Raw genomic sequence first — 107,505 nt, 5'->3', positions numbered from 1 at the left:
GGACCTGCGCCGCAAGGTGCAGGAGGCAGCCCAGGGCGGGCCGGAGGAGGCCCGGCGCCGGCACCTCGCCCGAGGCAAGCTCCTCGTGCGGGAGCGCATCGACGCCCTGATCGATCCTGGCACGCCGCTCCTGGAGCTGTCCCAGCTCGCCGCCTACGGCATGTACGGCAACGAGGTGCCCGCGGCCGGCATCGTCACGGCTATCGGGCGCGTCTCGGGGCAGGAATGCGTGATCGTCGCCAACGACGCCACGGTGAAGGGCGGTACCTATTACCCCATCACGGTCAAGAAGCACCTGCGGGCCCAGGAGATCGCCCGGGAAAACCGCCTGCCCTGCATCTACCTGGTGGATTCCGGGGGCGCCTATCTCCCGGCCCAGGACGAGGTGTTCCCCGACCGGGACCACTTCGGGCGTATCTTCTTCAACCAGGCGAACCTCTCGGCCCTGGGCATCCCCCAGATCGCCGTGGTGATGGGCTCCTGCACCGCGGGGGGCGCCTACGTGCCGGCCATGTCCGACGAGACCATCATCGTGAAGGACCAGGGCACGATTTTCCTCGGCGGCCCGCCCCTGGTGAAGGCCGCCACGGGGGAGGTGGTGAGTGCCGAGGAGCTGGGGGGCGGGGATGTGCACACCCGCGTCTCCGGGGTGGCGGATCATTTGGCAGAAAACGACGCCCACGCCCTTGCCATCGCCCGCCGCATCGTGGCCGACCTCAACCGTAAAAAAGCCCTTCCCTTCGAGCCCGCGGAGCCGGAGGAACCCCTCTATCCCCCGGAGGAGCTCTACGGCGTGGTGCCGACCGATCTCCGGAAGACCTACGACGTGCGCGAAGTGATCGCGCGCCTCGTCGACGGCAGCCGCTTCGACGAATTCAAGAGCCGCTACGGCACCACCCTGGTGACGGGCTTCGCCCGCATCCACGGCTACCCGGTGGGAATCTTGGCCAATAACGGCGTCCTGTTCTCCGAATCCGCGCTGAAGGGCACCCACTTCATCCAGCTCGCCTGCCAGCGGGGCGTGCCGCTGCTCTTCTTGCAGAACATCACCGGCTTCATGGTGGGCAAGAAATACGAAACCGGCGGCATCGCCAAGGACGGGGCCAAGATGGTGACCGCGGTGGCCTGCGCCCGGGTGCCCAAGTTCACCGTGATCATCGGCGGCAGCTTCGGCGCTGGCAACTATGGGATGTGCGGCCGGGCCTACGGCCCCCGCTTCCTGTGGATGTGGCCCAACGCCCGCATCTCGGTGATGGGGGGCGAGCAAGCGGCCTCGGTGCTGGCCCAGATCAAGCGCGACGGCCTGGAAAAAGAAGGCAAGAGCTGGAGCCCCGAAGAGGAGGAGACCTTTAAGGCCCCGATCCGGAACCAGTACGAGACCCAGGGTCATCCCTATTACGCCACTGCCCGCCTGTGGGACGACGGGGTGATCGACCCGGCCCAGACCCGCCGGGTGCTGGGGCTGGCCCTGTCGGCCGCCTTCAACGCCCCCATTGAAAATACCGCCTTCGGGGTCTTCCGCATGTGACGCGTGGCCCCGCTTCTTCGACCTTGCGACGCCCATGAGCTCCCCATCGATCCTGCTCGACATTGACAAGCGCGGCGTGGCCACGCTGCGGCTCAACCGTCCCGAGGTGCACAACGCCTTCGACGACGCCCTGATCGCCCAATTGGGCGACGCCTTGCATCACCTGGAGCAGGACCCGGCAGTGCGGGTGGTGGTGCTGGCCGCCGAGGGCCCGAGCTTCTGCGCCGGGGCGGATCTCCAGTGGATGCGGCGGGTGGCCGGCTACACCGAGGCCCAGAACGTGGAGGACGCCCTGAAGCTCGCCCGGGTGCTCAGGCGGCTCGACGCCCTGCCCCGCCCCACCGTGGCCCGAGTCCAGGGCTCCGCCTTCGGCGGCGGGGTGGGGCTTATCGCCTGCTGCGACCTGGCGGTGGCGGCACGCGGCGCCCAGTTCGCCCTGTCCGAGGTGCGGCTGGGCCTGATCCCCGCCACCGTCGCGCCCTACGTGGTGGCCGCCCTGGGCCCCCGCCAAGCGCGCCGCTACTTCACCACCGGGGAGCGCTTCGACGCCGAGACTGCACGGCGCCTGGGGCTGGTGCACGAAGTGGCCGACACGCCCGCCCTGGATCAGGCGGTGGAGGGGCTGGTGGCGGCGCTGCTCCAGGGCGCGCCCGGCGCCCAGGGGGCGGCCAAGCGCCTGGTGGCCGACGTGGCCGGGCGGGGGCTGGACGAGGCGCTCCTCCTGGAAACCGCTCGCCGCATCGCCGCGGCCCGGGCCAGCGCCGAAGGGCGGGAGGGCATGGCCGCCTTCCTGGAGAAGCGGGCTCCGCGCTGGACCACAAGGGCATGAGCGATCCGGCCCCCGATATCCTGCGGGCAGACCGCCGGCTGCGACGGCGCATCGCCTTCGCCGCCCTCGCCCTAGTGGCGCTGGCGGTCCTGGCGCTGGAGCTGGTAGCGCCCTGGCTGGTCGCGAAGTTCCAGCATGATCCGCGCGAGGCGGTGCGAGCCTTGAAGCTTTTGATGCTGGCCGCTTTCGCTCCCCTCATCCCCATCGGCGTTTATCTTTTTTCCTTTGGCCGGTGCGCCGTGCAGGCCGGCCGCTTTCCCCCGCCCGGCGCCCGGGTGATCGTGGACACCCGGATCGCCCAAGGCCGTGCCGCCCGGCTGCGGGGCGGCGTGCTGATGCTGCTCGGCCTCGTTCTCACCGGCATCGCCCTCTTCGCCGCCCTGGTGGTGCCGGCCCTGGTGGAGCGCTCGTTGTTCGCTGCGGCCTGATCTGGATCGAGGGGAAACCGACGGCCGCCATGTTCAACAAGCTCCTCATCGCCAACCGGGGGGAAATCGCCTGCCGCATCATCCGTACCGCCCGCCGCTTGGGGCTGCGCGCCGTGGCCGTCTACTCCGAGGCGGACGCCCGGGCGCGCCACGTGGCGATGGCGGATGAAGCCCACTTGATCGGCCCGGCGCCGGCGCGCGAGAGTTACCTGCGCATCGACCGTATCCTGGAAGCGGCGAAGCGCTGCGGCGCAGAGGCGATCCATCCGGGCTACGGGTTCCTCTCGGAGAACGCCGAGTTCGCGGAAGCCTGCGCCGCCGCCGGCATCGTGTTCGTGGGGCCGCCCGCCGCAGTGATCCGGGCCATGGGCTCCAAGAGCACCGCCCGGGAGCTCATGGAGGCAGCGGTGGTGCCCGTGCTGCCCGGCTACCACGGCCATGACCAGCGGCTGGAGACCTTCCAGGCCGAGGCCGAGCGCCTGGGCTACCCGGTTCTGATCAAGGCCGCCTTCGGCGGAGGCGGCAAGGGGATGCGAGTCGTCGCCCGTCCACAGGAGCTCCCCGAGGCCCTTGCCGCGGCCCGTCGGGAAGCGGCCTCCGCCTTCGGCCATGACCAGTTGCTCCTGGAAAAGTACCTCCACCGGCCCCGCCACGTGGAGGTGCAGGTCTTCGCCGATCGGTTTGGCGCCGCGGTGCACCTCTACGAGCGGGACTGCTCGCTGCAGCGCCGGCACCAGAAGGTGATGGAGGAGGCGCCCGCGCCGGCGCTCGCCCCGGAGCGCCGCGCCCAGATGACCCGGGCTGCCCTGGCCGCCGCCCGGGCGGTGGGCTACGTGGGGGCCGGCACCGTGGAGTTTCTCCTGGCCGAGGACGGGGAGTTCTACTTCATCGAGATGAACACCCGGCTCCAGGTGGAGCACCCGGTCACCGAAATGGTGACCGGCCTGGATCTGGTGGAGTGGCAACTGCGGGTGGCGGCGGGGGAGCCCCTGCCCCTTTCCCAGGAGCAAATCGCCTGCAACGGCCACGCGGTGGAAGCGCGCATCTACGCCGAAGATCCCGCCCGGGACTTCCAGCCTTCCCCCGGGCGCATCCTCCATTTGCGCCTGCCCGAGGAGAGCCCCCACGTGCGCGTGGACAGCGGAGTGGCCGAAGGGGACGAGATCGGCGTCCACTACGATCCCCTGATCGCCAAGCTGATCGCCTGGGACCTGGACCGGGCCGGGGCCCTGCGCCGGCTGAGGCACGCCCTTGCCCAAGCGCGCATCGCCGGTGTGGCCACCAACGTGGTTTTCCTGAGCGCCCTGGCGGCCCATCCCACCTACCTGAAGCCGGACCTGGATACCGGCTTCATCGAGCGGCACCGGGACGATCTGATCCCGGGCGAGCGCTCCACGCCGGAGTGGATCGTGGCGGCGGCGGCCCTGGCGGAGCTCCTGCGCATCGACCGGGAAGCGGAGGCCGCCGCAGAACGCTCCTCCGATCCCCATTCCCCCTGGCACTGGCGCGACGGCTGGCGGCTCAACCAGGACAGCCGCCAGGTCTTCCGCTTCCGCGACGGACGGGCAAGCGTCCAGGTGACGGCCCGCCACCGGCGCGGTTACTATCTCCTGGAGCTTCCGTCCCGCAGCTTCTGCGCCCGGGGCGCCCTGGAGGGGGAAGAGCTGCTGGCGGACCTGGACGGAGTGCGGGCGCGGCTTGCGGTGGTGCGCTCCGGGACCGATCTCATCCTGATCGCCGAGGGCCGCTGCTACCGGCTGAGCCTCGATGATCCGGTGGCCCTGGCTCTGGCCGAGGAGCATCCCGCCGGAAGCCTCACGGCCTCCATGCCCGGCATCGTCACCAGCGTTCTGGTGAAGCCCGGGGAGCGGGTGGTGAAAGGCCAGCCCCTCGCCACGCTGGAGGCCATGAAGATGGAACACACCTTGGTCGCGCCGGCCGATGGCGTCGTACAGGCGGTGCGGTGCACTCCCGGCGAACAGGTGAGGGAGGGGATGGAGCTGATCGTGCTGGAAGCTGAGGCGTAGCCATGAGCCTGCCTGTCCGGGTAAAAGTGGTGGAAGTGGGCCCGCGGGACGGCCTGCAGAACGAGCCCAAGACGGTGCCCGCCCCGGTCAAGATCGAGCTGATCGAGCGCCTCGCCGACTCGGGGCTCACGGTGATCGAAGCGGGCAGCTTCGTCTCCCCCAAGTGGGTGCCCCAGATGGCGGACACGGCCCAGGTGCTGGCAGGCATCCGCCGCCGGCCCGGGGTTTCCTACCCGGTGCTGGTGCCCAACCTGAAGGGCCTAGAGGCAGCCCTGGCCGCGGGGGCGGAGGAGATCGCCGTGTTCGCCGCCGCCACCGAATCCTTCTCTCGCAAGAACACCAACTGCACCATCGAAGAGGGGCTCGAGCGCTTTCGGGAAGTGACGGCCGCGGCCCTAGAAGCGGGCGTGCGGGTGCGGGGCTACGTGTCCTGCGTGCTGGGCTGCCCTTACGAGGGGGAAGTGAAGCCTGAAGCTGCGGCCCGGGTGGCGGCGGCCCTCTACCGCATGGGCTGCTATGAAGTGTCCCTGGGGGACACCATCGGCGTGGGCACGCCCGGCAGGATGAAGGCCCTGATCGAAACCGTCGCCCGGGAAATCCCGGTGGAAAACCTGGCGGTGCACTGCCACGACACCTACGGCCAGGCGCTGGCCAACTGCTACGCGGCGCTGGAGCGGGGGGTGGCGGCGATCGACGCCGCGGTAGCGGGCCTGGGGGGCTGCCCCTACGCCAAGGGCGCCACCGGCAACGTAGCCACCGAGGACGTGGTGTACCTGCTGAACGGCCTCGGGATCGAGACCGGCGTCGACCTGGAGCGGCTCATCGACGCGGGCGAGTTCATCTGCGGCTTCCTCGGCCGCCCCAGCAACTCCAAGGCGGCGCGGGCCATCCTCGCCAGGCGCAACCCATGAACGGCGTCCCCTCCCCTTGCGTCCAGGTGTGCGCCATGGACCCGGCGACCCAATTCTGCCGCGGTTGCTTCCGCACCCTGGAGGAGATCGCCGGCTGGCCCTCCTATACCGAGGCCCAGAAGGCCGAAGTCTGGCGCCGCATCGCCGAGCGCCGGGCCGGCCCGGCGATCCCGGCCCAGGCCCACGCCCGCTCCTAAAGGGGGCGACTGAATCCCCCGGGTATTACCCGCAGGCTCGGGGAACCCGCCGGCTCCCCGCGGGAGGCGCTTCCGGGCGCGGGGCGTTTCGCCTGCGCTCAACCCATCCTACGGGGCGCCGGCGCCCACGGGGCATTCAACGCCGGTGCCGCCCAGACCGCAATAGCCGTGAGGATTCTTCGCCAGGTACTGCTGGTGGTAGTCCTCGGCGTAGTAGAACGGCGGCGCGTCCCGGATCTCGGTGGTGATCTCTGGGTAGCCCGCCTTCTTGAGCGCCGCCTGGTAGCGGTCGCGGGAGGCTTCCGCCGCCCGCCGCTGGCCTTCCGTAGAGGTATAGATGGCCGAGCGGTACTGGGTGCCCACGTCGTTGCCCTGGCGCATTCCCTGGGTGGGATCGTGGGATTCCCAGAAAGCCTGGAGCAGCCGCTCGAAGGAGATCACCCGGGGATCGTAGACCACCAGCACCACTTCAGCGTGGCCGGTGAGGCCGCTGCACACCTCCTCGTAGGTGGGATTGGGGGTGTAGCCCCCGGCATAGCCCACCGCTGTGGTATAGACCCCTTCCAGGGGCCAGAACTTGCGCTCGGCGCCCCAGAAGCAGCCCATGCCGAACTGAACCTGCTCCATCCCCTCGGGGAAAGGCGGCTTGATCGGGCGCCCGTGCACGAAATGCTTGTTGGTGACCGGCAGGGGCGTCCCCCGGCCTTTCAACGCCTCCTCCGGCGCGGGCATCACCAGCTTGGAGCCGAACATCCACATCATCTGGGCCTCCTCATCCAACGAATCCACGCTGGGCCTCCTGGATCATCTGCGCTCCGCCGACCGCCCCTCAGGAGTTGCGACCGCGAAGGCGTGCATCGCCCGCGGGGTGCGGCACGCCCTCGCTCGCTCCCGGGTCGCACTTACCCCCTTCCAGGGGCAGGCACTACGGCCCGTCCGCGGGCACACCGCTCAAGCCCGCCGTCAGGACGAAGCGCATGGCCTCTTCCCGCGACCACGGCACCGGGGTCACCGCCGAGCCGGGCACCAGGACCGTGTAGCCCCCCACCTGGTAGCTCATGGGCAGGTAGACCGCCACCCGCCCGCTCTCGTGCAGCTCGGCCGGTAGCCCGGTCAAGTCGTCGCGCATGAGAAAACCCACCAGGCGCAGGTCGGTGCCCGGCACTTCCACGGCCACCACCCGTCCCGCGGCGCTGCGGCTTTCGCTGGAGAACAGGCCGAAGAAGTCGCGCACCGCGCCGTAGACCGTTTTCACCAGGGGCATGTGCAGGAGCAGGCGCTCTCCCAGCTCGAACAGGCGCCGCACCGCCCAGGTCTGCATCAGCAACCCCACGGCGAAGATCACGCCGACGCCCGCCAGCATGCCCATGCCGTAAAAATAGAGATGCTCGGAGAGGACCGCCTTCAGCAATCCTCCGAGAAAAGTTTCCGCGGTGGCCGCCAGCCACACCACCAGGTAGAGAGTCGCCACCACCGGCACCACGGTCAGCACGCCGGTGAGAAACGTCCTGCCGATCGCCTTTCGCATGGAGCCCCCGCAGCGCCTCCTGTTCCTCGCCCGCAAGCTCGCGGGTCGAAGACAGACTGTAACAGAAGGCGCTGGTGCCGAACACAAAGGCGGCGCCCTCCGCGCCGCCTTGGGACCCCCCCTCAGGCACCCCCCGCCTGAACTAGCCAGCCCGCGCCGGCGGCCGGGCGGCTCCGCTTGCCGGCGGACCGCCGGGCGCGGAGCCGCTCCCAGAGCTTTTCGTGGAAGAAATAGGCCACCGTGTTGAGGGCGGGCTCGAGGAGGGCGATGGCGCCGCCCAAGGCTACGCTGCCGGTCAGGGCGTAGCCCACGCCGAAGGCGACGCTGAAGTGCACGATCCCGAAGGTGATGGTCTTGATCATGGCAGGCCTCGTTTTGTTCCTCATGCGGCCGTGTTGTCCGCGTTCGAAGCCAATAATAATCATTCTCCCATATAGAGAGAAACGAATTGTATTTGGTTTAATGATCGATAAAATCGATCAAAAGCAGAAGCCGGATCGCCCCGTGTAAGCGCCGACGCCGTCAGACGGTCTAAGGGTTGAGCAGGATTCCTAAGGGAGGGGGTTGCCGATGAAATCCGTCACCTGCGTTGCCATGGGCCTGCTGGCCGCGATCCTGGGCGCCAGCGCATCGGCCCAGCCCGCTCCGCCCCTGGCCAAGGCCACCTTCGCCGGCGGCTGCTTCTGGTGCGTGGAAGCCGACTTCGACAAGGTGCAGGGCGTGGTCTCCACCACCTCCGGCTACACCGGCGGGCACACAACCCATCCCACCTACAAGGAGGTCTCGGCGGGCGGGACCGGTCACGCCGAGGCGGTGGAGGTGGTCTACGACCCCAGGAAAGTGGGCTACGAGGCGTTGGTGGAAGTGTTCTGGCGCAGCATCGACCCCACCACCCCCAACCGGCAGTTCTGCGACGTGGGCGACCAGTACCGCACCGCCATCTTCTACCACGACGAGGAGCAGAAACGGCTGGCGGAGGCCTCGAAGCGGAAGCTGGAACAGACCAAGCCTTTCAAGGAGCCGATCGTGACCGAGATCGTACCCGCGGGGAAGTTCTACCCGGCCGAGGAATACCACCAGGACTTCTACAAGAAGAACCCGATCCGCTACGCGTTCTATCGCAACGGCTGCGGGCGGGACCAGCGGCTGGAAGCGCTGTGGGGCAAAGCCCGCAAGTGAAATGAGCCGGCATGACTAGCCCCGTGGCAGCGTGATCTCGACGCACAGCCCCCTTCCGGGCTGTTAGCGGCGCGGATCCAGCCGCCGTGGGCCTCGACGGCGCGTTTGGCGATCGCCAGCCCGAGGCCGTAGCCGCCGCGATTAGCCGTGCCGTCGGCGTCGAAGAACGGCTCGAACACCGCGTCCACGGCCAGCACCGGCGCCGCATGCCTGCCGAGTCACTGGCGCAGCGGCCGGCGGTGCTGGAGAAGATGAAGGAGCTGCGCAAGGACCGCGGCCGGCACGGGCCGCGCGGGGAGTAACGAGGGGCCGCCCCCGCGACTCGTCAGGGCAACGCCGCGGGCCGCTCTCCGACCCCGAGCGCCGGTGCATCGGCCCAGCCCGCTCCGCCCCTGGCCAAGGCCACCTTCGCCGGCGTCTTCTGGCACGGGAGGGCCCCAGGGGGATGCCTCGCTTCCGCCATGTCCGGCGATATACCGGCGGGCGGCCCCTCCGGGGGGTAGAAAAAGCCCTCGGGTGAGGCCCCCTTGTTGCATAGCAACTCGTTGTTCCTGAAGGAGTGTGACGGAACACGGGGTTTCCGGCGGCGGTCTAAAAGAAAGGAGATGGAGATAAACCCGGCAAGCTAGCGAAAGGAGGTGACTGAATGGGCACCACCAAGCGTTGGCAGGACTGGGTAACCCTGGCGCTGGGGGTGTGGCTGTTCATCTCCCCTTGGGTATTGGGGTTCGAGGATAAGATGAGCGCCGTCGCGTGGAACTCCTATCTCCTTGGCGCTGCGGTGGCGATCTTTTCCGTCGTCTGCCTCTATACGCCCAAGGTGTGGGAGGAGTGGCTGAACGTCGCCTTTGGCGTATGGCTGATCATCTCGCCGTGGGTGGTGGGTTTCAGCACCTTCGCGGCGGCGACCTATAACGCGGTCGCGGTTGGTATCCTGGTGATCGGCTTCACGTTCTGGGCGATGGCGCATGCCGGCCACCTGGCCTGGCGCAAGGGTCACCAGGCTTGAGATGGCGTTCGCTTCGAAAGACGAGACCTTCGCAGGTCTCGAGGGGCGGAGAGGAGCTGCGGTACCGCCCTGATGCTCCCAAGGGCCGTCGTGATGACGGCCCTTTTCGCGTAATCATGGGCTTCAGCGAGTCCACCGCCGCCACTGCCGACGCGGTCATCGTGGGCGTGCTGCTGGCCATCGTCTCGCCCCTGGACGTCACCGAGGAATACGGCCTCATCGAGGCGAGCGGCGGCCACCACCCGACCTGAAGGGGGGCCTGGCGGGTCGGCCCGCCAGGTGAAAGAAAGGAACCGCGCTCCCTTATGTGCCGATGATGCCGCCGTCCGCGCGGCGGATAGCGATGGTGGCCGAGCGCGGGCGGCCACCCTTTTCACCCTCCGGCCAGGCGCTGATGGCCTTGGGGTTCTTCGGGTCGTTGCGCCCCGGGTGCGGCAGGGGCGCTTCTCCCGGATGCTGGATGTTGACGAACAGGGTGCGGTGGTCCGGGGTGAATTGGATCCCGGTGATCTCGCAGCCCACCGGGCCAGTCAGGAAACGGCGCACCTCCCCGGTCCCCGGGTCGGCGGCCAGCATCTGGTTGTTGCCGATGTTCGCCCAATCCTTGGTGGCCATCAATTGGGCGGAGGAATCGGTCTGGATCCACAGCACGCCGCGCCGGTCGATGTAGAGGCCGTCGGGCTGGGCGAAGGCAACGCCTCCGGGAGCGTTGCCCCGCTTCAAGGAATCTGGGTGGGCGGGATCACCCGCCAGCAGAAACACGTCCCAGGTGAAACGGGTGGCGCTGGGATCTCCGTTCGCTTCCCGCCAGCGCACGATATGGCCCATGAGGTTGGGAGCACGTGGGTTGGCGGCGTCCGCGCCCACCGGATCTTTCTGTTGCAAAGGCTTGCCCTTGCCGCGGGCGGTGTTGTTGGACAGGCTCACGTAGACCTCTTTGGTGCGGGGGTGGACTGCGATCCATTCGGGCCGGTCCATGTAGGTGGCCCCCACCACGTCTGCGGCAGTGCGGGCATTGATGAGCACTTCCGCCTGGGAGGCGAATCCCCGTTCCGGGGTGAGCCCATTCTTGCCCTGAATAAGCTCCAGCCACTCCCCGGTACCGTCGGCGTGGAAGCGGGCGGCGTAGAGGGTCCCCTCGTCCAGGATGTCCTGATTTTCTGCGGCGCCGCCCCCCTTCACCCAGGGCCGCTTGCTCACGAACTTGTAGATATGTTCGAACTTGGAGCGGTAGTCGTCGTCTCCCATGTAGTAGACTACCCGCCCGTCTGGGGCGAGGGACAGCATCGCTCCCTCATGGGCCAAGCGGCCCATGGCGGTGCGCTTCACCGGGACGCTCTTCGGATCGAAGGGGTCGAACTCCACGACCCAGCCGAAGCGGTTGGGCTCGTTCGGGTGCTTGCCAGCGTCGAAGCGCTCGTCGAATTCGTGCCAGCGGAAGCCCCAGCTATCCTTGGACGGCCCGATGCCGTAGCGGTCCTCCAGCGGGCTGATCTTGCCGGTGTCGTTGATGAAATAGGCGTTGACGTTCTCTTCGCACGAGAGATACGTGCCCCAAGGGGTGACGCCGTTGGCGCAGTTCTGGAATGTGCCCAGAACTGTACGCCCAGCCGGGTCTGCTACTGTCCGCATCCAGGGATGACCGGCCGCCGGGCCACGGATGGTAAAGGGTGTGTCCGCGGTGATACGGCGACCGTAGCGTGAATCCCGTACCGTGCGCCAGCGGCCCCCTTCGAAGCGCACCTCGTACACCCCCAGTCCATGGGCGTTCTTGGATTTCTGCACTTTCTCAGCGGTCCAGGGGTCCATGCCCTCGGGCGTCAGCAGGTTGTCGTCGGTGTACTCGTAATTGATGGCGATCAGCCCATGGGTGGAGGAGTCGGAGCCCTTGGGCAGAGGGAAATAGTGCATGCCGTCGTGGAACATGCCCGACTGCATGGCCTGCTCGGCCGCGGTGTTGCTGGCATCGGGCTTGAAGTCCGGGGCGCCGGGCATGATGGGATCGCCCCAAGCATTCACCACTTGCCAGGTGTACCCGGCCGGCACCACCACCGTATCCGCCCTGGAGACGGGCACCGGCGTAAACCCGAGGAGCGGCCCCCTTTTCTGCGTCATTTCCAGGGCGCGGCAGCCGCCGAAAAGCGACAGGGCAGCCACGCTCAAGGATCCCTTGAGCAGGGTGCGCCGGGACAGCCGCAAGGCGAGGAGTTCATCGAAGTCGAGGCTTTCTTCCGGGAGCGGGGAGGGAAAAGGGACTGACATGAGCACCTCCTTAGAGGCCCCTGAATGGTTCAGAGGTCCCTTCCGGCGCAGCGGGCGCTGGGCTGGTTTTATCGATTTTATTTATAGCAGGACGGCGCCCGGAAGCAACCCGCGCCGCCGGCGCCGGATGACCTCAATCCTCGTGGGCGAAGCCCCGGATGATGTAGCCGCCTGACTTTTCGTCCCGCTCCAGAGTCAGCAACCCCCGGGCCTGGGCCTCTTCCAGAAGCTGCCCGAAGGTCTTGAACCCGTGGTAGCTCTCGTTAAAGCCGGGCTTGCGGCGCTTGATGGCCTGCTTGACCATCGACCCCCATACCTTTTCCTCCTCGCCCCGCTCCTCGAACAGGTCCTCCACCGTCGCGAGCACGAGATCCAGCGCCTCCTGCTTCTTCTCCTCCTCGCTCGACTCCGCCTTCTTCTCCTCGGGTTTCGCCGTAGCGGCTTTTGTCCTGCGCCGCTTGCGCTGAGAGCGCTCTGCTTCCCGTACCAGGTCATCGTAGTAGATGAACTCGTCGCAGTTGCTGATAAGGAGATCAGAGGAGGATTTTTTCACCCCTACGCCGATCACGATCTTGTTGTTCTCCCGCAGCTTCGACACCAGAGGCGAGAAATCCGAGTCGCCGCTGATGATGACAAAGGTGTCCACGTGGGACTTGGTGTAGCACAGGTCCAGGGCGTCCACCACCATGCGGATGTCCGCCGAGTTCTTGCCCGACTGGCGCACGTGGGGGATCTCGATCAGCTCGAACGCCGCCTCGTGCATGGCCGGCTTGAACGCCTTGTAGCGGTCCCAGTCGCAGTAGGCCTTCTTCACCACGATGTTGCCCTTGAGCAGGAGGCGCTCGAGCACCTTCTTGATGTCGAACTTGTCGTACTTGGCGTCGCGCACCCCGAGGGCGATGTTCTCGAAGTCGCAGAATAGCGCCATGTTCTGGGTGGTCTGTTTGGTGCTCATGAACTCCTTTCGTCGCTAACGGCCGCCGCAACGGGCGGCACCGCCGAAGTCTACGGCGAATCGGGATGGGTGGCTACCCGGACGGCGCCGTACAATAAGCATCATCACGGCGTCGCCGGCGAGCCGCCGGACCGCCGGTCTTTTCACGCCATGGAGGAGCTAGGCTTATGTCCCCCCGCCGCCCGCTACCCCTCGTCCTCACCGCCGCCCTGCTCGTCCCATGGGAAGCGGCCCGGCCCCAGGCGCCCAGCGAGGGCGTCCGGGTCTACGAGCCCGCCCACCTCGTGGCCAGTCGGTACACGGTGGTGAAACGGCTGTGGGTGGAATCGATCCCCGCCATGTTCCGCTACCCCCTGTTCGAGACCCGGGAGGCGGCGGCCACCGCGGCGCGGGCGGCGGCCGCCGAAGCGGGGGCGGATGGGGTGGCCCACCTCGCTTGCACCGATCTGGCGGCCATCGGCCGGGGGGAGGGGCTGCTGTGCTACGCCCTGGCCATCCGGGTCAAGCAGCCCTGAGCCCCATGAGCCCCAAGCTGCGCGCCGCGATCGCCCTCGTCGTCGGGATGGGGTCCGCCGTGATGGCGCCGGCCGCGGACCCGGAACCCATCACCACGCTGCAGTACCGGCTCGAGTTCGCGCGCCGGGAGCTCGAGGCCGCGCGCGCCGCCACGGCCCAGGCGACCGAAGCGCTCCAAGCCGCCCGGCAGCGGGTGGCGGAGGCGGAGCGGGCGCTGGACCGCGCCCGCCGCGAAGCGCAGGAAGCCGAGTCTCGGCTCGAGCGGGCCCGGGCGGCGGAGCGCCAGGCGAGCGGCCGCCTGGAGGAGGCCGAGCGCCGGCTTCGCGAGGCATGGCAGGCGCAGGAAGCGGCTACCACAAGGCATTGATCCCGCGCCCGTCCCGGGTCCCGCTACCCGATCGGGATATAGGCATAGCCCCGATTCTGCAGAGCGATGGCGTTGACGAATACGTTCTCCTCCACCTCCAGGCCCGGCAGCAGGTTGTCTTCTCCGATGCGGCAACGCTCCATGGCGATCCTGCACACCTCGATGCGCACGCCGGCCTGGAGGGCGCCGTGCATCAGGGCACGACCTTCGGCGAGGGCGGCCTCCTCCGCCGGGTCGAACTTGGTGCCCGCCAGGGTCCGGGCGGCGAACTTGGTGGCGGGGCCGTGCAGGAGCAGCACGAAATCCGGCTCGATGCCCTGGCCGCGGAATTGTGCCAGGGCGTGAAGCAGCAGGGAAAGCCGGTCCTGGAAGCGCCTGGGGTCGCCGGTGGTGAAGTCCCACACCGCCCGCGCGCTGGCGAGCCCGGCCCAATCCTCCCCCTTCATGCGCCAGCCCTTTCCACGCCGCCCGCGCCTGCGAGCGGCAGGCAATCGCTGAGCAGCGCCCGCATGCGCTCCCAGTGGCTGCCTTCCCAGAACACCCGGTGGCAGCCCTCGCAGGTGCTGAAGCGCTCGTGGACCTGGGCCACCGTGGGCGGCAGGCGCTCGAGCACCTGCTCCTTGGGGATGGGGGCGAGGGGCAGGTTGCAGTGCAGGCAGCGGGAGAAGGGCCGCACGCTGGAGGCGAGCTGCAGCCGCTCCACCACCTCCTTGAGCTGTTCCTGGGGCTTGCGCGCGTGCACGTAGCAGCCGTGGGTGATGCTGCGGCACTTGAGCAGCTCCCGGTCCCGGGTGAGGATGATGCGACCTTCCCGCTTCGCCTGCATGCAGATGTCGAAGTCGTCGCAGGTGTTGTCGTACAGGGTGTCGAACCCGAGCATGCGCAAAAGCCGCGCGAGTCCCCCCAGGTGGGCGTCGGCGATGAAGCGGGTCTCCCGCAGGGGCCGCGGCCGCACCCGCACCAGGGGCCCCACGTCCAGCGCCTCGAACTTGGGATAGACGCTCACCCGGTCCCCCTCCCGCACCCGGTAGGAGAAATCCACCGACTCCCCGTTCACCAGGATCAGCTCCACCTCCGTGTGGGGCACCCCCAGCGCCTCGATGGCGTTCTTCACCGTCGCCGCCCGGGCGCAGCGGTACTCGAACTCGGTCTTCCTGCGCTCGGGGGCGAGAAAGTCGTTCAGCTCTTCGTAAAAGCGAAACCAAGCGGTGACCATGGGGCGAGCTCCTTCGTCCCCCTATCAGCGCCCATTCTAACGCGGGACCAGTCAGCCAGAGGGCCAGGGGGAGGGGCGGCTCCTCCAGGCGTGCCGCCTGTTCCCGCAAGTGCTGCAAGTGCTCCTGCCAATAGCGTGGGGTGTTGAACCAGGGGAAGGCCGCCGGAAACGCCGGATCATCCCAGCGCCGGGCCAGCCACCCCGCGTAGTGGATCATTTGCAGGGTTCGCAGCGACTCGACGAGGCCAAGCTCCCGCGCCTCGAAGTCGAAGAACTCCCGGTAGCCCCGCACCAGCCAGCCAAGCTGGCGAGTCATGTCCTCGCGGCTCCCGTGAAGCAGCATCCACAGGTCCTGCACCGCCGGCCCCATGCGCGCGTCGTCCAGGTCGATAAACTGGGGACCGTCGTCGGTCCAGAGCACGTTGCCCGCGTAGCAGTCCCCGTGGAGCCGCAGCCGGCGCAGAGGAGCGGCCCGTTCGAATGCCCGCCGGACCCGGTCCAGGAGGTGCTCCACCAGTCGGCGGCACGTCTCCCTCGGCTCGGGGGGGCACGAAGCCCCTCTCCTGCAAGAACCAGGACGGCTCGACGCCGAAGCTCTCCACGCCCAGCGCGGGCCGGTGGCGGAAAGGGCGCGCGGCCCCTACGGCGTGGAGGCGGCCGATGAAGCGCCCCAAGCGCTCCACCGCATCGAGGGTGAGCTCCGGCGTCAAGCGGGCGTAGGGATGAGGGGCTTCCGGCATGCCCGGGATCGTAGTCCACGCCGCATCTTGCGTTCAGCGCTTGCGCCCCCGGCATAATGGGATTATGGATTCGACCCTCGACGCCCTGCGGCGGCATCAACGGCAGCTCGCCCGCTGCACCCGGTGTCCCAAGATGATCGGCCCGCCGGTGATGGGCTACCCGGTAGTCTCGCCGGTGATGCTGGTGGGTCAGGCGCCCGGGGCCAAAGAGATCGAGCGCCGGCGCCCCTTCGCCTGGACCGCGGGCAAGACCCTGTTCGGCTGGTTCCGCGGCATCGGCCTCGACGAAGAGGGTTTTCGCCGCCGGGTCTACATGGCCGCCGTGTGCCGCTGCTTTCCCGGCAAAAATCCCGGCGGCGGCGACCGGGTCCCCGACCGGCAGGAGGTGGAAAACTGCACGAGCTGGCTCGCCGCGGAATTCCAGCTCCTGCGCCCTCGGCTGGTGATTCCCGCGGGCAAGCTCGCCATCGGCCTGTTCCTGCCGGTGGGCAAGCTGGACGCGGTGGTGGGACGGCTCTTCAAGGTGCGGCTCTTCGGCTTCGAGACCGACGTGGTGCCCCTCCCCCACCCGTCAGGCGCCTCCCCCTGGCACCGCACCGAGCCGGGCCGCGCGCTGCTCCATCAAGCCCTTGCCCGGATCGCCGCCCACCCTGCCTGGGGGAAGATGTGCGGGCGAGAGGCGCGGAGGGCCGCCGATTGAACGCTGCGGGAAAACGGCACTTTTTTTACTTCTTCACACCGTACTTGGCCCGGTAGTGCTGGGAGAGCACCTTGCGGGTCTGGGCATAGAGTTGGGGGTTGGTGGAAGGCGGCCGCGGCCCCTTGGGGGCATCCCCGGGCGGGCGCCTACCGGCAGGAAGCTTTTTCATGTCCTTTGGGGTCGATTCCGGCACCAGCCATTCGACCTCCCAGCCGCCGGCGCCGTTCACCGCGAGCCGCTCCCAGAGCCAGGGCAGCAGGGCCGAGGCGAAGGCTTCGAAGTTCCAAGGGGGGTTCACGATCAGCATCCCGCACCCCCGGAGGCTTGCGCTCCAGCCCGCCGGGTGCACCGCCAGGGTAAGCTTCAGGATCTTGGTGACGCCGCTTTCCGCCACGCTGCGCTCGAAGGCCCGCACCTCCCCCGGCGCCATGAAGGGGTACCAGAAGGCCAAGATGCCGGTCCCCCAGCGCCCATGGGCGAAGCGCAGGGCCTTCCCGATGCGCCCGTACTCCCCGGCCCGGTCGAAGGAGGAGTCCACCAGCACCAGACCCCGGCGCTCCCGGGGCGGCAGGTAAGCCCGCAGGGCCTGGTAGCCGTCCATGCACTCCACCGTGGTGTTCGGCGCATCGCCAAAAAGGGCCCGCAGCTCGGCCCAATCGGCCTTGTTGAGCTCCGTGGCCACCAGCCGGTCCTGGGGTCGCATGAGCCGACTGGCGATCCAGGGCGAACCCGGGTAGAAGCGCAGCTTCCCGTCGGGGTTTTCGGCGCGCACGCACGCCAGGTACGGGGCGATGGCCTCGGGCACCGGGTGCGCGTCCCACAGCCGGCCGATCCCTTCCTTCCACTCGGCGAGCTTGCGGGCCCACTCGTGCTGCAGGTCGTAGCGCCCGATGCCGGCGTGGGTGTCGAGATAGAAGAAGGGCTTCTCTTTGCCCGCCAGCGCCAGGATCAATTGGGCGAGCAGGGCGTGCTTGAAGCAGTCGGCGAAGTTACCGGCGTGGAAAAGGTGACGATAGGCGAGCATGCCCCGCAGCCTGGGTCCCGGTCACAATATCCGCGAAAGATACGGACTAGAGCCGGTTGTACTTGGTGGCCTTGCCCCGGGCCTTGTCCGCCGGGTACTTCTCGGCGTTGAGGGCGAGCTTCTTTTCCGCCGCCCGCAGCAGGTCGACGCCCAGCTTGTCGGCGAGCCGCGTGAGGAACAGCAGCACGTCGGCCATCTCCAGCTCCACCTCGGCCCGCACCTCGGGCGGCAGGTTCGCGCTTTCCTCGAAGGTGAGCCATTGGAAGTGCTCCAGCAGCTCGCCCGTCTCCCCCGCCAGGGCCATGGCCAGGTTCTTGGGATTATGGAACTGATCCCAGTCCCGCTCGGCGGCGAACTCGGCGAGCGCTTGGCGCAGGGCTTCCAGGCTGTCGATGGATTTCATCCGGGGGCTCCTCGATTTTCCACCGGCAGTATAAAACCTCCGAGCCCAGGCCACGCGGCCGCGTTTAAAATGAAAGCCGCCTACGGGCGATGGCCCCCGGGTATCCCGATGCCCGCCAACCTCACTCCCGAGTACAAGGCCGCCGAGGCCGCCTTCCGCAAGGCGCGGGACCCCCGCGAGCGGCTGGAGTGGCTGCGAGAGATGCTCCGGGTCATCCCCAAGCATAAGGGCACGGACCACCTGCAGGCGGACATCAAGCGCCGCATCAAGGAGCTCTCCGAGGAGCTGGAGGGGCCGCGCAAGGGGGGCGCCCGCACCGGCCCGGCCCTGGTGGTGCGCCCCGAAGGGGCGGCCCAGATCGCCCTGCTCGGTCCCCCGAACGCCGGCAAGTCGTCCCTGCACGCCCGCCTGACCGGATCGGGGGCGGAGGTGGCGCCGTACCCGTTCACCACCCAGTACCCCCAGCCGGGCATGCTGCCCCACGAGGACGTCCATTTCCAGCTCGTGGACCTGCCGGCGGTGTCCCCCGAGCACCCGGTTCCCTGGCTCGCCGCCGCCCTCCAGACCGCGGACGCCTGCCTGCTGGTGGTGGACCTGGGCGACCCCGCCTGCGTGGAGCAGGTGGAGGCGCTCCACGCCTTGCTGCGGGATAAGCGGGTGACCCTCACGGAACGGTGGAGCCTGGACGAGTCCGCGGCCGACGAAGAGGACCCCTTCGCCCTGCGGCTTCCGGCATTGCTCCTGGCCAACAAGGCGGACCGCCTGGCCGATCCGGAGGAGGAGCTGCGGACGTTCCTGGAGCTCGCCAGGCTTCGCTACCCCAGCCTGATCGTCTCGGCCCAGAGCGGCCGGGGCCTGGGGGACATCGGCCCCTGGCTGTTCGAGCATCTGGACATCGTGCGCGTCTACACCAAGGCCCCTGGCAAGCCGGCGGAGCGCAGCCACCCCTTCACCCTGCGCCGGGGCCAGACGGTGGAGGACGTGGCGCGACTGGTGCACAAGGACCTGGCGCGCCAGCTTCGCTACGCCCGGGTGTGGGGAAAGTCCGGCATCCAAGGCCAGCAGGTGGGGCGGGAGCACCGGCTGGAGGACGGGGACGTGGTAGAGCTGCACGCCTGAGCCAAACTCTCCCCGGCGCCTGCGGTCAAACCCTCGCTCTGCGGAGCCGGCGGGAAGCGAGGAGCTTCGCTTCGGGTTTTTCGATGTAATCTTGCGTCACTTCGGACACACCGGAGACCGCCATGAAACTGTATTACGCCCCGGGCGCCTGCTCCATGGCGTCCCACATGGTCCTGCGGGAGGCGGGCTTTTCCTTCGACCTGGAAAAGGTGGAGCTAGCCACCGGGAAAACCGCTTCGGGGGAGGACTATCGCCGGATCAACCCGAAGGGCTACGTGCCCGCCCTGCGGCTGGACGACGGCGAGATCCTCACCGAGTCGGCGGTGATCCTCCAGTACCTGGCGGACCAGAAGCCGGCGGCGGGCCTCGCGCCCGCGCCGGGCACCCTGGAGCGCTACCGCCTCATGGAATGGCTCAACTTCATCGCCACGGAAATGCATAAGCAACTGGGCGCCCTCTACAACCCCAAGATCACCCCGGAATGGCGGGAAAACCAGCTCGCCTTGTTCGGCCGACGCTGCGACTTCTTGGAGGGGCAGATGGGCACCAAAACGTACCTGATGGGGGACCGCTATTCGGTGGCGGACGCCTATCTCTTCACCGTCCTCAATTGGACCCATTTCCTTCACGTGGACATGGACAAGTGGCCGACGCTCCGGGGATACATGGCCCGGGTGGCGGAGCGGCCGGCGGTGAGGGACACGATGCGGGCGGAGGGTCTGATCCCGTGAAGGGTGTGGGCGAAGCGTGGGCGTCCCGAAGGCCGGGCCGCCCGTGGGAACGCTGGGCGGAAGGGAGGATTCCATGCTGAAGGCCCTCAAGCGCTGGATGGAAGCCGGCCAGGACGCTCCCGCCCTTCCGGGCGCGGCAGTGGCCCAGCGGGAACTGTTGGCGGCCGCGGCAGGGCTCGTCGCCGAGTTGATGCGGGTGGACCTGCAGGAGCGTCCGGAGGAGCGGGCCGTGGCGGCGAAGGCCCTGACCACCCTCTTCGCTTCGGACCCGCAGACCATCGACGGCCTGCTGGCGGAGGCGGGGGACCGGTCGCGGCGCTTCGCTTCCTACTACGCACCAGTGTCCCTGCTCAAGCGCCGCTGGGGAGCTCCAGAGCGAGTAGCGTTCATCGAGGCGCTGTGGCGCATCGCCCACGCCGACGGCCAACTGGACGCCCACGAGGATCACTTCGTGCGCAAGATCGCCCACTTGCTGTACGTGTCCAACACCGATTGCATCCTGGCGCGCAACCGCGCCCGAGCCGAATGAATCCCCGCGGAGAAACCGCCATGACCGAAAGCTGGAATGACGCGAGCCAGAACACCCGGCGCCGCGTTCTCCACCGCCGTCGCCGGGGCCTGCGCCACGGGCCGTCCCCTCGTGCCTGAGGGGCCGCTTCCACGCCCCAGATGAGCGGCCCGAGGCTGCGGTACGGCCTCCTCCTGGCCGTGCTGGGCCTTGCCTGCGTCGCCGCCGGATACGACGCCTGGTTTCGGGGCCGGCCGGTGCCCCTGCCCGATGGGCCCGCCCAGCCCCTCGACTGCGTCTCCTACACGCCCTTTCGCCTGCCGGGGGAAAGCCCCCTCGATCCCAATACCCAGGTGTCCCGCGCTCGCATCGAAGCGGAGCTAAAATTCCTGTCCACCCGGTTCCGGTGCGTGCGCACCTATTCGGTCAGCCAGGGGCTCGCGGAGGTGCCCGCCGTGGCCGAGACGCTGGGCATGCAGGTGCTGCTGGGCCTCTGGCTCGGGCGCGATCGGGAGGAAAACGAACAGGAACTGGCCCTCGGTCTCCGCGTCGCCAACGCCCATCCCGCCACGGTGCGCGCCGTGATCGTGGGCAACGAGGTTCTGCTGCGGCGGGAGCTGCCGCAGGAAGAATTGCGCGCCTACATCGAGCGGGTGCGCGCGGCCACGCCCCTTCCCGTCACCTACGCCGACGTGTGGGAGTTCTGGCTCCAGCACCCGTCCCTGGCCCAGGCCGTGTCCTTCGTCACCATCCACATCCTGCCCTACTGGGAAGACGATCCCGTGGGGATCGAGGAAGCGGTTCCCCACGTGCAGCGGATCTACGGTCGGGTGCGGGCCGCCTTTCCGGGGCGGGAAACTTTCATCGGGGAAACGGGCTGGCCGAGCCGGGGACGCCAGCGCCGGGAGGCGGTCCCCAGCCAGGTCAACGAAGCCCGCTTCCTTCGGGAGTTCCTTTCCTTTGCCCACCGCTCGGGGGTAGCGTATAACCTGATCGAGGCCTTCGACCAGCCCTGGAAGCGCCGCCTGGAGGGGACGGTGGGAGGCCATTGGGGCCTGTACGACGCCGCGCTGCGGCCCAAGTTTCCCCTGCAAGGCCCGGTGGTGGAGGACCCCCACTGGCGCGCGAGTTTCTATTCTGGCGGCGCCCTAGCGTTTCTCTTCTCCCTGATGGCATGGATCGGCAACCCCCGGCCGGGCGGGCGGGGGCTGCCGGTTCTCGTGCTCGCGGGCTTCGCGACCGGCGTGGCCCTGGCGGCCCAGTGCCGGCATATGGCGGCGGCCAACCAGGACCTATTCGAGTGGGCCTTGACCGGCGCCTTCACGGCCTTGGCGCTCGCCACTGCCCTGGTCCTGGCCTACGGGCTGGCCCGGTGGGCGGGCGACTGGGAACGGCTCGCGCCTCCCGCTTCCCTCCTCCACATCCCGCGCCCGCCGAAAAGGGCGGCGGACTGGCTGGGGTTCCTGCGCTTCGCCTGGCTCTTCGCCGCCGCGGTGGTGGCGCTGCTCCTCGTCTTCGACCCCCGCTATCGAGACTTTCCCCTGGCCCTCTTCGGGCCGCCCGCCCTGGGCTTCCTGCTGCACGCCCTGGCTGGCGCCGGGGAATGGAGGGCCTGGCCCCCGGCGGAGGGGGAGGAACGGCTGCTGGCAGGCGGGCTCGCCGCCTCCGCCCCCCTCATCGTGGCGAGGGAGGGGCTCACCAACGGGAGCGCCGTCCTTTGGGCGGCGCTAAGCCTGGCACTGGCGGCCGCGGTGCTCGCTCCCCATGTCGCCGCCCGACGACAGGCTCGAACCCGTCCGGGCGAGCACCAGGGCGCCCAGTAGAAACCCCACCGCCGAGGCCTCGAAGCAGTACAGGATCAGCCCGGCGAGCCCCAGCGCCGCGGCGGTCCAGGCGATCCACGGCCGCGGGAGCGCCACCGCCAGCGCACCGGTCCCCAGCGCCCCGTACCCCAGACCGTAGCCGGAAAAGGCGGCGATGACGGCCCGGCGCAGGCCACACCACCAGGGTCCCGAGCCCCCGTCGCACAGATGGGCGACGGCGGCAGGCTCCACCAGCCCGTAGCGGGCGGCGGCGGCGAGGAGCCCGACTGCGGCGATGGCGCTCCAAGGGAAGAAGGCCTTACCCATGAATCGGATACCCGCGCCCGGCTTAGGTGCGGGAGTCTGAGCGGACGCTCCAGCATACGGCATGCGCCATGCCAGACGAAAGTCCAGACCCGCCACGTCGATCGGCACGCCGGACAAAAATCCGATAGAATTCGCGCCGCTTCGCTTGTGGATCCTCGCCCTGTCGTCGGTTGACGACAGCATTTTCCTGGTTCTACGCCAGAGCCAGACGCAAGTGCGCGCGGCATAAGCACTTGGCATGCAGGCATGGACCCTGCTTGACGCCAGGGCGCTTGCAGCGAAGCCAAAAGCCAGCCCGCCGTGGCGGCGGGTCACGGAAAAGAACCATACGGAGGGGCCCGGCAGAGATGCCGGGCCTCTTGTTTGCCAAAGGGTGATCGTGAAGACCGACTCCTTGACCTTACCCGCCGGAAAGCCGGTCCGCGCGCTTGTCCCGGCCGCCCTCATCGCCCTGCTGATCGCATCCCTCAACTACGGGTCGTGGGCCTATTTCAACCGGCCCCTCGCGCCGGCGGAATTCGAGGGCCGGGTCCGGGGCATGGCCTATAGCGCCTTCCAGCGCCACCAGAGCCCCCTGGAGAACCGTTATCCCTCGGAAGCCGAGGTGGCCGCCGACCTGCGGCTGCTCGCCCGCCACACCAAACGCATCCGGGTCTATACCGCGACGGAAAACCCGATACTCCCCCGGCTCGCCCGGGAAGCGGGCCTCCAGGTCACCGCCGGCGCCTGGCTGAGCCGGGACCGGGAGCGCAACCTGCGGGAGATCAACGCCCTCGTCTCCGCGGCCAAGATCCACCCCAATCTAGACCGGGCCATCATCGGCAACGAGACCTTGCTGCGGGGCGACCTCGGCGTGAAGGAGCTGGCGGGTTACCTCAAAGCGGCCAAGCGCCGGCTGAAGATCCCCGTCTCCACCGCCGAGCCCTGGCACGTCTGGCTCAAGTACCCGGAACTGGCCCGGCACGTGGACTTCATCACCGTACACCTGCTGCCCTACTGGGAAGGGGTGCCCGTGGAAGCGGCGGTGGAGTTCGTGTTCCTGCGGCTGGAAGAGCTGCGGCGGAAGTTCCCCAAGAAACCCATCGTCATCGGCGAAGTGGGCTGGCCCAGCCACGGGGACCGGGTCCGCCAGGCCCTCGCCTCCACCGCCCACCAGGCCCAGTTCGTGCGGGCCTTTCTCGCCCGCGCCCGGGACCTTCCTCTGGACTACTACCTGATGGAGGCCTTCGACCAGCCGTGGAAAGGGGCCGAGGAAGGACGGGCGGGGGCCTATTGGGGCGTGTTCCACGCCGACCGCACCCCCAAGTTTCCCTTAAGCGGCCCGGTGATCGAGGATCCCCACTGGCCGCAGAAGGCCCTCGCCGCCTCCCTCTTAGCCTTTCCCTTCATGCTCTGGTTCGCCGCCGCCTTCCGGCGCTTCCGCCTGCCAGGACGGCTGTTCTTCGCCGGATTGATCCAGGCCGCGGCCGCCCTCCTGGTGTGGCTCGCCGCCATGCCCTTCGAGTTCTACCTGAAGCCCCTCGACTGGGCCATGCTGGCGCTGCTCGCGCCCGCCTTCCTCGCCATGGCGGCCATCCTGCTAGCCAACGGCTTCGAGTTCACCGAAGCGTTGTGGCGCGACCGCTGGCAGCGGAGCTTCGGCCCGCGGGAGCTTCCGCCCGGCCAGGCGCAACCCTTCGTCTCCATCCACCTCGCCTGCTCGCGCGAGCCGCCGGAGATGGTGATCCTGACCCTCAATAGCCTGGCTCACCTGGATTACCAGAACTTCGAAGTGCTGGTGATCGACAACAACACCCCGGACGAAGCCCTGTGGAAGCCGGTGCAGGCGTGGTGCGAGAAGGCAGGACCGCGATTCCGTTTCTTCCATCTGCCCCAGTGGCCGGGATTCAAGGCCGGGGCGCTCAACTTCGCCCTGCAGCAGACGGACCCGCGCGCCGAGGTGGTGGGGGTAGTGGACGCCGACTACGCGGTGAGCCGCACCTGGCTCTCGGCGCTAATGGGCCACTTCCTGGAGCCCCAGGTGGCCGTGGTGCAGGCGCCCCAGGCCCACCGAGACTTCGAGGCCAACTTCTTCCAGCGCATGTGCAACTGGGAGTTCGAAGGCTTCTTCCGCGTGGGCATGCACCACCGCAACGAGCGCAATGCCATCATCCAGCACGGCACCATGACGCTGATCCGCCGCCGCGCCCTGGAGCGGGTGGGCGGCTGGGCCGAGTGGTGCATCTGCGAGGATGCGGAGCTGGGGCTGCGCCTCATGGGCGCGGGCTACGAGACCCGCTACGTGGACCGGGTGCTGGGCCGGGGCCTCACGCCGGCCGACTTTAAAGCATTCAAGTCCCAGCGGCTGCGCTGGGCCTTCGGCGCCATGCAGATCCTCAAGGGGCATTGGTCCGCCTTGACCGGCAAAAGCCCCTTGAGCGCCGGCCAGCGCTACCACTTCCTGACCGGGTGGTTTTCCTGGTTCGCCGACGCCCTGCACTTCGCCTTCGCCCTGAGCGCTCTCCTCTGGACCATCGGCATGCTGGCGGCGCCCAAGCACTTCACCCTGCCCCTGGACCTCTTCCTCGTCCCGGTGCTCGCCTTCTTCGCCGCCAAGGCCCTGTTCGGCCCGGTGCTGTACGCGGCGCGGGTGGACTGCGGCTGGCGCGACATCTTGGGCGCGTCGCTGGCCAGCATGGCCCTGTCCCACGCCATCGCCCGAGGCGTGTTCCAGGGCCTGGCCCGGAAGCGGGGGGTGTTCGTGCGCACGGCGAAGAGCTTCCACCGCCACGGGCGCTTCGCCGCCATGCTGGGCGTGGTGCGGGAGGAGCTGCTCATGCTCGTCGCCTTGAGCCTGGGGGCGGGATTGACCCTGTGGGGCCTGGGCACCGAGCGGGAGGCTTCCCTCTGGGCGGCGATCCTGGCCGCCCAGGCCGTGCCCTATGGGGCGGCGCTGCTCACGGCAGCCATCTCCGCCCGGGCCGGCCGCACCGCCCGCCAGGGCGCCCAGCCGGCGCCGGAAGGCGCCCCGGTGGCGCGCATCGAGCCCGCGGTCCCGGTGCGGGAGCGGGCCCGGGCCTAACCGGGCGGGGCGAGGCGGGCCGTCTCGCCGGCCGCGCTGCCTGCGCCCGAGGGCCGGCGCCGCCCGGGGAGCGACGCCAGGTAGCGGGCGATGATCTGCTGCTCGGTGGCCATGCGCCGGTCCGCGGGATAGGGGTAGCGCAGGATGAGGTGCACCTTGTCCACGTCGGGCAGGGCCACCGCCACCCGGGGCTCGGCCGAGGGCATCATGATGAAGCGCTCCCCCTCTATTTCCCGGATGGCGGCTTCCGCTGGCTCGACGAAGGCGCTGCACACTTCCCGCGCCGCCTGCTCCAGGACGCCCTTCAACGCCTCCACGTCCTCGCCGGCGGCCACCGGAACGGTGAGCAGCCCGATCTGGTAGCGCCCGATCCGGGACAGGTTCTTGAGGGGATGGGTGAGGTAATAGGCGTTGGGGAACTGCACCAGCCGCCCGGTCAACTGGTGCTGCTGGCCCACTTCCAGCACCGTGGTGGAGAGCAGGGTCTGGTCCACCACCTCTCCCTTCACGTCGTGGATCTCGATGATGTCGCCGAAGCGGAACGCCCCCGAGGTGGTGCGATAGACGTAGCCGAGCACCGAGATGAGGAGTTCCTTGGTGGCGAGCACCACGGCCACCCCCAAGGCCACCAGGGACAGGGCGGCGGCCCGAAGTTCCGAGCCCCATACGAAAACGAGGGCCACCACGGCGATCAGGAACGAGGCGTTGCGCCAGAAGACCGAGGTGCGCAGCTTGGCCTCCCGGGACATGTGCACCCGGCCGCGCAGGATCCAGGAAATGGCGAAGTTGGCCAACAGGACCCCGGCCAGGATGACCAGGGTGGCGAGGATTTCGTGGCGCAGCAGCGTGTCCATGGGGCGCTCGGGAGACGTCATTTTACAGGGTCAGCCGGCGCGGAAACGCTCTCGCAGGAAGCGCCGCGGCACCTCGAAATCCAGGAACAGGAACTGGTCCTGCGGATCGCGGGCGAATCCCCCCGTGCGGGCGCAGGGCCACTCGGCGGCGGTCAGACCTTCCGGCACCAGGGCGTGCTTCTTGCGCGGATCGAGTAGCAGAACCTCGCCGGTCGCGTGCCGCGCCGCCCGGCTTTTCCGGTCCACGATCCCCAGCCGCCCGGAGTGGGCCACCACGATCACGAAGTAGACGTCGGGATAGTTGCGCGCGTCGTCGTGGAGGCTGACGGGCCCCGCTCCCTGCACGGTGAAGCGCTCCAGGCTCAGCGCCCCCGCCGGCAGCCCCAGCGCCTCCTGCAGCTCGGCCCGCAGTCCTTCCACGAAGCCCAGAGTCAGGCGGGCCCGCACCGGGTCGAGGCTGCGGGTCTCGTCGAAGGGAAAGCCCTCCCGGCAGAGGGCGCGGGCCTGCTCGAACAGGGCTTGCAGCTCGGCGTGGCGGCCCTGGATGCGAGCGCCGGTGCGAAGCAACGTCGCGTAGCGGGCGGTCACGGGGACATGCCAGGGTTATAAAGAGGTACCGTCCAGGAAGCGGCGCGCGACCCGCCGGGCCCGCGCTGCCGGCAGGAGCGCATGATGGCTTGTCTGCCCCACACTGGCAAGGCGGCGCCCGCCGGAAGCCCCGGCCGTCCCGGCCTCCCGGGCGCGGCGTGGGATAATCCCCACGGACCGGGCTTCAAGCGGAGGGAAACCTTGCGGCGGACCGGCAGTCCGCCGGGCCATCATGCTCGACCTGTTCATCGTTCTGGCATTCGTGGGGTACTCCATCGCGGCGGGGTTCGCGGCCCGGCGCAAAGCTTCCCGCGACCTGCACGAGTATTTCCTCGCCGGGCGAGGCCTGAAGGGCTGGCAAGCGGGAACCAGCATGGCGGCGACCCAGTTCGCCGCCGACACGCCCCTGCTGGTGGCGGGCCTGGTGGCCACGGGGGGCGTCTTTCTGCTCTGGCGGCTGTGGATCTACGCCCTGGCCTTCCTGCTCATGGCCTTCGTCTTCGCCGCCCTCTGGCAGCGGGCGGGGGTACTCACCGACGCCGAGCTGGCCGAGATCCGCTACAGCGGCCGGGGGACGCTGCTGCTGCGGACGTTCAAGGCGATCTACTACGGCACGATCTTCAACTGCGTGGTGCTCGCCTGGGTGCTCGCCGCCGCCGTCGGCATCACCGAGCTCTTCCTGCCCTGGCACCGGTGGCTGCCCGCGGCGCTCTACGATCCCCTCGCCGATTTCGTCCTGCGCTCCGGCCTGGGACCGAAACTGTCCTCCAGTGCTCCCGCCTATCCGCAGCACCTGGCAGCGGCCAACAACATCATCAGCATCGCGCTGATCCTTCTCTTCACCGCCCTCTACGCCACGACCGGGGGCCTGCGCGGCGTGGTGGCGACCGATATTGTGCAATTCGCCGTCGCCCTGGCCGGCACCCTCCTCTTCGCCTGGTTCATCGCGCAAGCGGCCGGGGGGCTTCGCGCCCTGGTGCCGAGTCTGGTCCACCTCTACGGGGAAGAGCGGGCGGCCCGGATCCTCTCCTTCGCCCCGGGCTTCGCCGGTGAGGCGACGGGCGGCCCGGACTGGCCCGCCCTTCTCCTGCCTTTCCTCGCCGTCATCGGCCTGCAGTGGCTGTTCCAGGTGAACAGCGACGGCACGGGCTACCTGGCCCAGCGGACCATGGCCTGCCGCGACGAGCGGGAGGCGCGCTTCGCCGGCATCGTCTTCGCCTGGCTGCAGATCCTGCTGCGCTCCCTGCCGTGGCTGGTGATCGCCGTGGGGCTCCTGGTGCTGTACCCCTTCGACGAGAGTGCGAAGACGGAAGCGGGCTTCGCGGCGCGGCGGGAACTCATGTTCGTGCGGGGCGTCCACGAGCTGATGCCCAGCGGCGCCCTGGGCCTCATGTTGACCGGCATGCTCGCCGCCCTCGCCTCCACCCTGGACACCCATCTCAACTGGGGCGCCAGCTACTGGAGCAACGACCTCTACCAGCGGCTCGTCTGCCGCGCCTGGCTCAAGCGGGAGCCGGGGAACCGAGAGCTGGTTCTGGTCGCCCGGCTCTCCAACGTGCTGGTCATCGCCCTGGCCCTCGTCGTCATGGTGAACTTAAGCTCGATCCAGCAGGCCTGGCAAATCGCGCTCCTGTTCGGCGCGGGGGTCGGGTCGGTCTTGGTGCTGCGCTGGCTGTGGGAGCGGATCAATCTCTGGTCGGAGCTCGCCGCCATGGCGGTCTCCCTCCTGGTGGCGCCTCTGCTGCTCCACCTGGGGGGGCAGGCCCGCGCCGAGGGCTGGTTCGCGGGCAACGAGCTGGCGATCGAGGCCCTCAACCTGGGCATCATGGCGGCCGCGTCCACGGCGGCGGCAGTGGCGGCGGCGTTCCTCGGACCGCCTACCGATCCCGAAACGCTCGAATCCTTCTACCGCCGCGTCCGGCCCCACGGATGGTGGCGCGCCACCGCCGCCAAGGTGGGGGACGACCCGTCGCGCCCCCTGCGGGCTTTGGCGCGGGACGGGCTGACCGCGCTCCTCGCCGCAAGCTCCCTGTTCCTCTGCCTCTACGGCGCCGGACGGCTGCTCCTGCCCCATCCCGCCGTGCCATGGCCGGTGGCGGCGGCGGCGCTGGTCCTGGGCGTGACGCTGGTGCCCCTGTGGTGGCGCCGCGCCTCGCGCGCCGAGCCCACCGGCGCGCAATCCCGTCCCGTCCCCGCCCGGGCCCCGTGAGCCGAGCGGGCCCTCAAGGCGTCGCGGCTTCCCCGTCGATCGCCGACGCGCGCGCGAATGCCGGCCGGGCAGTGCAGCGGGCGTCGTACGCATCGAACGCCGGGCAGCGCTCAAGCAGCCCATACGCCAAGCACATGAGGGAATTGAGCGTCATCCCATCGAGGGTCCTGACGTCGAGCTTGCCCTCGTAGAGGACATGGTTGACGCGGTTCCAGGCCGAACCGGGCTCGATGGAAATTCCGCCGCCCACCACCTGGCGCTCGATCGGCACCAGCGTATAGGGAGCAGCGGCGCAGCCGGCCACGGCCAGTGCCGCGACCAGCAGGATGCTGTGGGTCTTCATAGCCGCCTCACTGGGCAAGGAGCGTGTGGATCGCTTCCCGGTCCGGGGCATCGCGCTTCACGCGCAAGTAGGTCTCGAACGCCTGTTTCGCCTGCGCCCGGTCGCCGGTCTTGAGGGCGACGAGACCCAGGGAGCGGTGCACCTCGGGCGGCGCTCCGCCCGCGTTCACCGCGCGCTCGTAGGCGGCGAGGGCTCGCTGGGCGTCCCCCTCGTCCCACCGCAACCGGTAGACCTCGCCCTTGGCGAACCAGAGCTCGCCGTCGTCGGGCGCTTCCGCCAGCAGTTGCTCGATCACGATCTCGCTGCGGCCGTACTGCCGCAGGCTCAGCTCGTCCAAGTGGTGGGCGCGAAGGGGATTCCGGCTCAGAGCCCCGCCGCCGGGCTGGTGTAGCGACGGTGGATGAAGTCGATCTGCGCCAGCAGATTCTCATCCAATCTCGCTTCGGCGGCGGCCAGCTCTTCCTTGAGCTGGTCGATCCTCGTGGCCCCGAGGATGTTGGACGCGGTTGCGCACGAAGGCGATGGCCAGGTGGACCGGACGAATGCCCGCCCGCACCAGGGCATCCATGGCCTCGATCTGCTCCAGCCTCGGGGTCGCCTGTCTTTCCTTCGTCGGATCGAACCGGGCGTTGCCGAAGAGCGGCACCTTCCGCTCCGCTCGGAAACGTTCAGATCGCTGTCGGAGAGAGGATGGTAACGCATGGAGGATTACAAAATTCTAAACCGCACCGGCAGGAGAATGGCCTTGCCCGCCGATGCGGGGCTCAAGGCGCCAAGCCGGGCGACGGCCTTGAGCGCCGCCTGATCCAGCAGGGCGTGCCCCGAGCTGCTGGCGACCGACGCCTCCACGATGCGCCCGCCTTCCCCCAGCTCCAGGAGGAGCACCACCTCCCCTTCTAGCCCCAGCCGCAGGGCTTCCGGCGGGTAGAGCAGCACCTCCGACAGCCGCTCCAGGGTCTCGGCCAGTTGCGCCGCCGGAAGGGGTTCGACCTGCATCTGCCCTTCTCGCCTGGAAGGCTGGGGGTGCTGCGGTTGGGGAGCGGTCTTCCGGGGCGGCTTCGCTCCCGGCGGCCTCAGCGGGTCCGGGCGCTCCTGGGACCGGGAGCCGGTTTCGGGAAGGGGCTCGAGCCAGGCCGTCAGGACCGGAGCGTGCGCCATGGACCGTCCCCCGGCGCCCACCTGGGCCGGGTCGAGGCTCGCCAGCACCAGAACATGGAGCGCGGCCGATGCCCCCAGCGCCCAGCCGAACGTCGCCCAGGGACGATCCATCAGCCCCTCCCCAGCCGATCCGGCACACCGGGGCGCCGTGGAATTCGCGGGGCGAGCCCTACCACCGCATTTTGACAATCGGGCATCATTTCCCGACTATGGAGACCTTTCCCACCGGATGGCAAGCCCCGGATGATTTTGCCTGAGCGCGCAGTCAACTGGCTCGCCGCCGCAGCGGTGGCCGCCCTGTTGGCCGGCGGCCCCTCTAGGGCGGTGGAGCTGCCCGATCCGGCGCGCTTCGGCGTGACCATCGAAATGGGCGATCTGCGCGCGGCCTCCGCCTGGCTGGACGCGGGGCTCCCACCGGACTTCATGGCCGACCGCATCGGCACCGGGCTCATGATCGCCGCCTGGGAGGGCAACATCCCCATGATGGCCCTGTTCCTGTCCCGGGGCGCCGACCTTCATAAGACCAACCGGTTCGGCGAGCAGGCCCTGATGCACGCCGCCTGGAAAGGCCGGCTGGAGGCGGTGCGGTGGTTGCTGGACCGGGGCGCCCGGGTCAACCGGGAGGGGCACGAATGGTCGGCCCTCCACTACGCGGTGTTCGCCGGCCACGAGGCAGTGGCCAGGCTACTCATCGAGCGGGGCGCGGACGTGAACGCCCGGGCGCCCAACGGCTCCACCGTGCTGATGATGGCCGCCCGGGAAGGGCGCGAGGGGCTCGCCCGCTTGCTGGTCGAGCGCGGCGCCGACACTCAAGCGGTCAACGAGCGGGGCGAGGATGCCCTCGCGTGGGCCATGCGCCACGGGCACCTGGGCATCGCCCGGCTGGTGGCGGGGCCGGAGCGCTTCGCCCAGGCGGCGCGGCGGCCTGCCGGCAGCTTCGGCGCGCCGGTGCGCTCCGCGCCGGTGTCGCCCCGGATCGAATCCCTGCTCTCGGAAATGCGGCTCAACGAAGCCCTGGGCCACCTCACGCCGGAGGCGAAACGGGACTATCTCGCCGCCATCGAGCGCCTGCGCCGGGAAGAGGAGGCCCAGGCGAGGGCGCAAGCCCCGCCGCCCCGGGAGCCCAAGGGGATCGAAATCCGCGCCAGGCGCGGGCAGCCGGAGCGCCAGGAGGCGGTGTTGATCGACGAGCGTGGGCAAGAGTGGCCGCTTCCCTGAACGCCAAACAGACCGCGCCGAACCCCCGCGCAGGCGGCGACCAGGCTTTCTAGCTGACGCCGAAACAAGCGGCCTTCGCGCGAAGCGGCGTGTCGGTGGTCGCCGCCTGAGAATGTCCTAACGGCGCGCGTCCTTCCCGGGTGCGCCGCTCCCGGCGGCGGGCTGGGCCAGCTCCGCGGCCAGCGCCTCCAGCGCCCGGACCCGGGCCGCCGTCCGCACGTATTCGCAGTTGAGGTGCATGGCCCGCTGCACTTCCGTTCCAGCGAAGGGCGCCGCCTGCAACTCGCAGTCGGCGCGCACGTAATCGGACCAGGTCTTCTGGGAACGTTCCAGCGCCTGTCCCGCGTCCGGAGCGAGACGGCTCAAGTGGGCGTAGGCGTTCTGGAGGGCGGCCTGCTCTTGCCCCAGGGCGGCCTGGAGGCAGCCCATCAGTTGCCCCACGTCGCCGGCGCGCTCCTCGCACGCATGGCCGGCCGGATGGGACGCCACCCTCGGCGCCGGCGGCGAGGAAGAGGCCGGGGGCTTCACGGGAGGGGAAACGGGCCTTGCCATCCCGATGCCGAAGCTCGCGATGGCCAGCCCGAAGATGACGGTGAGCGCCGCCATCTCGATCAGGATCTGGTCGGCGTGGCCCACGTGGGAAAGCTTGCTCATGGACGCTCCCTGCCCCGCCGACGCCGGCGGGCGCAGCGCCGATAAGTGTACCGAGATGGGGGCAGGTAAGGATACGCCGCCGGACCTCCGGCGGCGAGAAAACGACGAGCGGCTTGGAGCCTGTTAAACCGGCGTCCGGGCGGGGGCGCCTCCCTCCCGGTGACGGAAGTTGATGCGGGCCTTGGTCAGGTCGTAGGGCGACATCTCCACCGTGACCCGATCGCCCCGGGTGATGCGGATGCGGAACTTGCGCATCTTGCCCGAGGCGTAGGCCACCACGTCGACCCCGTTGTCCAGGGTGACCCGGAACTGGGTGTTGGGCAGCACTTCGCTCACCACGCCCTCCACTTCCAACAATTCTTCTTTTGCCATGGGGAAATCTCCTTCGCTCAAAAGGTGCCAGACGCGCGCCAAGGCCGGCGCCAAAGCCGGGGACAAGGGTGGCTCAACGCCCGGAGCGGGAAGACTGGGAACCGGGGACCCGCCGCGCCTGCTTCCCCGCCTCCTTGCGCTGCTGGGAATGCTTGCGCTCCTCAACTTGCTGCAAACGGCGCCGGATGATCATCGTCGCGGCTTCTTCGGGGGTTAAGGTTCGGGCCATGAGGGTGCCTCCTTCTGCTGCGGGTTCAAAAACGCAAAGCCCCCGACCAACGTCAACCCCGAGGGTCAACCGGTAGGGGGCTCTTATGAGAGTGCTTATCGCACACCTAACGAGTGGATAATTATACAGGAATATCCGGGCTAGTACCAGATGGCCATGGGCAGCCCCGCGCCGTCCCGCTCCCGCACCCGGGCAACGATGGCCCAGGCCTGAGCCCCGATGCCGCGCCCGTCCAGGGCGCGCTGGAGTCGGGAAGCCACCTCCCGCGTCGGGGCGGACAGCACGGGCCGGATCGGCGCGGGGAACACGCTGGATGCCCGGGGCCGCCCGAGGAGCGCCCGCGCCTGCCCATCGCAGGCACGGGCGCCGGATTCGGTGAGGCCCAGGGGAATATCGACGGCAATGGCGGCGGCGTCCGGATAGGCGGCGAGCACTTCGGCCGCGGAGCGGTGCACACCCACGTCCAGAACGGGCCTGTCTTCGCCCAGGCTCACCGCCACCCATCCCTTGGGACAGCCGTCCACGCCCACGAGCCGCGCCATTTTTCCTTCATCCCCGCCTGCGGGAGAAGCGTATCCTAAGAAAGGACCGTATCCCTCGTCTTGCAACGCTGGAGGCCGAAATGGAAAACCCGTCCGATCTACGGGAGCGTATCGTCGATACCGCTCTCGCTCTGGCGGAGGGAAGCGCCTGGGAGCGCGTGCGCCTGTTCGACGTGGCCGCTGAGCTGGGCATCACCCTGGACGAGGTGCGCCAGCACTTTCGCGAAAAGGAAGACGTGGCCGAGGCCTGGTTCGACCGGGCGGACGCGGCCATGCTGCGGGCCGCGGCTCGGGCCGAGATCCAGGCGCTTCCCCCGCGGGAGCGCCTGCACCGGCTGATCATGGCCTGGCTCGGGGCCTTGGCGCCCCACCGCCGGGTGACCCGACAGATCATCTATGGAAAGCTGGAACCCGGCCACGTGCACATCCAGGTGCGGGGACTGCTGCGGGTGAGCCGTACCGTCCAGTGGATCCGGGAGGGGGCCCGGCGGGAGGCCGCTTACCTCAGCCGGGCGCTGGAGGAGACCGTGACCACGAGCATCTACCTCGCCACCTTCCTCTACTGGATGCACGACGACTCGGCGAACTCGGCCTCCACCAGCCGTTTCCTGGACCGCTTGCTGACCGCGGCCGAGGGACTGCCCTCCTGGGTGTTCGCCCGCCCGACGCCGCCCAGGGAGACACCGGGCGAAGCCGTCCGCACCGAACCCTCTCCGTAGTCGAGCTTCCTCGGGCGCCGGTGGACACCCTGACCCACGCCTTGAGCGGGGCGCTGCTGGCCCGCGCCACCGCGCCTGCCCATCCTTCCCCCGGCGCGCCGAGCCTGCGCCAGCGCATGGCGGTGGGGTTCACCGCCGGCGCGTTTCCCGACGGCGACTTCGCCCTGCGGGCGGTGGACACCTTGTGGTACCTGGGCCGCGTCCATCAGGGCGTCACCCACTCCCTCCTGTTGCTGCCTCTATGGGCGCTTCTCATCGCCCTCGTTGCAGGCCGGGTATGCGACCGGCCCTGGCGGCTTTTCTACGGGCCGGCGGCCCTGGGCATCGGCATCCACATCGCGGGAGACGTGATCACCGCCTACGGCACCCAGCTCTTCGCCCCGGTCTCCGGCTGGCGCGCGGCGCTTTCCCTCGCCTTCGTGATCGACCCGTACTTCACCGGGATCATCGCGGCGGGGCTCGCCGCCGCGTGGTTGCTGCCGGCCCGGGGCCGGGCCGCGGCGGCCTTCGGTCTGCTCGCCCTGGCCGGCTATGTGGCCTTCCTGGCGGCGCTCCATCAGCGGGCGGCGGACATCGGCGCGGCGTACGCCCAGACCCTGGGGCTCGTCAGCGCCACACCCCACGCCCTGCCCCAGCCCTTTTCGCCCTTCCACTGGAAGGTGATCGTGAGCCACGGCGAGACTTACCACGAGGCCCTGGTGGACCTGCTGCCCGGGCCCAGCCTGGTGGAACGGATACCCGGGATGGATCGCTACGCCCCCATGGCGTCGGCATACCGACTGGCGCCCCAGTGGCGCGTGCACCCGCGTTTCGGTTCCGACGCCCGGGAAAGCGCCCTCGCCCGGGAGGCGTGGGCGCAAGAGGCGTTCCGGAATTTCCGCGCTTTCGCTCGCTTTCCCGCCCTCCATCGCATCGACCAGGACGGCGAAGCCCAGTGCGTCTGGTTCGTGGACCTGCGCTTCACCTTGCCATGGCGGGTGCCCTCCTTCGTTTTCGGCCTGTGCCGCGAGCGTCCCGGCGCTCCCTGGCGGCTGGCCCGGGAGCGGGGACCCTTGTGGATCGATTGAGAAGAGACGTTCACCAGTCGCCCGCAAGCTGGGTTTCGGCGCTCTCGAGCCGGATCGGGTCCCGGGCGCACAGGGCTACCCAGGCGCTGGCCTCGAGGAACGCCTGCGCCGCCGCGAAGCCGATCCTCGGGAGCCGGTCCCGCGTCGGAAAGCGGAAACCTCTATCTCAAAAAATCCGGTAGGGTGCGTTGAGCGTAGCGAAACGCACCGCCAATGAGACGAGAACCTTTGGAGCGGTGCGCTGAAGCGCACTACGGTTTGGGAGTAGGGTGCGTCGAGCACCAGCGAAACGCACCGAAAGCACCGGTGAGCGTGCTACGCCCATGCCCCCGGAGGCACAGGACGCGGTGACGTACAAGTACAATATGGGCGACGAAGCCCTCGCCGTTCAGGCTAACGTATCGATCCGGAATGGACATCCCCGACGCCCTTCGCAGCCGATTCCACGCCCTGCGCTCGTCCGCCCTTTTCTGGTCCCTGCGCTACTTCGAGCAGTCCTCCGAATGGCTTGCCGTGCGCCAGGACACCCTGGAGCCGCCCCATCGATCTCTGGACCGCGGGGTGATGCTCACGGCGATCACCGACGGCGGCTGGGGCTACTGCGCCACGGGGGACCTGTCCCCGGCCGGGCTGCAGGGGGCCTTGGACCAGGCCACCGCGTGGGCCGAGGCCACTCGGGAGATCGGCGTGCTTCGCTTCGATCCCCGGGACCTGCCCGCCCCGAGGGGAGCGCTCAAGGACGAAGCGGGCAAGAGGCCTTCCCCGCGGGAGCTCTACGACCTCCTCGCCGAGGAGTGCCGGCGGGCGAAGGCCGACCCGCGCATTGCCGAGCGCTACATGGCCCTGGAGCGGCGGGAAGTGGACGCGCTCTATCTCACCAGCACGGGCGGCGAGGTCCGCCAGCAGTTCCGCTACATGATCGCCCACGGGCGGGTCACGGCGCACCAGGGCACAGAGACCCAGGCGCGCAGCTTTCTTCATGCGAGCCAAGGCGGTCTCGTGTCCTTCGAGCGCTGCGGCTTCATCGGCTGCGGCCCGCGCTTGGCGGACGAGGCCTTGCGGCTCCTGGGGGCACCCAATTGCCCGTCGGGCCGGATGGACCTGCTCCTCATGCCGGACCAGATGGCGCTCCAGGTCCACGAGTCTATCGGGCACCCCCTGGAGCTGGACCGCATCCTAGGGGACGAGCGTAACTACGCCGGAACGAGCTTCGTGACCCTGGACATGTTCGGCCGCTACGCCTACGGCTCGCCCCTTCTCAACGTCACCCACGATCCGACGGTGCCCGGGGAGATCGCGGGCTTTGCCTTCGACGACGAAGGCACGCCGGCGGAGAAGGTCTGGCTCATCCGCAACGGCATCCTGGAGCGCCCCCTCGGCGGGCGGCTCTCCCAACGGCGCTCGGGCCTGCCCGGCACGGCGAGCGCCCGGGCCTCGAGCTGGAACCGCCCGCCCATCGACCGCATGGCCAATCTCAACGTGGAGCCCGGCGAGAGCTCCCTGGCGGAGATGATCCGCTCCATCGAGCGGGGCGTGCTGATGCGCACCAACGCGTCCTGGTCCATCGACGATTCCCGCAACAAGTTCCAGTTCGGCTGCGAGTGGGGCGAGCTGATCGAGGACGGAGAAATCAAGGGCGTGGTCAAGAACCCGTGCTACCGGGGCGTCTCCAGCGCCTTCTGGCGCAGCCTGCGCATGGTGGGCGACGCGGACACGTTCCAGGTGCATGGGACGCTCACCTGCGGCAAGGGCGAGCCCAACCAAGCGATCCACGTGGGTCACGCGGCGCCAGCGTGCCTGTTCTCCGGCGTGGACGTGTTCGGCGGCGAAGGCGCATGAAAGCGCATTTCTTCGATCTGGCCGACCGGCTGGGCCGGGCGCTGCCCCCGGACGAGATCCTGCTTCTTTACCTTTCCGGCGAACGCTCGGATTTCGTGCGCCTCAACCAGGGCAAGGTACGCCAGGCGGGAAGCGTGGAGCAGCGCTACCTCACGGTGCGGCTGGTGCGCAAACCCCGCCAGGCGGCGGCTACCCTGGCCCTAGCCGGCGACGGCGGCGATTTGGAAGCGGCGCGGGCGGCCCTCGCGGGGCTGCGGGATCTCCTCCCCCAGCTTCCCGAAGACCCGTGGCTGATGATCGCCGAGACGCCCCGCTCCACCAGCACGGAACGCCGCGGCCGTCTCGCGCCGGCCGCGGAGGTCACCCAGCAGGTCGTCGCCGCCGCGAGGGGGCGCGATCTGGTGGGCTTCTACGCCGCCGGGACCCTCTACCGCGGCTTCGCCAACTCCTTCGGGCAGCGCAACTGGCACCAGGTGGAGAGCTTCCACCTGGATTGGAGCCTCTACCTGCACGGCGACAAGGCGGTGAAGTCGGGCTACGCCGGATTCGATTGGGAGCCCGCCGCCTTCGAAGCGAAACTCGAGGAGGCGGCAGAGAAGCTTGCCCTCCTCTCGATCCCACCGCGGACGATCGAGCCGGGAGAATACCGGGCCTATCTCGCGCCCCGGGCCCTGGAGGAGCTGATGGGGCTGCTCTGCTGGGGCAGCTTCTCGGCCCGAGCCCAAGCCACCGGGCAGAGCCCGCTCCTGCGCATGGAGCACGGGGCCACCTTCTCGCCGCAAGTCACCCTGATCGAGAAGGTCGAAGCGGGCGTCGCGCCGCCGTTCCAGCAGGAGGGCTTCATCAAACCGGCCACCGTGACCTTGATCGACCGGGGCCGGCTCGGCGAGCCCCTGGTGTCGCCGCGCTCGGCCAGGGAGTACGGCCTTCCCACCAACGGGGCCAACGCCGCCGAGACGCCCCAGTCCCTGGACATGGCGCCCGGCACGCTGGACGAGAAGGACGCCCTGGCGGCCCTGGACACGGGGCTCGCCGTCGGCAACCTCTGGTACTTGAACTACTCGGACCGGCCCGCCGGCCGCATCACCGGCATGACCCGTTTCGCCACCTTCTGGGTGGAGAGCGGGCGCATCGTCTCCCCGGTCGAGCCCATGCGCTTCGACGATTCCATCTACCGCATGCTGGGGGAGAACCTGGCAGACCTCACTCGCGCTCCCGAGCTGCTGCTGGACCCCTCCACCTATGGAGAGCGTTCCAAGGCCAGCGCCCGGCTGCCGGGGGCGTTGCTGCGCTCGCTCCGGTTCACCCTGTAACCGGGTTTTCAGCGGGGCAGTTCCTGGCCGGTCAACTGCCGCCAGATCTCCCGCAGCTTCGCCTTGACGACGAGGGCGTTGTCGCGGCCCATGCGCAGGAGGATTTTCTGGCCTGCCGACAGCTCCTCCAGCTTGGGGTCGGCGAACTGGTAGAGCACGTGGGGCTGTACCAGGACGATCGGTTCCTTCGGCTCCGGCGTCGCGAGCAGGTGGTCGATCACCTCGATCAGGCGGTCGTTGAAGTATTTGCCGGGATATCCCAGGTCCTCGTAGGCCTGCTGGAACAAGGGGTAGAAGTGGACGTACACCGCCGCGAGCTTCTTGGTGTCTACCGCCTCCGCGAGCCGCACGTAAGGCGCGTAGCGCCGGTGATTTTGAGCGCCGATCGTCAACCGGTCGCCCTGCTGCGCCGCCAGGAACTGCCCTGCGGGGGGCTTCACCGGCAGTAGGCGCGAAGCCACTCGCTTTCGCGGCAGGTTGTCCACCGTGGCGACGATGCGCCGCACGATGTCCGTGAGATAAAAGAGATCCGCGAGCGGTTTCGTTCCCAACAGACCAGCCAGAGATTCCCGCAACGCGCCATCGCTCTCTTTGAGGGGCGGCAGGGACGGCTGCGGCGGCGCTTCCTCCCCGGAAGGTAGTGCGCGTTCGATGGGATGTCGGATGGGCGGTTCCGCCTCGGCTCGAGGCGTCGGCGCTGGTGCCGGAGGTGCCGCTGGACTGGGCTGCTGAACCTGCGGCACCTTCTTTTCCCCCCAGGGATAGAAGAGCGCAATGACGACGGCCAACGCAGCGAGCAGAGTCAACCACCAGATCGTGTTTCTCATGGGCGTAAACGATCCCTGGTGTAAAGAACCTCTGAAGTCGTGCGCGGGCACGACCGAGGCCATAGAGGTTGCGTCCCGGACTCGACACGCCGGCCGACAGACGAGTCTCGGATCTCGGCCCCGGTGCTCTTCTTCTATTCCTCTTGCCACCGGAAACCCGGCGCGGGGGCTTGGGGCTTATTGTGCCACCTTGCCAGGGCTAAACCCAAGCATCCCCCGCAGCGCAAACGCGGCAGGACAGGGGAGTCGACGAACACCGCTGGCTTTCAGGTGGACACCTTTCCCTCATGAGCTCCGGTTGTCGCACCCGTGCAGCGATGCCAAGCGCCCGCGGGGCGGATTGATCGGGAGGAAAAACCGATGAGTGCAAATGACACGGTAAGACCCGGGCACCTCTCTTTTCGCCGCAACGACCGTCTTGTCTCAGCCCCGTTCGGATTCGATCGCGGGCCGTGGTGCCACTGCGTCCAGGATAGGACTGTCCCCTGTTCCCCGCCACTCGTCGAATTCCGGGGGCAGAAGCTCGAGGATCTCGTCCCCGGCCATGCCGTAGACGTCGTAGGTCACATCGAGCTGCTGCAGCACCCGCACGAAGCGCAGCACGGTGCCAGGCCTGGGAATGGCCGCCTGGGCGCCGCGTTTTGGAATTCCCCAGGAGCGGTCGAGATAGAGGGCGTTCAACGCTTCCAGCACGCCCCGGCTCGCGATCAGGTCGATGCGGCTGGTGATTTCCCGGTAGATACGCTGCTCCCGGTGCAGGGGACCGGAAAGCACCAGGATCGCGTATCCCCGGTGCCGCCGATAGACCGCGTAGGGACCATACAGCAGGTGCCGGTAGCGGGTGCGGAAGCTGAAGTCCGGCACGTGGCGATAATCCTGTCCCGGCTTGCGGGAGCCGTCGGGCCTATGCGGGCACACCTGATCGAAGTAATAGAGGGAAAGCCACGCCCACAATCCCCGGTTGGCTTCGATCTCCTCTTGCGGCAGCGGCTGCAACCGGTTCCACAGGTATTCGCCGGCGCCCCAGCGGCTGGCGAAGAGCTTGCGCTCGACCCGCACCTCGGCGGAAAGCTCGGTGGAGTAGCGCGGATCGGTGAGGAGCGCTTCCGGCGGCGGCGCGGCCGCGCCGGCCCGCAGCTCGGCGAGATACGCGCGAAAGCGCTCGATTCCCGGGTTGCTGAGCGCCCGCGCCAGCTCCGCCATCACCCGCTCGCCTTGGCCACCGCGCGCTCGAACCGCGCCCGCACCCCCCGCGCCCGGCAGAACGCCTGCACCGCCTTGTCGATCCATTCCTCCTGCCGCAGGCGCGCCTCTTCGCCGCTGCCCTCCGGCGGAGTGTCCACGCCGGGCAGGGCGCATACGTAGCGCAGCCACAGGCTGGTCCAGTCGCTTTCGTCCCAGTCCGGATCGGTGACCTCCTCCACGAACACGATCTCGTGCAGAATTCTGCGTACCACCTCCGGATACACCAGCGCCAGGAACGAATCTCCGGAGCGGGCGGCTTCCCCCAGGTCGGCAATGCGGCGGTTCAACTCCAGCGTCGGCCAGTCGGAAACGTCCAGCCGCCAGACCTGCTCTCCCAAGTCCGTAAACACCACCGGCAACAAGGACTGCTTGTGCCTCAGGTCCTCCTCCGGTCGCAGGGGCACCAGCTTGTCGGCCACCGCCAGCAGCAGGCCCTTGCGCGTCCCGCTGCCCACCACCTTCAGGCGGAACTTGGGCAAGGGCGTCGGGGTGATATCGGTGAGCCGCCGGTCGGGCGGGATCAGCGGCTCGCCCACCGTGCCGAAGGGAAAGCGCATGTAGGACGTGGCGTTGTAAGCCTCGATGAACACCCGGGACGCGGAGGGAAACCCGAATCCCGACAGGTCAAACTCGGCGTCGAACGCCCATCCGCCGTCTTCAGCCGGCACGAGCCGCACCGTCACGTGGGAGCGGGGAATGCGTCGGCGCCCGGTGTAGTTGAGGCGTCGGATCACGGCGCCTCCTCGAGCCGCAGCACCTTCACCCGGACGTCGCGGCGCGGATCGAACCCCTTCATCGTCACCTGGAACCCGGGATCGTCGATTCGCACCACCACCCGATTACGCTCCCGGCGCACGGCCTGCGCGCCGCGCGTCTGGACGTCGATGGGCGGACGGTCCACCTCGAAGTCGAACGGCTCGTAGAGGGAAAAGGGGTTGCCGCGCCGGACTTCGTAGGCCGCCACCACTTCCACGAAACGCGGCACGGCCCCGGCCCCGGGCGCGCCGGTTAAGCGGAAACCACCCCGCAGCTTCTGCAACTGGAAAAACCGGTCCTTCGCCACGGTCTCCACCTGCCCGTCCCCGGCGGTACCGTCCACGCCGATCCGTTCTTCTTTGCGCTTGTCCTTGGTGACCACCGTCTCTTCGGTGGGAACCTCGAGGAAGAAAAGGTGCCGCAGCAGATGGAAATCGCGCCCTTGGGCCGGGCGGGTGAGGCTGCGCACGATCTCCCGCGGCGCACTTTTCACGTAGCGCAGCGTGAAGGGCCCGTGACGATAGCGCTCCTTGAAGCGGGGCGAGCGCTCCTGCCACTCGGTGTGCGCCGGGTTCTCCGAATCGCCCAGCAACGCCGAGAGCCGCCGGTCGCGCACGCAGACGATGGCCCGCACCCCGCCCTGCAGCCCGCTGCGCACCCCCGCCACGGTGATGCCGTCCCGCACGAAGTGCTCCTCGGCGCCGGAGAGGGCATCGTCCCGTTCCAGGAACACCTCGAAGCTCGCCAGGGCGCCCTCCCCGTCCGCCGGCTTGACCCACACCGGCACCCTCACCGCGACCCGCCGGCCGTCGTTGAACGCCGCGCGCAAAGGGGCAAGGGCCGCGTCCACCGAGGCATCCCCCGCCCAGCGCGGGGCGGCCTCCGGGGGCGGCTCGGGCAACCGCACGTAGCGCGCCTCGGGCAGGTCGAGCCCCCAGCGGGCCAGCTCGATGAGGGACTGGAGCCGCGGGCCCTCCGCCCAGCCCGTGCTTTCCGCCAGGCGCAGCACCGAGCGGGCATCCAGCACCTCGGTGCGCCGGTCGTGGGCCACTTCCACCACCAGGTCGCCCGCCAGGATGGGCAGAAAATAATGCCTGACGACGGAGGGCAGGATGGCCTCGGGCTTGAGATCGGGATCGGGATAGGGAATCACCACCGAGAGCCCCGGCTCGTCACCGCGCTTTATGGCGAAGTCATGGCAGAACGCGCCAAGTACGCCCGCCTCTTCCACCGGCAGGGCGAAGTCGTCCTGGAACCGGCCGAAATAGCCGTAGGGGTAATAGCGCGCGCCGTCCAGCTTGTGAATCCTCAGCACCGACTGGCCCATGAGCAGCCGGCGTCCGTCGTCGCGGCGGACCGTGAGAGCGAAAAAGCTGTTGATCCGCGAAGCCGCCGGAAAAACGGTCTTGCCGAGCCCCCAGCGGCCCAGCTCCGACCACTGCTTGCGCGAGCGGCCCACATTGCGCCAGAAATAGTAGAAATCGTTGCGCGCGCCGCCGGGGCCGATCTCCTCATCCTCGCTCTGCCGGGGATCGCCCTGCAGGCCCCGGGTGCCGTAGTCCTCCACCACCAGGAAGCCCACCGGCTCTTCGGGCGAAGGAAGCCGGGCAAGGCCGCTCCTGTCGGCGGCGAGGTGCCGCCACAGACCCGCGAAATAGCGGGCCGCGCGCTCGCCCTGGAGCCACGCGCCCGGCGGAGAAAAGGCGATCCGTACGCGCACCGGCTCGCCCGGCGAGCGGGCGTCGAGGGAATTCTGGATCGCCTCCCGCACCAGAGCGTCCGCCAGGCTGCCGAGGGCTTCGGTGGAGAAGAACTCGCTCTCGATCGGGTCGATGTTCATCTCCCCCGGCTGCATGCGGCGGAATTTCCAGAAAGGAGCGTCAGCCATCGCTTCAGGCCGTAGCGGCGTTCGCGCCGCCGGCGCCAAGGGCTATCGTCATCGGGGTTATTTAAATCAGGTTCTTCCGGGTTTAGCGTGAGTAAAGGTCCAGGACACCACAGAAGAAGTAAATGGCGGTCTTGTTCGGGATTGCGATATCCACAACCCCGTCGTTTGATCGCCATGATTTTGCTGTTCAATCCTTCAGCCACGGCGTTGGTCACACGATGTGGGCAGTAGATCACGATATTGTCCAGGTGCGCTCCTGGGCGACATATTCGATCGAGCCTTCCTGCGCATCGCAGGCAACGGTCATGTAGGCGTGCCCCTTCTTAAACGCCTTCTCGTCCACCCCGATCACCGGCATCGCGCGCGGGCGCTTGCGCGTCCGTCCCCGCGCCACCGCCCGGCTCATGATGCCCCACAGCTCGTCCCAAGAGAGCCGCAGCAGCGCACGAGCCCCTTCAATGGTGGCACACTGCTTGAGCACATCGATCGCCTAGCGCTCCATTAGAAGCATAAAACGCGAGCGCGCACCCGCCCACGGCACGCTCACCTGCACCACGACGTGCTCCGGGCACTCCACCCGCGCAATGCGCGCATGCACTTAAGTGCCAAACTGGCAGGTATCCAGGTGCCGCCACACCCGCTCCTCGGCGTGATCGCGACAGGCAGCTCGCGCTGACCTCGGGGACACGGCCGGCTACCCCAGGCTCATGTTCCAGCCAAATATCCACCCGCCCTTTCGCCACATCGAGGTCAACATGTCCCACAAACCACGGCGCGGGCGAGCCCCAGAATCCGCCCGTAAAGATCAGTATATCGCGCATGACAGCCCTCCCTCTGCAGAAGCTTCATAGCGCAAACCGCGACTCATGGCAAACCCGGATGGACCTGGTTTTCTGACCGGAAGCCGCATCGCGACAAGTTTCTTCCGGTGAACTTTAAGAAGCCTGGCAAAAGCACGCAAGCAGCCTGGCTTTTCCCTTCGCAAAGGAAAGGAGGGGAGTGGGAGTGAGGGACCCTTAGGCCGCCAGCCTAGCCCGGGCTTGACCGAGCTTCGCCACGAACGCGGATTCCTGATGCCAGGTGATGAGGAGCTCGTCCATCGCCCGGGTCATGGCCACGTAGAGGAGCCGCGCTTCCTCCTTGGGGTCCTGCTCCCTGCAGGGCCTGAAGCCGACGCCAGGGATCGCCCCTACCGGAAACTCCAGTCCCTTGCTCGAATGCATGGTCATGACCTTGACGCTGTCCTCGGCCGGATGGAAGTTGCGGTTGCGCCGGTTGCCGTTCAGCCACTCCACCGGAAGCGTCGCCGCGCGCAGTCGCTGGGTGATCTCCTCGCCGATGAAGTGTGAGCGATAGATCACGGCCACGTCTTTCCACGCCCGGCCGCGGCGGTGCGGCGCCTGAAGCCGATGGGCGATGAAGTTGGCTTCGGCCTTGAGGCTAGGCAGCTTGGCGAGCTCCGGAGGCGAGCCGTGGCGTCCGGCGCTGGAAGGTTCCATCAGGGGAATGCCGTCCTCTTCCGCCTCTTCCGGCGCAAGCACGTCCCGGGCGGATTCGTAGGCCACCGCCAGGATCTCCCCGGTGTTGCGGTAGTCGAGCCTGAGAATGGTGGTGCGCCCCCGGGCCCGAATGCCGGCGCCCGCCAGGCTGATTGCGCCGCTTACCCTTGTGGTAGATCGACTGGGCGTCGTCGTAGAGCAGCAGAAACGCGTTGGTTTCCGGGTCCACCATCTGGACCACGAGCTGGAGCCACTCCGGCTGGAAGTCGTGGCCTTCGTCGATCAGCATGGTGCCGTACTGGGCGCGGGGGATCCGGCTCTTTTCCACCGCTTCGATCACCCGCTGAACCAGGGCCTCGTAAAACGCCTCCGGGTTCTTGCCCCGGGACGCCCGTTGAGCCCGCCCGCGCTGCCAGCTAACATCGGCGGCGCGTCCCATCGGCTTCCATCCGGAGGGAGTCAGCGGTTCGCCTGAAACTTAGGAATCGGTCCATGAAATCCTATCGCAAGGAACTCTGGTTCAATACCCCGACGCGCACGGACTTCGTCAACATCACGCCCCAGGTCGCCCAAGCGCTGCGGGAAAGCGGCATCCAGGAGGGGCTGTGCCTGGTCAATTCCATGCACATCACCTCATCGGTGTTCATCAACGACGACGAGACGGGGCTGCACGCCGACTTCACCCGCTGGCTGGAAGGCCTCGCGCCCCACGAGCCAGTGAGCCAGTGGCGCCACAACGATACCGGCGAGGACAACGCCGACTCCCACCTCAAGCGCCAGATCATGGGGCGGGAGGTGGTGGTGGCGGTCACCGGCGGGAAGCTGGACCTGGGCACCTGGGAGCAGATCTTCTACGGCGAGTTCGACGGGCAGCGCAGAAAGCGGGTGCTGGTGAAGATCATCGGAGAGTGATTCACCCGTTCCTCCGGTTGATGCGGATCGGGCTTCGGGCTTGATCCGCAGGGCGATGCTTGGCCTCCTCCTCAGGCCCGCTCCCCTTCCCAATCCCACAACAGGCAGCATGCGTAGAGCGAAGCCTGCCTGCGCCGCATGGGTCGCGGCAGGCAGGCAAAACGCACCGACGCCACGCCCGGAGGCGCCCGAGCGGTGCGCCAAGGCGCACCCTACGAAACTGGCAAACGCTGCGACAAGGCCACCCTGCAGCTGTGATGGCGGTCAATGGTTCGTCAAACCTTGACCGGAAACTCAACCCCGCGCCGCCGATGCATCTCCCTTCCGCGAACATCCCGAGCGCCAATGCCCACCCCTTGCCAGGCTCGCTCTTTTATGACTTAATACGTCTTAATATAAGTTGGGCGAGGCCGATGCGCTTGCGCCCGAATCAGGAGGAGGTCCATGCACGGGCTGGCGCGGCGGTTGGAGCGCATCGGCCAGGCGATGAGCGTGGCGGCGGTGGCGGTGATCGCCGTGCTCGCCTTTCCCATCTTCTACGACGCCCTGGCCCGCAAGGCAGGCGCGCCCACGACCTGGGTGTTCGAGGTGAGCCAGTACGCTCTCATCACCGGCTCGTTCCTCGCCAACGCCTTCGCCCTCAGGCAGGGCAACCATTTCCGCGTCCAGCTCATATTCTCCCTCTTTCCCCGCTGGAAGCGCCTGCTGGACGACCTGGCCCTCGCCGCTACCCTCGCCTTCGGCCTGGTAATCCTGGTGGCGGGCGGCATGCTGACCCACTACTCCTTCGTGAACGGGATCCGCTCCGCCTCCATCTTCAACGTCCCCCTTTACCTGCCCCAGATGATGATCCCCCTGGGCGGGCTGGCGCTGGTGCTCCAGGCGCTCGCCATGCTGGTGCTGCGCCAGGCGCCGGCGGAGGCCATGGAATTCGAGTGAGGAGAGACGGGCGTGGAATCCGCCGGGCTGATCGCCATCACCCTGCTCTTCCTCTTCATGCTGCTGTCGATCCCCGTGTTCATCTCCATGGGGCTCGCGGCGTTCATCGGCTTCGTCATGGTGAAGGGGATAGACCTGGCGATCGCCAGCTTCGGCGACATCGTCTGGCAGAGCGCATCCATCTTCGAGCTGGTGGCGATTCCGCTGTTCATCTTCACCGGCGTGCTGGTGGAGAAGATCGAGGCGGGGCGGGATCTCTTCGACTTCGCCAAGGCCTGGGTGGGCAACGTGCCGAACTCCCTCGGCGCGGCCACCATCCTCGCCTGCGGGGTCTTCGCCGCCATCAGCGGCTCCAGCATCGCCACCGCCGCCACGGTGGGCATCGTCGCCATTCCCCTGCTGCTGCAGGAGCGCTATTCCCAAGCCCAGGCGGGTGGCTTCTGCGCCGGGGGCGGGACCCTCGGCATCATCATTCCGCCCAGCATCCCGTTCATCCTGTACGGGGTCATCACCGAGACCTCGATCGGCAAGCTGTTCATCGCCGGCATCCTGCCGGGCATCCTGATGATGTCCCTCTTCATGCTGTACGTGGTGCTGGCGAGCCGGCCGCGGATCGTGGTCAGGCATACCCCCAGCCCCGGCCAGCGCCGGGAGGCGGCCCGCAGGGGCATCGGCATCCTGCTGCTGCCCATCGTCATCATCGCCGCCATCTACACGGGGCTGTTCACGCCCACCGAGGTGGGGGCACTCTCCGCCGTGTACGTGCTGCTGCTCGGCTTCGTGCAGCGCCGGCTCACCTGGCGCCGGTTCCTGGACGCGAGCTCCACCGCCACCCGGACCACCTGCATGCTGCTCATGCTGGTGGTTTTCGGCCAGTACTTCGCCCATTTCCTCACCTTCGAGCAGGTGCCCCAGACCATCGCCGGGTGGATCACCGCCTACGACGCCGGGCCCTTCGTCACGGTGACGCTCATGATACTGGTGTACCTGGTGCTCGGGATGTTCCTCGAGAGCGCGGCGATGCTCCTGATCTCGATCCCCATCTTCTTCCCGATCGCCATGCACGTGGGCATGGACCCGATCACCTTCGGGGTCTTCGCCTGCATCGCCATGGAGATCGCCCAGATCAGCCCGCCCGTCGGCATCAACCTGTACACCATCCACGGCGTGTCGCGCATACCCCTGTGGAACCTGGCCAAGGGAGCGGCGCCGTTCCTGCTAATCCAGCTCGGGATGCTGTACGTGGTGTATTACTTTCCGGCGCTCTCGTTATGGCTGCCCCAGCACATGATAGGACGCTAGCAAAGCTGCTGCGCGTCCCGATTGCTTTGTCGCGCACTCGGGCCGCTCGCGACGCTTTGCTTGTCGCTGTTAAGGGGCGGTAAGGGAGTAGTCTGCCCATGAAAATCGAACGCGAGAGCAGCATCGCCCTCTACGTCCAGATCGCCGACCGCCTGGCGCGGGACATCGCCGAGGGCCGCTACAAGCCTTTCGAGCGCCTGCCCTCGGAGCCTGCCTTGATGACGCGCTTCGGTGTCTCCCGCGTTACCGTGCGGCAGGCGCTCGCCCTGCTCGCGCGCCAGGGGCTGGTGTCGGCCAAGCAAGGCAAGGGAACGTTTGTCGGGGCCCCGGTGGTGCGCCACGAGCTACAGGACCTGCGGGGCTTTTACGACGCCCTTGTCAACAAGGGCCACACGCCGCAGACGCGGCTCCTCAAGTTCGAGCCGGTGCAGGCGCCCGCGCCGATCGAGCTGGCCCTCGGCGCCGCCGGACGCGAGGCGATGTTCCTCCAGCGGGTGTATTCCCTGCATGGTCATCCGTTCGCGCTGGCGAGGGCGTGGCTTCCGCCGGCGGCGGCGCGGGTGTCCTGGGACGAGGCGAGCCGCAACCCGATCTACTCCATCCTGGAGGAGCTGCTGGGCCTGCGCGTCACCCGGGCCGAGGTGAGCATCCTCGCCCGGACGGCGGAACCCGAGGAGGCGAAGCTGCTGGAGCTGCCGGCGAACAGCCCAGTGCTGGTCATGGAGCGGGTGTCCTACTCCGTCGAAGGGGCGATGCTGGAATGCTCCCGCTTCAGCATCCGGCCCGAGAGCTACCGGTTCAGCCTGAGCGTCCACGGACCCTTCGCCATCACCCGCAAGATCCAGGAAGTGGTCCCACCGCCCCGCGGACCGGCGACAGTCTCTCAACGCAAACGCAAGCGATAGGAGGTGAGCACCATGCAATTGACCGCTGAAGAGCGGGCCATGCTCCGCGGCGACCTGGGCGTCGCGGTCAAGGAAGCGCTCGAATACCAGATTCGGGTGGGTGAGTTCTTCGGAGCAAGACGCTTCGTTCCAGTAACCAACGTGCACATGATGGGCGACATCGAGGTGATGGGCGAAGGGGGCCTGTCTTGGCTCAGGTGCACTGCAGAGAAGAAGGCACGCTGCGCAGTGAACGTCACGACCAACGCCCGCTGCATTGATTTCGACTTCACAGAGAAGCTTCAGCAGGATCCCAAGGCGGTGGCCGAGGAGCGGGAGCTGATCGGGCTGCTGCGCGGCATGAACGTCACCACCACCGACACCTGCATCAACTATCAGACCCTGTATCAGCCCCACCTGGGCGAGCACGTGGCCTGGGGTGACACCGGCACCGTGATCTACGCCAACTCGGTGCTCGGGGCGCGCACCAACTTCGAGAGCGGGCCCGCGGCCTTGGCCGCCGCCCTCACCCGGCGGGTGCCGGAGTATGGATTCCATCTCGACGCCCACCGCAAGGGCACCTTCATTGTGAACCTGGAAGCGGACTTGGACGACCTGGCCGACTGGGGCGCCGTCGGCAAGCTGGTGGGCGAGCCGCACCAGAATTACTTCGAGGTGCCGGTGTTCACGGGGCTCAAGCGCACCCCGGTGGCCGACGAGCTTAAGCACCTGGGCTGTGCCCTGGCGAGCTACGGTTCCATGGGCATGTTCCACATGGTGGGGGTTACGCCGGAGGCGCCGAGCGTGGAAGCGGCCTTGGGCGGCAACAAGCCCCACACGGTGATGACCATCACTAACGCGGATCTGGAGCGTCTGTATCAATCCTACGATCTCAAGGACGGGCGCTGCGACCTGATCGTGTTCTCTGGTCCCCAGCTCTCCCTGTGGGAAGTCAAGGACCTGTCGGAGCGCTTCGACGGCAAGAAGGTGCATCCTGGGACCCAGGTGTTCGTGACCTCGAGCAACGGCGTGCTCTCGGCCGCGCGCAAGCTGGGCTATGTGCAAAAACTGGAGGCGGCTGGCGTTACCCTCATGGAGGGCGTGTGTTTCTACATCCTGCAGAACCTGTCCCAGCTCCGTGAGCGCAACGGCTGGACCAATATGATTTCCAACTCGGCGAAGATCGTGAACATCATCGGCGCCCATCGCTTCAACACCATCCTGCGCCGCACCCAGGATTGCGTCGATATCGCCGTGACCGGGAGGATCCGATGAGCGAAGTGCTGGAAACGATTCGAGTCAACCGCGCCTTCGGCGAGGTGGTGGAAGGGGAGGCGGTGGTGTCGGAGGAGGGGTTCAGCCCTCGCTACGACCTGGACCGCTGGAGCGGGGTGATCACCAAGCCCGGCCACAAGCTGGAGGGGACCCTGATCAAGGACAAGATCTGCTTCTTTCCCACCGCCAAGGGCGGCATCGCCGCCGGCTGGGCCTTCTACGACATCAAGCACAAGGGCATCGCCCCCAAGGCGCTGGTCTTCGGCATCACCAATCCGGTGATGGTGCAGGGCGCCGTGTTCGCCCACATGACCATCACCGAGGGCTGGTCGCGCCCGCCGGGGGAGTGCATCAAGACCGGCGACTGGGTGCGGGTCGATCCGCAGCGCAAAGTCATCGAATTGCTGAAGCGCAAGTGAGCAAACCCTAGAGAGGAGGAGCGAGGATGACACCCAAGCTTAAGAGCTTTATGACTGCCGCAGCGCTGGCGGCGGCTTCCTTGAGCGCTTCCGCCGAAACGCTTTCCCTCGCGACGTGGGGCACCTCCAGCCACCCCCAGGTGAAGCTGTTCACCCAGCCGTTCATGGAGGCGGTGGAAAAGAGGACCAACGGGGCGATCAAGTTCAAATACTTCCCCGACGACCAGATGGTGAAGCAGAACTTCGTGCCCAACGCCGTGCCCACCGGCACGGTGGACATCGCCCTCACCACGCTGGATAGCTGGGCCGGGCGCATTCCCGACGTGTCGGTGACGACCATGCCCTTCTGGCCCCTCTCCATGCAAGGGACGCGGGAGCGGCTCGTTCCAGGAAATCCGATTTTCGACTGGTTCGACCGGGAGTTTCAGAAGAACGGCGCCAAGATCCTGTGCATCTTCGACATCGGGCCGCCGGTGGTTTCCACCAACTTCGAGCTGCGCGGGCCGGAGGACCTGAAAGGCAGGAAGATCCGGGCCACATCCAAGGGTCACGCGGAGCTGCTCCAGTCCCTGGGCGCGTCCCCCGTGGTGCTTTCCGTGGGCGAGGTGTACCAGGCGCTCCAGCGGGGCACGGTGGACGGGGCGGTGGGCGGGCTCCAGGGCATGGTGGGGCTCAAGCACTACGAAGTCGCGAAACACGTCATGGCCAGTAACGGCGTGCTCGGCACCTACATCCACGGCTACGTGATGAATCTCAAGCGGTTCAAGAGCCTCTCCAAGGAGCAGCAGGAGATCATCCTGCAGGCGGCGGCGCAGGCGCGCAACGCCGCCCAGAACTTCATGATCCAGAGCTACCAGCAGTTTCTGGGCGTCGCCCAGGAAAAGGGCATGAAGCTGTTCGCGCTGCAGGAAGGTTCCCCCGAATGGGAACGCTGGCAGGCGGCCGTCGTCAGCTTCAATGCCGCGCAGAAGAAGAACTTTTCTCCGGAACTGCTTCAGGTGCTCGGCCAATAGCGTGCAGGCAGAAAGCGCGGGAGCCGACGGCCTGATCCCGGTCACGCTCCCTGTTCCGGTACCTGTGCGGGCAGAAAGCCTGCGTCCGTCCGCGGCGGCGTAGCGCGAGCGGCGCCAGCGCGACCGCGGCGAGGACCGCGGTCGAAGGCTCGGGAATCACGGCGAGGGCCGCGTGCGCCAAGGCGGCGTGGCCCGCCGTCGTGGGATGGATGCCGTCCCAGAAGAAGGTACCGCTCGGGTCGGCGATGCATGCGAGGCTCGCCGCGCAGGCCGACGTGACATCGGTAATGCCGAAGGCGCCGGGTTCGCTGACGACGGCATTCACCAGACCGAAGAGGTCCAGGAAGCGCACGCCGCCCAGGAGGTCCGCCGGCAGGGTGGTCAGTTCCGCCGCGAGCGCCAGGTTCATCGCCATGGCGAGCCCCGTGGCAAGCGTCGCCACGCCGGGAAACATGGCGTCGAGCGCCCGGATCGCCGGCGACTTGCCGATGTCGGGCACGTTGGCGAGCAGGAACTTCCGCGCACCGGCCGTCTCGAGCTGGGTCAGGATGGATCCGATGTTATCCGCGTAGTCCGAAATGAGCACCGTGGGATCGCCCCCGCCGGCTGCGATCTCGAACGCATCCCGCGCGTCGTTGCCGCCGCCCACGATCACGTACAGGGCGCTGGACGGCGCGATTCCGCCGGTCCCGGCGAGGAAGAAGCCGATCTGATCGAGCAAGCTGAACGGGAAAGAGGAGCCGAGGGGACCGGTGCGCGCGCCGCCGAAGGCAAAGTTGGTTCCGCCTAGAAGCGAGGCTTGGGCGCTCAGGCCCAGGCTCGCCGCGAGCTGCTCCACCCAGACCGGCCCGTTCGAATAGCGGTCCGAGGCGTAGGGAAACGTGGGGATAAAGCTCGGGTCCGGAATGGGCGTGGCTGTGCGGGGCATGTCCGGCGGCGCCGGGCTATCGAACACAACCGCGTTGTTGCCCGCATCCGCCAGGCTGTCGCCAAAGACGAAGAGACTGGTGATCGCCGCGCCGGCCGTTGCCGTATACAGGGCAAAGCATGCGATCGCCACCGATCGCGCGATGCGCCCGAAGCCCGTTGCCATAGTCGCCTCTTTTGACCGTCATCTCGCGTCTTTCGAGAGACGTCGCCGAAATTAAAAAATGCAGCCTTCATGCCAAGCCGAACCTTTACAGACGGATCAGAGATTTAATTCCTGACTTCGTGATGCATGCCGGAATATTACCGCCATTTGTAAATCCGGCCGACATCGCAGCAGGCGTTTTGTCGGCCCATTTTTCCGAAAGCATCCAGGCAGGAGCGGATCTCGCCCCTGTCTTCGGTCCAATCCGTTAGGAAATACCCGGTCCGGCTCGGAACCGCGCCCGCCAAAGTCTCTGGCACGGTTCTGGCTCGTATCTCGTTCGTGAGCCATCTCGCCGGAAGCGGCGCCCGCGCCGTCTGCCTCGAAACGCGGGTTGGCCCGGCAGGAAGGAGGATAGATCATGCATTTCGACCAGAGGCTGTGCCGCAGCGAGCCGATCGTCATCGAGCTGGATGGGCGCAAGGGCGGAAGCGCCTTCGAGCTGGAGCTGGCGGAGGCGCTCAACCGGGTTTCCACCGGCTGGTGGAAAGGGCCCCTCATCGTAGTGCTGCGCCACTTCCAGGACAAAAGGGCCCTGGAACCATCCCTGCAATGGCTGGCCTACCTCAGCGTCCAGGCGACCGACTGCGAGTTGTGCCTGGAGGATTGCCATCCGGACCTGCTACGCCTGTTCGACTCGCCGACGTTCCGTCAGCGCTTCAACATCATCACCCTGAGCGCCGAATCCCTCGAGGCGGTCCGCGGCCTCCGATTGCCCGCGCCGGCACTTTGAGCGTCGGTCGTAATATCAAGGACTTCCGTTCCAGCAGCCGATCCCGAACTGGGCTATAAAGAAAAAGGGGATCGCCGCGGCCAGGCGGCAGAAAGCGAGGGTGTCATGTCGATGCGCATCCAAGTGGGCAACGACATCGAGCCGGTCGTCGTCGAGTTCAAGGACCAGATCGATTCTGACTCCTGGAACGAATGCGTCGAAGCCTATAACCGGATTCCCCGGATCTGGTGGAAGGCGGTGGTCATCGTCCTGCGCAACCTGACCGCCGTGGACGAAAACGAGCTACGACTGCTGCTGTACCTGCGCCGGCGGGCGAGCCAGGGTGATTTGTGGGTGCTCGATTGCGCGCCGGAGGTCACCCGGCTGCTGGAAGTTTCCGGCCTCACCCGCCAGTTCAACCTGGTCCGGGTAGAAAACCGCCCGGACCCGTCGACCCGGAAAGGGCGGGGAGCTTCGCGCCGCCCGGCCCAGGCGGCGAGCCCGGCATCGGCCCCGAGCGCGCCCTTCGAGGGGATCGGCGCCGGCCGAAGCCGTTCCTGAAACGCCAAGGCCCAGTCGGCGGGCTTTACACTCCCGCCGGGCGAACCCTTCAAGCCGTTGATTCCGCAGGGCGGCACGCTGATTGCTCGGCCCAAGAGGCGTGGGTCGATTTTGTCGCAGAGTTCCGCAGGTGACCCCGCAATCCCCTCTCCCGTATCCGGAGATTCGACAAGGCCCCTTCCATGGCAACCCTGCAAGCCCGCTCCTTCGCCCCAGCACCTTCGGCCGCTTCGTACCGGCGCCGCTTTCCGGCGTTCCAGGTGGACGGGCAAGGACTGGAAGAAATCCATCGCTTGGCGGAGGAACACGGCTTCTCGGCCACCTGGCATCAGGGGGACCGGCGTCTGAGCGGGCCGGAAGCGCTGAAGGCGTCTGCGAGCCCCTCCCTTGAGGGCCTGACGCTGGAATTGGCCTTGGCCGGTACGGCCGCTCCTACCGCCCGCCTGCGCTTTCACGGCGGCTACGGAATCGTCGAGGGAACCCGGGACTCCCGGGTGCCATCCTTCGCGGCCCAAGTGGAAGCGCTGGCGGCCCGGCGGCTTCCGACCTATGCCCGCTGCATGCATCCCCTCGCCTGGGGCTACGCCACCCTCGCCTACGTGTTGATGACCGAACGGCCCGATCTCTCCCGGGTCGGCACCGAAGCGGCCTTTCTCGTCTGGTCCGGGACCATCCTGTTCGGCGCGCTGATGCTGCTAGTCTCCACCTGCTACCTGCGCCGCAGCCGCGAGCTCAGGCTGGATCCAGGTCCCAGGCGTCTCACCGCCTGGGACCGCCACGGGGAATGGGTGCTGCTGTTCGCGGCGGGCCTGGTCATGGGCCTGAGCGCCGTCTTCATTGGGCAGCGGCTGGCCTGACGCGGTTTCCTCGCCCTCGGAGGCCGCCGGCGGGAAGCGCCGCGCGCCGGCGCAAACCGTGTATAATGCCGGCCAGGATTCGGCGCCAGTTCATCCGGTCAGCGTCGCAATCTCCTCGCGGTTGTTCTTCGAACTCCCTCGAATTCCATCAACGCAACAGCGCATCTGCCTGAACCGGTTCTGACGGCGTGAAGCCGCAGCAGGCCGATCCCAGGAGATCCTTTTGTCCCGATCGTTCGCACAGCTCGGCCTGCAGGCTGAGCTCCTCCGCGCGGTGGAGGAACAGGGCTACACGGCGCCCACACCGATCCAGATCCAGGCCATTCCGCTCATTCTCGAGGGCAGGGACGTGCTCGCCGCCGCCCAGACCGGCACCGGCAAGACCGCCGGCTTCACCCTTCCCCTGCTCCAGCGCTTGGCCCCCGCCGCCAACGGCTCCACCTCACCGGCCCGCCATCCCGTGCGGGCGCTGATCCTCACGCCCACCCGCGAGCTGGCGGCGCAGGTGGAAGGGAGCGTGCGCACCTACGGAAAATACATCCCGCTGCGCTGCACGCTCATCCATGGCGGCGTCAACCTGAACCCTCAGGTCCAGGCGCTGCGCCAGGGCGCGGACATCCTGGTGGCCACCCCGGGCCGGCTGCTGGATCACGTGCAGCAGAAAACGGTGAACCTGTCCCGGGTAGAAATCCTGGTGCTGGACGAAGCCGACCGCATGCTGGACATGGGTTTCATCCGCGACATCCGCCGCATCCTGGCCCTGTTGCCTTCGAAGCGGCAGAACCTGCTTTTCTCCGCCACTTTCACCGATGAGATCCGCAAGCTGGCCGGCGGACTTCTGCACGCGCCGGCGCTAGTGGAAGTCGCACGGCGCAACGCCGAGGCCGAACAGATCGCTCAGCGGGTGTACCCGGTGTCCGTCGAGCACAAGCGGGCGCTCCTGGCCCACCTGATCGCTTCCGGCAACTGGCGCCAGGCGCTGGTGTTCACCCGGACCAAGCACGGCGCCAACCGGCTGGCCCAGCAGCTCAGCCGGGACGGGATCCAGGCCGAGGCGATCCACGGCGACAAGAGCCAGCCCCAGCGGACGCGGGCGCTGCAGCGGTTCAAAGACGGGCAGATACGCATACTCGTGGCGACTGACATCGCCGCCCGCGGCCTGGACATCGAAGCCCTGCCCCACGTGGTGAACTACGACCTGCCCCAGGTGGCCGAGGATTACGTGCACCGCATCGGCCGCACCGGCCGAGCGGGCGCGAGCGGCGAAGCCGTTTCCCTCATGACTCCGGGCGAGCAACCCCTCCTCGGCGCCATCGAGAAGCTGCTCAACCGCCGCCTGGAGCGCCATCGAGTGCCGAGCTTCGAGGCTCGCCGAGACTCTCGCGCTGGATCCGCCAGCAGCGAATCGGCCGCCGGCGCTCACCCGCACCACGCTGTAGCGGGCTTCCGCGGTGAGCGCCCAGGCAGTGACCCTCGGGGCACCCGCGCAACCGCGAGCCGCGGCCGGGCACGAAGTCACGCCGGCGTTCATGGGGCGGCCCATGGGAGTGGCAAAAGCCCGTTTGTCTCCCATGCCCACCCGCCATCGGGCTCCGGCGCCGCTTCTGCGATGCCGGCCGAAAGGAGACGCCGCGCGGGGCGCAGCACCCGGCCAACCCCCGCGCTGCTCAACGCCTCGTCCCGAAGCGAAGCCTGATCGGTCTCCATCCAACTCAAACCGAGGAGGAATTCCGGATGAATATCTTTGTAGGCAACCTGCCACCCCAAGCCACCGAGGCGGAGCTGACCGAATTGTTCAAGGCCTTCGGTGACGTGAGATCCGCCCAGGTGATGCGGGAGCTGTTCACGGGCGCCTCCCGCGGCTTCGGCTTCATCGAAATGCCCGGCAAGCAACACGCCCTCGCGGCGATCCGGAGCCTCAACGGCAAAGAGCTGCACGGCCGCCCCCTGAGAGTCCATGAGGCGCGTCCTAAGGGACGGACGGGACGGACGCGAGCCCCCCGGTGAGGGCCCGCGCCGAAGGCGGGGATCAACGGCAAGCGAGCGCCCGAAAAGCCGCCGACGCGAAAGCGTTCGACCGGAGCTCCATTCCCCATGCGCTTCGCCATAGAAGGCGGTCGAAGAGGCGGCGGACGCGAGCCCCCCGGTGAGGGCCCACGCCGAAGGCGGGGATCAACGGCAAGCGAGCGCCCGAAAAGCCCGCCGACACCCAAACGCTCGACCGAAGCACCACCACCCACGGGCTCCGCGAGAGAAGGCGGTCGAAGAGGCGGCGGACGCGAGCCCCCCGGTGGGGAGCTGTAGCGGCCGGCGGCCCTTTGCGTCCGGACTCGGGTCGCATCCCCATCGTGCCGATGGGGCCCCTGCTCCACCTCGCCGGCCGCCCGCCGGAGGGCGGAAGTGAGCCCCGGCGTTTCGCTAGGGTTCTGACCCTGGAGGCGGCAGACCGAAACCACGGGGTGTTAAGTCTTCCAAGAAACAAAAACCCCGGCACGATCATGCCGGGGTTTGATGCGTTCGAACGGTTGCGTCGTCAGGCGGGATTGACGTTGGACGCCTGCTTGCCCTTGGGGCCTTGGGTCACGTCAAAGGATACCTTTTGCCCTTCTTTCAGGGTCTTGAAGCCCTTGCCCTGGATCGCGGAGAAGTGGACGAAAAGATCTTCACCGCCCCCGTCGGGGGTGATGAAACCGTAGCCCTTCGCCTCGTTGAACCATTTCACCGTACCGGTGGCCATTACACAATCCTTTCCAAAAAAACAAACCAAACCCGCGGCCGTAACCGCGTTCCCATGTCGGACCTACAAGACTGCGAACCGCCAACCGGTGGTGCAAACCTTGCAGCGAACACGCCGCCTTTTTAGCCGACTCCCGCTGCCGTGTCAAACATTTGCACCGCCGCCGGCGCCTGTCGGAAAAACACCTACCCGGTGCGCCACCGGGCCAGCCGGGCGAGGGCGAGGGCGGCGAAAGGCAACGCCAGGCCGATCAAGGTCTGGGTGACGAGGAGCATTCCCAGCTCGCTGTAGTCAGCGGGGACCAGGACCGCCCCGGTGGCGGGATCGCGCACCTCCCGGGTGACGACGAAAACCTGATTGAGGTACTTGGTACCAAGCTGGGCCGCCGAGAGGGCCAGGTTGGTGAACGAGGCCATGACGGCGAAATAGGTGGCCTTCAGGTTGGCGGGCGCCGAGTTGGCGATCCAGGCGAGCATCGGAATCATGGCGATCTGCCCCAGGGGCGATTCCAGGGCGGTGTTCACCAGGGCGATGAAGCGGGCGTCCACGAGGCCACCGGTCACGGCGGCGGTCCACCGGTGCAGTCCATAGTACATGCCGACGATGGGCAGCGCCAGGAGCGTCCCGGCGATGGTGAGGAAACCCACCACGTAGCCGATGGAGCGCTCCGCCATGAAGCGGCGGAAGATGAACATGCCCGCCAGGGTGAGGGTGCTGCCGATCAGGGAAAGCACGGACAGGAAATGCTCGTCGAAGCCCAGCTCGTCGATCATCCACCAGGTGAGCCCGGCGCCCGGCGTCGGCACCGCGCGGAAGGCGAAGATCACGACCGCCGTGCCGATCAAGGTGGCGCGCGCATAGGGATCGAGCTCCCGGGTGAGCCTGGCGATGAGGAACAGGACGATGGCGAGGGAACCAGCGAAGATCAGCTCCTGGTTGTAGGGCACATCGCTCAGGCCCAGCCCCACGGTGAAGGCGACGAAGGCGCAGCCTCCGCCCAGGATCCACCCGTTGGGGGCCGGGCGCGCGACGGGCCCCAGCACCAGCTCCTCCGCCGCTTCCCTGCCGTAGCCCTGGGCCGTGAGCCGCCGCAGGTCGCGGCGCTTGCGCACTGAATGGATCACCACGCCCGCCACCGAAATGGCGGGAATCGCCAGGGCCATCAGGTAGACGCGGTAATAGATCTGCGCCTTGGCTTCCATGGGCAGGGCCTGGGTGCCGGAGAACACGTACAGGTTGACCATTGCCACCAGCACGGCGCCGCCGATGATGGCCACCCTCCCCAGGGTCTGCATGGTGGTGTGCATGCCCTTGCGAGTAGCCGGGTCGATGGGCCGTCCGTCCGGGTCTACCCGCGGCACCGCCTCTACCGTCATGGCGTCCGCCACCGCGTCCTGGAGCACATAACCCACGGGAGCGAGGAGCGCGGAAAGCACGTACCACGCCTCCGCCGGTATGAGGGCGACCAGGGCCTCCCGATGGCCGATCAGCCCCACCATGATGAGGAGGCTCGCCGCGATGAGGGTCGCTCCCAGGTAAACGAGGGCGCTCTTCCAGCGCCACACCAGGTCCACCAGGTGTCCCAGGGGCATCTTGAGGGCCCAGGGAATGTTGACCCAGAACCCGAGGGCGGCCAGAAACGCGGCGGAAAGCCCCAGGTAATCCTTGACGAAGAAGGCGCCCACGATGTCCGTGAGGCCGGAGATTCCCGCCGCCATGTACACCATCAGGGGCGGCAGGTAGGAGAGCCGCATCTCCCGGCCCAAAGAGAGGAGGTTGCGGTCCACCCAGCGGTAGGCGGCGGTCAGCATCGACGTATGCGGCAGCGGGGCGCGCTCGCCCGTGGGGGCATTCTATGCCCGGACCGGGCTCCCTGGCCGGAAAAACGACGACCGGAAGTGCGGGAGCGCGTAAGTGATCGCTCAGCAACCGGCTCTTGCATTAGGCTGCCATGGGGCGGCTGGCGTTTCCGCGAAGTCCCCACCCTCTGGATCGGCCCATTCCCCGGAAGGTGTCATGATCTCGTTCCAGGACTGCCTCGGTTTTTCGGAGCTCACCGAAGAGGAAATCCTCGCCATCGCGGAGCACGAGCACATCCCGGAAATCGCCGCCCTGGAGCTGGGCAACCACCTGGCCCAGACCCCGGAAGGGGAACACCTCATCAGGGCCATGATCGTCGAGGACATCCAGCAGGCCGAGGCGAGCGGCGACGTCCGGCGCGCCGAGGCCCTGCGGGGTGTGCTGCGGCGTTTCATAGAGCACCACGCGGGGGCCGCCCGCTGAGGAAGAAAAAGGCGGATCGCGGCACCCAGGGTTCCACGAGCGTTTTAGAGCTTCGTATCGGCGGCGACGCTCGCCGTCTCCCCATGGGACAGGACCAAAAAAGCCCGGCGCGGAGCCGGGCTTTTCGCTGGAAGAGGGGATGGCGGGTTCAGCCGATCACCTGCCATTCCCCCTCACCCACCTGGCATGCTTTGCCGCGCACCCTCTCCTTCCTGCCTTCCACCGTGACCACGCTCTCGTACTCCCGGCACTTGCGGCCCTCGTGGGTGAAGCCCTTGAGGGGCGTCACGGCGTAGGTGACGCCCTGGGGGTTGCTCCAGGTGACGGTCTGGCGGTCCGCCGCCAGCTCCAAGGCGTGGCCGAAGCAGGCCCGGTCCTCCCGGTCCATTTCCCGGCCGATGCTCGCCCCGATCACCGCGCCCAGCACGCCCCCGATGATGATGGCGGCCACCTTGCTTTCGCCCTTGCCCACCTGGGAGCCCACCACCGCGCCCACCGTGCCCCCCAGCACGGCGCCGATGGCCTCCCGGTTGCAGCGGCCCGAGAGGATGCCGTAATCCCGGGGCCACTTGTGGCCGGAATAGCCCACGTAGTAAGGATCGTGCTTCTTGCGCCATCCGTGGGCCGGGGCCCAGGGGGGTGGGTCCGCCCAGGCCGGTGAAGGCGCCACCCCCGCCAGCACGGCCGCCAGCAGGACCGCCGCGGCCCCGCGACCCTTCATTGCGCCTCTTTTCTCCACGTACACCCTCCTTTTCGCCAAATCGAGACTTTAAGCTTAACGAACCGCCGCGCCGTCGGCTGACCGCACCGGTCGGGACTTACGAATTTCGGCACTTTGGAACTCGGTTCGCTTTGCGCCCACCAACCGGTTGTGCCGGTTTCGTCCTGCTCATCAGGGAGAAAGCATGATTCGTTCCATAGGCTGCCTCCTCCTCGCTGCCGCCCTCTTCTGCGCCCAAATCGCCGGCGCGGACGACGTTCATCATTCCCAGGCCCATTCGTTCCGGGTGGTCACCCTCGCCCGCGGGCTCGACCATCCCTGGGGGCTCGCCTTTCTCCCCGACGGCCGCTTCCTGGTGACCGAGCGCCCCGGCCGGCTGCGCCTGGTCGCGCCGGACGGCACCCTGGATCCCCTGCCCGTCGACGGGGTGCCCACGGTGGCAGCCTACGGCCAGGGGGGACTGCTGGACGTGGCCCTGCACCCCCGCTTCGCCGACAACGGCCTCGTCTATCTCTCCTACTCCGCCCGGGGCGACGGAGGTATCGGCACGGAAGTGGCGCGGGGGCGGCTCAACGGCCACCGCCTGGAGAACGTGGAGGTGATCTTCCGCCAGACGCCCAAATCGGGGGGCGGGCGCCACTTCGGCTCGCGCCTGGTGTTCGACCGGGAAGGCCACCTCTACATTACCCTAGGGGACCGGGGCGAGATGGAGCGGGCCCAGCGGCTCGACGACCTAGCCGGCAAGATCGTGCGGCTCACCGAGGACGGTCGGGTGCCGAAGGACAATCCCTTCGTGGGCCGGCCGGGGGCCCGGCCCGAGATCTATTCCCTGGGCAACCGCAACGTGCAGGGGGCGGCGCTCCATCCCCGAACCGGCGAGCTGTGGACCCATGAGCACGGACCCCAGGGGGGCGACGAGGTGAACGTCATCCGCGCTGGCGTGAACTACGGCTGGCCGATCATCACCTACGGAGTCGAATACGGCATCGGCACCAGGATCGGCGAAGGCACCCACAAACCCGGCATGGCCCAGCCGATCCACTACTGGGTGCCCTCCATCGCGCCCTCGGGCATGGCGTTTTACACCGGCGACAAGTTCCCCCGCTGGCGAGGAGACTTGTTCGTGGGAGCGCTCAAGCACCAGACCCTGGTGCGGCTCAGGCTGCGGGGAGAGCAGGTGATCGAAGAAGAGCGCATGCTGAAGGGGGACCTGGGGCGAATCCGGGACGTACGCACGGGTCCCGACGGCTACGTCTATGTCCTGACCGACGCCAGGAACGGCGTCCTCGCCCGGCTGGAGCCCGCGGGACAATAGCCTGGATATTTCACGAAGACGCCCCAGACCTGAACGTACGATGCGCAAAATCACCGTATTGCGGCTTGAGCCCTAGGGGCAATTTGTCTCGCCAGGCTACTCGGGTCCTTCATCCTCCCGAGTCCCTCATGAAGCATCCGGGCTAGTCTTGCATCGCAAGCGCCGGAAGTCCACCATGAAGAAATGAAGACTTGTCCGCGCCGGGTCCTCGCCTCCCCCAGAGAATCCCTGATCCAGCGCTTTCCCTGGCCAGGAGGGTTGCTGCGGGACGTGTTGCGGGGCTCGCCCTTGGAGCGCGCAGCCGCCTACCGGCACAACCGGGCCCAGCTCGGGCTTCTGCTCGCCTACACCGTCCGCTGGAGCGCGATGTTGGCCGCCTTGCTGGCCCTGCTGCAGATCGTCTCCCGGGCCGCCTCGGGAGCCGAGCCACCGCTCATCACCGTGCTGGGCAGCGCCCTCGGGCTCGGCGCGGCCCTTTGCGCCGCAGTGGTGGCGGTCATGGGAGCGGCCTGCCTCTACCTGCGCTTCGTCCGCTAGCTTCTTGAACTATCCGGGCAGGGCCCGGGGGCTTGCCGAGCCGCCCCGTTTTGGGGCATCATCGCGTCATGATTCTGATCGGCAGCCGGGCTTTCGGTCTTTCGACCAGCCCTCTCGCTTTTCCTCTTTCCGCAAGCCTCCTGCTTGCGGGGCTGCTGCTGCGCCTGCTCGGGCGCTGACGACTTCCATCTCCCCATTCGCGTTGTAACGGCCCGCCCCACCGGGGCGGGGAAGCTTTTTCGACGACGGAAACCCAGGAGCGTTACCATGGTGCAGGAACCTGCGAAAAAATACCGACCTTTCAAGCCGGTCGATCTTCCCGACCGGGCCTGGCCCGGCCGGGTCATCAGCGCGCCGCCCATCTGGCTGTCCACCGATCTGCGCGACGGCAACCAGGCGCTGATCGAGCCCATGAGCGTGGAGCGCAAGCTGCGCCTGTTCGAGCTGCTGGTGCGGCTGGGTTTCAAGGAAATCGAGGTCGCCTTCCCCTCCGCCTCCCAGACCGACTTCGACTTCGTGCGGCGGCTGATCGAGGAGGACCGGGTGCCGGAAGACGTGTGGATTCAGGTGCTCACCCAGGCGCGGGAGGACCTGATCCGGCGCACCTTCGAGGCGCTGCAAGGGGCGAAGCGCGCCATCGTCCACCTGTACAATGCCACTTCCCCGGTGTTCCGCCGGGTGGTGTTCCAGCAGGACAAGGGGGGGGTGGTGGACATGGCGGTGCGCGGCATGTCGCTGATCAAACGCCTCGCTGCGCAGCGGCCCGAAACCGAATGGCGCTTCGAGTACAGTCCCGAGACCTTCACCGCCACCGAGCTCGACTTCGCCCTGGAGGTGTGCAACGCCGTCACCGCCGTGGTGGAGCCCACGCCCGAGCGCAAGCTGATCCTGAACCTGCCGGCCACAGTGGAGGTGGCCACTCCCAACGTCTACGCCGACCAGATCGAGTGGATGCACCGCAGCCTTGCGCGCCGGGAATCCATCGTGCTGTCGCTGCATCCCCACAACGATCGGGGCACCGCCGTGGCCGCCGCGGAGCTAGGGCTGATGGCCGGGGCTGACCGGGTGGAGGGGTGCCTCTTCGGCCACGGGGAACGCACCGGCAACGTGTGCCTGGTCACTTTGGCGCTGAACCTGTATTCCCAGGGCATCCATCCCGGGCTCCAGATCGACGACATCGACGAGGTGCGCCGCTGCGTCGAGTACTGCACCCAGCTCCCGGTGCACCCGCGCCACCCCTACGCGGGCGATCTGGTGTACACGGCATTCTCGGGCTCCCACCAGGACGCCATCAAGAAGGGATTCGCGGTGCAGCGGCCCGACGCCCCGTGGGAAGTGCCGTATCTGCCCATCGATCCGGCCGACGTGGGCCGCAGCTACGAGGCGGTGATCCGGGTCAACAGCCAGTCGGGCAAGGGCGGCGTCTCCTACCTCCTGGAGCGGGATTACGGGCTGCAGCTTCCCCGCCGGCTGCAGATCGAGTTCTCCCGGGTGGTGCAAAGGCTCACCGACACCTCGGGCAAGGAAGTCACTGCCCGGGAGATCCACGAGCTGTTCAGCCGCGAGTACTTGGAGGCGTCGGATCCGTACCGCTACCTCGCCCACCACGTGAACGAAAAGGAAGGGGGCGAAGTGGAGATTACGGTGGAGCTGGAGCAGCGGGGTCGCCGCCGCACCCTGCGGGGGCGGGGCAACGGGCCCATCGACGCCTTCGTGCATGCCCTTGAGGAGGAGGTGCGGGTGCTGGACTACCACGAGCACGCCATCGGCGCCGGGGCCAGCGCCGCCGCGGCCGCCTACGTGGAGCTCAAGCTGGGGGACGGCCCGGCCCTCCACGGAGCGGGCGTGGATGCCAACATCGTGAGCGCGTCGCTAAAGGCCATCGTCTCGGGGGTTAACCGGGCGCTCGCCCAGGCGGCGGAGACGGCGCCCCGCACCGCGGCGACCCGCGCCGTCGCGGCATAGGGTTGATCGGGCTCGCGCGAAAGACGGAAGCGCCTTGGCCGGCGGGGCCGACCCGCTTAGGAATGCAGTCGGCTGTGCTTGGGCACGTTCGCCATCAAATATTCCATCTGGTCGGCGAGGATGCGCCGGTTCTGCAGGATCAGGTGCTCGAAACGGCTGGGCACATAGGGCGCGTAGAGCAGGCCCATGCGCGCCGCCTCGGGGGTGCGGTTGTTCTTCTTGCCGTTGCAGACCTTGCAGGCGGTCACCACGTTCATCCACCGGTCCCTTCCGCCCCGGGATAGGGGAATGATGTGGTCCCGGGAAAGCTGGCGTTCCCGGAACTGGTGGCCGCAGTAGGCGCAGAGGTAGCGGTCGCGGGCGAACAGGGCGGCGTTGGTCAACGCCGGCTCCCGTTCCCGGCTGGGCATGAAGTCGGTGCCCTTGATGGCAATGATGGAGCGGGTGGACAGCTCCGAGCGCACCCCTGTCAGCCGGGAAACGCCGCCGTGGTAGGTGCACACCAAGTTTCCCACCGACCAGGCCACCATCCCCTTGGCGTGGTAGGTGATGGCGTCCTCTACCTCCAGCCACCGGTCGGGCATCCCGGCCAGATTTACCGCCAGAATCCAGGTCACGACAGGCCTCTGCTACGACGCATGGTTGCAAAAATCGCGCCACGTAAGAAATTACCACAAAATCCGAAAAAATCCTCGCGCCGGCCGTCGGGCGCCGGCCGCCGGGCGCCGGCCGCCGGTCGGCGCCGGGGGCAAGCGGGGGGCGGCGCCCGGGCTATAATTCCCATCGATCTTCCCGGCAGCTTCCTTCTCCGAGCCGACCTTGACCGCCGCCCTGAATCGGGCCCTTTTTGCCGTCGTTGTCCCGGCCACCGCGATCCTCGGGGCGTTTTTGCTGGTGCGCTACGGCGGGCAGCTGCCCCCTGCCGTGGCGGCGCTGCGCAACTACGGGGCCTACGCCATGCTCGCGGTCACCGCCTTGACCAGCCTGGGCTTCAACCGCAGCCGGCCTTTTTTCGTCGCCCTCACCCTCGCGGCCGCCTACCTGGGCTACAAACTGATCATCGTCCCGGACCTGGGGAGCGTGGCGGCGCGCACGGTTTACCTGGGCATCTGCCTCCTCGTGCCCGTCAACCTGGCCTTGCTGGCGTGGCTTCCCGAGCGGGGCATCTTCAACGTCTGGGGCCTGCGCCGCCTGGTGCTGATCCTGGGCGAGGTAGCCCTGGTGGCGGCCTTGGCTCGCGCCCAGGATCTTTACCTTTTGAACCTCCTCGAACAGCGGCTGTTTGCCCTGGCCCTGCCCGGCTCGCCCCCCATTCCCCAACTCGGCGTTCTGACCGCCGCCGGGTCCTTCCTGGCGATCGCCGTCCGGCTCGTGGGCCGTGGCTCCCCCAACGAGGCTGGACTCGCCGGGGCGCTGGCGGCCTTCACGTGCTTCGCCTACACCCTGGCCCACCCGACGGCGGCCAGCGCGTTCGCCGCCGCCGCGGCGCTCATCCTGTTCGCCAGCCTGCTCCAGGACTCCTACCGGATGGCTTTCCGGGACGAACTCACGGGGCTGCCTAACCGCCGGGCGTTGAACGAACGCCTGATGAGCCTGAGCGGCCACTACGCCGTGGCCATGGTGGACGTGGATCACTTCAAGCGTTTCAACGACGCCCATGGCCACGACGTGGGCGACCAGGTGCTGAGGATGGTGGCTGCCCGCCTGGCGGAAGTGGGCGGGGGTGGGCGCCCCTACCGTTTCGGCGGAGAGGAGTTTGCAGTGCTCTTTCCGGGCGTGACCCTCCGGGAGGCGCTGCCCCACCTAGAAGCGCTCCGGGCCCGGATCGCTGGGTACAAACTGGCGGTGCGCGGCAAGGACCGCCCCGCGAGCGAGCGTTCGGGACGGCGAGAGCGGGGCCGACGTGCGCCGGACACCCACGTCTCGGTCACGGTCAGCGTCGGGGTGGCCGAGCCGAACGAGCGCTACACCAGCCCCGAGGAGGTGCTGCGGGCGGCGGACAAGGCGCTCTACCGGGCCAAGCGCCGGGGGCGCAACCAAGTCAGCCGCTGAGACTCACGCCGGCACCCGGGCTTTGTGGCGCGTTGCTTCCAACTGATGCCGGACCAGATCTCCGAGCCGCATCACCGCTTGCTCCAGCGGCCGGGTCAGGGGATGGCCGCAGTTCAAGCGGATGCAGTGGCGGTAGCGGTCGGATGCCGTGAACATGGGCCCCGGCGCAATACCGATCCCATGTTCCAGCGCCTCCCGGTGAAGGGTCATGGCGTCCACCCCCTCGGGCAGCTCGATCCACAGCACGAAGCCGCCGGCGGGCCGGGTGATGCGCGTCTCCTTGGGAAAAGAGGCGGCCACCGCGTCCGACAGGGCGCCCACCTGGGCCGCCAGGCGGGTGCGCAGGATCCGCAGGTGGCGGTCGTAGCCCCCGCTTTCCAGGAACTCGGCCAGCGCCTCCTGCAGCAATTCGGGCTGGGCCATGCTGGCGACGAATTTGTGGGTATAAACCCGGTCGCGATAGCGGCCCGGCTCGACCCAGCCGATGCGGAATCCCGGCGCCAGCGTCTTGGAAAAAGAGCCGCACAGCAGGATCCACCCGTCCGGGTCGTAGCACTTGGCCACTTTAGGAGGGTGCGTGCCGTTGTAGATCTCGCCGTGGACGTTATCCTCGATCACCGGCACCCGGTGGGCGGCGGCAAGCCCGGCCAGCCGCTTTTTGTTTTCGTCGGACAGGGTGGCGCCCAGGGGATTGCTGGCATTGGACATGACCACCGCCGCCTTCACTTGGCCCGAGCGCATGGCCAGCTCCAGGGCGTCCAGGGACAGGCCGCGCCGCGGACAGGTGGGAATCTCCAGGGCCTTCAGCTTCAGGCTTTCCACGATCTGCAGCAGCCCGAAATAGGTGGGGGACTCCAGCGCCACCGTGTCCCCCGGCTCGGTGACGGCGCGCAGGCACAGGTTGACCGCCTCGGTGCAACCGCTGGTGACGATGAGATTGCCCGGCTCTAGCCTACAGCCCCAGTCCAGGGCGCGGCGGGCCAGCGCCTGGCGCAGCCGGTCGTTGCCCGGCGGAAGGGAATAGGCGGAGATCAGCCGGGGCTTGCGCCGGGCGAGGGAGGAGGCGATGCGCTGCAACCGGGCCGCGGGGTAGAGTTCCGGCGCGGCGCACGCCGTGCCGAGGGGCGCGATCTCAGGCCGCTTGCCGGCCTCTAGGAGCGCTTCCACCAGGTTGGACACGCCCACCTTGGATGGGCGGGCGGGCGGCTCCGAGCGCTGCGGCTCGGCCAGTCGCAATCCGGGATGGCGCACGTAGTAGCCCGACTGGGGGCGGGCCTCGATGATCTTGCGGTCTTCCAGCAGGCGGTAGGCTTGGAGCACGGTGGAGATGCTCACCTCCCGCTGGGCCGAGAGGCGGCGCACGGACGGCACCCGCTGCCCCGGGCGCAGGGTGCCCGCTTTGATCAGCGCCGCGATTTCGTTGGCGACGGTTTCGTAGAGCGGCGGCTGCATCGGTTGAGCCCCGTCAATCCCATTCGTCATGAGCCCGTTCGATCATGGACCCGGCCGGGACCGCGTCAAAGACACAGTTGCCCGGACCGCCTTCCAGCACAGTTTCCCGGCTCCCGAACTGTTTCGCAAGCAAAACGGAATTTCTGATTCTGTTATCGGGCAGGCCGGCTGCCTATGATTCTTGCATGGGCGCCCGTCCGAGCAACGCGGACCTCTTCCTGGAGAAAGGCCAGATCCTGCGCCTGCGCAGGGGTCAGGGGGTGCGGATCGCCTGCGTCTCCGGCCTTCTGTGGATGACCCAGGAGGGCGACCCGGACGACTGGTTCATCGCCGCCGGCCGGACGATGACGGTGAGCGCGCCGGGGCTCACCCTGATCGAGGCCCTGGAGCCATCCATCGTAGCCTTCTCTCTGCCCCTGCCGGCGCGACCCAGGGGCTAGCCCTTAGTGCCCCTGGTTTTCCTGCCTCCGCAGCCTTCCTCCCCACTCCTGCGCTGGCCACGGAGTGTTTTCTGAAGGATAAACCGCCTTGCCGGGCCGGCAAGGTTTCCTAGAATGGAAGCGCGCGTCAAACCACCGAGGAGGAAGCCAAGATGGGCCAACAACACGTTTTACCCGCCGCCCTGGTTGCGGGCGTGCTGGCTTGCGCGGGTCCCGCGGCGGCGCAGGGCAACCTGGAGAGGCTCTCCAGCTTTCGCACCACCGGCACGCCCCTGGATATCCAGACCGTCCCCCAGACGGGTTCCAAGGCCGAGGCGATCAAGAGAAACCTGCAACGCATCAAGCTTCCGCCCGGCTTCAAGATCGAGCTCTACGCCCTGGTGCCCGACGCCCGCCACATGGCGGTGGGTCCCTCCACCGGCGTAGTGTTCGTCGGCACCCGCAAGACCCGGGTCTGGGCCGTGACCGACCGGGACAAAGACCGGGTGGCCGACGAGGTGAAGCCTTTCGCTCCTTCCCTGGAGATGCTAGTGCCGAACGGGGTGTGCTTTTCCCGGGACGGCTTTCTGTTCGTCGCCGAACATAACCGCGTGGTCGTGTTCCCGGCCGCCGAATTCTTCTACGAAGGGCCCGATGTCGCCGCCTTCAAGGTGGTAGGCCAGGGGGAGCTCATCCCGGTGGAAGAGGAGAGCTACAACCACGGCGCCCGAGTCTGCCGCATCGGCCCCGACAACAAGCTCTACGTGAGCCTGGGCCAGCCCTACAACGTGCCCCCGAAAGAGAAACTCGCCCTCTACGACCGGGTCGGCATCGGCGGCATCATCCGCATGGACCGGGACGGGAAGAACCGGGAAGTCTATGCCCGGGGCATCCGCAATTCGGTGGGCATGGACTTCAATCCCAAGGACAAGACCCTCTGGTTCACCGACAACCAGGTGGACGGGATGGGCGACAACATCCCGCCCGGGGAGCTCAACCGGGCCACCAAGCCGGGCCAGCACTTCGGCTTCCCCTGGTACGGGGGCGGCAAGGTGCGCACAGAAGAATACAGGGACTCCACGCCGCCGCCGGACGTGGTGTTCCCTCAGGTCGAGATGGACGCCCACGCGGCGGACCTGGGCATGGTTTTCTATACGGGCAAGATGTTCCCGGCGAAGTACCAGGGCGGCATCTTCTCGGCGCAGCACGGGTCGTGGAACCGCACCAAGCCCATCGGGGCCCGGGTCATGTTCACCTCCCTCAAGCCGGACGGGACTGCGGACAAGACCGAGGTGTTCGCCGAAGGCTGGCTCACCGAGCAGGACGAGTATATCGGTCGTCCGGTCGACGTGGCCCAGCTTCCCGACGGCTCGATTCTCGTGTCCGACGATTTCGCTGGCGCGATTTACCGCGTCTCCTACGCCCCGTGACCAGTCCATCGAGATCATCGTCAAACCGCCCCGGTGACGCCGTCCGGCGCAAAGCCCGGAGCCCTCAACGAGGAGACAGGATCCCGTAGAACTCCAGGGCGACGCAGATGATCGCCGCCACCGCTCCCAGGTGGGCCACCCAGGCGAGCTTCGCCGACTGCTTTCCGATAGACCAGGTGAGCCAGACGGCCCCGAGCAGGAGGGCAGCCCGGATCTCGCCGATGTAGGAACGCAACCCGATCAGCAGGGCGATGGCGGCCAGCAGCACCGTGACGAAGGCGAACACGGCTCGCTGCAGCTCGTTGTACGCCGGCAGGCCCGCCGCAGAAGCCAGCCAGCTTTCTATGCGTCCGGGATAGTGCTCGCCCAGCAGGGGATAGAGCTGGCGCACCAGCAGGTTCAGGTCCTTCCGCAGATGGGCGCTGCGCACCTGGACGTTCCTCGCCTGGACCAGGGGACGAAGGGGCGCCGGCAGGTGAGATTCCGGGGGCAAGGCGGTGCCGGCCGGGAGCACCACCACCACCGGCAACCCCCGCTGGATGGCCGCCGCCAGGAGGCCGCCCCCGTCGAAATGGTTCCGGAGGAAGCCGGCGGCGCCGCCGGACTCCTCCTCCATCACCGCCACCACCGCGCCGCACCGCCCCAGGATCTCCTGTGCCAGCCGCTCCCCGTGCGTCCCCTGGTGCAGGTCCAGGGTGCCCAGGACGACCCGCCCGGGAAACCATTGTCTCAGGTGCTCCCACACCCGGGCCGTCAGGGAGGCCGCACCGGCGGGCTGGACGCCGACCAGGAGCACCTTTTTCATTTCATCCCGAAGGCGAAGGAGGCGGGGCGCCGGCCTGGCTGCGCTGCCGGCCGCAGCTCATGCGCTCCAGTGCGCGGCCCAGGGCGCCGGTCCGCTGGAGCAAGGTCTCCCGCTGCTCGGCCGTCATCGTCTCCCCGACCTCCACCAGCAAGCGCCAGGTGCGGGCCCGGTTGGCCGCCAGGTCCTGGGCCCGGGTGGGCGGCTCCAGGAGCGCCGGGCGGGTGAGCAGCTCTTCCAATCGCCGCCGCAGCTCCTCCGGCCGATCGCGGTTTCTCAACGCCTGGGCGAGGGCTTCGCGCCAGCGCTGCCGGTAGGCCAGGGTTTCCCGCGCGGTGGGAACCAGGGCCCGGCTCCAGGCGTCCACTCGCTGCCCCTGGGCCTCGGTGAGGGGCCCCATCCAGCGCTCCAGGTGCTTCCTCATCCATTCGGCGTACTTGGCCTCCAGCTCGGGGCGGGAGAGTTCCACCCAGCTTGTGCGGAATTTCTCGTCCCGCTTCTCCAGGCTGGCGACCGCGGCGTCCACCTGCTCGGGGCTGGCGCTGGAAAGCAGCTCGGCGAGATGGGGCGCCGCCTGGGCGTAGAGCCGCTCCAGAGCCGCCTGGAACTCCCCGTAACGGGCCTCCAACCGCTCCACCGTGGCGCCCTGGGTCATGTCCTCGCCCACGTGGCGCACCCAGGCGGCATAGACGGGCAGCTCGTCGGCACAATGCCAGCGCTTGAGCTCCTTCACCCGGGTGCGCATCAGGGCGCTTTGCCGGTCGGTCAGCTCCACGTAGCCTTGCACGTACCAGGGCAGCAGCAGCTCCAGGTTGCTGTAGGCCAGGTCGATCCGGCTGCAGCCGGACAAGGCGAGCAAGACCACGGCCCCTAAGAGCGTGCGCATCGATCTTTTCTGGATCATTCGCGTCATTTCCTGGCGTCACGAAGTTGGAACCGGATCGGCACCTCCACCCAGGCCGCCACGACCTCTTCCCCCCGGCGGGCGGGAACGAAGGTCCAGCGCCGCACCGCCTCCAGGGCGGCCTGATCCAAGGATATAACGCCCGAGCTTCTCGCCAGGTGGACTTCCGCCGGGGCGCCGGACGGATCCACCTTCACCCGCAATACCACCCACCCTTCCTGTCCGAGCCGCCGCGCGGACAGGGGGTACTCGGGCGGCGGATTGCGCAGGTAATCCGCCGTGTAACTGGGCGGCGTGGTCTCCGGGGCCGCCCGGCGGGCGGAGCCCGGCGTTTTCTCCGGCGCGCCCCCTGGGGTCGTCTCCAGCGGGACCGGCCGCGAGACCTGCGGTTCAACCGCCGGGACCGTCCCGGGCGCAGGCGCGCTGGCACCGGAAGGAGGTGGCGGATCGGCCTGGGGAATTTGGGGCGGATCGGCCCGCAGGGCTTCGGGCGGCGCGTCGCGGGCCGGGGCCGAAGGGGCGGTTGCCGGCGGAGACAACCGAGGCGTCGGAGCCGCTTCAGCCCGGAGCCGTACCGGGGCGCGGGAGGAAACCGGGGGCGCCTTCGGCTCGATTTCCGGCTCCGGGCGGGGCTCATCGGTGCCATCCGCTTCCGGCACGGGCGCCACGGTTACCGTGAGGGGCGAGAGCACCGCGGGAAGCCGCACTTCGTCGTGGATCAGGGGCACCGGAAACAGCAAAGCCGCCGCGTGCAGCAGGGCAGAGCCCGCCAGGAACCAGGCGATGGGCGCGCGGTTCGGGCGAGCCTCTTCCTCCCGGGCCGCCGGCTCGTCCGGCGACCGGGGAAACTCGAGGATTTCGGCGGATCTTTCCACGGGCAGGGGCATAAGACGAAGGAAATCATACCCCGGTCCCCCCGCCAAGCCCGCCTGTTTCGCCGAGGGAGGCGGGAGGTTCGCCCGGTTGCCAGGGGCGGCGCTGGCCGACGATAATGCTTCGCCGGATGCTCCGCGGGAGTGCCGCTCAAACCATATCGAAATCGAACCCGGCATCCCGCCTTCCTGTTCCGTGATCCGAACCAGCGATGGCCTACACCTGGATTAAACATCTGCACGTGGCCTGCGTGGTGGCGAGCTACGGGCTGTTCTTCGTAAGGGGGCTGTGGATGATCGTCGACTCGCCGATGCTTAACCGGCGATGGGTCAGGATCGTCCCCCACGTGAATGACACCGTGCTCCTCGCCGCCGGCGTCACCCTCTCCATCATGATCGCCCAGTACCCGTTCGTCGCCGGCTGGGTGACCGCCAAAGTGGTGGCACTGATTCTCTATATCCTGCTCGGGATGTACGGACTGAAGCACGGCGAGACCAAGCGCGACCGGGTGATCGCTTGGATCGCGGCCCAGGTCGTGTTCCTCTACATCGTGGCGGTGGCGATCACCAAGAGCACCAATCCGGCCGCGGCGTGGCTGTAGTTCTGAACCAAAATGTTAAGGCGCGAAGAATCGACCCAGTGACTTCCCGCCCCAAACCCCTCGCCGGCGTGCGGGTGCTGGACTTGACCCGCCTTTTGCCTGGGCCCCTGTGCACCCTCTATCTGGCCGACCTAGGAGCCGACGTGGTCAAGGTGGAGGACCCGCAGCAGGGCGACTATGCGCGTAGCTTCAACGCCGCGCCGGGCGAAACCTCCTCCTTCTTCACGCTGCTCAACCGCAACAAGCGAGCCCTGCGGCTCGACCTGAAGCATCCCCGCGGGCGCGAGGCCTTCCTGCGCCTGGCGCGAGGGGCCGACGTGGTGGTGGAAAGCTTCCGTCCGGGGGTCATGGAGCGCCTCGGGGTAGGCTACCCGCAGCTCGCGGCGGCGAACCCGAAGCTCGTCTATTGCGCCATCACCGGCTTCGGCCAGGACGGACCGTACCGGGACCTGGCCGGCCACGACGTCAACTACCTGGGCTATGCCGGGGTGCTGGACCAGATCGGCCCCGCGGGAGGCGCTCCGGTGATCCCCAACCTGCAGATCGCCGACATGCTCGGCGGCGCCCTCATGGGGGCCACCGGGATCCTGGCGGCGCTCTTGGACGCGCGCACGAGCGGCCGCGGCCGGCTGGTGGACGCCTCCATGACCGACGCGGTGCTGGCCCACGCCGTCTTTCCCATGCTCGCCTTGCTCAGCCGGGGCCGCACCGTGCCCCGGGGCGAGGACACGATCAGCGGCGCGCTGCCCTGCTACAACGTGTACCCGACCGCCGACGGGCGCTACGTGGCGGTGGGGGCGCTGGAGCGCAAGTTCTGGGACCGGCTGTGCGAAGCGCTGGCGCGCCCCGACTTGAAGCCCAAGCAGATGCCGGATGATCCTGAGGAACGCGCCCGGGTCAAGGCCGAGCTGACTGCAATCTTCGCCTCCCGGCCCCTCGCCCACTGGGTCGAGCGCTTCCGCCACGCCGACTGCTGCGTGTCCCCCGTGCTCACCCTGGAGGAAGCCCTCGCCGATCCCCACTTCAATGCCCGCGGCATGATCGTACGCGACGTCGGCGGGCGGCCGGTCCAGTTCGCCTGCCCTTTGCACCTCACCGATTTCGCGTTTTCGGTCGAACGACCGGCACCGCAACCCGGCGAGCACAGCGAGGAGGTCCTGGCTGAGGCCGGCTTCACCGGGACGGAGATCGAGGGGTTGCGCGATGCCGGCGTCATCTAGCCCGCTTGGCCCATGAGCGCCGCCCTGTAGACGCCGCCGGAGGACATCAGGCCTTCGCCCCGGATGGGGTGGGGATCCATGGGGCGCGAGCGCCCGCCCCGGCCGGCAAGAAAGGTTGAGCTAGATCAAATCCTCCGCCGGCGCTGAGCGGTATAAGGAAACCGTTTTCCCGATGGAGGCTGGGATGGCCGAAATTCTGGACACGCTCAGAAAACAGCACGCGCACATGCGCACGATCCTGCAGGTGCTCGAGAACGCGGTCGAGGACTTCGGCCGGGGGGGCAGATTCGATCCCTACCTGGCCGACGCGGCCCTTCGCTACGTCGCCGAATTCCCGAAGACGGTCCATCGCCCGGTGGAGGCAGCTGTTTACAAGGCGCTGGGGCAGGCCAATGCGCCCGTCACCCCGTCGGCGGAGGCGATCGCAGCCGAGCACTCGGACCTGGAGGCGCGCGCCGAGCGTCTGCGCACGGTCCTGTTCTGGAGCGGGCAGCATCCTCAGCTTCCGCGCGAACTGGCCGCCTCCATGGCCCGCGCGCTGATCGACGACCTGCGCCGGCACATGAGCGAGGAGGAGAACACGCTCTTCCCGGCGGCGGAAAGGACTTTCGACGACGCCGCCTGGGCCCGAGTGAAGGCGGCGACGGAAGCGACAGGCGCCACGTCGGAATCGCGAACCCGGCCGCTGCGCGAGCTTCTGGGGCAGATCGCCGCCCTGACACCCCCACCGCCGAAGCGCGGCAAAGACGTCAAACCCGCTTAACGACCTCTTCGAGCCAGTCGCGGCAGACCTCGTCGCTGTGTTCGCCTAGCAACGGCGGCGGCCGGGAGATCTCGAAAGCGTAGTCGGAAAGAAAGACGGGGTAGGCCGTCGTCCGGGTGCGGACCCCGTTCGGCAAAGTAAGCGGCTGCACCAGGTCCATGGCTTCGATATGGGGATCGGACAGGATCTGGGCGTAGTCGTTGATGGGGGCGCAGGGCACGCCGCGCCGGTCCATCTCCTCGAGCCATTCGGCCGCCGTGCGGCAGGCGAACAGGGGCTGCAGGATCGAGACCAGCGCCGCCTGGTTCCGCGCCCGCAGCTCCTGGCTCTTGAAGCGGGGATCGTGGGCGAGATCGGGCTTGCCGACCGCCTCGCATACCTCCCACCACAGCTTGTCGTTGCCGGCGGCGATGACGAAGTAGTCGTCCTTGGCGCGGAACGCCTGGTAGGGTGCATTGCGGGGGTGGGCCGAGCCCAGGCGGCGGGGGGGTTTGCCGGTGCCGAAGTATTCGCTAGTCTGCAGGGCAGCCACACCGATTAGGCTTCCCACCATGGAGCAGTCGATGAAGGCGCCTCTGCCCGTTTCCCTGCGGCGCACCAGGGCGGCCAGGATGGTATAGGCGGCGTAGAGCCCGGCGCAGAAATCGCCGATGGGTACCCCGCACTTGACCGGCGGCCCTCCTTCCTCCCCGGTCACGCTCATCACTCCGCTCACCGCCTGGATGGTGACGTCGAAGGCGCCCTTTTCCGCGTAGGGCCCCCTCTGGCCGTAGCCCGAGATGGAGCAATAGACCAGGCCTGGGTTGTCCGCCTTGAGCGTTTCGTAACCGAGGCCAAGACGGACCAGCACGCCTGGGCGGAAATTCTCGATCACCACGTCCGCTCGGGCCGCCAGCCGGCGCAGGCGGGCGACGTCCGTTTCGCTTTTCAGGTCGGCGGCGAGGCTGCGTTTGTTGCGGTTCAAGGAGGCGAAATTCTCGCTGAACGCGATCCCTTCCGCCCCGGCGGACAGGGGCGGCCACGCCCGCATGCCGTCGCCGCCGTCGGGACGCTCCACCTTCACCACGTCGGCGCCTAGGTCGGCGAGCAGGGACCCAGCGAAGGGGCCGGCTGCGATCTGACCGAACTCCAGGACTTTCAACCCCGCCAACGGTTTGTGAATCGACACGAGCCCTCCCACGCTTTTTCGTCAAGGCGTGCCCCGCCGCCCGCCCTCCGCCTCCTCGGGAGCGGACCCGCTCGGGCGATCACATTCTATCCTCGCTTCGTCAGCGCCGGCGCGCCCATCGAAGAGGCCGCTGCCTTGCCTTTCACCGCCAGGATCTCCTCGTGTTGCATCTGGGCCAGCACCTGGCGGGCCCGACGCAGCGCCTTGTCGGACTTCAGGAACAGCTCCGAATATCCGTCGTCGGGATAGTCGAACATCTGCTGCTGCTTCTCGAGGGCCCAGCGATCCTGGGCGACCACGTCCGGGAACATCTCGGCGATGCGCCGGGCCGCCGACCTGGCGGGATCGCCGCGGGACATATGGTCGGCGCGGCAATTCACGCACCAGCGCCACACGTGATTGCGGTCGTCCACTGGCGTATGGGTGTGCAACAGCACGTATCCCCGGTCCATGCCGGTGCCCAGCTTTCCCGGAGGCGCCACCCGCAACTCCACCCGCGTCAGGCCCGGGCTCAGCATGCAGTGGGTGTGCTCCCGGTCGACCACCTCGTAATGGAACCAGTCGACGAAATAGGGCGGCTGGACGTAGTTGCTGGCACGGCGGATCGTCTTCACGAAACGGTAGCCTCCGATCTCCCCCTCCACCAACTCGATCGGCAAGAGACTGTTGGCGTAGTCGCCGATGTTGCCGTCGTGCAGCGGATAGAAATGGGTGATGTCGAGCAGGTTCTCGATCAGCAACAAGTAGTTCGCCGGAACGTGCATCGGTCCGGAATCGATCGATTCCCAGGCCGGGTCGGCGACTTCCGGGGTGCGCGGCGGCTGGAACAGGGCGGCGCGTTCCGGGTTGCCGGTCCAGACCCACACCAGGCCATCCTGCTCGATCACCGGAAAGGGACGGAGCCTGGCCTGGGGCGGTATATGCCCGTCGGGATGGGACGGGATCTTCACGCACCTGCCCTGTTCGTCATAGCAGAGCCCGTGATAGGCGCATTCGAGCAGACCGTTTTCCAGCAGGCGCCCCTCGGACAGGGGAAATCGCTTGTGGCAGCAACGATTGTCGAAAGCGACCACTTTGCCCGTCCTGGTCCGCCAGATGACCAGCGGCTGGCCCGCGATCTTGTGCCCCGTCAGCGTCTCCGGCTTGAATTCGTGGGACAGCCCGGCGACGTACCAACAATCCTTGACGTACTGATACGATTCCATGAGTTTCAACTCCTCTTGCGAAGTCAGCCACTCCGATTTCAACCGGGTACATCAACGGCCGCCGGGCGCCCTCCCCCGTGCCACGCCGGCGCTACAGATCCAGCACCAGCACGGGGGTCTTAGATCGGGAGCAGCACACGAGCACGAACTCCTTGCGATCGGCCTCGTCCAGGACGAAGTCGCGATGATCCGGCTCCCCGTCGACGTAGCGCGTCAGGCAGGTTCCGCAAACCCCGTTTTCGCAGGAAGTTTCGATGAAGACGTCGTTCTCCCGCAGAACGCCGACAATGGTCTTGTCGGCGGGCACCTCCAGCTCCCGGCCGCTGCGAAGCAGCCTGATCCGGAACGGGCGGTTCTCGGATCCCGGGGCCGAAGCGTCCGCGGGAGGCGAAAAGTACTCGAAGTGCAGGGCCTCCCGCGGCCAGTGAGCGGAAGCCGTTTTGACCGCTTCCATGAAACCCGGGGGGCCGCAGTAATACAGGTGGGTGCCGGGCTCGCATTCGCGCAGCAACGTGCCCAGGTCGAGCCCGCGGGCGGGGTCTCCGCCGTCATGGTGGACCTTCACCTTGCCGGCCGCGACCAGCGGCCCGAGGCGGTCGAGGAACGCCGTCTTTTCTCGAGAGCGCGTGCAATAATAAAGGCGGTAATCCTCGCCCCGGGCCTCGAGCTCCGCGATCATGGCCATCATCGGGGTGACGCCGATGCCGCCGGCGATGAGCAAATGGCGCCGGGCCCCTTCGGTCAGGGGAAAATGGTTGCGCGGTCCAGCAATCGTCAGGAGGTCCCCGATTCGGACGTCCTCGTGCAGGGCCCGTGAACCGCCGCGCCCGTCGTTTTCCCGCTGCACGGCGATGACGTAGCGGTGCCGCTCCTTGGGATCGTTGCACAGGGAGTATTGGCGCACGCACCCCGGTTTGACATGGACGTCAATGTGGGCGCCGGCGGTGAAGGCCGGCAACGTCTCACCCTGGGGATCCCTCAGCTCGAAACTCGCGATGCCCTCCGCCTCCAGCATGATGGCCCGCACCTGCACCTGGCGTTGGGCGGTGGCGTTCCTCGTCCCGGCATCTTCACGGGCTTGTGTCATACCCTCTACCTCGCCGAGAGAGCGAAAAGCCGCCGCTACCTGCCCCATCCGTCCTTCCTCGTAAGGGAATCGAAAATCCGACACGGAGCCGCCTTCTTGGCAGAAGGCGGATGCACGAACTATAAGTGAGGGTCGATTATTGATAAAAGCGATATTTCTTGATATTTTCCATTCATTAATCTTGAACTCAGGCCCTGCCTGACGGCTCCGCCCGCCGTCTCCCCTGGAAACGAGCCGGTGTGCCCGGCCCCTCGGAGGGCAGGACATCTTCAAACCGCTGGATGGACCGGGAGAAGACCCATGGCCCGCGTTCGAGACGTCCCGATCGAAGAGGTGCCCGACGACCTTAAACCCCTTTACCGGTTGTTCACGGCCGAATACGGAAGCTTCGGCAACCAGGTCAGAATCATCGCCCATTCCCCGCCGGCCCTGCGTCACCTCTGCGGGCTGCTGGTGGAATGGCGCGGGAGCGGCAGCCTGCCGCGTCGGCTCGTGGAGATCGCGGTGGTCACGGTGAGCCGCATCAATCGCTGCCCCTATTGCATCGCCCACCACGGGTCCGTCCTGGTGGATCTGGGCATCCGCCCCGAAGCGGTGGAACGGATCCTGGAGCCTTCTCCCCCGGGTTTCGACGAGATCGACGTCCTGGTGCGGGACTACGCCAGGCTGGTCGTCGAACGGGCCTGGGGTATCCGGGACGACGTCTTCGCGAGATTGAGGCGGGCCTTTACCGAGCGGCAGATCGTCGAGCTGACCCTCAGGATCTCGATCTGCAACTTGTTCAACCAGTTCAACAACGCCCTGCAAATCGAGATCGAGGAGGAGGCCCTGGCCGATGCCCTGTCCCGGGGACTGCGCGGCGCCATGGAGGAGCGGGATCCGCCGCCCTCGAGCCCGCCGGGTTCCGACTGAGCTCATGAGGTCGACGGATGAATATCAAACAGCTTGAAACCTTCTACTGGATCGAACGGCTCGGCAGCTTCAGCGCCGCCGCCGAGCGCGTCTTCGCCACCCAATCCACCGTTTCCATGCGCATCCAGGAGCTGGAGCAATCCCTGGGGGTGAAGCTGTTCGACCGGTCCCACCGCACCGCGCGCCTGACGCCGAAGGGCAAGGAGCTGGTGCCCTACGTGGAACAGCTCATCGAGCTGACGGCCGAAATGCAGCGGCGCATCACCCCACCCGAGGCGATGAGCGGCCTGATCCGGGTCGGCGTGGTGGAGATCATCGCCTCCACCTGGCTTCCCCGCTTCATCCGCACCCTCCAGGAGACCTACCCCAACGTCATGCTGGAGCTGGAGGTCGCCCTGTCCTTCGAGCTGACGGAAAAGCTGCGCAACGGCTCCCTCGACGTGGTATTCGCCCTGGGACGCCCGCCCGGCACCCATTACGTCACCGAGTCGCTCGGCTCCGTACAACTGGAATGGATGGCGAGCCCGGGACTGGGAATTCCCGACGACACCGTCGCCCCGAGGGAGCTGCAGCCCTGGCCCTTCATCACCCTGAACCGGCAGTCCTACCACCACGCCCGGATCCAGTCCTGGATGAAGGAAAACAAGGTGCGTTGCCGGAGGATCATCGTGTGCAACTCCATGACGGTGGCCGCCACCCTCGTGACGGCGGGCATCGGCGTGAGCCTCTTGCCGCCGCGCTGCTACCGCCGCGAGATCGAAGCGGGGTCGCTGCGAATCGTTCACACCACGGGCGGCATGCCGCCAGTGGAGTTTTTCGCCATGTATCCCATGGACGAGTTCCAGCCTCTGGCGCAGCTCGTCACGGAACTTGCCGCACGGGTCAGCGATTTCGACCGGGCAGGCCGGGAATCCGGCCGCAACACCACTCCGGCCCGGGTCCCGTCGCCCCCTTCATCCCTGAGCAAGAAACGCCTCAAGAAGACCCCGTCCCTCGGCAGTCGAGCCGCATAAAAATTCCCCGCTTTGCGTCGGAGGGCACGGCTTCTATCAAAAAATGCGATAGAAACTTATCCGAAAAAAGCACTTGTGTTGATAATCATCCTTCTTTGCAGGATGATTTCGCAGCAATCCCGCAGCCGATAAAAACCGGGGGCATGGGCTTCCATCCTGCGGCAATACCGCCTGTCGTGCCTGCTCTGGTGCACGAGCAGCCAGGAGCTCGCAGCCTGCGCCCCTGACGAAGAGGCGAGCGACGCTCGAACAGCGCGGACTTTCACGTCACAGCCTTTGGAGGAGCCATCAAGGTGGTGAAGATCAGACGGGTCCTCTCGTGGATAGAGGGCTTCAACGATTTCCTGGGGCGCAGCATTTCCTGGCTCATGCTGGGGGTCGTGGGCGTCTGCTTCACGGTGGCGATTCTTCGCTACGTCTTCAGCCTCGGCTGGATATGGCTGCAGGAGTCCTACGTCTGGCTCAACGCCATCGTCTTCATGGTAGGGATGGGCTACACCCTGCTCTACGACAGCCACGTGCGGGTGGACATCTTCTATCGCTCGGCCAACCTGCGCTACAAGGCCTGGGTCGATCTCTTGGGAACCTTGTTCTTCCTGTTTCCCTTTCTCGGAGCCGTATGGTGGGCCTGTTACCCGTACGTCGCCGTCTCCTGGGAGCGGCTGGAAACCTCCCGCGAGGCGGGCGGCCTGCCGGCCCTCTACCTGCTCAAAAGTTTCTTGCTCGTCTTTGTCGTCGTTCTGCTGATCCAGGGGATCGCGGTCGTCATCCGCAGCATCATGGTGCTCAAAGGCGCCCATGAGTACGGGAAGCAGTTCGATGAAAACAAGATCGTCTAGCCTCTTTAACCCGACTCACTGACGAGGTTTGCCGATGGGCGGCGGAGAGATCCTGGCCATTCTTCTGCTGGTGTCTATTTGCGGCGTGCTGCTCCTCGGCTATCCCGTCGCCTTCACCCTGGCCGGCGTCGGCGTCCTGTTCGCTGCACTGGGCATCGGGTTCGAGGTCTTCAACTGGCGCCTCTTTTCGGCGCTCTCCTCGCGTTATTTCGGCGTCATGACCAACGAAACCCTGGTCGCGGTGCCTCTCTTCGTCTTCATGGGCGTCATGCTGGAGCGGTCCAAGATAGCCGAGGACCTGCTGGTCACCCTGGGCCAGCTCTTCGGGCGGCTGCGCGGCGGGCTGGGAATCTCCGTGACCCTGGTCGGCGCGGTGCTCGCCGCCTCGACCGGAATCGTCGGCGCCACGGTGATCGCCATGGGCCTGCTCAGCTTGCCCACCATGCTGCGGGCCGGCTACGACCATCGGCTCGCCTGCGGGACCATCTGCGCCTCCGGCACCCTGGGGCAGATCATCCCGCCGTCCATCGCCCTGGTGCTGCTCGGCGACGTGCTGGCCGGCACCTACTCGGAGTCCCAGCTCGCCCGGGGCATCGTGGCGGTCAAGCCGTTTTCGGTGATCGACCTTTTCGCCGGGGCCTTCATCCCCGGGCTGGTGCTCGTGGCCCTTTATCTGGCTTACCTGACCGTCGTCGCCTTTCTTCGGCCGCAAAAGTGCCCGCCCCTCTACGACGAGACGGTCACGCGGCGGGCGCTGGCCTACAAGGTGGCCACCGCGCTCATCCCGCCGGCCTTCCTGGTGGTCGCGGTCCTCGGCTCGATCCTCGGGGGACTGGCGACGCCCAGCGAAGCGGCGTCCTTCGGCGCCGTCGGCGCCACCCTGCTCGCCTTGCTCCAGCGCCAGTTGTCCCTGTCCGTCCTGCGGGAAGTGGTCCGGGTCACCACCCGCATCACCTGCATGGTGTTCGGAATCCTCCTCGGCGCCTCGGTGTTTTCCCTCACCTTCCGGGGGCTCGGCGGCGACCACATGGTGACCGAATTCTTCACCAACCTGCCGGGCGGCTTCTTCACCGCCATGCTGCTCATCATGATCGTGGTGTTCCTCCTCGGGTTCATCATCGACTTCATCGAGATCGTCTTCATCGTCGTTCCCATCGTCGCCCCGGCGCTTCTCATGATGGACGTGAGCCCGATCTGGCTAGGGGTGATGTTCGCGATGAATCTGCAAACGAGCTTCCTCACGCCCCCCTTCGGCTGGGCGCTGTTCTACCTGCGCGGAGTGGCCCCCGCCCAGGTGCGCACCGTAGACATCTATCGCGGGGTCGTTCCCTTCGTCGTCCTGCAGCTCGTGGGGCTGGGAATACTCGCCTGGTTCCCCGCCCTCGCCACCTGGCTGCCCGGCGTGATCTTCGATTGATCTCCTGGCCGGGATTTCCCGCCCATACCACCGGCACGGGCGATTCCGCCGGAGCCCCGGGTCTTTGTCCGGCGGACGCCGAAAAATGATCGTGTTTTTCAATTCGAGCCCATCGGAAAATATCGTTTGAGGTGATATTTCCTCTCGCCGATACTAGGATTCGATCTCGATTCGGCGGCTCTCCCCGCGGCCGATGATCTCGCGAAGCGGCCGCAATAAGTCCATGCAAACAACCCGGAGCGCTGAGAGACGGAGGGCCCCTTGCGTCGGGCGCAAGGGCGAAGAGGCCAACCTTGCAGGAGGAGTGGAAACATGAAGGACGTCAAACGCCGGAAGTTTTTGAAAAGCGTGGCCGTGGCGAGCGCGGCGGCGGCCACCGCGGGTTTCTCGGCGCCCGCCATCTCCCAGAACCGGATCAAGTGGACCATGGTGACCACCTGGCCGCGCAACCTTCCCGGCCTGGGAACCGGCGCTCAGTACTTCGCCGACATGGTCACCAAGACCTCCGGCGGAAAGTTCACCATCGAGCTCTATCCGGCCGGCGAAATCGTGCCGGCGCTGGAGGCGATCGACGCGGTGGGCAGGGGCACGGTGGAAGCCGGCCACGGCTGTCCTTACTACTGGAAAGGCAAGGCACTGGCCGCCCAGTTTCTGAGCAACTTCCCCTTCGGCCTCACGGCCCAGGAATACAATGCCTGGTACTACTTCGGCGGCGGCAAGGAGCTCGCGGACAAGGTCTACCGGGAGCAGCTCGGCTGTAAGTTCGTGCTGTGCGGCAACACCGGCGTGCAGGCCCCCGGCTGGTCGCGCAAGGAGATCAAGTCGCTAGCCGACTTCAAGGGCCTGAAAATGCGCATGCCCGGCATCGCCGCCGAAGCCATGCAGCGCCTCGGCGCCACCGTGGTCAACGTGCTGGGCAGCGAGGTGACGGCGGCGCTGGCTTCGGGGGCGGTCGATTGGGTCGAATGGAACAACCCCTATGGCGAGGCCTCCCTCGCCTTCTACCGCTACGCCAAGTACTACTACACCCCCGGGTGGCACGAGTCCGGCACGTCCCTGGAGCTGTTCGTCAACAGCAAGGCCTGGGACGCCCTCTCCGCCGAGAACAAGCTGCTGGTGGAGCAGTGCGCCTACGCCACCAACGTGCGCATGCTGAGCGAGTTCGTCTGGTACAGCGGCCCTCAGCTCGAAGAGTACGTGACCAAGCACGGCGTCCAGGTGAAGGTAATCGACGACGAGTCCCTGGTGGCCATCGGCAACGCGGTGGGCGAGGTGATCGGGGACATCATCGCCAAGGACAAGAACAGCCGTGAGGTGTACGCCAGCCTGATGAAGGCCCGGCAGCTCCAGATGCCTTACAGCAAGAACACCGAGGGAGAGTTCCTCCGGGCCCGCTCGCTGCCGTACAAATTCCCGAAGGCGTGAGGCGGCATATTCGGGTCGATTCCCCCCGGCTGCGCCGGGGGGAATACCGCTCTCACGGCAGCATCCGGTTGAACACCCCGTCCCGGCGCAGGAGGTGCTGGGTCGCCGCGGCCACGTGCAGCACGATCAGGACGATGAACGCGTAGGACGTGGTCACGTGGAGGGTGGTGAACACCTGGTTCACCAGCTCGTGCTCCCAGCCCAGCTTGGGGAACGGCAGCCCGAAGAACTTCATCGGGTACTTGGTGAAGGAGGAAGAGAGATAGCCGGAGAGGGGCATCAGCACCATGCACAGGTAGAGCAGGCGGTGATTGATGGCCGCCGCGCGGGCCTTCCACGCCGGCAGGAACGCCGGCAGGGCCGGGGCCGGGTGGGTCAGGCGCCAGGCGATGCGCACCGCGATGAGCATGGCGATGGTCAAGCCCATGGATTTGTGGAGCGCGAAGAACCAGGAGCGCTCCGGCGAGCCCTTGGGCAGGTCCACCATGTACCACCCGAGGGCGAACTGGCCGAAGATCAGGGCGGCGATCCCCCAGTGCAGCAGGATCGCGATCCAGTGATAGCGCTCGCCGCCGCGCTCGAGGACTCCGGGGGATGCCCGCGGCGCGCCCGCCGCTATCTGATTACCACGCCCCATGGCCGCTCTCCCACCGGGATCTCCCGCAAAACCTTGTCAGTACCCGTGTCGATCACCGACACCGAGTTGGAGCGCCCGTTGGCCACGTAGAGCTTGCTTCCGTCGGGCGTAATGGCCATGTTCCAGGGGCGCTTGCCCACCGGCACCGTGGCGACGATGCGGTTTTCGGCGGTGTCGATCACCGATAAGGTGGCGTCCCTGCCATTGGACACGTACACCTTCTTCCCGTCCGGGCGCACGGCGACGCCATTGGAGTAGTTGCCCGCCTTGATCACGGCCAGCACCTTGTGGCTCGCCACGTCGATGGCGTAAACCTCGTTCGCCAGCTCGCAGGCCACGTAGGCCCGGCCGCCGTTGGGGAGAAAGCCGATGCCCCGCGGCCGGCGCCCCACCGGGATGGCGGTCACCTGCTCGCGTTTCGCCACGTCGATCACGTCCACCTGCTCGGCTTCCTCGGCGCTCACGTACAACCACTTCCCGTCCGGGCTGAACACCGCGTGCTCCGGGTTTTTGCCCTGGACCTTGACGCTGAAGCGCTTCTGGTTGGTGGCGGTATCGACGAAGGCGACGCTGTTCGACAACTCCACCGCCGCCACCACCCACTGGCCGTCGGGCGAGACACTCACCCCCTCCGGCGACTCGCCCAGGGCGACCTGGCCCACGGCGGCGCGCTTCTCCAGGTCCACGATGACCAGCGCGTTGTTGGGCTGATCGCTCACGTAAAGGTATTTGCCGTCCTTGCTGATCGCCAGGCCCCGCGGCTTCTTCCCGGCCCGGATCTCGGCGATCACCTTGTCCTCTACCGTGTCGATCACCGAAATGGTGCCGCTCTCTTCGTTCGGCACGTAGGCGAGCGGCACGGCCCAGCTCCAGAGCGGTAGGAGAAACAGCAGCAAAGGGAACCGGCCGATAGGGAAACGACGCTTCATCCTTTCTCCTTTCTTTACGTAGATTATTTCCAGCCCGCGGTCCGCCCGGGTGGAATGGAGCGAAGGGCTCCTGGCAAAGGCTTTTCTTCTGCCTTAGGACGCCGTCTTTCGAACGAGTTCCGACGCGATCGGGCGGCCGGGTCCCCCTGCCGCCCGATCGAATGTTACGGCATGCACGTTCCCTGCGCGCGGGCTATGGACGTCATGCCCGCCCGCGGAGAGCGGGAAACGCTTCAGCGATTGGCGATGTACATCGTGACTTCGAAGCCGAAGCGCATGTCGCTGAACTGGGGTTTGGTCCAAGCCATCGTGGAAACCTCCTTCAATGTTGGAATGGAAACAACCCGGACGGCGTCCGGGAGGAACGCCCCGGGACTTGCCCCCAAGGCTTCCCGGACTTAATCTTCGGCGCAGCCTCGGGCCTGCGGCAGTCGGGAAATCGTGACCCGGGGCTCATGATTTTCATGATCTTTCACCGCTTTATTTACCGGGGTCAGGCGTTGCACTAGGCTAGCTTGGATTATTTCACGATTGCCCAGGGCGGCCTCTTTTGGAGGACGCCTTCGTGAGACTGGCCGGGCTGACCCCCAACCCGATGACACTGCACAGCGTGGCCTCGTTCCAGGGGCGACTTCGTGAAATGGCCGGGCGAGACGCAGCCGAACAACGCCCCGAGGACGTCTTGCTGCCCGAGGATCTCTCCGGTCCGTCCGATTCGAACTCGAACCGGCGACTCCTCTTGGCGCTGATGCTGTCGCTGGCGGCCCATGGCCTGACCGTTTACCTGGTGCCCGCCCCCTCCCCGACCCCGCCCAAGCCGGTGGAGGTGCTGGAAGTTCAACTGGTCTCCGTCGCGCCGGTGCAGATCGAGGAGGCGTCGCCCCCGCCGCCCCGACCGCTGGCGGCCGAGAAACCCAAACCGGACTCCGTTCCTCAGGCCCGGCCGGTGGAGCGGAGGAAGCCCACGCCGCAGAAGCCCGTCGCCCAGGCCAAGCCTGCGAGCCCGCTGGCGGAAGAACCCGTGCAGGCCTCTCCCGTGGAACCCCCCGCCCCGCCGGCCGAGTCGCCGGGTCCCGTGGCGGCCCTGCCCCCCGCGGCCGAGCCAGCGGCCCCGGCACCGGTCTTGAGCCCCGCTCCCCTGCCGCCGGCGGAATCCCAGGCCGCCTTGCTGCGGGACAGGGAAACCCTTCAGGGGTACGAGCGCAGCCTGAGCGCCGCGGCGGCGGAGCACAGGCAGTACCCGCGCATCGCCCGGGTCCGGGGCTGGCAGGGAACCGCCCAGATCCTGGTGCGCATCGGCCCCAACGGCCAAGTCCAGGAAGTGAAGGTGGCGGAATCCAGCGGCCACGAGGTGCTGGACCGCCAGGCCCTGGACATGGTGCGCAAGGCCCTCTCCCGCCAGCCCCCGCCTTCGAGCCTGCGTGGGTGGTACGAGGTCACCGTCCCCATCCACTTCCGCCTGGAGGAACGGGGATGACGGGGCTTTACCCCTATGCCGAACCCCACGCCCGAGGCTGGCTCCCCCGGGGCCTCCATCGCCTCTATTACGAGGAAAGCGGCAACCCCAGGGGCCGCCTGGTCATCGTGCTGCACGGCGGCCCGGGAAGCGGCTCGAACCCCACGAGCCGGGGCTTCTTCGATCCCGCCTTCTACCGGGTGGTGCTCTTCGACCAGCGGGGCTGCGGCCAGAGCACCCCTCTTGGCGCTGTCCAGGAGAACTCGCTCCCTTTTCTCCTGGAGGACATGGAAGCGTTGCGGGCCCACCTGGGCGTGGAACGCTGGCTGGTGTGCGGCGGCTCCTGGGGGGCGACCCTCGCCCTAGCCTATGCCCGGGCTCATCCTTCCGCCTGCGCGGGGCTCTTGCTGCGGGGCGTCTTCCTGGGCACCGAAGAAGAAGTCCACTGGTACCTCCAGGGGCTCGCCCGTTTCCTGCCCGACGCATGGGAGGCCTTCTCCCGCGCCGTGCCCGGGGAAGAAAGCCTCCTGGAGCGCTACCATCGGGCCCTGCACGGAACGAACCGGAACCTGGCCCTCGCGGCAGCGCGGGCTTGGGAGGCTTACGAGCAGCGAGCCATGGGCCTCGTGGACCCGGTCTCCAGCGAGCCCCCTCCTCCTGAGAAACTCCTCGCCAAGGCCAGGATCCAGACCCACTACCTGGTCCATGGTTGTTTTCTGGACCCGGGCGGGCTGCTCCGCGGGGTCCCGAACATCCGTCACATCCCCTGCACCCTGGTGCAGGGCCGGCTGGACCTGATCTGTCCGCCCGTCGCGGCCTTCCGGCTCAAGGCAGCGTGGCCCGAGGCCCGGCTCATCCTGGTGGAAGGCGGAGGGCACTCCGCCGGCTCTCCCGCCATAGGCCAGGCCATGCTCGCGGCAGGGGAAGCGTTCAAGGCGCGGCTTGAGTCTGCCTCATGCGCTTGAGAACCCGCATCAACCTGCTGTGCACGACCCTCATGGTGCTGTTCCTGGTGGCGAGCGGCGCCATGATGCTGGACAACATGCGCAAGTCCATCGGCGAGGAGGTTCGGGCCGCCACCCGGGTCACCGTGCAACTGCTCACCACCGTCATCTACACCAGCCGGTTCGTGCCCCACTCCGAGTCCCAGCTCCAGGTGATGCTCAACTTCCTCAACTCCCTGGGCCGGGTGCGTTCCAACGAGATCCGCTGCTACAACAGCCTGGGCGACCTGGTCTATGTCTCGCCTCCTTCCACCTACAAGGCGGGACGCTACGCGCCCCAGTGGTTCAGCCGCCTGGTGAGCCCGAAGGAGTCCCTGGTTTTCCTGCGTTTCCAGGGGGGCTTCCTGGAGGTGATCCCGGATCCTTCCCGCGCCACCCTGGACGCCTGGGACGACCTGAAAAGCCTGGCCTGGATCGCCGCCGCCTTCTTCGTGCTGGTGAACGTGCTGGTGTTCTGGCTGGTGGAGCGGGCGTTGAAGCCCGTGAAGACCATCCTGGAGGGCCTTTCGCGGATGGAACAGGGCCGTCTGGACGCGCGGCTCCCCGATTTCGCCCTGCCCGAGATGTCCGCCATCAGCCACACCTTCAACCGCATGGCCCAGGCTCTGGAGAGCAGCATGGCGGAGAACCAGCGCCTGGCGCTTGCCGTGCAGCAGTCAGGGGACGCCACCATGATCCTGGACCCCCAGGGAAAGATCACCTTCTGGAATCCCGCCGCCGAGCGGCTCTTCGGCTACGCCGCCGGGGAGATCCTGGGGCGGCCCGCCCGCGTCCTCATGCCCGGCGAGGGCGAGGCAGCCGAGGCGCTGGCCGCGCTGCTGCGGGGCGGGCGCATCGACAACGCGGAGACCCGGTGGCTCACCCGGGACGCTCGGGTGCTGGATTTGACCCTCTCCGCCGCGCCCCTCACGGACCCCGCTAACGGCCAGGTGCTCGGCGAGATCGTGAGCCTGCGGGACATCACCGAGAAAAAGCGGGCCGAGGCGATCGCCCGGGAGCTGGAACAAAATCGCCGGCTCACCCAGCTCATCCAGCGCCACGTGGAAGAGGAGCGCCGCAGCCTCGCCCGGGAATTGCACGACGAGCTGGGCCAGTGCGCCACCGCGATCAAGACCATCGGCATGACCATCGCCCAGCGCACCGCCCAGAGCGACCTCCAGGCCCACGAGCAGGCGAAGACCATCGTCTCCATCGCCGGGCACCTCTACGACCTGGTGCATCGCATGATCCGCAACCTCAGGCCTTCGGCTCTGGACCACCTGGGGCTGCCCGAGGCGCTCCAGGATTCGATGGAGACCTGGCGAGCCGCCCACCCCGAGGTGTATTTCTCCCTCAAGCTCGAAGGCAAGCTGGAGGACCTGGGGGAGGAGGTCAACATCACGGTCTACCGCATCGTCCAGGAGTGCCTGACCAACGTGGTCAAGCACGCGGGCGCTTCCCGCGCCGAGGTGCAGGTGGTGCGCGGGATCGACCCGGAAAGCGGGGAGGAAGCGGTGCAGGTCACGGTCCAGGACGACGGCCGGGGCATGGGCAATGGCGGCGCCTCCGTCCGGGTCGGCTACGGGCTCCTGGGCATGCGGGAGCGGGTGCAGGCCCTCAAAGGCCGCTTCTCGGTGGAGGGCCATCCCGGCGCAGGCGTGCGGGTGCGGGCGGTGATTCCACTGCCCGTCCAGGCGGCGGTGGCGGCGGGTTAAACTGTTTTTTATGATCGCTTCCCCGCTCAAGGTCATGCTGGTGGACGACCACGCGGTGGTCCGCATGGGTTTCCGCCTGCTGCTGGAGAGCACGCCCGACATCCGGGTGGTGGCGGAAGCCGACACCGGCGAGCAGGCGCTCAAGCGCTATCCGGAGGCCCGGCCGGACGTGGTGGTGATGGACCTTTCCATGCCGGGCATGGGGGGGATGGAGGCGGTGAGGCGCCTGCTCGCCAAGGACAAGGACGCCCGCATCCTGGTGCTCTCGGCCCACGACGACACCCTGCACCCGAAGCGGGTCCTGGAAGCGGGGGCCCTGGGCTATCTCTCCAAGCGCAGCGCGCCCGAGGAGCTGATCCAGGCGGTGCGGCAGGTGGCCGCCGGCAAGGTCTATCTGGAGCCGGCCCTGGCCCAGCAACTGGCGATCCAGCAGGTGACCGGAACCCGCAACCCGGTGGAAGTCTTGAGCCCGCGGGAATTCGAGCTGTTCCTGCTCCTCGCCCAGGGCAAGACCGTGGCCGAGATCGCCGAAATGCTGTACCTGAGCCCCCGCACGGTGGGCACCCACCTGTACAACATCAAGCAGAAGCTGAACGCCTCCAACGCCGCGGAACTCACCCTGATCGCCCTGCGGGCGGGGTTGCTGGAGCCTTAGCTCATGAAAATCCTTAGGCCCGATCCAGGCTTTTCCCAATACAAGATCTGGAGTCTCGATCTTATATTGGAAGCTGAAATTTCTGGCGCAGGACAAGGAGGATTCGCCATGTGGACCAAGCCCCAATTCACCGAAATGCGGTTCGGCTTCGAAGTCACCCTGTACATCGCCAACCGCTGATTTTCTCCGCTCTCTCGTCTTTCGGGGGCTGCCGCGAGGCAGCCCCTTTTCGTTCCCGGTTCAGTCGTCCCCTCCCCCCGCCCCGCCTCCCAGGGCGTAACGCAGCCCGACCCAGGCCGCCCGGGGGGCGCCGGGGGAGCGGAACTGCTCGGGGGCGGCGCTCCCCGGATCGAAGGTGTTGCCGGGGCCGCGGAAAAAGTTCTCCCCCAGCACGCCGAAGTTCTCGTAGCGCTCGTTCAGCAGATTGTTCAGCTTGAAAAAGAGCTCCCAGCGGCGGAACAGGCGATAACGAGCATCCAGGTTGAGGACCGCGTAGCCCGGCACCGGGCCGTGGACGTCCTGGTTGTTCTCGTCCCCCCGGGCGAACTGGCTGCTCGCCGCCTGGAGGCTCGCGCCCAGGGACAACGCTTCGCTCACCGAATACTCGGCCCGCAGCTTGAGGACGTGGCGGGGAATGCCCGGGATGCGGTCGCCGGGCCGCACCTGGATGTCGTTCGGCCCCTGGATGGGCTGGGCCGAGGAATTGTTGGGGCTGTTCAGCAGGAAGGGGGTGCGGAAAGTGGCGTCGATGAAGCTGTAGCTCCCCAGAAGCCGCAACCGGCCCCAATCCGCCTGCAGGGTAAGCTCCAGCCCCTGGCGGCGGGTGGTCCCCACGTTCTGGAAGAACCCGGCGTTGATGGCCCCGCCGCTGCTCACGAACTGGATGTCGTCCTGGAGGTGGGTCCGGTAGAGGCTCAAGCTGTAGCCCAGGCGGCCGGCGACGCGGCCCCGCAGGCCTGTCTCCCAGGTCCGGGAAACCACCTCCTTCAAGGGCGGATCGGCCAGGAAAGCGTTGGGCAGCCGGCACGGGGCCAGAGGGTCGGCGCAGGTGAGCTCCACCGGGGTGGGAGCCCGCATGCCTTCGTTGTAGGCGAGGAACAGGGTGTGGCTCGGGACCAGGTTGTAGGCCACCCCCGCCGCCGGATTGAAGCGGGAAAAGGTGTGGTCCCCGTTCAAGGCGGGCTCCAGTCCCGTCTTGTCCCGGATCCTGAGCCGGGCCCGGTTGTAGCGCCCCGAGACGGTGAGGTGCAGGCGTTCGGTCAGGGACAAGGTATCGGTGAAGTAGAGCCCCGCGTAGCGGTTCACCGCGTTCACGTCGGTTTCCAGCTCGAAATCCCCGGTGGCCACCGTGCCCCGGTCGGGGGTGAACGCCGCCTCCTGCTCGAACTGGCTGAAGTCGGTCTCCCCCCGGTCCAGGCTCGCGCCGAGGGTGAACTGGTTCGCCCGCTCGAGGAGACGGCCGAGCAGGGTCCACTGCACCGAGCCGCCATAGCCCCGTTGATCGGTGACGCTCAGGTCGTTGAACGCCGGGTTGGGGCTGGTCACGGGGTCGAACTCATCGTTGACGTTGCTGCTGAAGTTGTCGCTGTAGAGCCTGCGGTAATAGACGTTGGCGGCGAGGATCTTGTCTTCGCCGAACACCCGGCTGCCCTTGAGACTAAAAAAATTGAGCCGGTTGCGGGTGCGGTCGGGCCAGGTGTAGGCCTGCTCCGGCCGGCCCAGCATCGACAAGGGCAGCGCCTGAACCCCCTCCAGGGTGTTGTCGGCGTGGGTGAAGCTCGCGTCCAGGTCCATGACGTCGTCCTCGAAGCCGAGCTTGCCGAAGAGCTGCCGCACCTTCGAGGGGGAGTGCTCCCGCCAGCCGTCCTCATCGAAGAGATTGCCGGTGACGAACCAATCCACCCGGTCCCGGAAGCCTCCGTATTCGAACTCCACTGCTCGCCGGTCCCAGGAGCCCGCCAGGGCCTGGGCGGCGAAGCCCGGGTACTGGAAGCCGGACTTGGTGTGCACCGCCAGGGCGCCACCCAGGGTGTTCAGGCCGAACAGGGGGTTGGAGCCGGGAATCAGGTTGATGCTGGAGATGGCCGAGCGGGGAATCAGATCCCAGTTCACCGTGTCGCCGAAGGCCTCGTTCACCCTCACCCCGTCCACGAACACCGAGAGGCCCTGGGGCGTGCCCAGAAGCGGCGAGGCGGAAAAGCCCCGGAAGCTCAAGTCCGGCTGGAAGGGGTTCGCCTGGGCGGCGTTCACCGTGACGCCGGCCAGGTTCCTCTCCATGAAGTCGGAAAGGTCCAGGGCCTGCTGCCGCCGGATTTGCTCCCCAGTGGCGGCCTGGACCGCCGCCGGCACCTGTTCCAGGGGAGCCCCCACGCTGGGCAGGGGTGTCGTACCCACCACTTCCACCGTGGGCGCTTCCAGGGTGGCAGCCGGATTCTCGGCCCAGGCGGCTGCGGCGAACCAGGGCAGCAAGGCGGCGATCCGCCATGCCTTCGGCGGACGAGGGATAAACGCGGACACCCGATTTCTCCTCCCCGAGGATTTCTTGGAACGTTTTTCCTGCCGGAGGCAGGAATCATGCCACGCCCCTTCCCCATGGGGAAACCCGAAGCGCCCTGCCGCGGGGTTTCCCTGGACCGATCCAGTGTCCCAATCCTGAAACAGGGTGTAGCGGGAGCCCCAAAAAAAGCGGGCGCTCGTGGTGGCGAGCGCCCCAGGGGAGGATAGGCCTACGACAAACCGGTGAGCGCTGCGGCCTAGGGTTCCTTAGTGCCTGGGCGGGACGTCGAACTGGTACTTCACCCCTACCCAGCCAGCCCGGGGGGCGCCCGGCGCGACGAAGCGCTCCACGGGCCCCAGTTGATCCAAGGGTTGGCCGGTGGCCGGATCGAAGGCGTTGCGGTTGAACGCCCCCAAGGTCTCGTAACGGGCGTCGAACAGGTTGTCCACCTTGGCGAAGAACACCCAGTGGCGGGAGAGGCGGTAGTCCAGGTTCAGGTTCACCACCGTGTAGCCCGAAAGCTCGCCGCGCTGGTTGTTCTCGTCCCCCCGCAGGAACTGGCTGGAGGCGTAGAGAGCCTGGGCGCCCACGGTGAAGCGCTCGCTCACCCGGTAGACGCCGCCCAGCTTCAGGGTGTGGCGGGGAATGCCGGGCAGCCGGTTTCCTTCCGACACGTCGATGGTGGCCGGCTGGGCCGGGTCCAGGGGATTCGCCACCGGGTTGAACAGGCTGGCCGCAGACCGGAACGTGGCGTCCACGAAGCCGTAGTTGGCGAACCACTCGAAGGGTCCTGCCTGGCCGGCGAGCCCCAGCTCGATACCCTGCCGGCGGGTCTTGTCCACGTTGGTGAAGAAGCCCAGGCCCACGCCAGTGGAGACGAACAGGATGTCGTCCTTGAGCTCGGTACGGTAGGCCGTCGCGCTCCACTTGAGGCTCCCCCCGAAGCGGCCCCGGGCCCCCACCTCCCAAGTCTTCGCCACCACCGGCTCCAAGGGCGGGTCGGCGACGAAGCCCACCGGCAGGGCGCAGGGATCGTTCTCGTCGGCACAGGTGAGCTCCACGGGCGTGGGCACCCGGAAGCCCTCGTGGTAGCTCCCGTACAGGGTGAGTCCCTGCCGGGGGTTGAAGGTGAGCCCCAGCGCCGGGTTGAAGCGGTTGAACGTGTGGCGGCCTTCCAGTTCCGGCGCGAGCCCCGTGTCGTCCCGTAGCCGCACTGTTGCCCGGTTGTAGCGGCCCGAGAGGGTCAAGGCCAGCTTCCCGGTGAGGGACAAGGTGTCGGTGAAGTAGAGGCCATAGGCGGTGTTGCGGCCGGTCACCGCGGTATCCAGCTCGAAGGGGCCGGTGGCCACGGTGCCCCGGTCCGGGGTAAAGTCCGCCTCCTGCTCGAGCTGGCGGAAGCGGGTGCGGCCCCGGTCCACGCTGGCGCCCAGGGTGAGCTGGTTGGCACGCCCGGCAAGCTCCCCCAGGAGGCTCAACTGCACCGTGGCGCCCAGGACGCGGCTCGCGGTGCGGGTAGCGCGGTTTTCCGCTTCATAACCGTCGTCCGTGGGGTCCAAGGGAGTGCCCCCGTCGTCGAATTCCGCGTCTCCGTTGAACGTGCCGAGGTCCAGCTTGCGGTAGTAGGCGTTGCCGGAGAGGAGCGTCTTGTCGCCGAACCAGCGGCTGCCCTTGAGATTGAAAAAATGCAGTTCCGGCCGGGTCTCGTCGGGATGGGTGAAGATGGCCTCCCGGCGCTGGGCCAGGAAGCTTTCCGGGACGAGGCCATTTCCCACCAGCTCGTTTTTCGCGAAGGTGTAGGAAAAATCCAGGTCGCTCGTGGCGTCCTCCCAGCCCGCTTTGGCGAAGAACTGTTTGACCTCGGAAGGGGAGAAATCCCGCCAGCCATCCTCCTCGAAGAGGTTGGCCGTGACGAACCAGTCCACCCGGTCCCGATGCCCCCCGTGGGCGACGTCGAAGGCCTTGCGCCCGAAGGAGCCGGCGTAGGCCTGGCCCGTGGTACCCGGGTAGTCGAAGCCCGACTTGGTGCGGATGGCGAGCGCCCCGCCCAGGGTGTTCAGGCCGAACACCGGGTTGGAGCCCGGGATTAAGTTGATGGTGGAAATGGCCGACAGGGGGATCAGGTCCCAGTTCACCGTGTCGCCGAAGGCCTCGTTCACCCGCACCCCGTCCACGAACACCGAAAGCCCGATGGGGTTGCCGAGCAAGGGGGAGGCGGTGAAGCCCCGGTAGGTCACGTCGGGCTGGAAGGGATTGTTCTGGGCCTGGTTGACGTGGACGCTGCCCAAGTTGCGCACCATGAACTCGGAAAGGTCCAGGGGGTTCTGGGTCTGGATCTCCCGGTCGGTCGCCGCCTGGACGTTGGCGGGAACCTGCTCCAGGGGCACGCCCAGGTCGGGCAAGGGCGTGGTGCCGATCACTTCCACCGTGGGCGCCTCCAGCCGGGTCGCCCGCTCCTCGGCGTGGACGACGCCCGCCACCCCCAGCGCCCCGATCGTTCCCGCGAGCCAGCCCGCGAGCGCGTTCTTCTTTGTCATGCTCCCCCCTGGTGACCGAAATCGCCGGCTTCGTCGAGCCTGCGGCCTGGAGCTTAGCAACCCGGGGAACTGGCCCGCGTGCGGATATTGCTTAAAACCCACCGGGAAATTTTCCCGACGGGGGCAGAGGAGCGCCGGTGCGGCTCAACCGGAGATCAAGTGATGCTTGAGGGCGAGCCGCACCAGCTCCACGGGGCTCGTGACCCCCAGCTTCTGCTTGATCTGGGTGGTGTAGTTGGCGACGGTTTTGGCGGAGAGGTGCAGGTCCCGGGCGATGGCTTCGGGCCCATGCCCTTCCACCACCCGCTGGAAGATCTCGAACTCCCGGGCGCTCAGGCACGCCAGGGGGTCATTCGCCCCCGTCGCGGCGTACAAGGCGATCCGCTGGGCCACGTCGGGACCGAGGTACCGGCGCCCCTGGGCCACGGCGTGCACGGCGCTCACGATCACCTCGGGCGCCGCCGCCTTGGTGAGGTAGCCCAAGGCGCCGCTTTTCAACGCCTGCAGGGCGAAGGCTTCGCTCTCGTGGATGCTGAAGACCAGGACCCGGGCAGCGGCGTCGCGGGACACGATGCGCCGGATCGTCTCCAGGCCGCCCATGCCGGGCATGGAGAGGTCCATCACCACCACGTCCGGCTGGATTTCCCCGTAGAGCCGGTAGGCCTCTTCGCCGCTTGCCGCCTCGGCCAGCACCCGGATCTCCGGTCGCTGTTCCAGCAGCCGGCGGAAGCCGGCCCGGACCACCGCGTGGTCGTCGGCCAGCAGCACCCTCACGGGCACGGCGTCCATCTCAAGCCCTCCCGCCCGCGGGCAACTCAGCCGCCACTCGCACGCCTCCCTCCGGGAGGCTCTCCACCGTGAACCGCCCTCCCAGGGATTCGACCCGCTCCCGCATGCCCAGGAGCCCGTGGCCAGCTTGGAAGGCGTCCGGGGCGAGGCCCCGGCCGTCGTCCTGCACCTCCACGCTCACCCGATCCTCCGGCCCGCTGCCTCCGGTCCGCGCGAGCCGCACCTCCACCCGGCGGGCGTCCGCGTGCTTCGCCACGTTGGTCAGCCCCTCCTGCACCAGGCGGTAGAGGCACACCTTCGCCCCTTCGTCCAAGTCCTCCACGTCCCCCGAGAACTCCAGGGTGCAGGCGACGGTGGAATGGCGCCGGCGCCAGCCGGCCACCAGTTCCCGCAGCGCCTCTTCGAGCCCCAGCTCGTCCAGGGCTCCCGGGCGCAGCCGGGCCAACATGCCGCGCACGATGCCCATCATGGCCCGGCACGCCTCCACGATCGCCTGGGCGCTGGCCCGGGCGGACGCCGGCACCTGCTCCGCCTGGCTCAGGATCGCCGCCGCCTCAGCGTGAATGGCGCTCAAGTACTGGCCCAGCTCGTCGTGCAGTTCCCGGGCAAGGCGCTTGCGCTCGTCCTCCTGCACTTCCAGCAGCCGGCGGCTCAACTGGCGATTGCGGGTCATGGACTGCTCCAGCGCCTCGGCCATGCGGTTGAAAGCCCGGGCGATGCGGGCGAGCTCCGGCAGGGGGAACTGGGGCAGCCGGGTCTCGAGACGACCTTGCTCCAGCCCGGTCAGCGCCTCCAGGATGCGGTCCACGGGGCGCAAGGCCCGCCCCACGATGCCATAGACGGCCAGGTTCACCCCCAGAAAGATGAGAGCCGCGAGCTGGGCGAGCCCCGCGCTTTCTTCCCATACCTCCTGGATTTCGGAAGACGGATCGGGGCGGATCACCAGCTCGCCCATCGCCTGCTCGCCCGCCCGCCAGGGGCAGCGCACCGCTTCCCACGCGGGCGCCATGCGGGTTAAGGCGGCGGCGAACCACTCGGGCGCTCCACCCCGGTCGGGGTCCGGGCGGTCCCGGCTCGTGTATACTGGGCGTCCGGCGGCGTCGTAGAGTTCCATCCGAAAGTGGCGCACCCGCGCCAGGGCTTCCGGATCCAGGGCGGGTCCGGCGCCGATCCCGCCGGCGCACAGGATGTGCTGGGAAAGGTCCATGGTGGACTGGATTTCCGCCCGCACGTCCTCCCGGGCCCGTTGCATGGCGAAAAAGGCGCTGGCGAGGAGGACCGCCCCCAGGAGGGCGCTCAGGAGCAGGTTCAGGCGCAGCTTCAGGCTCATGGCTCGTGGCCGGGGAACTGGGTGGTGAGCGGCCCAGTATGCCAGAAAGCTTCCCCGGGACGCGGGACGGCTCCTGCGCGCAAAACATCCCTTATCTCGTGTTTAAAGGGAGAACTTTTGCCCGCCTATGGATAAACGGGGTGCGGGATGCTATGTTTGTAATACCCGCGTGGCTACCCATAGGAATGGTAGAGCAGGTTCTGGTTTTAACTCGCCTTTTCGCCAGATCTCGCGACCGATAAAACAAACCGCTATGGATTCCAGGAACAAAGCTTCCCTGGAACCCAGACAGCGCGGAGGAGGATATGGCCGACCTCAGTCTGATCGAAAAACACGTTCGATCGGTGTGCTCCACCGTCTCCCTCGGTCTTGGCGAGCACGCCCTGCAAAACCGGGTCACCCAGTCGTGGATCCGCTGCCTGAAAGACTACCGGCTCGACCCCGCCAGCCCCAATCCCCCCCTGGTGGTGAATGCTTCCGAGCTCAAGGAGCGCATCGAGCGCCTGTCGGACATCGTGCCCCACGCCAAGCTGGAAATGGCCAACCTGTACCAGCAACTGGCCGGCTCCCAGCTCGCGGTGGTGCTGACCGACGCCGACGGGGTAATCCTGAGCCTGGTGGGCGATCCCATCTTCACCAAGGCGGGCGCCCGCATGGGGCTCATCGAGGGCGCGGTGTGGAGCGAGCGGGAGCAGGGGACCAACGGCATGGGCACCTGTCTCGTGGAAAAGAGCCCCATCGTCATCCACCGCACGGAGCATTTCTTCGCCCGCAACATCAGCCTCACCTGTTCCGCCGGCCCCATCTTCGACGGGCAGGGGAACCTGCGGGCGGTGCTGGACGTCTCCAGCCAGTCGGCCCTGCCCCAGCAGTACGCGGTGGCGCTGGTGAACATGTCGGCCCAGATGATCGAGAACCAGGCCTTCATGAGCGCCTATAAGAACGATTACATCGTGCGCTTCCACAGCCGGCCGGAGTTCGTCTACACCCTGAACGAGGGGGCTCTCGCCTTCTCCTCCGAAGGGAGGCTGCTTGCCGCCAACCGCAGCGCCCTGTTCCAGCTCGGCGTGCGCAGCGTGCCCGAGATCTTCGGCGTCGACATCGGCGAGCTCTTCACCACGGCGCTGCCCGAGCTGGTGGCCCGCAGCGCCAAAAGCTCCTTCCATCCCGTGCCGGTGTACGGCGCCCGCCACGGCTCCCGTTTCTTCGCCGTGGCCCAGCAACCCGAGAGCCTGGCCCGCCGCGGAAGCGAAGTGTTCGTGAGCCGCGTCTCCCCGGCCAAGAGCGGCCCCGAAGCGCAGCCGCGCCAGCTCATCGACATGCTGGAATTCGGCGATCCCAAGATGGCCCACAACGTCTATTGCGCCAAGCGGGTGCTGAACCGGGACATCCCCATCCTGCTCTACGGGGAGACAGGCACGGGCAAGGAGATATTCGCCAAGGCCATCCATTACGCCAGCAACCGGGCGGAGCGGCCTTACGTGGCGGTGAACTGCGCCTCCATCCCCGACACCCTGATCGAAAGCGAGCTCTTCGGCTACAAGCCGGGCGCCTTCACCGGAGCGACCCGGGAGGGGCGCCGGGGCAAGATCCTACAGGCGAACGGCGGCACCCTGTTCCTGGACGAGATCGGCGACATGCCCCTGCCCCTCCAGGCTCGGCTGCTGCGGGTGCTGGAGGAGCGGGAAGTGCTTCCCTTGGGGGGCGAGGTCCCGGTGAAGGTGGACATCCAGCTCATCTCCGCCACCCACCGCAACCTGAGCGAGATGGTGGCAGCGGGGGAATTCCGGGAGGACCTCTACTACCGGCTCCAGGGCATCGCCCTGACCTTGCCGCCCCTGCGCAGCCGCACCGACAAGCGCCAGCTCATCCAGCACATGCTGGCGGAGGCGGCCGGGGGGAACGATCGGGCCAGCCTCGATCCGGAGGCGTTGCAGGTGCTGGAGGAATACGACTGGCCGGGCAACATCCGCCAGTTGCGCAACGTGCTGCGCACCGCCATCGCCCTGTGCGAGGGCGACACCATCACTGTGCGGGACCTGCCCGTGGAAGTCCTGGGCGGCCGGAGGCTCGCCCCCCCGGAGCCCCCTCCGGCGCGGGACCCCAAGCTCAACGCCCTGGAAGCCGCGGAGCGGGACGCCCTGATCCAGGAGCTGGAGCGCCACCGCTGGAACATCACCAACCTGGCCCGGCATCTCAACACAAGCCGCAACACCATCTACCGCAAGATGAAGCGGCTCAACATCCGCAACCTGAACGGCGACAAGAATTAGAACGCCGGGCTTGGCGCCCGCGCCCCCGCCCAGGGGGCGCGGGCATGGGTTATGCTAGCTTTTTGGTTTCCACCGCGCTGGTGGATCGGATGCTGACCGTCCCTTCCGGCTTTTCTTCCGTGTCGTCGATCGCCGCCCTCCTCGCCGCGGCCGAGCGCGCCTCCAGGCGGGCGCCCCTCCCGGCCGGGATCCGCCCATGAAACGGGATCCCCTGCCCAGGTTCGCCTGGGCGCTCACCGGCTCGGGGCACTTCCTGCGGGAGTCCCTGGAGATCGCCTCCGGGCTGCCCTACACCGACCTCTACCTCTCGGCGGCGGCGGAGGAGGTGCTGCATATGTATAACGTCGACTTGGAAGACCTGCGCCGGCGCTTTCGCCTCTTCCGCGACAACACGGCCAGCGCCGCGCCGGTGGGGCTGTTCTACCACGGCTTCTACCACACGGTGGTGATCGCGCCGGCCACCTCCAACACCGTAGCCAAGCTGGTCTGCGGCATCGCCGACACCCTGGTCACCAACATCTACGCCCAGGCCGGCAAGCAGCGCATTCCGAGCATCGTCTTCGCCTGCGACGCCGAGCCCGAGGTCTACACCGAAGCGCCCAAGGAGTGGGTCACCCTCTATCCGCGCCGCATCGACCTGGAGAACACGGAGCGGCTCAAGCGCTTCGAGCACACCACGGTGGCCACCACGATCGAAGAGCTGCGCCGGGCGGTGGAAGCGAGACTCCAATGCCTGAACATATTCTCTTCCTGACCGGCAAGCTGGCGGAAAAAAGCCTGCACAAGGTGCTCGAGGGCATGCAGCCCGCGCCCTTCATCTTTGAGGTGGTGCAGATCGGGATCAACGTAGCCGGTCTCATGACCGCGGACCTGATCCGGCGCCGGCTGCCGAAGCCGGTGAAGGCGGACTGGATCATGGTGCCCGGCCGCTGCCGCGGCGACCTGGAGGCGCTCTCCCGCCATTACGGCGTGCCGGTCAAGCGGGGCCCTGACGAGTTGAAGGACATTCCCCGCTATTTCGGGGCCAAGGGCCTGCAGCCGGACCTGGACCGCTATGACATCCTGGTGTTCGCCGAGATCGTGGACGCACCGCTCCTTCCGATCTCCGCCCTCCTCGCCCGGGCCGACCGCTACCGCCGGGACGGCGCGGACGTGATCGACCTGGGCTGCCTGCCCGAGACGCCTTTCCCCCATCTGGCCGAGGCGGTGAAGGCGCTCAAGTCGGAAGGCTTCCGGGTGAGCGTGGACTCCATGGAACCCCAGGAGCTCCTGCGCGGGGGGGAGGCGGGGGCCGATTATCTCCTGAGCCTCAAGGAAGAGACCCTGTGGGTGGCGGACCAGGTGGCTTCGGTGCCGGTCCTCATTCCCTCCCGCCCGGGGGACCTCACCTCCCTGGAGCGGGCGATTGCCCAGATGCAGGCCCGGGATCGGCCATTCTATGCCGATCCCATCCTGGACCCCATCCATTTCGGATTCACCGACTCCCTGATGCGCTACCGGGAGCTGCGGCGCCGCCATCCGGACGTGCCCATTCTGATGGGAGTGGGCAACTTGACCGAGCTGACCGACGCCGACACCACCGGCATCAACGCCGTGCTGCTGGGCGTCGCCTCGGAGCTGCGGGTAGCCGCCATTCTCACCACCCAGGTGAGTCCCCACTGCCGGCGGGCGGTCAAGGAAGCGGATGTCGCCCGGCGCCTGATGTACGCGGCGCGGGAAAGCGCGAGCCTGCCCAGGGACTTCACCGAAGCGCTCCTCACCGTCCATGCCCGGCGGCCGTTTCCGGACACGATGGAGGAAATCGCCGAGATCGCCCGGGCGGTCAAGGACCCGAGCTTTCGCGTGCAGGTGAGCGAATCAGGCATCCACGTGTACAATCGCGACGGCTTCCATACCGCCACCGACCCCTACGCCTTTTTTCCCCGGCTCGGGGTGGAAAGGGACGGGGCCCACGCCTTCTACCTGGGAGTGGAGCTGGCCCGGGCCCAGATCGCCTGGCAACTGGGCAAGCGCTACGCCCAGGACGAGGAGCTGGACTGGGGCTGCGCGGTGGAGCGGGCCCCCGAGGACAAAAGCGCCTACCATGCGCCCGGTGCCACCCTGGAAAAACCCAAGAAGGCGGGAAGCGGCCCATGATCTTCGAGACCATCGTCACGACCCGCTCGCCCTCGGGCACGACCCACATCGCTCCCATGGGCATCCGTGAGGAGCAGGACAACCTGGTGCTCGCGCCTTTCAAACCTTCCACCACCCTGGAGAACGTGCTGGCCAGCGGCTGCGCCGTGGTCAACTACAGCGATGACGTGCGCATTTTCGCTGGTTGCCTGACCGGGCGGCGGGATTGGCCTCTCACGCCCGCCGACCGGGTTCCCGGCGTGCGCCTTGCCGCGGCCCTGGCCCACGCGGAGCTGGAGCTCGTGCGGGCGGAAGACGACCCGCTGCGACCGCGCCTCTACTGCCGCCGGGTCCACCTGCAAAATCATCGCCCGTTTCGCGGCTTCAACCGGGCCCAAGCCGCCGTGCTGGAAGCGGCCATCTTGGTGTCGCGCCTGCACCTGCTGCCCCGGGACAAGATCGAGGCCGAGGTGAAATATCTCGCCATCGCGGTGGAGAAGACCGCAGGCCCCGCCGAGCGGGAGGCGTGGGGCTGGCTGATGGAGGCCATTGCCGCCCACGACGCCCGGCGGGAAGCGGAGCGCCCGGCATGACCGCGCTGCTGGCAAGCGTGCGCTCCCGGGAAGAAGCCGCCCTCGCCCTGGCGGGTGGGGCCGACGTGATCGACCTCAAGGAGCCGCGCCGCGGCGCCCTGGGGGCTCTTGCGCCGGAGACCGTGGCGGAGCTCGCCCGCTTCGTGGCGGGCCGGCGCCCGGTGAGCGCCACCCTGGGGGACCTTCCCATGGTCCCGGCCCTCCTGCGGGCCGCTGCCGAGCGCGCATCTGCGAGCGGCGTGGATTACATCAAGGTGGGCCTCTTCTCCTCGTCCCAGTCCCTGGCATGCGCACGGGCCCTGGAGCCCCTCGCCCGCCGAGGCTGCCGCCTGGTGGCGGTCCTGTTCGCCGACCAGGCCCCCGACTGGGCGTGGCTCCCCGAGATCGCCGCTGCCGGATTTTCGGGAGCGATGCTCGATACAGCGGACAAAACCCGGGGAGGCTTGAGGACCCACCTGGACGAGGAAGCGCTCGCCCGCTTCGTGGGCGCGGCCCGCGCCCAAGGGTTGACGGTGGGCTTGGCCGGCTCTTTGACGGAGGAGGACATCGGCCCCTTGAAGGCCCTCGCCCCCGACTTCCTGGGCTTTCGCGGCGCCCTGTGCGGGAAGGGGGAGCGCACCGGGGAAATCGATCCCGCCCGAGTCGCCGCCGTGAGAGCCCGCCTGGCTGCGGCCGTGTAGGCGATTCTGGCGGCCCTTGGGGCTTCGGCCACAGCGTGTACGAGAAGGGCTAAGAATCCCGGTCGACCAATATCCCCGTCGGCCGGCACACGCTGCCGAGGAGGAGCTGACCCAAGGTATCATGCTGCTGCTTGGCCAGCACCAGCGTCTGAAAGCACCCCGAGCGCACGAAGGCCGGAAATGAGGGGTCCACTAGGCCGCTGCGGCTCATTTCCTCCGCCGCGATCTCCGCCTGGGCGGGCGCAAAGGGTTTGACCAACACCAACCGCTCGGCGCTCACGTAATGGGCAAGCCAGGCAGCCAGGCTGTCGGAGGTCACGTCCCAACTGGCAGGAATCTCTTCGGCGGCGAGGGCCATGCGGGCGGGCAACCAAACGGCCACCCGGCCCGACCGCAGCGCCCCCACCAGTTCCTCTCGGCTCGCCGCCGGCACCAGATCGGGGCAGATGCCCGCTAGCATGAGGCCGTATTGCTCCATGCCCAGCAGGGCCATGCGGTGGGCGATCCCGTCGTCGAAGCGCCACGCCTCCTGGGCCTCCCGCACCCGGTCGGCAAAGGGACCGCCCCCGGGCACAATGATGACCTGCCCGCCCCCGTAGCGAGCCAGCGTCTCCAGCCAGTCTCTGAGCACCGCCTCTCCGGCGAGGCTGCCGCCCAGCTTAACTACCCACATGGATCGCTTCCTCTGCTTCTTCGGCCGCCAAGCAAGCCACCGCCACGGCCGGGGCACACCCGGCAACCCACTCCGGATCGGCGCGGATTCGATGGAACAAGCCAGCGAAGTCTCGGTAAGGCCGCTCGAGCCGCGCCGCCAGCCGGGCCGCGACGAAGCGGCCCACCCCTGCGCCCACCACAGGGGCCGTGGCCTCGACGCCAGCTGCCGCCAGGACCCGGCGGGCGGCAGCTTCAATCTGGGCCAGCTGGTATCCCGCGAGCCGGCGGGCGAGCCGGCGCCAGGCGGCGGGCGCCGCCGAGGCGGCGTCGCGCCCGATCATGCGGGCGAGCCGGCGGGCGCTGCCTTCCTCGGTCTTCTCTCCCCCGTCGGCCGCAGGCCACTGGTCCGCGTGCTCGGGCAGCGCGCCCGCCAGCCGGTGCACGTCGGCCATGGTGGCGAAGTGTTCCGCCACGAGGGGCACCCGGCGTCCCTCGAAAGGCACGCGCCTCCCGAGGGCCATTACCGGCGTGCGCGCCACCCCCGTGTAGACGAGCTCGCCCGAAGCCAGGCGCTCGAAATCGTCTTCGCCCGCGGCGCGCACCTCGCCCCCGGCCACAGGCACTAGGTCGGTGGTGGTGCTGCCCACGTCCACGAAGAGCGCCGCCTCGAGCCGCCCCGCGACGAACCGGGCGGAGGCGAGCCAGTTGGCGGAGGCAACGCGCCGGGGCATGCCCTTGGCATGGGCGGCGTCCACGAAACCGACACCGGCGAAGTAGCGCGTGCGCCGTCCGCTCAGCCGTCGCTCCATGAAGTCCGCGAGCCGCGCCACCCCCTCCGCCCGGTCCCGGAACAGGTCCGCCATCTCCCCGGTCATGGTGAGGGCATGGCACGGGGCGGCGCCCAGACGCTCGAGGGCCCGGTCCACCGCTGCCGCCAGGTAATCCAGGCCCCGCCACAGGGGGCAGGGCAGTTGCACCGCGTCCAGCACGGCCAGCTCGCCCGCGGTCCGAGCGACGGCGGCGGCCTTGAGGTGGGCCCCGCCCAGGTCCCAGCCGATGACCGCCGCTTCAGGCATCGACGGGCTCCAGGGAAACGCGAACCGGCCCCTTTCCCGTTAGTCGGTCTATCCTGCCTGACTTTTCTTCGCTGGCCTCGGAGACAAGACCCAGGGCCAGGGCCGCCGGGTTCATCCCCAGCACAGAGCGCAGGCCGCAATAGGACGTGGTGAGCCGGGGATTGATCTCCAGGACCACCGGTCCCGCGGGCGTCTGGACGTAATCGATCCCCACGAAACCGGCCAGTCCCGGGATCGCCGCCACCGCCGCCTGGGCGAGGGCGGCCAAGCGGCCGTCCGCGTCCGCCCAGGCACCCACGGTGACCCCCGTTAGGGCGAGAGCTTCGCCCCGCACCGCGATGTGCTGGCGGTTGCAGGAAAGGAGCCGCACTCGGCCCTCGGGGAAAACCAGCAAGGAGAGGCTGGCGGCCTCGCCCTCGATCCAGGGTTGCGCCACCGGGCCCGTCCCCGCCTCGAGGAGCGCCGCGCGGACCGCGTCCACGTCCGGCACCCGGCGCGCGCCTTCGCAGCCGGCGCCGTCGTCGGGCTTGACCACCCAGGGACCGGGAAGGGCCGGCAGGGGCTCCCCGGGGGCGAAGGTGGGAACGACGGGAAGGCCGGCGCGGGCGAGGGCCCGGGCGGTGGCCCGTTTGCTCGCCGCCACCCGCACCGCCTCCGGGGCGCACCCGAAGAGTCCCTTCCCCCGCGCCAGCGCTTCCCGGCCGAGGGCTTCCAGCACGCCCCCCGTCTCGGGGGCGATGATCCAGGCGAGATCGGCCAGGGCGAGCCCGCGCCGGTAAAGGGAACGGGGGCTTTCGCCGGGCGCGGGCTCCAGCACCGCCGCGGCGCCCGGCGGGAAGGGCAGCCGGGGATCCCGGCTCACCACCGTTTCCACGCCCGGCAGTTCCGTGAGATCATCCAGCGCCGCGCGCAGCATCCTGTCCCCTTCGCGCGCGAGGGAAGCAGGCAGCGGCTGCCCCATGAATCCGCCGCCCGTCACGTGCTCGTACAGGAAGATTCGCACCCCTATCCCCCGGTGGAGATCGTTCCGGTCATCGACCTCATGGACGGCCTCGTGGTCCATGCCCGGCGCGGGCAGAGGGAGCGCTACGCGCCGCTCCGTTCCCGGCTATGCGCCGGAAGCCGCCCCCAGGACGTGGCCCGGGCGTTGGCTGCCCTGCACCCGTTCCGCGCCCTTTACGCCGCGGACCTGGACGCCATCCTGGAACGGGGGAGCCACCTGGCCTTGCTCGAGGCCCTGGGCCGGGAGCTCGCGCCGGTGGAGCTGTGGGTGGACGCGGGCGTTCGCGACCTCGCCCGGTGGCGCCGCCTGGCCGCCGGCGGGCTCACCCCGGTGGTGGGCAGCGAAACCCTCCCCGACCTCCGTCTGCTGGAAGCCCTCGCAGGCGAGGCCCACGCCTTCGTCCTCTCCCTCGACTTCCGGCGGGAGCGCTTACTGGGCCCGGCCGAGCTGCTCGAGCGTCCGGAACTCTGGCCCTCCCGGGTGATCGCCCTGAACCTGGACCGGGTAGGCGCCCGACGAGGCCCGGATCTCGCCCTCGCGGGAGCGCTTGCCGCCCGCGCCCCCGGGGCGCGGATCTACTGCGCCGGGGGCGTACGCGGCAAGCGGGACCTGGAAGCGCTCACCGCCCGGGGCTTCGGGGCGCTCATCGCCTCCGCCCTACACGACGGCAGCCTCACCCGCGAAGACCTCGAGACCCTGTGAGCCGCGTCCCTCAGGCGTGGGCGGCGAAGGGGTGCATCACGCTGCGCCGCTTGGCGAGGATGTCGCTCACCTTGGGCTCGCCAGCCACCGCCCGCTTGATCGCCTCCTTGGTCGCCTGGTAGTTGAAGTCCTGGATCTTGTTGTCGTCGGCGGCCTCCCAGTGGATGAACACTCCCACGCAAATGAAGACGTCATCGGCCTCGTTCGCCGGGATGGTGCCATCCTCCACGCAGTCGGCCACCGCCATCGCCACGCCCCGCTGAGCCGGCCCGAACATCTGGGTCGCCTGCTTGGCGTTCTTGATAGTGACTTTATTGAACATCACGGTGTGGGGCTTCGCCGGCAGGTTGGGCGCAACCACCGCCAGAAGCGCTGTAAAACCGTCTTTGTTATTGGTCAAGGTATGGCAAAAAGCCGACTCGGCAGCACTGCCGCGGGGACCCATGATCAGGTCGATGTGGGCCACCTCGTTGCCGTCGCCCACCAAGGATTCGCCTACCAGGGTGCGGGTGATCTTAGCCATGGGTTTCTCCTTTTGTCGTTGGTTAGTGAAGAGTGGACCGAAGTCCAGCGCTTGGAGCGGCCGTCGACGGGACTGCATCGCGGCCGCCAAACTCCTTGTCGAGGATAGCTTGTAGCGATAAGGCGAACAAGCTCGCCACGGTCAAATCGGCGGTGGTGCCCGGATTGATGCCCCGGCGCTTCAATCGCCGGTCCCAATCGAGGAGCGTGGGCATGAGGCTTTGCGGATGGTGACAGCGCATCAACTCCATATCCCGCCGCGCTGCCTCAAGGCTCACTTCCCGCGCCACGGCGGGCCCGAGCTTGCGGGCCACGTGGGTATCCGGCTCCCGAGCGAGCAAGCCAAGATAGACGGCGGTGGCTGCCCACTCTTCGCCCTGCCAACGGGCGAGGGCCCAGGCGGCCCGGGGCACGCCCACGTCGAACACGTCCCGGAAGCCCTCGGCGTACTGGCGGGCGATCCCGTCCCGATGGCGGGCCGCCGCCATGGCCGCCACCAGCGTGACCCGGGGAGGCTCGTGCACGTCGT

General features: G+C 67.9%; 115 protein-coding genes and 1 pseudogene (2 of these 116 running past the window's edge). 62 read left to right on the top strand and 54 right to left on the bottom strand.

The window, feature by feature from the left end:
• The 6 genes in view from ACUVYZ_RS08145 to ACUVYZ_RS08120 are tightly spaced (at most 34 nt apart) and all read left to right on the top strand, a layout consistent with a single transcriptional unit that may run on beyond the window.
• A protein-coding gene (locus ACUVYZ_RS08145; protein WP_439933946.1) for a carboxyl transferase domain-containing protein crosses the window boundary here: on the top strand, positions 1-1,528 show its 3' portion. It extends 80 nt beyond the left edge of the window; only the last 1,528 of its 1,608 coding nucleotides appear in the window; the start codon falls outside the window, past its left edge; the stop codon is at positions 1,526-1,528.
• A gap of 34 nt (positions 1,529-1,562) precedes the next feature.
• Positions 1,563-2,357 (top strand): enoyl-CoA hydratase/isomerase family protein, encoded by a 795-nt coding sequence (locus ACUVYZ_RS08140; protein ID WP_439933945.1) that lies wholly within the window; start codon positions 1,563-1,565, stop codon positions 2,355-2,357.
• A complete protein-coding gene (locus ACUVYZ_RS08135; RefSeq protein ID WP_439933944.1) occupies positions 2,354-2,785 on the top strand; it encodes a hypothetical protein in 432 nt (143 codons plus the stop codon). Before ACUVYZ_RS08140 ends, ACUVYZ_RS08135 begins: the two co-directional genes overlap by 4 nt.
• A gap of 29 nt (positions 2,786-2,814) precedes the next feature.
• Entirely contained in the window at positions 2,815-4,812 is a 1,998-nt protein-coding gene (locus ACUVYZ_RS08130) for an acetyl/propionyl/methylcrotonyl-CoA carboxylase subunit alpha (RefSeq protein WP_439933943.1), read from the top strand.
• A 2-nt stretch (positions 4,813-4,814) separates the two neighbouring features.
• Positions 4,815-5,723 carry a hydroxymethylglutaryl-CoA lyase gene (locus tag ACUVYZ_RS08125; RefSeq protein WP_439933942.1) on the top strand — a complete coding sequence of 303 codons (909 nt, stop codon included), beginning with the start codon at positions 4,815-4,817 and terminating at the stop codon, positions 5,721-5,723.
• Positions 5,720-5,920, top strand: coding sequence for a DUF1289 domain-containing protein (locus ACUVYZ_RS08120; protein WP_439933941.1), 201 nt, complete (start codon positions 5,720-5,722; stop codon positions 5,918-5,920). The genes ACUVYZ_RS08125 and ACUVYZ_RS08120 overlap by 4 nt, the downstream gene beginning before the upstream one ends.
• Positions 5,921-6,028: 108 nt before the next feature.
• On the opposite strand, the gene msrA (ACUVYZ_RS08115) is transcribed toward ACUVYZ_RS08120, so the two are convergent.
• The 3 genes from msrA (ACUVYZ_RS08115) to ACUVYZ_RS08105 form a co-directional block, all read right to left on the bottom strand.
• Positions 6,029-6,682 (bottom strand): peptide-methionine (S)-S-oxide reductase MsrA, encoded by a 654-nt coding sequence (gene msrA / locus ACUVYZ_RS08115; protein WP_439933964.1) that lies wholly within the window; start codon positions 6,680-6,682, stop codon positions 6,029-6,031.
• Positions 6,683-6,845: 163 nt separating this feature from the next.
• Positions 6,846-7,448, bottom strand: coding sequence for a DUF502 domain-containing protein (locus ACUVYZ_RS08110; protein WP_439933940.1), 603 nt, complete (start codon positions 7,446-7,448; stop codon positions 6,846-6,848).
• 122 nt (positions 7,449-7,570) lie between these two features.
• Positions 7,571-7,810: a DUF2061 domain-containing protein gene (locus tag ACUVYZ_RS08105; RefSeq protein WP_439933939.1), complete on the bottom strand. Its 240-nt coding sequence runs from the start codon at positions 7,808-7,810 to the stop codon at positions 7,571-7,573.
• A gap of 208 nt (positions 7,811-8,018) precedes the next feature.
• Between ACUVYZ_RS08105 and msrA (ACUVYZ_RS08100) the strand changes: the two genes are divergently transcribed.
• Positions 8,019-8,627 (top strand): peptide-methionine (S)-S-oxide reductase MsrA, encoded by a 609-nt coding sequence (gene msrA / locus ACUVYZ_RS08100; protein ID WP_439933938.1) that lies wholly within the window; start codon positions 8,019-8,021, stop codon positions 8,625-8,627.
• On the opposite strand, the gene ACUVYZ_RS08095 is transcribed toward msrA (ACUVYZ_RS08100), so the two are convergent.
• Entirely contained in the window at positions 8,564-8,806 is a 243-nt protein-coding gene (locus ACUVYZ_RS08095) for an ATP-binding protein (protein WP_439933963.1), read from the bottom strand. The two genes, msrA (ACUVYZ_RS08100) and ACUVYZ_RS08095, sit on opposite strands and share 64 nt — an antisense overlap.
• Between ACUVYZ_RS08095 and ACUVYZ_RS08090 the strand changes: the two genes are divergently transcribed.
• The 3 genes from ACUVYZ_RS08090 (at position 8,714) to ACUVYZ_RS08080 (ending at position 9,887) form a co-directional block, all read left to right on the top strand.
• Entirely contained in the window at positions 8,714-8,929 is a 216-nt protein-coding gene (locus tag ACUVYZ_RS08090; protein WP_439933966.1) for a hypothetical protein, read from the top strand. The genes ACUVYZ_RS08095 and ACUVYZ_RS08090 overlap by 93 nt on opposite strands.
• Before the next feature lie 344 nt (positions 8,930-9,273).
• A complete protein-coding gene (locus ACUVYZ_RS08085; RefSeq protein WP_439933937.1) occupies positions 9,274-9,636 on the top strand; it encodes an SPW repeat protein in 363 nt (120 codons plus the stop codon).
• 116 nt (positions 9,637-9,752) lie between these two features.
• Positions 9,753-9,887 carry a hypothetical protein gene (locus ACUVYZ_RS08080; protein ID WP_439933936.1) on the top strand — a complete coding sequence of 45 codons (135 nt, stop codon included), beginning with the start codon at positions 9,753-9,755 and terminating at the stop codon, positions 9,885-9,887.
• 52 nt (positions 9,888-9,939) lie between these two features.
• Here ACUVYZ_RS08080 and ACUVYZ_RS08075 read toward each other — a convergent pair whose 3' ends face one another.
• Entirely contained in the window at positions 9,940-11,898 is a 1,959-nt protein-coding gene (locus ACUVYZ_RS08075) for a PhoX family protein (protein WP_439933935.1), read from the bottom strand.
• 133 nt (positions 11,899-12,031) lie between these two features.
• Positions 12,032-12,853, bottom strand: a complete 822-nt coding sequence (locus ACUVYZ_RS08070) for an NYN domain-containing protein (RefSeq protein ID WP_439933934.1) — start codon at positions 12,851-12,853, stop codon at positions 12,032-12,034.
• A gap of 167 nt (positions 12,854-13,020) precedes the next feature.
• On the opposite strand from ACUVYZ_RS08070, the gene ACUVYZ_RS08065 reads away from it, so the two are divergent.
• Together ACUVYZ_RS08065 and ACUVYZ_RS08060 are read left to right on the top strand one after the other, a co-directional pair.
• Complete coding sequence (locus tag ACUVYZ_RS08065; protein WP_439933933.1) at positions 13,021-13,368, top strand: hypothetical protein; 348 nt, start codon at positions 13,021-13,023, stop codon at positions 13,366-13,368.
• 5 nt (positions 13,369-13,373) lie between these two features.
• Complete coding sequence (locus tag ACUVYZ_RS08060) at positions 13,374-13,736, top strand: hypothetical protein (RefSeq protein WP_439933932.1); 363 nt, start codon at positions 13,374-13,376, stop codon at positions 13,734-13,736.
• 23 nt (positions 13,737-13,759) lie between these two features.
• Here the strand turns inward: ACUVYZ_RS08060 and ACUVYZ_RS08055 are convergent, their stop codons facing one another.
• From ACUVYZ_RS08055 to ACUVYZ_RS08045, 3 genes and pseudogenes are all read right to left on the bottom strand, one after another.
• Positions 13,760-14,182 (bottom strand): DsrE family protein, encoded by a 423-nt coding sequence (locus tag ACUVYZ_RS08055; protein ID WP_439933962.1) that lies wholly within the window; start codon positions 14,180-14,182, stop codon positions 13,760-13,762.
• Positions 14,179-14,952: a Mut7-C RNAse domain-containing protein gene (locus ACUVYZ_RS08050; RefSeq protein ID WP_439933931.1), complete on the bottom strand. Its 774-nt coding sequence runs from the start codon at positions 14,950-14,952 to the stop codon at positions 14,179-14,181. The genes ACUVYZ_RS08055 and ACUVYZ_RS08050 overlap by 4 nt, the downstream gene beginning before the upstream one ends.
• A 127-nt stretch (positions 14,953-15,079) precedes the next feature.
• Positions 15,080-15,466: pseudogene (locus tag ACUVYZ_RS08045) on the bottom strand (serine/threonine protein kinase); the annotation flags it as partial.
• 290 nt (positions 15,467-15,756) lie between these two features.
• Here ACUVYZ_RS08045 and ACUVYZ_RS08040 point away from each other — a divergent pair.
• Positions 15,757-16,392: a uracil-DNA glycosylase family protein gene (locus tag ACUVYZ_RS08040; protein ID WP_439933930.1), complete on the top strand. Its 636-nt coding sequence runs from the start codon at positions 15,757-15,759 to the stop codon at positions 16,390-16,392.
• Positions 16,393-16,417: 25 nt separating this feature from the next.
• On the opposite strand, the gene ACUVYZ_RS08035 is transcribed toward ACUVYZ_RS08040, so the two are convergent.
• Positions 16,418-17,416 carry a 23S rRNA (adenine(2030)-N(6))-methyltransferase RlmJ gene (locus ACUVYZ_RS08035; RefSeq protein ID WP_439933929.1) on the bottom strand — a complete coding sequence of 333 codons (999 nt, stop codon included), beginning with the start codon at positions 17,414-17,416 and terminating at the stop codon, positions 16,418-16,420.
• A gap of 46 nt (positions 17,417-17,462) precedes the next feature.
• Positions 17,463-17,819: a nucleotide pyrophosphohydrolase gene (locus tag ACUVYZ_RS08030; protein WP_439933928.1), complete on the bottom strand. Its 357-nt coding sequence runs from the start codon at positions 17,817-17,819 to the stop codon at positions 17,463-17,465.
• Positions 17,820-17,888: 69 nt separating this feature from the next.
• On the opposite strand from ACUVYZ_RS08030, the gene ACUVYZ_RS08025 reads away from it, so the two are divergent.
• The 4 genes from ACUVYZ_RS08025 (at position 17,889) to ACUVYZ_RS08010 (ending at position 22,000) form a co-directional block, all read left to right on the top strand.
• Positions 17,889-18,938 (top strand): TGS domain-containing protein, encoded by a 1,050-nt coding sequence (locus ACUVYZ_RS08025; RefSeq protein ID WP_439933927.1) that lies wholly within the window; start codon positions 17,889-17,891, stop codon positions 18,936-18,938.
• 122 nt (positions 18,939-19,060) lie between these two features.
• Positions 19,061-19,669, top strand: coding sequence for a glutathione transferase GstA (gene gstA, locus ACUVYZ_RS08020; RefSeq protein ID WP_439933926.1), 609 nt, complete (start codon positions 19,061-19,063; stop codon positions 19,667-19,669).
• Between the two features lie 73 nt (positions 19,670-19,742).
• The gene (locus ACUVYZ_RS08015) at positions 19,743-20,198 is read left to right on the top strand and encodes a tellurite resistance TerB family protein (protein ID WP_439933925.1); all 456 of its coding nucleotides are present in this window, start codon (positions 19,743-19,745) and stop codon (positions 20,196-20,198) included.
• Positions 20,199-20,338: 140 nt separating this feature from the next.
• Positions 20,339-22,000 carry a glycoside hydrolase family 17 protein gene (locus ACUVYZ_RS08010; protein ID WP_439933924.1) on the top strand — a complete coding sequence of 554 codons (1,662 nt, stop codon included), beginning with the start codon at positions 20,339-20,341 and terminating at the stop codon, positions 21,998-22,000.
• On the opposite strand, the gene ACUVYZ_RS08005 is transcribed toward ACUVYZ_RS08010, so the two are convergent.
• Entirely contained in the window at positions 21,905-22,306 is a 402-nt protein-coding gene (locus tag ACUVYZ_RS08005; protein WP_439933923.1) for a hypothetical protein, read from the bottom strand. The genes ACUVYZ_RS08010 and ACUVYZ_RS08005 overlap by 96 nt on opposite strands.
• A 238-nt stretch (positions 22,307-22,544) precedes the next feature.
• Between ACUVYZ_RS08005 and ACUVYZ_RS08000 the strand changes: the two genes are divergently transcribed.
• The gene (locus tag ACUVYZ_RS08000; RefSeq protein WP_439933922.1) at positions 22,545-25,367 is read left to right on the top strand and encodes a glycosyltransferase family 2 protein; all 2,823 of its coding nucleotides are present in this window, start codon (positions 22,545-22,547) and stop codon (positions 25,365-25,367) included.
• Here the strand turns inward: ACUVYZ_RS08000 and ACUVYZ_RS07995 are convergent.
• Positions 25,364-26,221, bottom strand: coding sequence for a mechanosensitive ion channel family protein (locus ACUVYZ_RS07995; protein ID WP_439933921.1), 858 nt, complete (start codon positions 26,219-26,221; stop codon positions 25,364-25,366). The two genes, ACUVYZ_RS08000 and ACUVYZ_RS07995, sit on opposite strands and share 4 nt — an antisense overlap.
• 30 nt (positions 26,222-26,251) lie before the next feature.
• On the bottom strand, positions 26,252-26,809 hold the full coding sequence (locus tag ACUVYZ_RS07990) for a hypothetical protein (RefSeq protein ID WP_439933920.1): 558 nt from the start codon (positions 26,807-26,809) through the stop codon (positions 26,252-26,254).
• Between the two features lie 232 nt (positions 26,810-27,041).
• Between ACUVYZ_RS07990 and ACUVYZ_RS07985 the strand changes: the two genes are divergently transcribed.
• A complete protein-coding gene (locus ACUVYZ_RS07985) occupies positions 27,042-29,018 on the top strand; it encodes a sodium:solute symporter family protein (protein ID WP_439933919.1) in 1,977 nt (658 codons plus the stop codon).
• Between the two features lie 13 nt (positions 29,019-29,031).
• Here the strand turns inward: ACUVYZ_RS07985 and ACUVYZ_RS07980 are convergent, their stop codons facing one another.
• From ACUVYZ_RS07980 to ACUVYZ_RS07965, 4 genes are all read right to left on the bottom strand, one after another.
• The gene (locus ACUVYZ_RS07980) at positions 29,032-29,361 is read right to left on the bottom strand and encodes a hypothetical protein (RefSeq protein ID WP_439933918.1); all 330 of its coding nucleotides are present in this window, start codon (positions 29,359-29,361) and stop codon (positions 29,032-29,034) included.
• A gap of 7 nt (positions 29,362-29,368) precedes the next feature.
• Positions 29,369-29,698: a tetratricopeptide repeat protein gene (locus tag ACUVYZ_RS07975; protein WP_439933917.1), complete on the bottom strand. Its 330-nt coding sequence runs from the start codon at positions 29,696-29,698 to the stop codon at positions 29,369-29,371.
• Positions 29,699-29,724: 26 nt separating this feature from the next.
• Positions 29,725-29,925, bottom strand: coding sequence for a hypothetical protein (locus tag ACUVYZ_RS07970; RefSeq protein ID WP_439933916.1), 201 nt, complete (start codon positions 29,923-29,925; stop codon positions 29,725-29,727).
• 144 nt (positions 29,926-30,069) lie between these two features.
• The gene (locus tag ACUVYZ_RS07965) at positions 30,070-30,630 is read right to left on the bottom strand and encodes an energy transducer TonB (RefSeq protein WP_439933915.1); all 561 of its coding nucleotides are present in this window, start codon (positions 30,628-30,630) and stop codon (positions 30,070-30,072) included.
• Positions 30,631-30,762: 132 nt separating this feature from the next.
• Between ACUVYZ_RS07965 and ACUVYZ_RS07960 the strand changes: the two genes are divergently transcribed.
• Positions 30,763-31,737: an ankyrin repeat domain-containing protein gene (locus ACUVYZ_RS07960; RefSeq protein WP_439933914.1), complete on the top strand. Its 975-nt coding sequence runs from the start codon at positions 30,763-30,765 to the stop codon at positions 31,735-31,737.
• A gap of 117 nt (positions 31,738-31,854) precedes the next feature.
• Here the strand turns inward: ACUVYZ_RS07960 and ACUVYZ_RS07955 are convergent, their stop codons facing one another.
• The 4 genes from ACUVYZ_RS07955 to ACUVYZ_RS07940 form a co-directional block, all read right to left on the bottom strand.
• Positions 31,855-32,391 carry a lysozyme inhibitor LprI family protein gene (locus ACUVYZ_RS07955; protein WP_439933913.1) on the bottom strand — a complete coding sequence of 179 codons (537 nt, stop codon included), beginning with the start codon at positions 32,389-32,391 and terminating at the stop codon, positions 31,855-31,857.
• Between the two features lie 123 nt (positions 32,392-32,514).
• On the bottom strand, positions 32,515-32,763 hold the full coding sequence (gene infA, locus ACUVYZ_RS07950) for a translation initiation factor IF-1 (RefSeq protein ID WP_439933912.1): 249 nt from the start codon (positions 32,761-32,763) through the stop codon (positions 32,515-32,517).
• A gap of 73 nt (positions 32,764-32,836) precedes the next feature.
• Positions 32,837-32,992, bottom strand: a complete 156-nt coding sequence (locus tag ACUVYZ_RS07945) for a hypothetical protein (protein WP_439933911.1) — start codon at positions 32,990-32,992, stop codon at positions 32,837-32,839.
• Positions 32,993-33,132: 140 nt separating this feature from the next.
• Positions 33,133-33,534 carry a DUF429 domain-containing protein gene (locus tag ACUVYZ_RS07940; RefSeq protein WP_439933910.1) on the bottom strand — a complete coding sequence of 134 codons (402 nt, stop codon included), beginning with the start codon at positions 33,532-33,534 and terminating at the stop codon, positions 33,133-33,135.
• A gap of 80 nt (positions 33,535-33,614) precedes the next feature.
• Here ACUVYZ_RS07940 and ACUVYZ_RS07935 point away from each other — a divergent pair, with 80 nt between their 5' ends.
• The 4 genes from ACUVYZ_RS07935 to ACUVYZ_RS07920 all read left to right on the top strand — a co-directional run bounded on the left by ACUVYZ_RS07935 (position 33,615) and on the right by ACUVYZ_RS07920 (position 38,472).
• A complete protein-coding gene (locus ACUVYZ_RS07935) occupies positions 33,615-34,253 on the top strand; it encodes a TetR/AcrR family transcriptional regulator (RefSeq protein WP_439933909.1) in 639 nt (212 codons plus the stop codon).
• Between the two features lie 20 nt (positions 34,254-34,273).
• Positions 34,274-35,320: a metal-dependent hydrolase gene (locus tag ACUVYZ_RS07930; RefSeq protein WP_439933908.1), complete on the top strand. Its 1,047-nt coding sequence runs from the start codon at positions 34,274-34,276 to the stop codon at positions 35,318-35,320.
• Positions 35,321-35,731: 411 nt separating this feature from the next.
• The gene (locus ACUVYZ_RS07925; RefSeq protein ID WP_439933907.1) at positions 35,732-37,159 is read left to right on the top strand and encodes a TldD/PmbA family protein; all 1,428 of its coding nucleotides are present in this window, start codon (positions 35,732-35,734) and stop codon (positions 37,157-37,159) included.
• Positions 37,156-38,472 carry a TldD/PmbA family protein gene (locus ACUVYZ_RS07920; RefSeq protein ID WP_439933906.1) on the top strand — a complete coding sequence of 439 codons (1,317 nt, stop codon included), beginning with the start codon at positions 37,156-37,158 and terminating at the stop codon, positions 38,470-38,472. Before ACUVYZ_RS07925 ends, ACUVYZ_RS07920 begins: the two co-directional genes overlap by 4 nt.
• A gap of 8 nt (positions 38,473-38,480) precedes the next feature.
• Here the strand turns inward: ACUVYZ_RS07920 and ACUVYZ_RS07915 are convergent, their stop codons facing one another.
• The 8 genes from ACUVYZ_RS07915 to ACUVYZ_RS07880 all read right to left on the bottom strand — a co-directional run bounded on the left by ACUVYZ_RS07915 (position 38,481) and on the right by ACUVYZ_RS07880 (position 45,126).
• On the bottom strand, positions 38,481-39,299 hold the full coding sequence (locus tag ACUVYZ_RS07915; RefSeq protein WP_439933905.1) for a DUF3014 domain-containing protein: 819 nt from the start codon (positions 39,297-39,299) through the stop codon (positions 38,481-38,483).
• Between the two features lie 423 nt (positions 39,300-39,722).
• Positions 39,723-40,502 carry a hypothetical protein gene (locus ACUVYZ_RS07910; protein WP_439933904.1) on the bottom strand — a complete coding sequence of 260 codons (780 nt, stop codon included), beginning with the start codon at positions 40,500-40,502 and terminating at the stop codon, positions 39,723-39,725.
• Complete coding sequence (locus ACUVYZ_RS07905; protein WP_439933903.1) at positions 40,502-41,278, bottom strand: hypothetical protein; 777 nt, start codon at positions 41,276-41,278, stop codon at positions 40,502-40,504. The genes ACUVYZ_RS07910 and ACUVYZ_RS07905 overlap by 1 nt, the downstream gene beginning before the upstream one ends.
• Positions 41,275-43,188 carry a hypothetical protein gene (locus ACUVYZ_RS07900; protein WP_439933902.1) on the bottom strand — a complete coding sequence of 638 codons (1,914 nt, stop codon included), beginning with the start codon at positions 43,186-43,188 and terminating at the stop codon, positions 41,275-41,277. Before ACUVYZ_RS07900 ends, ACUVYZ_RS07905 begins: the two co-directional genes overlap by 4 nt.
• Positions 43,137-43,391 carry a hypothetical protein gene (locus ACUVYZ_RS07895; RefSeq protein ID WP_439933961.1) on the bottom strand — a complete coding sequence of 85 codons (255 nt, stop codon included), beginning with the start codon at positions 43,389-43,391 and terminating at the stop codon, positions 43,137-43,139. The genes ACUVYZ_RS07900 and ACUVYZ_RS07895 overlap by 52 nt, the downstream gene beginning before the upstream one ends.
• A gap of 29 nt (positions 43,392-43,420) precedes the next feature.
• Entirely contained in the window at positions 43,421-43,669 is a 249-nt protein-coding gene (locus ACUVYZ_RS07890; protein WP_439933901.1) for a hypothetical protein, read from the bottom strand.
• Between the two features lie 535 nt (positions 43,670-44,204).
• Complete coding sequence (locus tag ACUVYZ_RS07885; protein WP_439933960.1) at positions 44,205-44,411, bottom strand: 3'-5' exonuclease; 207 nt, start codon at positions 44,409-44,411, stop codon at positions 44,205-44,207.
• A gap of 217 nt (positions 44,412-44,628) precedes the next feature.
• Complete coding sequence (locus ACUVYZ_RS07880; RefSeq protein ID WP_439933900.1) at positions 44,629-45,126, bottom strand: hypothetical protein; 498 nt, start codon at positions 45,124-45,126, stop codon at positions 44,629-44,631.
• Positions 45,127-45,179: 53 nt separating this feature from the next.
• On the opposite strand from ACUVYZ_RS07880, the gene ACUVYZ_RS07875 reads away from it, so the two are divergent.
• The 7 genes from ACUVYZ_RS07875 (at position 45,180) to ACUVYZ_RS07845 (ending at position 51,431) form a co-directional block, all read left to right on the top strand.
• Positions 45,180-45,599, top strand: a complete 420-nt coding sequence (locus ACUVYZ_RS07875) for a secondary thiamine-phosphate synthase enzyme YjbQ (protein WP_439933899.1) — start codon at positions 45,180-45,182, stop codon at positions 45,597-45,599.
• 444 nt (positions 45,600-46,043) lie between these two features.
• The gene (locus ACUVYZ_RS07870) at positions 46,044-46,538 is read left to right on the top strand and encodes a TRAP transporter small permease subunit (RefSeq protein WP_439933898.1); all 495 of its coding nucleotides are present in this window, start codon (positions 46,044-46,046) and stop codon (positions 46,536-46,538) included.
• Between the two features lie 12 nt (positions 46,539-46,550).
• Positions 46,551-47,840, top strand: a complete 1,290-nt coding sequence (locus tag ACUVYZ_RS07865) for a TRAP transporter large permease (protein WP_439933897.1) — start codon at positions 46,551-46,553, stop codon at positions 47,838-47,840.
• Between the two features lie 98 nt (positions 47,841-47,938).
• Positions 47,939-48,745, top strand: a complete 807-nt coding sequence (locus ACUVYZ_RS07860) for a GntR family transcriptional regulator (protein WP_439933896.1) — start codon at positions 47,939-47,941, stop codon at positions 48,743-48,745.
• A 12-nt stretch (positions 48,746-48,757) separates the two neighbouring features.
• Positions 48,758-49,999 (top strand): aconitase X, encoded by a 1,242-nt coding sequence (locus tag ACUVYZ_RS07855; protein WP_439933895.1) that lies wholly within the window; start codon positions 48,758-48,760, stop codon positions 49,997-49,999.
• Positions 49,996-50,418: an aconitase X swivel domain-containing protein gene (locus ACUVYZ_RS07850; protein WP_439933894.1), complete on the top strand. Its 423-nt coding sequence runs from the start codon at positions 49,996-49,998 to the stop codon at positions 50,416-50,418. Before ACUVYZ_RS07855 ends, ACUVYZ_RS07850 begins: the two co-directional genes overlap by 4 nt.
• Before the next feature lie 26 nt (positions 50,419-50,444).
• Complete coding sequence (locus ACUVYZ_RS07845; protein WP_439933893.1) at positions 50,445-51,431, top strand: TRAP transporter substrate-binding protein; 987 nt, start codon at positions 50,445-50,447, stop codon at positions 51,429-51,431.
• On the opposite strand, the gene ACUVYZ_RS07840 is transcribed toward ACUVYZ_RS07845, so the two are convergent.
• A complete protein-coding gene (locus ACUVYZ_RS07840) occupies positions 51,373-52,524 on the bottom strand; it encodes an SGNH/GDSL hydrolase family protein (protein WP_439933892.1) in 1,152 nt (383 codons plus the stop codon). The genes ACUVYZ_RS07845 and ACUVYZ_RS07840 overlap by 59 nt on opposite strands.
• A gap of 400 nt (positions 52,525-52,924) precedes the next feature.
• Between ACUVYZ_RS07840 and ACUVYZ_RS07835 the strand changes: the two genes are divergently transcribed.
• The 5 genes from ACUVYZ_RS07835 to ACUVYZ_RS07815 all read left to right on the top strand — a co-directional run bounded on the left by ACUVYZ_RS07835 (position 52,925) and on the right by ACUVYZ_RS07815 (position 56,700).
• Entirely contained in the window at positions 52,925-53,296 is a 372-nt protein-coding gene (locus tag ACUVYZ_RS07835) for a hypothetical protein (protein ID WP_439933891.1), read from the top strand.
• 105 nt (positions 53,297-53,401) lie between these two features.
• On the top strand, positions 53,402-53,836 hold the full coding sequence (locus tag ACUVYZ_RS07830) for an STAS domain-containing protein (RefSeq protein WP_439933890.1): 435 nt from the start codon (positions 53,402-53,404) through the stop codon (positions 53,834-53,836).
• Between the two features lie 182 nt (positions 53,837-54,018).
• A complete protein-coding gene (locus ACUVYZ_RS07825; RefSeq protein WP_439933889.1) occupies positions 54,019-54,693 on the top strand; it encodes a hypothetical protein in 675 nt (224 codons plus the stop codon).
• 223 nt (positions 54,694-54,916) lie between these two features.
• A complete protein-coding gene (locus ACUVYZ_RS07820) occupies positions 54,917-56,389 on the top strand; it encodes a DEAD/DEAH box helicase (RefSeq protein ID WP_439933888.1) in 1,473 nt (490 codons plus the stop codon).
• A gap of 38 nt (positions 56,390-56,427) precedes the next feature.
• Complete coding sequence (locus ACUVYZ_RS07815) at positions 56,428-56,700, top strand: RNA recognition motif domain-containing protein (protein ID WP_439933887.1); 273 nt, start codon at positions 56,428-56,430, stop codon at positions 56,698-56,700.
• Between the two features lie 526 nt (positions 56,701-57,226).
• Here the strand turns inward: ACUVYZ_RS07815 and ACUVYZ_RS07810 are convergent.
• Both ACUVYZ_RS07810 and ACUVYZ_RS07805 read right to left on the bottom strand, forming a co-directional pair.
• Entirely contained in the window at positions 57,227-57,430 is a 204-nt protein-coding gene (locus ACUVYZ_RS07810) for a cold-shock protein (protein WP_333843018.1), read from the bottom strand.
• 185 nt (positions 57,431-57,615) lie between these two features.
• Positions 57,616-59,241, bottom strand: coding sequence for a hypothetical protein (locus tag ACUVYZ_RS07805; protein ID WP_439933886.1), 1,626 nt, complete (start codon positions 59,239-59,241; stop codon positions 57,616-57,618).
• 205 nt (positions 59,242-59,446) lie between these two features.
• Here ACUVYZ_RS07805 and ACUVYZ_RS07800 point away from each other — a divergent pair, with 205 nt between their 5' ends.
• A complete protein-coding gene (locus ACUVYZ_RS07800; RefSeq protein WP_439933885.1) occupies positions 59,447-59,713 on the top strand; it encodes a hypothetical protein in 267 nt (88 codons plus the stop codon).
• Positions 59,714-59,861: 148 nt separating this feature from the next.
• Here the strand turns inward: ACUVYZ_RS07800 and ACUVYZ_RS07795 are convergent, their stop codons facing one another.
• Positions 59,862-60,434: an RT0821/Lpp0805 family surface protein gene (locus ACUVYZ_RS07795; protein ID WP_439933884.1), complete on the bottom strand. Its 573-nt coding sequence runs from the start codon at positions 60,432-60,434 to the stop codon at positions 59,862-59,864.
• 184 nt (positions 60,435-60,618) lie between these two features.
• Between ACUVYZ_RS07795 and ACUVYZ_RS07790 the strand changes: the two genes are divergently transcribed.
• From ACUVYZ_RS07790 to leuA, 3 genes are all read left to right on the top strand, one after another.
• Positions 60,619-61,749 carry a PQQ-dependent sugar dehydrogenase gene (locus ACUVYZ_RS07790; protein WP_439933883.1) on the top strand — a complete coding sequence of 377 codons (1,131 nt, stop codon included), beginning with the start codon at positions 60,619-60,621 and terminating at the stop codon, positions 61,747-61,749.
• Between the two features lie 183 nt (positions 61,750-61,932).
• Positions 61,933-62,286, top strand: coding sequence for a hypothetical protein (locus tag ACUVYZ_RS07785; RefSeq protein ID WP_439933882.1), 354 nt, complete (start codon positions 61,933-61,935; stop codon positions 62,284-62,286).
• A 267-nt stretch (positions 62,287-62,553) separates the two neighbouring features.
• Complete coding sequence (leuA, locus tag ACUVYZ_RS07780; RefSeq protein WP_439933881.1) at positions 62,554-64,251, top strand: 2-isopropylmalate synthase; 1,698 nt, start codon at positions 62,554-62,556, stop codon at positions 64,249-64,251.
• 56 nt (positions 64,252-64,307) lie between these two features.
• Here the strand turns inward: leuA and ACUVYZ_RS07775 are convergent, their stop codons facing one another.
• Positions 64,308-64,835: an HNH endonuclease gene (locus ACUVYZ_RS07775; RefSeq protein ID WP_439933959.1), complete on the bottom strand. Its 528-nt coding sequence runs from the start codon at positions 64,833-64,835 to the stop codon at positions 64,308-64,310.
• A gap of 235 nt (positions 64,836-65,070) precedes the next feature.
• Between ACUVYZ_RS07775 and ACUVYZ_RS07770 the strand changes: the two genes are divergently transcribed.
• Positions 65,071-66,303: a GGDEF domain-containing protein gene (locus ACUVYZ_RS07770; protein ID WP_439933880.1), complete on the top strand. Its 1,233-nt coding sequence runs from the start codon at positions 65,071-65,073 to the stop codon at positions 66,301-66,303.
• Between the two features lie 3 nt (positions 66,304-66,306).
• On the opposite strand, the gene ACUVYZ_RS07765 is transcribed toward ACUVYZ_RS07770, so the two are convergent.
• The gene (locus ACUVYZ_RS07765) at positions 66,307-67,755 is read right to left on the bottom strand and encodes an aminotransferase-like domain-containing protein (protein ID WP_439933879.1); all 1,449 of its coding nucleotides are present in this window, start codon (positions 67,753-67,755) and stop codon (positions 66,307-66,309) included.
• A gap of 185 nt (positions 67,756-67,940) precedes the next feature.
• Here ACUVYZ_RS07765 and ACUVYZ_RS07760 point away from each other — a divergent pair, with 185 nt between their 5' ends.
• On the top strand, positions 67,941-68,195 hold the full coding sequence (locus ACUVYZ_RS07760; RefSeq protein ID WP_439933878.1) for a DUF2917 domain-containing protein: 255 nt from the start codon (positions 67,941-67,943) through the stop codon (positions 68,193-68,195).
• A gap of 152 nt (positions 68,196-68,347) precedes the next feature.
• Entirely contained in the window at positions 68,348-69,604 is a 1,257-nt protein-coding gene (locus ACUVYZ_RS07755) for a PQQ-dependent sugar dehydrogenase (protein WP_439933877.1), read from the top strand.
• A gap of 64 nt (positions 69,605-69,668) precedes the next feature.
• Here ACUVYZ_RS07755 and ACUVYZ_RS07750 read toward each other — a convergent pair whose 3' ends face one another.
• The 3 genes from ACUVYZ_RS07750 to ACUVYZ_RS07740 are packed head-to-tail and all read right to left on the bottom strand — an operon-like array spanning position 69,669 to position 72,185.
• Positions 69,669-70,409, bottom strand: coding sequence for a hypothetical protein (locus tag ACUVYZ_RS07750; protein ID WP_439933876.1), 741 nt, complete (start codon positions 70,407-70,409; stop codon positions 69,669-69,671).
• A gap of 1 nt (position 70,410) precedes the next feature.
• A complete protein-coding gene (locus ACUVYZ_RS07745) occupies positions 70,411-71,292 on the bottom strand; it encodes a DUF6279 family lipoprotein (RefSeq protein ID WP_439933875.1) in 882 nt (293 codons plus the stop codon).
• Between the two features lie 23 nt (positions 71,293-71,315).
• Positions 71,316-72,185, bottom strand: coding sequence for an energy transducer TonB (locus ACUVYZ_RS07740; RefSeq protein ID WP_439933874.1), 870 nt, complete (start codon positions 72,183-72,185; stop codon positions 71,316-71,318).
• 209 nt (positions 72,186-72,394) lie between these two features.
• Between ACUVYZ_RS07740 and ACUVYZ_RS07735 the strand changes: the two genes are divergently transcribed.
• The 3 genes from ACUVYZ_RS07735 to ACUVYZ_RS07725 all read left to right on the top strand — a co-directional run bounded on the left by ACUVYZ_RS07735 (position 72,395) and on the right by ACUVYZ_RS07725 (position 74,767).
• On the top strand, positions 72,395-72,784 hold the full coding sequence (locus tag ACUVYZ_RS07735; RefSeq protein WP_439933873.1) for a SirB2 family protein: 390 nt from the start codon (positions 72,395-72,397) through the stop codon (positions 72,782-72,784).
• A 38-nt stretch (positions 72,785-72,822) separates the two neighbouring features.
• Positions 72,823-74,004 carry a CaiB/BaiF CoA transferase family protein gene (locus ACUVYZ_RS07730; RefSeq protein ID WP_439933872.1) on the top strand — a complete coding sequence of 394 codons (1,182 nt, stop codon included), beginning with the start codon at positions 72,823-72,825 and terminating at the stop codon, positions 74,002-74,004.
• 184 nt (positions 74,005-74,188) lie between these two features.
• Positions 74,189-74,767, top strand: a complete 579-nt coding sequence (locus ACUVYZ_RS07725; protein WP_439933871.1) for a hemerythrin domain-containing protein — start codon at positions 74,189-74,191, stop codon at positions 74,765-74,767.
• On the opposite strand, the gene ACUVYZ_RS07720 is transcribed toward ACUVYZ_RS07725, so the two are convergent.
• From ACUVYZ_RS07720 to ACUVYZ_RS07710, 3 genes are all read right to left on the bottom strand, one after another.
• Positions 74,754-75,929 (bottom strand): CaiB/BaiF CoA transferase family protein, encoded by a 1,176-nt coding sequence (locus ACUVYZ_RS07720; RefSeq protein ID WP_439933958.1) that lies wholly within the window; start codon positions 75,927-75,929, stop codon positions 74,754-74,756. The genes ACUVYZ_RS07725 and ACUVYZ_RS07720 overlap by 14 nt on opposite strands.
• Positions 75,930-76,021: 92 nt before the next feature.
• Positions 76,022-77,140 (bottom strand): Rieske 2Fe-2S domain-containing protein, encoded by a 1,119-nt coding sequence (locus ACUVYZ_RS07715; protein WP_439933870.1) that lies wholly within the window; start codon positions 77,138-77,140, stop codon positions 76,022-76,024.
• Between the two features lie 91 nt (positions 77,141-77,231).
• A complete protein-coding gene (locus ACUVYZ_RS07710) occupies positions 77,232-78,227 on the bottom strand; it encodes a PDR/VanB family oxidoreductase (protein WP_439933869.1) in 996 nt (331 codons plus the stop codon).
• Between the two features lie 300 nt (positions 78,228-78,527).
• Between ACUVYZ_RS07710 and ACUVYZ_RS07705 the strand changes: the two genes are divergently transcribed.
• The 5 genes from ACUVYZ_RS07705 (at position 78,528) to ACUVYZ_RS07685 (ending at position 83,833) form a co-directional block, all read left to right on the top strand.
• Positions 78,528-79,139 carry a carboxymuconolactone decarboxylase family protein gene (locus ACUVYZ_RS07705; RefSeq protein ID WP_439933868.1) on the top strand — a complete coding sequence of 204 codons (612 nt, stop codon included), beginning with the start codon at positions 78,528-78,530 and terminating at the stop codon, positions 79,137-79,139.
• Positions 79,140-79,156: 17 nt separating this feature from the next.
• Positions 79,157-80,152, top strand: a complete 996-nt coding sequence (locus ACUVYZ_RS07700) for a LysR family transcriptional regulator (RefSeq protein ID WP_439933867.1) — start codon at positions 79,157-79,159, stop codon at positions 80,150-80,152.
• A gap of 293 nt (positions 80,153-80,445) precedes the next feature.
• On the top strand, positions 80,446-80,991 hold the full coding sequence (locus ACUVYZ_RS07695; protein ID WP_439933866.1) for a TRAP transporter small permease subunit: 546 nt from the start codon (positions 80,446-80,448) through the stop codon (positions 80,989-80,991).
• A gap of 34 nt (positions 80,992-81,025) precedes the next feature.
• Positions 81,026-82,408 (top strand): TRAP transporter large permease, encoded by a 1,383-nt coding sequence (locus ACUVYZ_RS07690; RefSeq protein ID WP_439933865.1) that lies wholly within the window; start codon positions 81,026-81,028, stop codon positions 82,406-82,408.
• A 312-nt stretch (positions 82,409-82,720) separates the two neighbouring features.
• On the top strand, positions 82,721-83,833 hold the full coding sequence (locus ACUVYZ_RS07685) for a TRAP transporter substrate-binding protein (RefSeq protein ID WP_439933864.1): 1,113 nt from the start codon (positions 82,721-82,723) through the stop codon (positions 83,831-83,833).
• Positions 83,834-83,885: 52 nt separating this feature from the next.
• Here ACUVYZ_RS07685 and ACUVYZ_RS07680 read toward each other — a convergent pair whose 3' ends face one another.
• From ACUVYZ_RS07680 to pqqA (ACUVYZ_RS07670), 3 genes are all read right to left on the bottom strand, one after another.
• Complete coding sequence (locus tag ACUVYZ_RS07680) at positions 83,886-84,470, bottom strand: cytochrome b (protein WP_439933863.1); 585 nt, start codon at positions 84,468-84,470, stop codon at positions 83,886-83,888.
• Positions 84,449-85,399: a beta-propeller fold lactonase family protein gene (locus tag ACUVYZ_RS07675; protein WP_439933862.1), complete on the bottom strand. Its 951-nt coding sequence runs from the start codon at positions 85,397-85,399 to the stop codon at positions 84,449-84,451. The genes ACUVYZ_RS07680 and ACUVYZ_RS07675 overlap by 22 nt, the downstream gene beginning before the upstream one ends.
• Positions 85,400-85,632: 233 nt before the next feature.
• Positions 85,633-85,707 carry a pyrroloquinoline quinone precursor peptide PqqA gene (gene pqqA, locus ACUVYZ_RS07670; RefSeq protein WP_333842941.1) on the bottom strand — a complete coding sequence of 25 codons (75 nt, stop codon included), beginning with the start codon at positions 85,705-85,707 and terminating at the stop codon, positions 85,633-85,635.
• Positions 85,708-85,964: 257 nt separating this feature from the next.
• Between pqqA (ACUVYZ_RS07670) and ACUVYZ_RS07665 the strand changes: the two genes are divergently transcribed.
• Genes ACUVYZ_RS07665 through pqqA (ACUVYZ_RS07645) form a run of 5 tightly spaced genes read left to right on the top strand, consistent with a single transcriptional unit; the run spans position 85,965 to position 90,388 of the window.
• The gene (locus ACUVYZ_RS07665; protein ID WP_439933861.1) at positions 85,965-86,876 is read left to right on the top strand and encodes an energy transducer TonB; all 912 of its coding nucleotides are present in this window, start codon (positions 85,965-85,967) and stop codon (positions 86,874-86,876) included.
• Positions 86,873-87,820 (top strand): prolyl aminopeptidase, encoded by a 948-nt coding sequence (gene pip / locus ACUVYZ_RS07660; protein WP_439933860.1) that lies wholly within the window; start codon positions 86,873-86,875, stop codon positions 87,818-87,820. The genes ACUVYZ_RS07665 and pip overlap by 4 nt, the downstream gene beginning before the upstream one ends.
• Entirely contained in the window at positions 87,811-89,553 is a 1,743-nt protein-coding gene (locus tag ACUVYZ_RS07655; protein WP_439933859.1) for a PAS domain S-box protein, read from the top strand. Before pip ends, ACUVYZ_RS07655 begins: the two co-directional genes overlap by 10 nt.
• Before the next feature lie 10 nt (positions 89,554-89,563).
• Positions 89,564-90,208, top strand: a complete 645-nt coding sequence (locus ACUVYZ_RS07650) for a response regulator (RefSeq protein WP_439933858.1) — start codon at positions 89,564-89,566, stop codon at positions 90,206-90,208.
• Between the two features lie 3 nt (positions 90,209-90,211).
• The gene (gene pqqA, locus ACUVYZ_RS07645; RefSeq protein WP_439933857.1) at positions 90,212-90,388 is read left to right on the top strand and encodes a pyrroloquinoline quinone precursor peptide PqqA; all 177 of its coding nucleotides are present in this window, start codon (positions 90,212-90,214) and stop codon (positions 90,386-90,388) included.
• 60 nt (positions 90,389-90,448) lie between these two features.
• On the opposite strand, the gene ACUVYZ_RS07640 is transcribed toward pqqA (ACUVYZ_RS07645), so the two are convergent.
• The 4 genes from ACUVYZ_RS07640 to ACUVYZ_RS07625 all read right to left on the bottom strand — a co-directional run bounded on the left by ACUVYZ_RS07640 (position 90,449) and on the right by ACUVYZ_RS07625 (position 97,358).
• The gene (locus ACUVYZ_RS07640) at positions 90,449-92,725 is read right to left on the bottom strand and encodes a TonB-dependent receptor (RefSeq protein ID WP_439933856.1); all 2,277 of its coding nucleotides are present in this window, start codon (positions 92,723-92,725) and stop codon (positions 90,449-90,451) included.
• A 246-nt stretch (positions 92,726-92,971) separates the two neighbouring features.
• Positions 92,972-95,239: a TonB-dependent receptor gene (locus tag ACUVYZ_RS07635; protein ID WP_439933855.1), complete on the bottom strand. Its 2,268-nt coding sequence runs from the start codon at positions 95,237-95,239 to the stop codon at positions 92,972-92,974.
• A gap of 144 nt (positions 95,240-95,383) precedes the next feature.
• On the bottom strand, positions 95,384-96,028 hold the full coding sequence (locus ACUVYZ_RS07630; RefSeq protein WP_439933854.1) for a response regulator: 645 nt from the start codon (positions 96,026-96,028) through the stop codon (positions 95,384-95,386).
• Position 96,029: 1 nt separating this feature from the next.
• Positions 96,030-97,358 carry a histidine kinase gene (locus ACUVYZ_RS07625; protein WP_439933853.1) on the bottom strand — a complete coding sequence of 443 codons (1,329 nt, stop codon included), beginning with the start codon at positions 97,356-97,358 and terminating at the stop codon, positions 96,030-96,032.
• A gap of 305 nt (positions 97,359-97,663) precedes the next feature.
• On the opposite strand from ACUVYZ_RS07625, the gene ACUVYZ_RS07620 reads away from it, so the two are divergent.
• The 5 genes from ACUVYZ_RS07620 (at position 97,664) to ACUVYZ_RS07600 (ending at position 103,019) form a co-directional block, all read left to right on the top strand.
• Positions 97,664-99,631 (top strand): sigma-54-dependent Fis family transcriptional regulator, encoded by a 1,968-nt coding sequence (locus tag ACUVYZ_RS07620; RefSeq protein WP_439933852.1) that lies wholly within the window; start codon positions 97,664-97,666, stop codon positions 99,629-99,631.
• A gap of 196 nt (positions 99,632-99,827) precedes the next feature.
• Positions 99,828-100,385, top strand: a complete 558-nt coding sequence (locus ACUVYZ_RS07615; RefSeq protein ID WP_439933851.1) for a flavoprotein — start codon at positions 99,828-99,830, stop codon at positions 100,383-100,385.
• Positions 100,361-101,767: a DUF6513 domain-containing protein gene (locus tag ACUVYZ_RS07610; RefSeq protein ID WP_439933850.1), complete on the top strand. Its 1,407-nt coding sequence runs from the start codon at positions 100,361-100,363 to the stop codon at positions 101,765-101,767. Before ACUVYZ_RS07615 ends, ACUVYZ_RS07610 begins: the two co-directional genes overlap by 25 nt.
• Entirely contained in the window at positions 101,764-102,339 is a 576-nt protein-coding gene (locus tag ACUVYZ_RS07605; RefSeq protein ID WP_439933849.1) for a DUF447 domain-containing protein, read from the top strand. Before ACUVYZ_RS07610 ends, ACUVYZ_RS07605 begins: the two co-directional genes overlap by 4 nt.
• Positions 102,336-103,019, top strand: a complete 684-nt coding sequence (locus ACUVYZ_RS07600) for a (5-formylfuran-3-yl)methyl phosphate synthase (RefSeq protein WP_439933848.1) — start codon at positions 102,336-102,338, stop codon at positions 103,017-103,019. The genes ACUVYZ_RS07605 and ACUVYZ_RS07600 overlap by 4 nt, the downstream gene beginning before the upstream one ends.
• A 49-nt stretch (positions 103,020-103,068) precedes the next feature.
• On the opposite strand, the gene ACUVYZ_RS07595 is transcribed toward ACUVYZ_RS07600, so the two are convergent.
• Genes ACUVYZ_RS07595 through ACUVYZ_RS07585 form a run of 3 tightly spaced genes read right to left on the bottom strand, consistent with a single transcriptional unit; the run spans position 103,069 to position 105,752 of the window.
• Positions 103,069-103,692 carry an amino acid kinase family protein gene (locus tag ACUVYZ_RS07595; RefSeq protein WP_439933847.1) on the bottom strand — a complete coding sequence of 208 codons (624 nt, stop codon included), beginning with the start codon at positions 103,690-103,692 and terminating at the stop codon, positions 103,069-103,071.
• The gene (locus tag ACUVYZ_RS07590; RefSeq protein WP_439933846.1) at positions 103,679-104,749 is read right to left on the bottom strand and encodes a hydantoinase/oxoprolinase family protein; all 1,071 of its coding nucleotides are present in this window, start codon (positions 104,747-104,749) and stop codon (positions 103,679-103,681) included. The genes ACUVYZ_RS07595 and ACUVYZ_RS07590 overlap by 14 nt, the downstream gene beginning before the upstream one ends.
• Complete coding sequence (locus tag ACUVYZ_RS07585; RefSeq protein ID WP_439933845.1) at positions 104,742-105,752, bottom strand: ATP-grasp domain-containing protein; 1,011 nt, start codon at positions 105,750-105,752, stop codon at positions 104,742-104,744. The genes ACUVYZ_RS07590 and ACUVYZ_RS07585 overlap by 8 nt, the downstream gene beginning before the upstream one ends.
• On the opposite strand from ACUVYZ_RS07585, the gene ACUVYZ_RS07580 reads away from it, so the two are divergent.
• Positions 105,729-106,454 (top strand): HisA/HisF-related TIM barrel protein, encoded by a 726-nt coding sequence (locus ACUVYZ_RS07580; RefSeq protein ID WP_439933844.1) that lies wholly within the window; start codon positions 105,729-105,731, stop codon positions 106,452-106,454. The genes ACUVYZ_RS07585 and ACUVYZ_RS07580 overlap by 24 nt on opposite strands.
• A 10-nt stretch (positions 106,455-106,464) precedes the next feature.
• Here the strand turns inward: ACUVYZ_RS07580 and fae are convergent, their stop codons facing one another.
• On the bottom strand, positions 106,465-106,977 hold the full coding sequence (fae, locus tag ACUVYZ_RS07575) for a formaldehyde-activating enzyme (RefSeq protein ID WP_439933843.1): 513 nt from the start codon (positions 106,975-106,977) through the stop codon (positions 106,465-106,467).
• A 22-nt stretch (positions 106,978-106,999) separates the two neighbouring features.
• Positions 107,000-107,505: the 3' portion of a triphosphoribosyl-dephospho-CoA synthase gene (locus tag ACUVYZ_RS07570; protein WP_439933842.1), read on the bottom strand. The gene runs 427 nt beyond the window's last position; 506 of the gene's 933 nt are visible here — the last part of the coding sequence; its start codon lies off the right edge, out of view — the gene reads right to left on this strand; the stop codon is at positions 107,000-107,002.

Source organism: Pelomicrobium sp. P1 (assembly GCF_052805615.1).
The sequence above is the reverse complement of the archived record's forward strand: the minus strand, read 5'-3'. Positions and strand labels throughout refer to the sequence as shown.

Coding starts and splice junctions, on each gene's coding strand:
- ACUVYZ_RS08140 (WP_439933945.1), top strand. CDS start 1,563: ATGAGCTCCCCATCGATCCTGCTCGACATTGACAAGCGCGGCGTGGCC.
- ACUVYZ_RS08135 (WP_439933944.1), top strand. CDS start 2,354: ATGAGCGATCCGGCCCCCGATATCCTGCGGGCAGACCGCCGGCTGCGA.
- ACUVYZ_RS08130 (WP_439933943.1), top strand. CDS start 2,815: ATGTTCAACAAGCTCCTCATCGCCAACCGGGGGGAAATCGCCTGCCGC.
- ACUVYZ_RS08125 (WP_439933942.1), top strand. CDS start 4,815: ATGAGCCTGCCTGTCCGGGTAAAAGTGGTGGAAGTGGGCCCGCGGGAC.
- ACUVYZ_RS08120 (WP_439933941.1), top strand. CDS start 5,720: ATGAACGGCGTCCCCTCCCCTTGCGTCCAGGTGTGCGCCATGGACCCG.
- msrA (WP_439933964.1), bottom strand. CDS start 6,682: ATGATGTGGATGTTCGGCTCCAAGCTGGTGATGCCCGCGCCGGAGGAG.
- ACUVYZ_RS08110 (WP_439933940.1), bottom strand. CDS start 7,448: ATGCGAAAGGCGATCGGCAGGACGTTTCTCACCGGCGTGCTGACCGTG.
- ACUVYZ_RS08105 (WP_439933939.1), bottom strand. CDS start 7,810: ATGATCAAGACCATCACCTTCGGGATCGTGCACTTCAGCGTCGCCTTC.
- msrA (WP_439933938.1), top strand. CDS start 8,019: ATGAAATCCGTCACCTGCGTTGCCATGGGCCTGCTGGCCGCGATCCTG.
- ACUVYZ_RS08085 (WP_439933937.1), top strand. CDS start 9,274: ATGGGCACCACCAAGCGTTGGCAGGACTGGGTAACCCTGGCGCTGGGG.
- ACUVYZ_RS08080 (WP_439933936.1), top strand. CDS start 9,753: ATGGGCTTCAGCGAGTCCACCGCCGCCACTGCCGACGCGGTCATCGTG.
- ACUVYZ_RS08075 (WP_439933935.1), bottom strand. CDS start 11,898: ATGTCAGTCCCTTTTCCCTCCCCGCTCCCGGAAGAAAGCCTCGACTTC.
- ACUVYZ_RS08070 (WP_439933934.1), bottom strand. CDS start 12,853: ATGAGCACCAAACAGACCACCCAGAACATGGCGCTATTCTGCGACTTC.
- ACUVYZ_RS08065 (WP_439933933.1), top strand. CDS start 13,021: ATGTCCCCCCGCCGCCCGCTACCCCTCGTCCTCACCGCCGCCCTGCTC.
- ACUVYZ_RS08060 (WP_439933932.1), top strand. CDS start 13,374: ATGAGCCCCAAGCTGCGCGCCGCGATCGCCCTCGTCGTCGGGATGGGG.
- ACUVYZ_RS08055 (WP_439933962.1), bottom strand. CDS start 14,182: ATGAAGGGGGAGGATTGGGCCGGGCTCGCCAGCGCGCGGGCGGTGTGG.
- ACUVYZ_RS08050 (WP_439933931.1), bottom strand. CDS start 14,952: ATGGTCACCGCTTGGTTTCGCTTTTACGAAGAGCTGAACGACTTTCTC.
- ACUVYZ_RS08040 (WP_439933930.1), top strand. CDS start 15,757: ATGGATTCGACCCTCGACGCCCTGCGGCGGCATCAACGGCAGCTCGCC.
- ACUVYZ_RS08035 (WP_439933929.1), bottom strand. CDS start 17,416: ATGCTCGCCTATCGTCACCTTTTCCACGCCGGTAACTTCGCCGACTGC.
- ACUVYZ_RS08030 (WP_439933928.1), bottom strand. CDS start 17,819: ATGAAATCCATCGACAGCCTGGAAGCCCTGCGCCAAGCGCTCGCCGAG.
- ACUVYZ_RS08025 (WP_439933927.1), top strand. CDS start 17,889: ATGAAAGCCGCCTACGGGCGATGGCCCCCGGGTATCCCGATGCCCGCC.
- gstA (WP_439933926.1), top strand. CDS start 19,061: ATGAAACTGTATTACGCCCCGGGCGCCTGCTCCATGGCGTCCCACATG.
- ACUVYZ_RS08015 (WP_439933925.1), top strand. CDS start 19,743: ATGCTGAAGGCCCTCAAGCGCTGGATGGAAGCCGGCCAGGACGCTCCC.
- ACUVYZ_RS08010 (WP_439933924.1), top strand. CDS start 20,339: ATGAGCGGCCCGAGGCTGCGGTACGGCCTCCTCCTGGCCGTGCTGGGC.
- ACUVYZ_RS08005 (WP_439933923.1), bottom strand. CDS start 22,306: ATGGGTAAGGCCTTCTTCCCTTGGAGCGCCATCGCCGCAGTCGGGCTC.
- ACUVYZ_RS08000 (WP_439933922.1), top strand. CDS start 22,545: ATGCAGGCATGGACCCTGCTTGACGCCAGGGCGCTTGCAGCGAAGCCA.
- ACUVYZ_RS07995 (WP_439933921.1), bottom strand. CDS start 26,221: ATGGACACGCTGCTGCGCCACGAAATCCTCGCCACCCTGGTCATCCTG.
- ACUVYZ_RS07985 (WP_439933919.1), top strand. CDS start 27,042: ATGCTCGACCTGTTCATCGTTCTGGCATTCGTGGGGTACTCCATCGCG.
- ACUVYZ_RS07980 (WP_439933918.1), bottom strand. CDS start 29,361: ATGAAGACCCACAGCATCCTGCTGGTCGCGGCACTGGCCGTGGCCGGC.
- ACUVYZ_RS07970 (WP_439933916.1), bottom strand. CDS start 29,925: ATGCCCTGGTGCGGGCGGGCATTCGTCCGGTCCACCTGGCCATCGCCT.
- ACUVYZ_RS07965 (WP_439933915.1), bottom strand. CDS start 30,630: ATGGATCGTCCCTGGGCGACGTTCGGCTGGGCGCTGGGGGCATCGGCC.
- ACUVYZ_RS07960 (WP_439933914.1), top strand. CDS start 30,763: ATGATTTTGCCTGAGCGCGCAGTCAACTGGCTCGCCGCCGCAGCGGTG.
- ACUVYZ_RS07955 (WP_439933913.1), bottom strand. CDS start 32,391: ATGAGCAAGCTTTCCCACGTGGGCCACGCCGACCAGATCCTGATCGAG.
- infA (WP_439933912.1), bottom strand. CDS start 32,763: ATGGCAAAAGAAGAATTGTTGGAAGTGGAGGGCGTGGTGAGCGAAGTG.
- ACUVYZ_RS07945 (WP_439933911.1), bottom strand. CDS start 32,992: ATGGCCCGAACCTTAACCCCCGAAGAAGCCGCGACGATGATCATCCGG.
- ACUVYZ_RS07940 (WP_439933910.1), bottom strand. CDS start 33,534: ATGGCGCGGCTCGTGGGCGTGGACGGCTGTCCCAAGGGATGGGTGGCG.
- ACUVYZ_RS07935 (WP_439933909.1), top strand. CDS start 33,615: ATGGAAAACCCGTCCGATCTACGGGAGCGTATCGTCGATACCGCTCTC.
- ACUVYZ_RS07925 (WP_439933907.1), top strand. CDS start 35,732: ATGGACATCCCCGACGCCCTTCGCAGCCGATTCCACGCCCTGCGCTCG.
- ACUVYZ_RS07920 (WP_439933906.1), top strand. CDS start 37,156: ATGAAAGCGCATTTCTTCGATCTGGCCGACCGGCTGGGCCGGGCGCTG.
- ACUVYZ_RS07915 (WP_439933905.1), bottom strand. CDS start 39,299: ATGAGAAACACGATCTGGTGGTTGACTCTGCTCGCTGCGTTGGCCGTC.
- ACUVYZ_RS07910 (WP_439933904.1), bottom strand. CDS start 40,502: ATGGCGGAGCTGGCGCGGGCGCTCAGCAACCCGGGAATCGAGCGCTTT.
- ACUVYZ_RS07900 (WP_439933902.1), bottom strand. CDS start 43,188: ATGGCTGACGCTCCTTTCTGGAAATTCCGCCGCATGCAGCCGGGGGAG.
- ACUVYZ_RS07885 (WP_439933960.1), bottom strand. CDS start 44,411: ATGCATTCGAGCAAGGGACTGGAGTTTCCGGTAGGGGCGATCCCTGGC.
- ACUVYZ_RS07880 (WP_439933900.1), bottom strand. CDS start 45,126: ATGGGACGCGCCGCCGATGTTAGCTGGCAGCGCGGGCGGGCTCAACGG.
- ACUVYZ_RS07875 (WP_439933899.1), top strand. CDS start 45,180: ATGAAATCCTATCGCAAGGAACTCTGGTTCAATACCCCGACGCGCACG.
- ACUVYZ_RS07870 (WP_439933898.1), top strand. CDS start 46,044: ATGCACGGGCTGGCGCGGCGGTTGGAGCGCATCGGCCAGGCGATGAGC.
- ACUVYZ_RS07860 (WP_439933896.1), top strand. CDS start 47,939: ATGAAAATCGAACGCGAGAGCAGCATCGCCCTCTACGTCCAGATCGCC.
- ACUVYZ_RS07855 (WP_439933895.1), top strand. CDS start 48,758: ATGCAATTGACCGCTGAAGAGCGGGCCATGCTCCGCGGCGACCTGGGC.
- ACUVYZ_RS07850 (WP_439933894.1), top strand. CDS start 49,996: ATGAGCGAAGTGCTGGAAACGATTCGAGTCAACCGCGCCTTCGGCGAG.
- ACUVYZ_RS07845 (WP_439933893.1), top strand. CDS start 50,445: ATGACACCCAAGCTTAAGAGCTTTATGACTGCCGCAGCGCTGGCGGCG.
- ACUVYZ_RS07840 (WP_439933892.1), bottom strand. CDS start 52,524: ATGGCAACGGGCTTCGGGCGCATCGCGCGATCGGTGGCGATCGCATGC.
- ACUVYZ_RS07835 (WP_439933891.1), top strand. CDS start 52,925: ATGCATTTCGACCAGAGGCTGTGCCGCAGCGAGCCGATCGTCATCGAG.
- ACUVYZ_RS07830 (WP_439933890.1), top strand. CDS start 53,402: ATGTCGATGCGCATCCAAGTGGGCAACGACATCGAGCCGGTCGTCGTC.
- ACUVYZ_RS07825 (WP_439933889.1), top strand. CDS start 54,019: ATGGCAACCCTGCAAGCCCGCTCCTTCGCCCCAGCACCTTCGGCCGCT.
- ACUVYZ_RS07815 (WP_439933887.1), top strand. CDS start 56,428: ATGAATATCTTTGTAGGCAACCTGCCACCCCAAGCCACCGAGGCGGAG.
- ACUVYZ_RS07810 (WP_333843018.1), bottom strand. CDS start 57,430: ATGGCCACCGGTACGGTGAAATGGTTCAACGAGGCGAAGGGCTACGGT.
- ACUVYZ_RS07805 (WP_439933886.1), bottom strand. CDS start 59,241: ATGCTGACCGCCGCCTACCGCTGGGTGGACCGCAACCTCCTCTCTTTG.
- ACUVYZ_RS07800 (WP_439933885.1), top strand. CDS start 59,447: ATGATCTCGTTCCAGGACTGCCTCGGTTTTTCGGAGCTCACCGAAGAG.
- ACUVYZ_RS07795 (WP_439933884.1), bottom strand. CDS start 60,434: ATGAAGGGTCGCGGGGCCGCGGCGGTCCTGCTGGCGGCCGTGCTGGCG.
- ACUVYZ_RS07790 (WP_439933883.1), top strand. CDS start 60,619: ATGATTCGTTCCATAGGCTGCCTCCTCCTCGCTGCCGCCCTCTTCTGC.
- ACUVYZ_RS07785 (WP_439933882.1), top strand. CDS start 61,933: ATGAAGACTTGTCCGCGCCGGGTCCTCGCCTCCCCCAGAGAATCCCTG.
- leuA (WP_439933881.1), top strand. CDS start 62,554: ATGGTGCAGGAACCTGCGAAAAAATACCGACCTTTCAAGCCGGTCGAT.
- ACUVYZ_RS07775 (WP_439933959.1), bottom strand. CDS start 64,835: ATGCCCGACCGGTGGCTGGAGGTAGAGGACGCCATCACCTACCACGCC.
- ACUVYZ_RS07765 (WP_439933879.1), bottom strand. CDS start 67,755: ATGCAGCCGCCGCTCTACGAAACCGTCGCCAACGAAATCGCGGCGCTG.
- ACUVYZ_RS07760 (WP_439933878.1), top strand. CDS start 67,941: ATGGGCGCCCGTCCGAGCAACGCGGACCTCTTCCTGGAGAAAGGCCAG.
- ACUVYZ_RS07755 (WP_439933877.1), top strand. CDS start 68,348: ATGGGCCAACAACACGTTTTACCCGCCGCCCTGGTTGCGGGCGTGCTG.
- ACUVYZ_RS07750 (WP_439933876.1), bottom strand. CDS start 70,409: ATGAAAAAGGTGCTCCTGGTCGGCGTCCAGCCCGCCGGTGCGGCCTCC.
- ACUVYZ_RS07745 (WP_439933875.1), bottom strand. CDS start 71,292: ATGCGCACGCTCTTAGGGGCCGTGGTCTTGCTCGCCTTGTCCGGCTGC.
- ACUVYZ_RS07735 (WP_439933873.1), top strand. CDS start 72,395: ATGGCCTACACCTGGATTAAACATCTGCACGTGGCCTGCGTGGTGGCG.
- ACUVYZ_RS07725 (WP_439933871.1), top strand. CDS start 74,189: ATGGCCGAAATTCTGGACACGCTCAGAAAACAGCACGCGCACATGCGC.
- ACUVYZ_RS07715 (WP_439933870.1), bottom strand. CDS start 77,140: ATGGAATCGTATCAGTACGTCAAGGATTGTTGGTACGTCGCCGGGCTG.
- ACUVYZ_RS07710 (WP_439933869.1), bottom strand. CDS start 78,227: ATGACACAAGCCCGTGAAGATGCCGGGACGAGGAACGCCACCGCCCAA.
- ACUVYZ_RS07705 (WP_439933868.1), top strand. CDS start 78,528: ATGGCCCGCGTTCGAGACGTCCCGATCGAAGAGGTGCCCGACGACCTT.
- ACUVYZ_RS07700 (WP_439933867.1), top strand. CDS start 79,157: ATGAATATCAAACAGCTTGAAACCTTCTACTGGATCGAACGGCTCGGC.
- ACUVYZ_RS07690 (WP_439933865.1), top strand. CDS start 81,026: ATGGGCGGCGGAGAGATCCTGGCCATTCTTCTGCTGGTGTCTATTTGC.
- ACUVYZ_RS07685 (WP_439933864.1), top strand. CDS start 82,721: ATGAAGGACGTCAAACGCCGGAAGTTTTTGAAAAGCGTGGCCGTGGCG.
- ACUVYZ_RS07680 (WP_439933863.1), bottom strand. CDS start 84,470: ATGGGGCGTGGTAATCAGATAGCGGCGGGCGCGCCGCGGGCATCCCCC.
- ACUVYZ_RS07675 (WP_439933862.1), bottom strand. CDS start 85,399: ATGAAGCGTCGTTTCCCTATCGGCCGGTTCCCTTTGCTGCTGTTTCTC.
- pip (WP_439933860.1), top strand. CDS start 86,873: ATGACGGGGCTTTACCCCTATGCCGAACCCCACGCCCGAGGCTGGCTC.
- ACUVYZ_RS07655 (WP_439933859.1), top strand. CDS start 87,811: ATGCGCTTGAGAACCCGCATCAACCTGCTGTGCACGACCCTCATGGTG.
- ACUVYZ_RS07650 (WP_439933858.1), top strand. CDS start 89,564: ATGATCGCTTCCCCGCTCAAGGTCATGCTGGTGGACGACCACGCGGTG.
- pqqA (WP_439933857.1), top strand. CDS start 90,212: ATGAAAATCCTTAGGCCCGATCCAGGCTTTTCCCAATACAAGATCTGG.
- ACUVYZ_RS07635 (WP_439933855.1), bottom strand. CDS start 95,239: ATGACAAAGAAGAACGCGCTCGCGGGCTGGCTCGCGGGAACGATCGGG.
- ACUVYZ_RS07630 (WP_439933854.1), bottom strand. CDS start 96,028: ATGGACGCCGTGCCCGTGAGGGTGCTGCTGGCCGACGACCACGCGGTG.
- ACUVYZ_RS07625 (WP_439933853.1), bottom strand. CDS start 97,358: ATGAGCCTGAAGCTGCGCCTGAACCTGCTCCTGAGCGCCCTCCTGGGG.
- ACUVYZ_RS07620 (WP_439933852.1), top strand. CDS start 97,664: ATGGCCGACCTCAGTCTGATCGAAAAACACGTTCGATCGGTGTGCTCC.
- ACUVYZ_RS07615 (WP_439933851.1), top strand. CDS start 99,828: ATGAAACGGGATCCCCTGCCCAGGTTCGCCTGGGCGCTCACCGGCTCG.
- ACUVYZ_RS07610 (WP_439933850.1), top strand. CDS start 100,361: ATGCCTGAACATATTCTCTTCCTGACCGGCAAGCTGGCGGAAAAAAGC.
- ACUVYZ_RS07605 (WP_439933849.1), top strand. CDS start 101,764: ATGATCTTCGAGACCATCGTCACGACCCGCTCGCCCTCGGGCACGACC.
- ACUVYZ_RS07600 (WP_439933848.1), top strand. CDS start 102,336: ATGACCGCGCTGCTGGCAAGCGTGCGCTCCCGGGAAGAAGCCGCCCTC.
- ACUVYZ_RS07595 (WP_439933847.1), bottom strand. CDS start 103,692: ATGTGGGTAGTTAAGCTGGGCGGCAGCCTCGCCGGAGAGGCGGTGCTC.
- ACUVYZ_RS07590 (WP_439933846.1), bottom strand. CDS start 104,749: ATGCCTGAAGCGGCGGTCATCGGCTGGGACCTGGGCGGGGCCCACCTC.
- fae (WP_439933843.1), bottom strand. CDS start 106,977: ATGGCTAAGATCACCCGCACCCTGGTAGGCGAATCCTTGGTGGGCGAC.